Origin of the sequence: Pseudomonas sp. Nvir (assembly GCF_963778085.1) — a bacterium.
GTDB lineage: Bacteria > Pseudomonadota > Gammaproteobacteria > Pseudomonadales > Pseudomonadaceae > Aquipseudomonas > Aquipseudomonas juntendi.
On sequence record NZ_OY970405.1, the window covers coordinates 3,922,395 to 4,035,864 of the forward strand.

Genomic DNA, 113,470 nt, shown 5'->3' on the forward strand with positions numbered 1-113,470 from the left:
AACGCGGTCAGTGTCGCGTCAACGGCCTTGGCCGCAGCAGCGTACTGCTTGCCATTGCCACCGTAGGTGTAGCCACGGGTTTCAAAGCGCGCATACAGAAATTGCATCTGCAGGTCGTTGACCGCCTTGTAGAGTGCCTGGTCACGCAAGCCGTTCTGTTCACCCGCCAGTCTGTCGAGCTCATCCAGGCGCTTGAGTGCGCTGTCGCCGCTGCTGCGGCGTACCGCCCGCGACTGCTCGATCTGCTCATAGGCCTGGCCCAAGGATTCAATACCCCGCTGGTAGGTGGCCAGGTATTCCGCCAGCGAGGCAATCCGCCGTGCATTCTCGGCATTGGCAAAAAACCCTTGCAGCTCGACCAGGTGCTGCCCAACTTCGACGATCTTGTCCTGCAAAACCTTGGCAGCCTGGGCGTCGCCTTCACTTTGCAGGTAAGCCGAACGGTCCAGGCGCATCTTGGATATGTCGTCCATCAGCCGGTTGACCGCACTCATGCGGTCCATCCGGTAGGACAAGCTGCTGATGGCGCTCCAGCCTGCGCCAATGCTCAAAACCACCAACAGCAATAGCAGGCCGAAGCCGGTCATCAGCTTCTTGGCGACAGTGAGGTGGGTTAGCCAGTTATTCATATCATTGCATCCTTGAACGATGTCGCTGCCAGGTCGCGATGAAATGAATGCGAATGGGCAGCTGGGCGCGCCGCCCAGGCGATAAAGCGGACCGGGCTGGGCTCAGGCGATATTTGAGGCAGCTCGAGAGCGTGACAGGGCCACATAAATCAATCAAATGCAAATATCGAAGCAATTGTTGCGAATGGGGAATTAATAGCGGCTATTTACAGCGTTTCCCTAGTGCCTGCATCCGATCAGGGCAGGCTTTCACTGCATGGCCTTTTGACGCTATTTTGCTGAGGTGCCGCTTTACGTCAGGCGCTTGAACATCATAGGAATACCGTCATGCGCACCATTTGGTTCTTGTTACTCCCGGGCACACACATTCTGGACCTCGGCGGGCCGCTGCAGATCATGGCCAGCCTGGAAGAGCTGCGGTTGGCGCCGGTCAGCGTCCGTTGCATCGCAGCCAGACAACAGATGAGCAGCTATCAAGGTGTGACCTTGAGCGGCTTGCATCCCCTGCCCGAACAGCTTTCGCCCGAAGATTTGCTGTTCGTGGTCGGCAACAAGCTGTCTACCAGCCCCAGCGACGCTGCGACCTTGGCCGCAACCGCGCAGTGGCTGGCGAACGTGATGGGGCAAACCCCAGACGTGCAACTGTGTTCCATCTGCACCGGCGCGTTCCTGCTGGGCGAAGCCGGGCTGCTGAACGGCCGTGAATGCACCACCCACCACCGCTATGTCGGCTTGCTGCAGGCACGCTACCCAAAAGCCAAGGTGCTGGAAAATCGCCTTTTCGTGGAGGACGACGGTTTGTTCACCTCGGCGGGCGTGTCCAGCGGCACCGACCTGGCCTTGCATATCGTGTCGCTGCATTTCGGCAAAGCCGTGGCCAACCAGGTGGCCCAGGAGCTGGTGATCTACCGTCGCCGTGCTGGCGAAGATGTGCAACTGCGCGCGGCAGACCTGGCACGCAACCACATCCACCCGCTGGTACACGCGGCCCAGGACTATATCGATACGCACCTGGGCAGCAGTTTCAGCTTCGAACAACTGGCCAGCCAGTTCAATGTCAGCTATCGGCACCTGGCACGCCTGTTTCGCGAGAACACGGGGCAAACCCTGCAGGACTACCTGCGCGCCCAACGCATCGACCTGGCCCGTGACCTTTTACGCGGCAGCCGCCTGAATGTGGAACAGATCGCCGAACGTTGCGGTTACGGCAGCAGCCATGCCTTTCGCCTGGCCTGGCGGCGGGAAATGCCGCAACCGCCGCTGCAGTTTCGCAGCGTGATCACCCAGGAAAACACCTAGTATCAGCGACCACTCACGGTGGGGGTGGCGAAACTGTCTGTGAAAAACGCTACCACAGCCTTGCGCGACGCCTCCCGGGCTGCTGGGTCCGGTGCCGAACGCCCCAAGCCGCCCTGGCCACGGTGCAGGAACGGATCCTTGTATTCCTGCGCGGCTTCCAGGCCATTGAAGCCATGCTCGGCACCGGGGTAGACCAGCACCTTTGCCCGTGCCTGGTCTTCGGCAGGCAGGCTTGCAACCAGTTTGGTACAAGCCTTGGGGTCATCATCGTACTGGTCCTTTTCACCGACCAGCACCAGCAGGCGGGCCGGCGCCAGGTGCTTCAAGTCATAGCCTGGCACACGGTTGTATCCCCAGCACACGGGATAGAACGCTGCCAAGGCTACGGGGCGCACCCCAGAGGCCTGTTGCAACTCATCGTCGATGGACGCAGACGCGGCGAGCATGGCCTGGGCGCCACCCCATGAAAACCCGAGCACCCCTACCCGCTCGCTATCGACCCCTGGCTGATTGGCCAGGTAAGACAAGGCGCCCGCCAGGTCCGGCAAGGTATCGTGAACCCGGGGCGGCCGCCCCTGTGCGCCGCCAGCCAGCCGGCGCGCGCCCCACATGTCCAGTTCCAGCGTGGCGATGCCGCGGGCATTGAGGTCGGCCGCGTGCAACGGCCCGCGTGAGTCCATCCCCGCCGAGCCGTGCAATATCACCACAGCCGGTGCTGGCCCGGCCTGGTTGGCCGGCATAGAGAGCACCGCTGGCACCCTGATCGGTTTCAGTTTGCCGGCAGAAGGCAGGGGCTGGCTGTAGAACGAAACCAGCCGCTTGCTGACGCTGGCCACAGTCTCGCCAGCGTCGGATGCAACCTCAGCCTGGGCCGCTGCCAACGGCAGCGCACACCCCAATAACAGGCTGATGGCCAATTTTTTATACATTTAACGACTCCTGAACGCCCCAACGGGCTTTTATTGCTGCTGTTTCACAAAAAACGGACGCCCGTCTCAGCCGCACATCGCCATCGCTGCCACACCCTCGATGGGCCAGCGGCCAAGCGCCAACGGGTCCAGCACCACCATTGCGATCAGCACACAGCACCCCAAGCCGAACGCCACGGCATAACCGCGCACTTGCCGGGCGGTGCACGCGCCATACACCGCGACCAGGGCGAGCAATTGCATGCCCACGGCAAACACCCCAATGGAGAACCCGGAAGCGAGCAGTTCAGCCATTGGCGACCACACTGCGGGGGCGGCCCGACGCTGCCTGTACCGCGGGTTGGAAGGCCACGGCATCGAAGGCCTGTTGCAGGTCGGCCTTGATATCGCTCACCCGCTCCAGGCCGACGCACAGCCTGATCAACCCGTCGGAAATGCCGGCGTGGCGCCGCGCTTGCGCATCCAGGCGGCCATGGGTGGTGCTGGCCGGGTGCGTGACCATGCTGCGGGTATCACCAATATTGGTGCAGCGCGCCACGCACTGCAGTTGATCGATCCATTGCCAGGCCGCTGCCTGCCCGCCGAAGATCTCGAAACTCAGCAAGCCGCCATGGCCGTCCTGTTGCCTGCACGCCAAGGCATGCTGAGGGTGTTGCGCCAGGCCGGTGTAATGCACAGCGCTCACCAGGGGTTGTTCGCCAAGCCACTGGGCCAGCTCCAGGGCGCCCTGTTGCACCCGCAGCATGCGGATTTCGAGGGTTTCCAGGCTTTTGAGCAACAACCAGGCATTGAACGGGCTGCAGGAAATACCCAACGTGCGCAACACGCCCCTCAACACCTGCATCAGGCTCTTGGAACCGGTCACTACACCGGCCAGCGCACGCCCCTGGCCGTCCATGTACTTGCCCGCCGAATGGATGACCAAGTCCGCACCCAGGCTGTGCGGGCGCTGGAGCACCGGCGTCAACAGGGTGTTGTCCACCACGACCAGCGCATCCTTGGCGTGCGCCAGAAGGCTGATGGCACGGATGTCACCAATTTTCAGCAGCGGATTGGAGGGGGATTCCAGCACCACCAGGCGGGTCTTGTCGTCGATCGCCTGCTGCCACTGGCCCAGGTCGGTAAGGTCGACGAACCGCGCCTCGATGCCGAACCGCGCCATGTAAACGCTTAAGGCACTGGCGGTGGTACCGAACACATCGCGGCTGCAGACAATGTTGTCACCCTGCTGCAGGAACCCATGGCACAGCGCGGTGAACGCGCCCATTCCCGAAGCGAACGCCACCGCGTCTTCGGCTTGTTCGAGCGCCGCCACGCGGCCTTCGAAGGCTTGCACCGTGGGGTTGGTGAAGCGGCTGTACACATTACCCTGCTGTTGCCCGCTGAAACGTTCTGCAGCCTCTTGCGCCGACGCAAAGGTATAAGCAGACGTCATGGCCAATGGCTCGCAGAAAACATCGGACAAATCGCTGACCCGATTGCTGTGCAGCGCCGAAGTTGCGTCAAAGCCGTCCAGGCCAATCGCAGACGATTGCATGGTGCATCTCCTTGTTTGCATTGAACAATGCGCAGTTGATCGGGGGCTATTCCGCTTCAGCCACTGGCGGGGCCGAGGCTTCTGCGGCCACGCGTGCCGAAACCAGCCACAGGGAAGCCAGTGCAGCCATCACGGTGGCCGTCGCCAGGCCAACCAGGGTCAACTGGTAGCTTTGATGCCGGTCGAAATCCAGGGCGCCGAGCTGTGTGGCCAGCAACGCACCCAGTTGGTGTACGAGGAACAGCAGGCCAAACACCTTGCCTTTGATTTCGGCGCCATACAGGGCAAAGCAGAATGCTGACGTGAGCACCACCGTACCCAGGTAACTGGCACCGAACAGCACCGCAAACAGGTAGGTACCCAGCGGCCCGGGCGTGGTCAGCAGGACGATCACCGCCGCCGTACGCAGCAGGTAGAACATCATCAGCAGCAGCCCTTTGTTGTAGCGGGTAGCCAGCCACCCAGCCATCAGGCCACTGACCAGTTCCAGCACACCCAGCAAGCTCAGGCCGCTGGCTTGTACCGAGCTAGGCAGCCCCTCGCCCTGCCAGAACGACACCAGGTGCACGTCGATGAACGCCATGGTGGCCCCACAGCTGGCGAAGCTGAGGGCCAATACGAAGAACCGCGAATCACGCAACAGAAACGCGACCGAGTGCTTGACCAGCGCCGCCTGCGGGTCGGGCTTGAGCGGAACGGTGCGCGCCACCCAGTACAGCGCCAGGCTCAACGGCACCAGGAAGATCAGGCCGACCCAGGAGAACACCGGCTGCCAGCCCACGCGCTGCTGCAGCATGATCCACAGCGGCGAAAGCACGATGAAGCCGATCGACGTGCCATTGGTCACGAAAGCGAAGGCGAAGGCCTTGAAGCGCTCTGCGACCAGGCGATCGACCAGAATGCCCATGGGTACGTAGGTCATCGCGGCAAGGGCGAAGGCACCCAGCAGGCCATACAACAGGGTGAACAGCATCAGCTGGCTGCCGACCAAGGTCACCCCCAGCAGCACCACCCCTGCACTTACGCTGCCCAGGGCAACCGTGCTCAGCGGCCCAACCCGGTCGCTCAGCCAACCCACCACCGGCGACACCAGGCCAATGGTCAGCACGAACAAAGAACCTGCCGTGGCCAAGGCTGCACGCCCGCCACCAAAGTGCGTGGCCAGGTCGACGAAGTACACTTGGTACAGCCCTTTCAGGGCGCTGGACAGGAACATCACCACGAAGCCGACTACCAGCACCGAGACGATCAGGGTTGAGCTGAATTTCTGTTTCATGGCCAATCCTCTGCGCGGGGTATTACACCGCTTCGGCCTGGGGAGCCCGGCAATACACCTGGTACATGTTTTCGTACATCGCGTAGAACAGCTGGCAGGTGTGATCTACCGCTTGCAACGCCTCTTGTTGCATCTGGGCCGTGGTGCACAGCTGCGAAACCAGATCCAGGCCTTCGTTGACGTGGCCAACGTCTTCCTTCTGGTGCACGGAGAAGAACAGCAAGTCGTGCTCGGTCAGGCCGTACGCCCGGCCGAGCAGCACGTGACGTGCATCACCGGCAACGGTCTCGAGGTTTTGCCCCTCGCTGGCGATCATCACCGCGGCAGCCCCCACGTGGTAACGCGCCGGGTCACGTACCGCCTGCAGGCGGTAGTCGATTAGCTCCCAGGTGGCCGGCAGCAGTTGCTCGGCATCACGCTCGGCATCGCTGATGCCCAGTGCACGCAAGAAATTCTGCATGAGCACCACATGGTTATCGGTACGCGAGAGCCGCCCGGTCTCCTCCTCGAAGCAGTTGGTGATCAGCGCGCGCTTGTGGGCAGGCAGCGGGCAATGGAAGAACAGGTGCTCGACATAAGTCAGGAAGTACTTGGTGAGTTGGTAACCTTGCAGCGCGACCTTGCGCAGGAGCGGCTTGTTGCCTTCAGGTGAAAGCAGGGCTTCGAAGATCGGGTGAGACAGCGTCAGGTGGTGGTGCAGTTTCTGTTCCAGCTGATCGCGAAAGGCTGCAGTCGACAAGGCCATGGTGGCGTTCCTTGAATGATGGAAAAGGGGGCCCTTGGCGGCGATGGCCGCAGGCGAAGGATTGAGGGCGCTTCAGCTCAGGTTGAGTCGCTGGGCCAGGCTTTGTACTGACTGGGCCATGTAGTGGCCGCGGTGCTTCACACCGTTGACCCGCGCGTAGTCGTCGAGCACGCCGTAGGTCTGAAACCCGAAGCGTTGCCATAGGCGGTGGGCACGGGTGCCTTCGCGTACGTCCAGGGTCAACAGTTCGATACCCTTCGCCTGGCACAGCCGCACGATTTCCGCGAAGGCCCGGGCCACCAGCCCGGAGCCCCGGTAGTCTGGGTGTACCACGCCTTTGCTCAGGTCAGCGATGTGGCGGCAGTTGGGCATGCTGCTACGGGACAGGATGACCAGGCACGCCGGGCCGGCAGGTGCCCGGCCGAGCAAAGCGTAGGTATGCCCGCCCTCGATACGCGCCTGCAACGCCGTGGCGAAACCGACACCCTGGTCGACCGACATCGCCTGCTCGTAGCCCAGCACCCCGCCATCCTCAACCGTGCTGTTGATGAGCTTCATGATGTCCAGTGCAACAGTACGGTCAGCCCGTTGTAGCCATTGCAACTGCGCCTCGGTGGAATCTTGTGGCGCCAAGGAGAGGGAGGTGTTCATGGTGAAATCCCGTGTACGTTCAGGCAGGGATTTAACCGTTTAGGTGTAACGTGGAGTAAGCAGGCAATCGGACAGAAAACGGAAAGATAGTGACAACCCTCAACCTGGCCGGGAACCGCGGCGCAGACGCTGTGCTGCACCGCGCCGCCTGCTCGGCGGGCAGGGTCGCGCACCCGCCCGGTGCCGTGGCATTTTTCAAACGATCCCTGCGCCCCTGCGAACCCGCCTTACAGCCGGGCCTCAAGCGGCTGCTGCAGCAACCCACGGGGTAACTGGAAGCCCTTGAACGGTTCCTGGGTAATGGGGTTGAACGCTTTTTCAGCGCTGAGCCGGTAGCGCATCACGCCATCACCGGTGCTGAAGCTCAGGTCCACGCTGGTTGCGGTTCGCCCATTGAGCGAACCGCGGCTGAGCAAGCGGAACATCGACCAGGGGCCGCGGTACTCCAGGCGGCTGCTACTGCCGTTCTGCCTGAGCAGGGTCAGGTTACTGCGCACGTGCCGGCCAAGCGTGTTCGGCCAGATGATGCCGGTGAGCTGCCGCGGGCCATGGGTGTAGGCAATCAGCTGGCCGTCAAGGTCCAGCAGGCTGGTGCGCTGGTTAGCGCTGAGCCCCAGCGGCTCGATGCTGAACTGCACGCTCAGGTTGCCACGCTGGTCGAAGAAGGTTTCGCGAATGCGGTTGGCCAGCGCCAACTGCTCGATCACATCGCTGCGGATCAGCGACTGCCCTTGCGGGCCGGCGCGCAGGGCCTCGAGGTTGTCGTGCAGGAATGCCCTCAGGTATTGATCACTGAAGCGCTGCAACCGCCCCTGCGGCCCGAAGAACGCCTCGAAGTCATCCAGCGACGCATCCGGCGCCCTGGCCACGAAAGGGTAACGCCCGGCAAGGCGCTGCTGGAAGAAGCTGTAGACCTCGGTGTCCCAGCGCCGCTCCAGCTCGCGCAGGGCTTCGATGTGCAGCACTCGGGCGGTTTCATCGGCCACTTTCCTGGCGTGGTGATTGAGCGGTTCAGGCAAACCGGTGGCCACCCGTTGCAGAGTGCCGATCGGGTCCGGGCCGGTCATCGCAAAGCGCTGCTGCACCGCTTGCAGGGCGGCCTTGCCCCGGTCTGGGCTGCCCTGCACGGCCTTGGCGTAATCGTGCACGGCCACCATGGCCGCCAGCACTTCATCGTAATAGCTTGGCTTGTCTTGCGTTGCATGCAGCATCCCGTTCAGCCCCGCAAAAGCCCGCTGGATGGCCCAGGCCTGCTGGCGCTCGGGCTCGCTGCCCTTGGGCATGAGCGTGTCGCTGGCGCTGCCCGTGTCGGGTACCTCAGCCGATGACAGCGAAGTGTTTTCCTTCACCGTAGCCAGCAGCCGATGCCACGGCGCCGCGGGCCCGGTCAGCTGCTGCAGGACCATTACGCCGTGTTCGAGGTCGTGAAAATCCGCCACCGAAACGGCATTCAATGCACGCCGCCAGCTGTTTATGTAGTCGGTGCTATACAGGTTGCGCAGACGCTCGCTCAACACCACCCGGTCAGCGTCCGAGTACTCCAGCTGGCTGCGCTCACCCAGCGCCCACTGGTCGATCATCGCCATGTCGGCGAAGCTTTGGCTGCGGGGCTCGAAGTACTCTTTGAAACCCTTGGCGGTGTGTATCGGCGCCAGTCGCACATCCTCGCCGCTGGCCCCTGCCGAGCGCTGGAAGACCACGTCGAACGCGGGGCCGACCTGCTGACGCAAATCCAGGCCCGTGAGCAGGTGTTCCTGAGCCTGCTGCTTGAGCCCGGCATATACCCGCTCCGGTAACGGCACCTTGCGCAACGCCGCCTGCACCACGGCGATACGCTGGCGGTACTGCGGCAACTCGGTGTCGGCATAGGCCAAGGCGTACTTCAGGTGGCGCATGAGGTCGCGCTGCAGCTGCCCTTGGCCAGGAAACTGTTGCTGCCACTGGCGGGCCATCCATGTCTCGACCCACTCAGGCCGCCGGTTCTGGCGGTCTTCCAGCATACGGTAAACCCGCAGGGCAGCCATTTGCCGTTCACTGCCAGGCGTAGCGGCATCCATGGCGTCGAGCACGCCACTGGCCAAGGCCGGCAGGAATCGCCTGGAGAGCAAGCTGAGGTAAGCCTCATCGACACGCGGGCCAATGATACGCCCCTGGTAGAGGCCTAGATCAGAAACACCCGGCCAGGCGGCGCGGTAGTCGCCAAACACCGAAACCGCATCGCGGATCTGGTCCAGCGGCTCCAGCAGGTTGCGCCCGGTCGGGTCCAGGCGCTGATCCACCTGGTGGTGGCTGTACTCCCGGCTTTTGGCGAGCACGTTGGCGGCCTTGGCGCCATTGATGTCGAAAAAGCGCTGCCAGCTGGCTACGGCAACACAGAAAGCCAGCATGCCTACACCCGAGCCGACCCATAACAACCGGCGCTTGCTGCGCGCCACCTTGATGTTGTCTCCGGCAAGCCCCGCCTCCTTGTAGATGACACGCCGGAACGCATGCTGGATGAAGTAGGCAAACGCTTTGCCTTGCGCCTTGCCCTCCAGCAACGGAAGCGCTGTGTTGTAGGGCTGGGCTGACTCGCGGACGAAGGCGTTGAGCACGTCCCCTTGCTGAATGACCGAAGACCAGTACACCCCCCGCACCAGGGCGGGTATGGTGTAACGGTCACTCGCCAGCGTTTCTTTCAGGAAACCCAGCAGTATCGGGCGCAAGCCGATCAACTGGGCATGCAACGAGAACAGCCGCGCGCGCTGCGGCGCACTGGCCAAGGTATCGAGTCGATCCACCACCTGCTCGAACAGCCGACTGAGCAACTGCTGGTAATGATCGCCATACTCCTGCAGCCAGGCATCGAAGGTGCCGACCGTATCCAGCTTGAAGGTGAAGCCCAGCATGTTTTCCCGCAAGTCGACGGGGAGGCCCCCATAGAGCTGGTCGAAGCCGTCCAGCAGGTCGAATTTGCTCAGTACCACATACAACGGCAGGCGCGAGCCCAACTGGCTGCTGACTTCGTACAGCCGTGTGCGCAGCCTGTGGGCCAAGGCAACACGCTGCTCGGGCGTACCCTGCAATAACGCAGGCAGGTCCACGACCAGCACCATGCCATTGAGTGCCCGCTGGCTGCGATTGTGCACCAGCCAACCCAGCAGGTGCTGCCAGAGCCTGGCGGGGGCAGCCGGTGGCACCTGCGGGGCACCTGGCGCCCCGGCGAGCGAGCCTGCCGGCGAATCCTGCCTGATAAAGGCCCCGGGCGGGTCGATGATCACCGCCTCGTTGCTGACCCACCAGCCTATCGGGAAGGCCAGCGCCTTCGCCTGTTTACCCCGCGCCTGCACCTTGTCGATCCGGGTCAGGGAAAAGCTTTGCTCCGTACGGTCGATGAAACTGGACTTGCCCGCATGCTGGTCGCCTATCACCAGGTACCAGGGCAATCGGTACAGGGCACGCCGCCCTCCCGCACTGCCGAGCAATCGCGCCAGCCCTTGGTCCAAGGCGTTTTCCTGGGCCCGAAGCAACGGCAATACGCTGTCCAGCTCTGCGGCCGCCGCCTCGTTGCGCTCTGCCTGAAGGCGCACGTAGCGCCTGCGCAGCGCCAACAGCCAGCACAGCAGCGGCACCAGCACGAGCACCAGGCTGGCCAGGCTGCGGTGCGCGATGCTGGCAAGCGGATGCTGTTCACGCCATGCCCACTGTGGGCCAAGCCACCAGATGGCGACCAGCATCAGCACGCTGCCCAGCAAAAGCAGCACAGGCATGGCCAGGCCGACTCGAGTCGCCAGGGGCAAAAGCCAACGTTTCAATAGCGTCCATCGTGGATTCATGGCGGGTCCTAGTCCTTGTTCTGATCGGCCAACGCATCAGGGGCGGCATGCTGTTGCAGGCGTTTGAACACCTCCGGCTCCCAGGCACTGGCCATGGTTTGCTGCATGGTTCGGGCAACACTGGCGCACAGGTCCTGGGCCAGCCACGAGACGCCGCGCGCGGCCAGCAGGTCGGCCGCGATCACGGTGGTGTGGCAGCGCTCACGCGGCGCCCGAATATCTGCCTGCATGGCCTGGAGCCTGAGCAAAACCGGCTCTACCCCACCGTTTTCCAACTGGCTGACAAGTTCTTCGCGCAGGCCCACGAACTCTTGCGCCGTTTCAGCTTGCGGTTGCTGGCCTGCGCCTTTGAGCCAGGCCATGCACTGGTCGTCCAGAAACGCCGTGCCGTCGCTGAAGCACAACTGCTGCAGGGCGGGGATACGCTGGACGAACCGGGCAGTCGCTGCGCGGATGGCTTCGGCCACCTCAGGCATTGCCAACCGTGTGGCGGTGGTGGCCGCAAGCAAGCTGCCGCGCATCCAGAAGGGGCAAGCCGACACGCTTTTTTCGATCCGCTGCAGCAGCGCCGCGTCGAATACGCTGCCGGCAATGGCCTCTTCATAATCGCCGGCGATCTCCAGCGGCACCGCCATCAGCTCGGTGCGGTGACCTTGCCCTGCTTGAGGCGCGGCCTGGATGTGAGCCCACAAGCCGAAGCGACGCAACTGATACCCCGCTGGGTCGTAGGGGTCCTGCTGGTTGATCAGCTCAGCCATGCTCAGCACCGCCCTTCGTGATTCACGCTCGTTGCCTAGCGACACGCGGGGCATGGGTGTGGCGATGACTTCGGCCAGTGGCGCGGGCTTGATGACGGGCGCCGAAGCCCTGGCCGCAGCAGGCTCGCCTGCGCCACTCGCCCGTTCCGAGTGCTTGCGTAGCAGCCGCGCCATATCATCGAGCATGGCGTCGTCCAGCAGGGCCACGGCTTGCAGCTGTTGCAGCCGCAGCAGCGCCTGTTGCGCCCCGGCCGCATGCGCAGGGCTATAGGTGAAACGGTCCAGGCGCGGCAGGGCTTCGTTCAAGCGGTTGAGCACCAAGCCAACCAGCTTGCGCTTACCCAGGTAACCCTTGGGCCCTGGCTTGGGATAAGCCGTCTCCCAGTAGCGCTCGACCATGCCGGCCAGCAAGGTCAACGTAAGCGCCCAGCGTTCCCAACAAGCACTGCGAAGCCATGCGGCACTCAGGTGTGCCACGATGCGCAGATGCTTGCACTGTTGCCCCAGGTACTGGCGCGACGCTTCCTCGATGTACACCCAATCGATAGTGCCCTCCTGCAGGCCACCCAGCTTGACCATTTCCTGGTCGATGGCCTGGTAGGTCTCATCCTCCACATCGAACAGGCCGGCCGGTGCTTGCGCGTCGATGGCTGTGAGCAACCGGGCGATTTCCTGTGCATTGACCTCGGCTACCAGCGACATGCCTTGCGCACCTCGCCGATAAGCGGGTCAAGCCCCTGAGCGTCGAAGACCAACCCGCCAACGGCAGGGTTTTCGCTGTGCACCTGAATGCGCCGGGCCCCGATCAGCTGCCTGATCTGTTCGATTCCGGGCAGGCCGCGGCCGGCATCGAGCACCTGACCGTTCTCCGTCACCTGCCAGGGCGTCGCGGCGGTGGCGCCACGCTCCCCCTGCAAGCGCACCGTCAGCCGGCTGGCATCCACGGGGTGTGCGGCGATCAGTTGCAACCGCGAGATGTTCTGCAAACAGCTGATTACCAGGTAGGGGTGCGGTGCAGCCGAAGCGATTGCGGGTGCAGAAATCGTCAGCCCCTCGTCTTCACGCGTGAGCCGGAACGTCAAATCGTCGGGATTTCGGCCTGTTTCATAGGCCAGCACCCGACCCACCGTGGGGGAGTCCTGCTCCGGTGCCGACCACTGCGCGGCCACGCGGTGCGCAGGTGTTCCGGCGGATTGATCGAAACAGGCCAGGCGCTCAACGTTGGATACGATGCGCGAGCAATTCTGATCGGCATGCACTGGCAGTGGCATGCAATTGATTATCAGAAAAAGACCTGCGCCAGAGGTATGTTTCGCCAGGCATCGCAATTAAATTCCCTCTCGATAGTACATATGCCCTGTATCAGCTCCGCTGATATTTAAACGCAATCACGGGCACTCCGGCCCGCGAGTGGCAAGAGACTAGCTCATAAAAAATCGCAAATACAAACAAATATTTTTTTACACTTTGACCCTCGACTGAATAACAATTTCAGGCGCAAGGTTTTTACGCAAGAGGCAATGACTACCTCGCTCTTGTTTATATCGTAATCAAGTCTGAAGGAAATTTCCTACAAACTAAATCAGAACTCACGAACAACTATCAGGGACTTCCCACACAAACCAAGGAGAGATTCTGCGATGGCAAAGCCCACAGGATCGGTTGCACCCAAAGAACGAATCAACATCCGATACGTGCCCGCCACAGGTGATGAACAGGCCGAAGTAGAGCTGCCGCACAAGATGCTGGTGATGGGCGATTTCGGCCTGGATGACGCCCGCGCGCTGGAAGACCGAACGGTCATGCGCATCGATAAACACACCTTCAACAATGTGTTGAATGACGCCGACGTCCGTCTGGCCATGTCGGTGCCCTCCATGCTCACCACGGCTGCCGACGCGGAGCTGGCGGTTCATCTGCAGTTCAGGTCGCTCAATGACTTCGCACCAGACGGTATCGCCCGCCAGGTACCGGAGCTGAGCAAGCTGCTGGAGCTTCGCGAAGCGCTGGTGGCGCTGAAAGGCCCACTGGGCAACGTGCCCGCGTTCCGCAAGCAACTGCAGCACCTGCTGAGCAACGAGCAGGCCCGCAAGCAACTCGCCGAAGAGTTGAACCTGGTGCTTGAGGCGCCAAAAGAAGACTGAGACAACGGAGCGTCCCATGGCAAAATCAACCAGCACTCCCCTCGCCGCTGAACGGTCGGGCGAAACATTGAGCAGCGCCACGTTGCTCGACCAGATCATGGCCGAAACCAAACTGGTGCCCGCACAAGAGGGCTATCAAGTCGCTCGCCAAGGTGTATCGGCCTTTATTGCCGAAATACTCAAAAGCAATGATCCAGATCAACTCATCAACAAACACCGCGTCGACCAGATGATTGCAGAACTGGACCGGGTGCTCAGCCGGCAGATGGATGCCATCCTCCATCAGCCGGTATTCCAGGAACTTGAGTCTTCATGGCGCAGCCTCAAACTGCTTGTCGACCGCACAGACTTCCGCGAGAACATCAAGCTTGAAGTACTGCATGTGAGCAAAGACGACCTGCTCGATGACTTTGAAAATGCGGCCGATATTACCTGCAGCGGTATGTACAAACACGTTTACACCGCAGGTTATGGGCAATTCGGTGGTGAGCCGGTGGCGGCCATGTTGGGCAACTACCACTTCGGCCCCGCTGCCACAGACATCAAACTGTTGAGTTACATGGCGTCTGTCGGTGCCATGGCGCACGCCCCCTTCCTTGGCGCCCCCGCACCCGATTTCTTCAATTTGAGCAGCTTTGAAGAGCTGCCCAACCTGAAGGAGATCAAAGACATCTTCGCAGGGCCACGGCATGCCAAGTGGCGCGCCTTCCGCGAAAGCGAAGACGCTCGGCACGTTGCGCTGACCGGGCCACGTTTCATGCTCCGCTCGGCCTACCACCCTCAGGAACAGCCGATCAAAACCTTCAACTACGAAGAAAACATCGACGGGAGACACGACAACTACCTGTGGGGCAACTCCGCTTTCCTGCTGGCCAGCTGCATCAACGACAGCTTTGCCCGCTACCGGTGGTGCCCGAACATCATTGGCCCGCAGTCCGGTGGCGCCGTCGAGGACCTGCCCGTGCATCTGTATGAGGCGCTGGGGCAACTGCAAGCGAAAATTCCAATCGAGGTGCTGATATCCGACCGCAAGGAATTCGAGCTGGCCGAAGAAGGCTTTATCGCCTTGACCATGCGCAAGGACAGCGACAACGCCGCGTTCTTCTCGGCCAATTCGGTCCAGAAACCGAAGCAGTTCCCCAAGACGCCGGAAGGCCTGCAGGCCCAAACCAACTACAAGCTGGGCACGCAACTGCCCTATTTGTTCATCGTCAATCGCCTGGCCCATTACATCAAGGTGCTGCAGCGCGAGCAGATCGGCAGCTGGAAGGAACGCCGCGATCTTGAGTCCGAGCTGAACAAATGGATCAGGCAGTACGTCGCCGACCAGGAAAACCCTTCGGCCGATGTGCGCAGCCGTCGCCCATTGCGGGCCGCGAAGGTCGTGGTTTCGGACGTTGCCGGGGATCCGGGCTGGTACCAGGTCTCGCTCGCCGTGCGACCGCACTTCAAATACATGGGCGCAAATTTCGAGATCTCGCTGGTTGGCCGGCTTGATACCGAATGAGTGGTTTTTTCAATCGCTTGGTGACGGACCCGTCTGTTACCCGCACGCCTTCCCGGCAAGAAAACGCTGCCGAAAAGATTGCCGCCATCAAGCGCCACCTGGAAACGCTACTCAATGCACGTCAGGGCTGCTCACAAAGCAGCCCTGAACTGGGCCTGCATGACTTCAACGGGCATGCCACAAGCAGTGGCGACCTGTTGAAGCAAGTGAGTGCCGACATACGCCGCACCATTCAGCGCTTCGAGCCGCGCGTGCACGTGCGCGCGCTCAAGGCCATGCCCGCGTGTCACGCCCCGCTGGAGCTGCATTTCAGGCTGGACTGCCAGGTGCAGGTCAACAACCACCACGAGCAGCTGCAACTGGAGCTGCTGGTCAACGGCCATAGCCGCCATACCCGAGTGAGGTGACCGATGTCACTCAAGGATCGATTCAGCGAAGAGTTGCGTTACCTGCATGAACTGGGCAACGACTTCGCTACCGACAACCCACAACTTGCCCGGCTGCTGGGCAAAGGTGGCAGCGATCCGGACGTCGAACGGCTGATGGAGGCTTTTGCCTTCCTCACCGCCAAGTTGCGCCTCAAGCTGGAGGATGACCTGCCAGAGCTGACGCACCCCATGCTGCAGTTGCTGTGGCCCAATTACCTGCGGCCCCTGCCGAGCGCCACGATCATCCAGTTCACGCCACTCAATCAAGCGCTCAGCCAATCACACTGCATTCCCAAGGGCTCACCGTTGTTCTCCAGGCCCGTGGATGGCGTGCCTTGTGAATTTCGTACGTGCACGGCCGTGGACATCCACCCGTTCGAGATCCAATCGGTCAGCGCTACCCAGACGCTCGACAGTTCGGTAGCACGCATCGAACTGCGCACCCTGGTCGAGCGCCCCTTGAACACCCTCGGCTGCGACAGCCTGGATTTCCACTTGAGCGGTGATGACAAGACAGCCCGCACGCTCTACCTGTGGCTTGCTCAATACCTCAAGCATGTCGCGGTAACGATCGATGGCCAAGTGCACCGGTTGCCGGCCAGCAGCATCATCTTTCCGGGCTTCAGCGCGAACGAAGGGCTGCTGCCGTATCCGCAGAACGTCTTCGATGGCTATCGGATCCTGCAGGAATACTTCGTTTTCGCGAAGCGCTTCCACTTCTTCAGCGTTAGCGCACTGCAGAAAGTCTGGCCCGATCAAGCGACTCGGCAGGTGGGCATCGAACTTCACTTCACCCGCCAGCTCCCTACCTCGTTGCGTATCGGCATGGCGGATTTGCGCCTGTTCTGCACGCCGGCGGTCAACCTGTTCAGCTACAGCGCCGAACCTATCGACCTCTCCAATCGGCAGGCCCCTGCCGAGCTGACCCCCAGAGGGAAAGAACGGCATGCGTATGAGATTTTCAGTGTCGACAAGGTGGTCAGCACCCGCACCACAACAGACGGCGGCACCGGCGAACACCTACGCACGTTCCGCCCGTTCGAATCGTTCGCCCATGAGATCGAGCATGCTCAAGGGCGCACGGCGTTGTACTACCGCTACACCCTCGAGGAGTCCTTGCGCGGCGAGGGCGTTACACATCGCATCGCCTTCGTGCGTGCCGATGCCAACGCTTACACCGGTGAGCTGGAAACGGCGTCCATCGACCTGACCTGCACCAACCGCGATCTGCCCCTGGCGTTGGGCGTCGACGACATCGATGTGATTTCCGAAGTCACGCCAGCACTGACCACCTACACCAACATCTGCAAACCCACCCGCCCCTACCGACCAGTGCTGGATGGCCAGTTGCAGTGGGCGCTGGTTTCCAACATGTCGCTCAACTACCTGTCGCTGCTGTCTGCCGAGCCGCTGAAGGCGGTGATTCGTGCCTATGACTTCGTGGCCTTGCACGACCTGCAGCAGACACGCACGACCCACAAGCGCCTGGAAGGCATTCGCGATGTTCAGACCGAGCCTCTGGATTGGCTGATCAAGGGCCAGCCCATTCGCGGGCTACGCACACGGCTGAAGCTGGACCAGGCCGCCTTCCTGTGCGAAGGCGACCTGTACCTGTTCGGCTGCGTGCTGGCGCACTTCTTCGCCCTGTACGCCAGCATCAATTCCTTCCATCAACTGGAAGTGATCAACATCACCAACAACGAGCACTACACATGGCCCATCCAGACCGGCAAACAACCGCTGATCTAGCCGACAGGCTGCTCGCCGAGGCACACCAGTACAACTTCTACCAGTTGCTGGAGCGCCTGCACGGCTTGCATGGGGATGACCTGGAACCGCGCTGGCCGGACCAGGCCACCCGGCTGCGCGTGCGGCTGGCCTGTGACCCACGGCTGACCTTTCCGGTTTCCGACGTGTACAAAGCCGAACGCATGCCCGGGGCAGAAGACCGCTACCGCGTGTGCGCCACCTTCATGGGCCTGCATGGCACTGACTCACCCTTGCCTGCCTACTACCTGGAGCAGGTGGCCTACGAGCATGCGCAGGGTATCGGTGTGCGGCCGGCCTTTTTCGACTTCTTCAACCACTACCTGCTCAGCCTGCTGCACCGCGTGTGGCGCAAGTACCGATACTACATTCGCTTCCAGCCAGGTGCCAGCGATGGCTTCTCCCAGTACATCTTTGCCCTGCTGGGGTTGAATGACAAACAACTGCGCGGCGACACGCCGTTGCCCTGGAGCCGACTGCTCAGCTTCGCCGGTGTCATCGCCAGCCGCAGCCGCGCACCGGGCACCGTCGCGGGCATCATCGCCCACTGCTTCGACCTGAAACAGGTGCACATCAGGGAGTTCGAGACCCGCTCGGTGCCTACGACAACCCGGCAACTGGTAAGCCTTGGCTGCAGCAACGGCGAGCTGGGCACTTCGTTCCTGGTCGGCAGCCGCACGCGAACGCGCAGCAGCAAGTTCACCATCGTGATCAGCGAGCTGGACCAAACCCAGCTGCGTGGCTTGCTGCCCAGCGGCATCAACTTCAATCGCTTGCGCGCCTTGATCGACTTCCTGCTGCGCGATGGGTTGGCCTACGACCTGGAATTGCGGCTGCAGCAGAACGCGCTGTCGCCCTTCTGCCTGCACCCGAGCCAGGGCGCCCACCTGGGCTGGACCAGCTTCACCGATGACCGCCATGGCCAAATCAGCCCCGTGGTGCGCTTTCGGGGGCGCTCATGAGCACATTGACCTTGAACATTACCAACCTCGACCAGTTGCAGCACAACGTTACGGCCCGGCACACATTCGATCGCGCAGGCGGCACCATCGGCAGCGTGGGGGCCGCGTGGCTGATCAATGACGGTGCACAGAGCGTGGCACCGATCCACTGCGAGATCCGTTGGCTCGAAGGTAGCTTCTGCGTCATCGACCGCTGCGGGCACACCTACCTGAACGATAACCTGGGCAGCCTGGGCACGCGGTCAGCCAGGCGGCTGCTTGAGGGCGACCGGCTTCGGGTCGGCGCTTATCGGCTGTTGGTCCAGCTGTCGCCAGCGGATGCCCGTTCGCTGGAGGCGTTATTCAACCCCGACTCACGGGTGCTCGACCAATTCATCCTGGATGCACCTGCAGAGCGTTGGCCTGCCCAGCCCGCAACGGCCCCGGTCGCCGAGATTTGCTCGGTATTCGCCCAAGGTATGGGCAACGATCCCTTGGCAGCACTGGACGCGGTGACGCAAGCCACGGCGCAGAACCCGCTGGACCGCCTGGTTGCAGGAGAACGCCCATGACGCGTCATTCACTGGTGGCCGGGCTTCTGGCAACCCTGATCGGGCTCTCGGGCTGCACCGCCCTGGGCAAAATGGGCCAAGTGGCGCTGAACCCTTCGATACCCGTCGGGCCGCCCAAGGATCACCCTACCGAAATTGCTTTCAGCATCAACGCCAGCCCCACACTCAACAGCAACCCCAGCAGTGTGGAGGTGCTGGCCGAGCAAGAAAGCAGCCTGGCCCCCAGCCCCTACGCAGTCACTTTGAGCGCGGGCGACCCCTACGCCCTGGCCGAGAAGGTCGGCACCCTGTTCGAGTTTCTGCAGGAGCAGTACCCGGCCGCCTCGCCTGTCGAGTTACCAGAGGAAGAGGCCGATCTCCCGCTTCGCTCGCCTTTCGAGCACAGCACACCCGGCCGCTACGAAGACGCGAACATGGTGCTGACCTTACCGCGCAGCACCACGCCGGCCACCGAAGCGGTGGCTACGCCCATGGCTATCAAGATCCTGCAACTGCGCGACGACTCATTGCTGCGCAACAGCCTTTATGAGCTGCTGGACAAAGACCCCGCCAAGGCGCTGCGCAGTACCTATATTCGCGATGACGATTACCTGCTGCACCCTGGGCAGTTCAAGTTCATTCCCTTTACCGCCATCGAGCCCGAGACCCGCTTCGTTGCCGTGATCGCCGATTACCGCAACCAGGACGATGCCACCTGGAACCAGGTACTGCGCATTCCACCGCGGGGCCACCAGATCATCCTGTCGGTGTTGCTCAATGACACGCAGGTTTTGCTCAAGGAGCAAGACTGATGGCGCCTGCAACCCTGCCCTTCTCGCTCACTCACGCTGACACGGAGCGCTCATGAGTTCACGTAATCCCGTCCTGTGGCCTGAAGGCCTGTTCGTCAAACCACAGCATTTCCAGCAGGCTACCCGCGCCGCTGAAGCAGCCCAGCACCAACGTCTTGCCAGCCTGAACGCGGCCTTCTATGGCTTCAGCGAGCTGCAACTGAACGAGGAATACCTGAGCCTGGGCAAAGTCGCGATCACCCGCGCCCGCGGCATCATGCCGGACGGTACGGTGTTCGACATTCCGGCAGACCTGCCGCCGCCGCCGCCGCTGGAAATCGACGACGACGGCGCAAAGGACAGCGAGGTTTACCTGTGCCTGCCGCTGCGCACCGAGGGCGGTCGAGAGGTGAGTTGGCCCGACAACGCCGCCAATTTCCGCTACAGCGCTCAGCCCCAGGAAATCAAGGACACCCACAGCGCCGATGGCGACCTGGCCCAGGTCGATCTGGCAGTGCCCAACCTGCAACTCAAGCGCAAGGCTGACGACAGCAGCGCCTACACCCGCCTGGCACTGGCACGTATCCTGGAGCGGCGACCCGATGGCAGCCTGCAACTCGACGAAGGGTTCTACCCGACCAGCGTCTCGGTACGGGCTGTGCCCGCACTGCAGCGTTACCTCGAAGAAATCACCAACACCCTGCGCGAGCGCTCACGCAACCTGGCCAGCCGAATCGGTGCTGCTGGCCAATCCGGCATCGCCGATATCCGCGACTTCAACCTGTTGCAAGCCATGAACCGCTGGTGGCCGTGCTTCCAGCACCTGGCCAGGCAGGGGCAGACACACCCTGAGCAGCTGTACCTGCACATGAGCCAGGCGTGCGGCGAGTTCGTGACCTTCACCGACGAAAGCCGGCTGCCTGCCGAGTATCCCGCCTACCAGCACAGCGCATTGCGTGCGTCGTTCAAACCCCTGCAAGACACGTTGCGCCGCGCCCTGGGTACGGTCCTGCAGCCGCGGGCGGTCTCTCTACCCCTGAACGCGCTCGATTACGGGGTAATGACGACGACGCTCGAAGACCGCCGCCTGATTGATAACGCGGACTTCATCCTCGCCGTGCGTGCAGACATGCCGCCGCCGACCTTGCGCCAACTGTTCATGCAGAAGGCCAAGGTCACGTCCCTGGAAACCTTGAGTGACCTGGTGCACAAGCAACTGCCCGGTATTGCGCTACAACCGCTGCCGGTGGCGCCGCGCGAGCTGCCCTTCCATGCGGGCTTCAGCTATTTCGGGCTCGACCGCCGCGACCCGGCCTGGGCCTGCATGAACACGGCCAACGGTTTCGGGATTCATATCGCCGGGGAATTCCCCGGGCTCGAGTTGCAGTTCTGGGCAATCAGGAGTGAGTGAAATGCACGCGAACGACCACCCGGGCGATGGCAGCGCACCTGCGAAAGTCGAGCAGCTGCGCTGGATGCTTGAAAACACTGCAGGCACAAAGGGGGCAGGATGCTCGACACCCACGCCAGAACCCGATCCAGCGGGTGAAGGCTACCCAGCCGATCCGGATTTCCAACTGCGAGGCGGCTACAGCAACGTGATGCTGGACGCCGCCGCCCCTTTGCTCGGCTTGGTCATGCGCATCCGCACGCTCGATACACTGCCCAACCTCGAACAAGTGCACCGGCAGGTGCGCAACCAGATCGAAAATATTCAGCAAGAGCTGCGTCAGCATGGCTACGAGGCCACGCAACTTCTGGCCTATTCCTATGGCCTGTGCCTGTTCATCGATGAAGCCGTGATGGAGAGGCCCTGGGGCCAGGCAAGCCTCTGGAGCCAGGAGCCCCTGCTCAGCATCTACCACAGCGAAACCTTTGGCGGCGAAAAGATCTTCACCGTGATCTCGCGCCTGATGCAAGAACCCCAGCGGTACCAGGACGTGCTGGAGTTCATGTACTTCATTCTGTGCCTGGGGCTCAAAGGCAAGTATGGCCTCGCCCCCAAAGGCGACGAAACGCTGAACACCCTCATTCACCAGCTCCACGCAATCATCCGGGAGCTACGTGGGCCTACGCCGACAACGGTCTGCGACCCTTACAGCAACGTTGCCCCGCGCAACTTCCGCATGAACCGGCAATGGCCTTGGTGGAGCCCTCTGGTGCTTTCCGCCCTTGCGATGGCCACGGCCTACGGCATCTACAGCTACCGGCTGCACCTGATCACCCATGAGGTGCTGCAGTCACTCGACAGCATCTTGCAGCAGTAGCCGCCGGCAGTCGGCACGACCGTATTCAACGAATTGACGGGGCGTTTGCCCCGTTGAAAAAGCCCATCGATTCCGATGGCCACGTAGCCGCTTGTGCGCGTGCTTTTCCACATGGACGCAGGAGAAACTGCCATGCCAACACCCGCTTACATCTCCATTGAAGGTAAGACTCAAGGGAACATCACTAAGGATGCCTTCACCGCCGAATCAGTTGGCAACATCTTCGTTCTGGGGCACGAAGATCAAATGCTGGTACAGGCACTCAAACACAAGATAACCGTGCCCACCGACCCCCAAAGCGGTCAGCCTGCTGGGCAGCGTGTTCACGGGCCCCTGATAATCACGTGTTCTCTTAATAAAGCGGTGCCTCTTATGTACAGCGCACTGTCCACTGGAGAACTGCTACCTAATGTGGAAATCAGCTGGTACCGCACGTCTATTGAGGGCAAGCAAGAACGCTTCTTCAGCACGAAGTTGATCGATGCCGTCATCGTCGACATCGACTTGGAGATGCCCCATGTCCAAAAGCCGGAGAACAAAGACTTCACTCAGTTCGTCAACGTTTCGATGAGCTATCGCGGCATTGAATGGGAGCACATCACTGCCAGCACGGCGGGTTCCGATGACTGGCGTAAACCCATAGAGGCTGTCTGATTCAACGACACCAGCCCGGGCAGGAATACTGCCCGGGCTGCAAAGACCAGGTCAGCGAAACAGGACTTCCCATGCCTCGTCAATCCAACCTCCGTTACAGCCTTCAGCCACTGGTTGGCAATGCCGAATTTGAAGTGGTGTCGTTCGAACTGAAGGAAGCGATCAGCACGCCTTTCACCCTCGAACTGAAATTGATCAGCTTCGAACCGGACATCGATTTCGGCCAGTTGCTGGATAAGCCGATCGTCTTCACGATCTGGGACGGTGAACGACCCGTACGCTACGTACATGGGTTGGTCAGTAGTCTTAGCCAAGGGGAAAGTGGCTTCCATCGCACTTACTACCATGCGTTAGTCGAACCTGTTCTGGCTCGCGCCGGACTGCGTTCTAACTGGCGCATCTTCCAACAAAAAACCGTGCCGCAGATTCTTGAGCTGATGCTCGAGCGTCAGGGCATCGCTCAATACGAGCTTCGCGCGAACAGGGATCACCACGTGCGCGAGTTCTGCGTGCAAGCGGGCGAGACCGACCTTGCCTTCATCGCCCGCCTGGCGGCTGAAGAGGGCTTTGTCTATCGCTTCGAGCACAGTGAAACCCTGCATAAGCTGATCATCACGGATCAGCTGCTATCCCTCGGGCTGATCAGCCATGGGGCGCTCAAGACGGACAACGGTGACGAAAGCTTTTTCGACGGCGAAGACGTTATCGACCCCAATACCGTGCTGTATCAATCCAACAGTGGCGGCGATCAGGCCAGGCCTTGCCTATGGCGCTTGCGCTACAGCGAGCACGTCAGAACCTCGCGACAGGTCCAGCGCGACTACACCTTCACCAACCCGGCGTATCGCCAGGAACACCGTGCTTCGGGTGCTTTTCTGGAACACCAGTCCAGCGACTACGAGCGCTTCGACTACCCCGGCCGCTACAAGCGCGATGCCGTGGGCAAGCCGTTCACCGAAAACCGTATCACCGCCCTGCGCCATGATGTTCGCATCGCGCAGGTGCAGGGGGATGACGTCAGGCTGCAGCCTGGCCTGAGCTTCACACTCACAGGCCACCCTCGCGACGACCTAAATGTGCATTGGCGTGTGAACAGCGTGGTTCACAAGGGCAGCCAGTTCACCAGCCTCCAGGAAGAAGCAGCCGGCGTCGATCAAAGCACACGCTATGAGCAAACCGCCCAACTGGTACCCGGCAGAACCGAGTGGCGCCCCCCTCCGCTGGACAAGCCTCAAGTCGATGGCCCGCACATGGCAACCGTGGTCGGCCCTCCGGGCGAGGAGATCTACTGCGACGAATGGGGCCGGGTCAAGGTCAGCTTCCCCTGGGACCGGGAGAGCAACAACGACGAGTTCAGCTCCTGCTGGGTGCGTGTATCCCAAGGGTGGGCAGGTGGCAGTTGGGGCTCGATGGCCATCCCGCGCATCGGGCAGGACGTGGTCATCCAGTACGTCAACGGCGACCCCGACCAGCCGATGATCACCGGGCGCACCTATTGCGGTAACCAGCTGCCGCCCTACGACCTGCCCGACCACAAAACCCGCATGACCATCAAGAGCCAGACCCACAAGGGTGATGGCTTCAACGAGCTCCGGTTCGAGGACGAACTGGGTCGACAGGAAGTGTTTATCCATGCGGAGAAGGACCAGAACAACGTCGTCAAACACAACGAAACCACCTTCGTCGGCAATGACCGCAGCGAGCGGGTGGACCATAACGAAACCATCTCCATCGGCGACCACCGCACTGAAGACGTTGGCAAGAACGAAACCATAAGCATTGGCGCCAACCGTAGCGTGACCATCGGTGCCAACAAGACCGAGACCATCGCATTGGCCAAGGCATTGACCATTGGCGCGGGCTACCAGGTCAGTGTCGGTGCGGCAATGAACACGACAGTTGGTCTTAGCCAAAGCGAGCAGGTAGGCATTCACAAGTCCGTGATCGTTGGCAACCGCTTCAACATCACGGCAGGCGACGAACTCAGCATCACGGTTGGGAAAGCGTCGTTGGTCATGAAGTCCGACGGAACCGTGCTGATCAACGGCAGCAACTTTGACTTCAGTGCCACAGGGCCTGTGCAAATCAACGGCAAGGATGTCGATCTTAACTGAAGGGGTAACCCAGGATGGAATTTCGCAACCTGACGCCGTTTGACGTCATGTGCTTCAGTGCGCTCGCGCTCGACGGTCAGGATCATCCTGTCATAGCCATGAAGGTCGGTTATCGACTCGAACCGCTTGAGGGCTGTCCTGGCAAACTCCGAGCCGTCGTCATTGATGAGGAACCAGTGCAGCTTTGCATGGCCGATATCTATTATGCAGAGATCGGCAGCAGTTCCGTAGTCGAAGAGAGCGACTTGGCGCCATTCAAGCCACGCTGCGATGTCATCGTCGTCGGCCATGCGCACGCGCCGGCAGGACAACCTGCAACTTCGTGGGAAGCCAGTGTCCGTGTTACTTCGACCCGTCCCAAGCAAGTAATCCCTGATCCACCACCCCCGAAGCGCGCACCGAATGTTTATCTGACCGCCGATGAACTGCAGGCACACCAAGCAGAAGTACTAGAAGTTCGGCGTCGCAACAGGGAACAGCTCACGCCAATCGTGTTACTGGACAAGACGCTGCGCTTCACCGGTCCACGAAAATTTCATCACAACTTCTTCGGCTGGCATCTCTCCGACCCAGAGCCTGTCACACGCGTTCCTCTGCGTTGGGAACATGCTTTTGGTGGCGCCAGCCAGTTCGCCAATCCCAAATATGGGCATAACCCCGATGCCCCCGAGTTCCTGCTCAACGAAGTGTGCTTCAGTAATCCGCTGGGCTGTGGCTGGCTGGAGTATCGCCATGAAAAGCTGCACTACGAGCAGAGCGGCGACAAGCTCGCCAGCCTGCCAGCGCCTCAGATCGAACATTTGGACGCCCCCATCGAGCGCCTGTTGCGCTCGCGGCATCCAGCTGGCCCGCTGAATGCCGCTGCTATGGCTGAGGTAGCTGCCTCCTATGGCTGCAGGCCAGCCGGCTTCGGCAGCGTTGGTCGCGCGTGGGCACCGCGCTTGGCACTTGCTGGCACTTATGACGAAAGTTGGGAAGACAATCACTGGCCGGGATTGCCACAGGACTTCGATTTCGGCTACTGGAATGGAGCTCCGGTTGACCAGCAAGTTGCTTTTCCTACACCAGATGCACGCGTTGCCCTGTTCAACTTGATTAATCCATCCCTGAGCCAGGATGGGCATTGTGAAGTCCAGCTTCCAGGCCACCGCCCCTTCGTGCTAATGCGCATGACCAACGGCGGAATACTGCCGCTGCCAATGCTCACCGACACATTGCGCATCGACACCGATGCCATGACTCTGTCGATGACGCACCGCATCAGCCTCTCCAATTCGCTTGATATCCGCGTGCTCGAGGCGCGTTTCGAAACCAATCCCGACGCTCCCATCATTCGGCGCGCCCCACACCGCGGCAGGGAGCACGTCTGATATGGCCGATACCGTAATGGCCCGTCAGCAGACTAAATGGACGGTCATCAGCATCGCGCCAGACGTTTGCAAAACACCGATGGGCAGCAGCGTTCCACCCGTGCCCTATCCGGTCACGGCAGAGCTGAATACAAGCACCGGTGTGGCGAAAAGCGTGCGCGCCAATGGCCATCCGGTGGTTGTCTACAAGCGCAGTTTCACTCCCAAGACCATCGGTGACGCCGCTGGCCAAGCCAAAGGCGTCAAGAGCGGTACCGTCGAAGGCAAATGCCACCCGTTGGAGCACAGTAGTTCCGTGCGTGCGGAAGGGTGTCACTTGGTTCGCCATGGGGACCTGTTCTGGATGAATGGAAGTTGATGCCATGAGTGAGCAGCCCATTCAACTGGACACGCTGCATGTCCAGGTACAGGAAGTATCGCTACGTAAGCTGCCAAACGGCCCAGACAGGATGTTTGTGCAGACTGATGGCGCCGGCAAAGTGCTGGTGGACTTTGCCGATGGGCTCAACGAGTGGGGCAAAGCCCTGGAACTCAACGAGGAACAATACGAAGCGTTGCGTTAAGAGGCGTTTCATAGAGAACTGGCAGACCTACAAGACATACCCACCTACGCTGAGCTCTACCCATACGCAGGTAACGGTGGCGCCATCACGTCGCCCAACGGCAACACGCTGGGGCGCGTAAACGGGGAAACACCCGCGATGGGTAAAGCTGCTGACGACTCAAATGCTGACGTGGAGATCGAGACACCGGAAGAAGGCATAACGGGCGAGCAGATGCTGGACGGCCTTCAGCTGGGGCTGGATATTGTTGGCCTAATTCCAGTGATAGGTGAGTTTGCCGATGTTGCCAACGCGGGCATCAGCCTTTCACGGGGTGATTATGCGGGCGCTGCCTTGGCATTGCTTTCAGCTATTCCGTTCGTGGGTTACCTGGGTACGGCAGGTAAAGTCGGACGATATGGCACGAAAGCGGTCGCGGAAGCGTCGGCCAAGGCCGCCAATGAGATGGCAAACCGAGCCGCTAAGGAAGCCGCTGAGAAGACAGCCAAGGAAGGCTCCGAGCGTGCTATAAAACGCGCAGAAGGCGTGGCATCCAATAGCAAGGATGGTGCAAAAGCAACTGCTACCCGTGCTGCTGAAGATGCCACGTCTCGTATTTCTAACGATACACCGGACGGAAGTTTTTCAATTTCAGATTGGACAGGCTATCCAGCGGGCGTTCCCGTACCGCAAGGGCCATTCAGATTACTGGAGGGTGCGGAGTACAATTCCGCCAGAGAGGCTGCCAATAAGGCCAATAGAGCTCTCCGTCGAGAACAAGGACTTGCAGGTAAACCTGTGGACGTGCATGAAATAAATCCAGTAAAATTTGGTGGAAGTCCAACCGAACCCGCCAATAAAGTTATCCTACCTCGGGATGTTCATCGGCAGCAGGTAACTCCTTGGTGGAATCAATTGCAGAAAGACTTAGGAGACAAACCATGAAATACGACCTAACAGAGGGACAACTCAATGGTCCAGCTGAAATGTCGACCATTGACAATCTATCAAAAAACTTGGCAGCGACACTTCCCGAGAGTTATATTGAATTCCTTAAAGAGCACGATGGTGGCGAAGGATTCATTGGTGACAATTACATAATTTTCTGGAAAGCAGAAGAAGTCGTCGACTTCAATCGCGAATATGAGGTCGAGACGTATGCACCAGGCATATTTTTGTTCGCCTCTAACGGCGGAGGCGAAGGATATGGATTTGACACATTGAATGCAGCACTGCCGATAGTTCGGATTCCATTTATAGGAATGGATCGTCAGTATGCCATCTCGGTAGCGAGTGATCTTCCCGATCTGTTTGCTCAATTGGCGGACTAAAATGATTGACAAGAATAAGCACTCACGGCCTAAAGGCATGGAGCTATTCGAGATTAAACCCGCTATCATTGGTGGTGATCCGATAAGCCCTGAAAACAAAATCTGGTTAACGAGACAGCAGCACTTTGAGGCTGTGCGCTACTGGAATCGAATTATCACTAGCCTGCGTAACAAGCTAGAGTAAAGAAATCCCCCATTCAACTTGTCGCTGCATGACGACAAGTTGATATTCCCCGCGCACTTACATTGTCATTAGGTAAAAAAGTTGACCAAACAGATAATGTGCGGTAGATCCGACTAACTCTGCTCGCTACGGGCGAACGTTACCCATACCCACAAACAAAAGCCAAACGCCTTTCTTCTTGCCGCGATCTGCCCGGGGGGCGCTGGATAGGGCATTCGTTGCTGGATAGCGGCGCATCGATGCCAGATGACAACGGGATAAGTTGTAGGGGATTTCTCCTTAACGTCTTGTGAGCGCGGCGCGGTCATCTATCCGGTGAGTGCGTGTTCCGCATTTTTTGCTGCGTGATGGCTGCGGCAGGCGCTGAATGCGGGCACATCCTCAATCGACGTCAACGAACGTCCAGGAGAGTCAAAGATGACCCGGCCCATCCAAGCACAGGTGCTCGACACCGAACACCGTATCCTCCGCCGCCCCGACGTGGAGCGTAAGGCTGGCTTCAAGCGTGCACACAACTACGCAAGGCGGGGTGGGTAAGACGACCGCCGCTGCCAACCTGGGCGGCTTGGCCGCCGACGCCGGGTTACGGGTGCTGTTGTTGGACTTGAGTGTGCAGCCTACCCTGTCCAGCTACTACACCTTGCCCCATCGGGCACCGGCTGGGTGTTACGAACTGCTGGCCTACAACGAATCCAGCCGCTCGCAACTGATCTGCCGCGCCGCCATCGAGGGCCTGGACCTGGTGGTGTCGAATGACGTGCAAGGCCAGTTGAACACCCTACTTTTGCATGCACCGGATGGCCGCCTGCGGCTGCGTAACCTGCGGTCACTGGTCCGGCCACACTACCACCTGTTGTTATCGATACACAGGGCGCACGCAACGTACTGCTGGAGATGGCGATTCTGGCGTCCGACCTGGTGCTGTCGCCGGTCACGCCGGATATCCTCGCGGCCCGCGGACTGAGCCGGGGCACCCTGCAGTGCTCAGGAACCTGGCGTCCATTAAGGCACGCGCTATGAGCAAACCGCCCAACTTGTTCCCGCCAAAACCCAGTGGTCCCCCCATCCGCTCGAAAAGCCCCGTGTGGACGGCCCGCACATGGCGACCGTCCTCGGGCCGCCTGGTGAGGAGATCTATTGCGATGAATGGGGCCGGGTCATGGTCAGCTTCCCCTAGGACCGGGAAAGCAACAAACAACAAACTCAGCTCTAGCTGGGTGCGGGTATCCCAGGGTTGGGCCGGTGGCAATTGGGGAGCGGTGGCCATCCCGGGTATCGGCCAGGACGTAATCCAGTTCCAGGCAGAAGGGCATAGTCAGCGACCAACGACGCATAAGGCAGGCGCTCAGGTACGTAGTGTAGGCGCATAGAGCTCCTGGCCGTTGACCTTGGCGGCCTTGGGCGCAGCGATGAACAGCCGTGCCCTGCGCCCGATGACAAATGGCTCGATCGCACGCTCCGCACCGTTGTACAGCCAGCGTTTCAATTGGCCCAGAATCATTGGCGCGTGAGCCGTGTCTTCCACAAAGGCAGCCAGTTCACCCGCTTGCAGGAGGAAGCCGCTGGCACCGATCAAAACACTCCGAGGCAAAAACCGCCTCTGCGCGATCTCAGCGTTATGTGCCCTGTTCAACAGTCTGGCGCTTTGCTTGATCGCGGCGGTGGCGCTACAGTTGACCAATTGAGTAGGATTTAACGCTCATACTCGTTTTACGGTTAGTTTCGTCCTGGATACGACACCTCCAGATCACGTCGGGGCTGCCTTGAACGGAGGTGCGATGATTAACCGAACAGCGGCGGACTGGCAGCGCCTGCAAGACCTGCCAGCGCTGCTCGAGCAGCTGCCTACCCTCGCTGCAGAACTGGCGTTCCCCTTCTACAGCTTTACCTACAGCAGCCAGAACCATCAGCTCAGCGCAGGCAACCTTCCGCCACAGGGCACGCAATTGGTCCAGGCAGCACTGGACTTGCGGCCAGACACTCGCCACTACTCGAACATGCCCGTGATGTGGAGCGAAAACGCATTCCAGTCTGCCGCCGGCTCATGGGCGACGGCCTATGCTCTGGGCCTGCGTTACGGCTGGATCCAGCCGCTGCACGACGGTAGCGGCCGCAGCAGCCTGACGCTGCTGCGCCCTCATGTCAGGCTGTCGATCACCGAGCATTACGAAAAAGCCGCGTGGGTCATGTGGCTGGGTGAGCGCCTGCACCTGGCAGCCGCCCGGGAGGCAGGCCTGGCTGAACGCCAACATGGGCCGGCCTTTAACCCAGCTCTACGAAATCGCTGTAATTGAAAATGTACTTGGAATTTCGTGGCTGACAGAAACGAAAAAAGACGCCTAAGCGTCTATTTTCGATGATTTACAGACCTCAATTGAAACCTGTAAATCCATATTTGGAGCGGGAAACGAGACTCGAACTCGCGACCCCGACCTTGGCAAGGTCGTGCTCTACCAACTGAGCTATTCCCGCGTCGTGATGGGTGCCATTCTAGCGATTTCAAAAACCGCGTCAACCCCTTGATTCAAAAAAACTTTTACTTCTGCTCCGAACCTTCGCGCAGGTGCGGCCAGGCCGCCAGCAGATAGTGCGCCATCGACCACAGTGTGAGCCCCGCCGCCACCAACAGCAATGCATAGCCGAGGATCACCCAGAAGGTCACCGCTGGCGGGTTGCCCAGCAGGATCACCAGCGCCAGCATCTGCGCTGCGGTTTTCCACTTGCCCAGGTTGGACACGGCCACGTGCGCCCGCGCGCCCAGCTCGGCCATCCACTCGCGCAGTGCCGAAACCACGATTTCACGGCCGATGATCACCGCCGCCGGCAGGGTGAGCCAGAAATTCGCGTGGGTCTGTACCAGCAGCACCAGGGCCACCGCCACCATCAGCTTGTCGGCCACCGGGTCGAGGAAGGCACCGAACGGCGTGCTTTGCTGCAGGCGCCGCGCCAGGTAGCCGTCCAGCCAGTCGGTGGCAGCAGCAACCGCGAACACGCTGCTGGCGGCCATGTAACTCCACTGGTACGGCATGTAGAACAGCAGAATGAAGCACGGGATGAGCAGGACGCGGAGAACGGTGAGCAAGTTTGGAATATTCATCGGTACGACTGGCCGCAAGTTGAGCCGGCATTCTACTCGCTATGCAGGCTGGCATAAATTGATTCGGCCAGCTTTTTGCTGATGCCGGGCGCTTTGGCAATTTCATCGATACTGGCGCGGTTGAGCTCCTGCAGGCCGCCGAAATGTTTCAGCAGGTCGCGGCGGCGCTTTGGCCCTACCCCGGCAACATCTTCCAGGCTGGACACCCGCCGCGCCTTGCCACGCCGGGCGCGATGGCCGGTGATGGCAAAGCGGTGTGCTTCGTCACGGATCTGCTGGATCAGGTGCAAGGCCGCAGAATCGCCCTTGAGGGTGAATTCATGGTGCACGTCGTTCAGGTACAGGGTTTCGAAACCGGCCTTGCGCGTGACGCCCTTGGCGACACCCAGCAGGGTCAGTTCGCTGAAACCAAGCTCCTGCATCACATCGCGGGCCATGTTCAGCTGGCCCTTGCCACCGTCCACCAGCAGCACGTCGGGCAGTTTGCCCTCGCCGTCCTTGATACGCCCATAGCGGCGGGTCAGGGCCTGGTGCATGGCGGCGTAATCGTCGCCAGCGGTGATGCCTTCGATATTGAAGCGGCGGTAGTCGGACTTGATCGGCCCCTCGGGGCCGAACACCACGCAGCTGGCTACGGTGGCTTCGCCACTGGAGTGGCTGATGTCGTAGCACTCCAGGCGCTGCGGCACTTCGTCCAGGCCCAGGACCTCAGCCAGGGCCTCGAAGCGGGCCGCCATGTGCTGACGGTTGGCCAGCCGAGCGTTGAGCGCCTGCTCGGCGTTGGTCACGGCCAGTTGCTGCCAGCGGGCACGGGTGCCCCTTACCCGATGGCTGATGGTCAGCTCGCGCCCACGCAACGTGTGCAGGGCCTCGGTAATGGCGGCGAAGTCTTCGTGGACAACGTTGACGATCAACTCGCCTGGCAATTCGCGCTCTGCATTGCCCAGGTAGTACTGGGAAAGAAAAGCGGCCATGACCTCGGCCAGGTCTTCCTCGATGCCCACCTGCGGGAAAAAGTTCTTACTGCCCAGTACCCGCCCACCGCGCACGCTGATCAGGTGCACGCAGGCGCCACCCGGGTTGACGAAGGCAGCGATGACATCGACATCACCTGTGCCACCTTCGATGTACTGCTGGTCCTGCACGCGGCGCAGCAGGCTGATCTGGTCGCGCAGTTCGGCGGCCTTTTCGAAATCGAGGGCCATGGCGGCTTTCTCCATTTCGGCATTCAATTCATTGCCCAACTGCTGGCTGCGCCCTTCCAGAAACATCACCGAATGGCGCACGTCCTCGGCATATTCCTGGGCGCTTACCAAGTCGGTGCACGGCCCTTTGCAGCGCTTGATCTGGTACTGCAGGCAGGGCCGGGTGCGGTTGGCGTAATAGCTGTCTTCGCACTGGCGCACGGAAAAGGCCTTCTGCAACAGGCTGAGGCTTTCACGTATGGCACCGGCGCTGGGGTATGGGCCGAAGTAACGGCCCTTGGCCTTTTTCGCGCCCCGATGAATACCCAGGCGGGGAAACTCCCCGTCAGACAAGAACACGTAGGGGTACGACTTATCGTCGCGCAGCAGGATGTTGTAAGGCGGCCGCCATTCCTTGATCAGGTTCTGCTCCAGCAGCAACGCCTCAGTTTCATTGGCGGTGATGGTGGTCTCGACCTGGGCGATGCGCGCAACCAGCGCGGCGGTCTTGGGGGCCAGGCCGGTCTTGCGGAAATAGCTGGCCAGGCGCTTTTTCAGGTTCTTGGCCTTGCCCACATACAGCAGGCGGGCGTCGACGTCGAACATCCGATAAACGCCGGGGCGACCACTGCAGGTCGCCAGGAATGCGCTGGCATCAAAAACTTGGGACATGAGGTTTACAGGCTTGCGTCAACCATACCGTGGCGAACGGCCAGCAAGGTCAATTCGACGTCGCTGGTGACCGAGAGTTTTTCAAAGATCCGATAACGGTAAGTATTGACGGTCTTGGGCGAGAGGCACAACTTGTCGGAGATGATCTGCACTTTCTGGCAACCGACGATCATCAGGGCGATCTGGATTTCCCGCTCGGACAAGGCGTCGAAGGGCGAGCCTTGTGGCTGGAACGGCTTGAGCGCCAACTGCTGGGCGATCTGCGGGCTGATGTAGCGCTGGCCGGCAAATGCCAGGCGGATGGCCTGGACCATTTCATCGAGCCCTGCGCCCTTGGTCAGGTAACCGGCAGCGCCGGCCTGCAGCAAGCGCGTGGGGAACGGGGGGGGTGTCAGAAATTTTGTGTTCGGGCATAACATGAGTAAGAGGTGCATGTATGCCAACCAAAAAGAAACCCCTGCGTGACCTACCAAAAATCCCCAAGGAGCTGCTCGAGCAGTTCGGTGAAGGGCTGATGACCGCAGAGGCTATCGAAGACGCTTCTGCGGCCTTCAAGAAGGCTTTGATTGAGCGAGCATTGAGTGCTGAGCTCGGTCACCACCTGGGGTATCCGCCGGGCGCGCAGCGCCCAGAGGATGAAACCAACCAGCGCAACGGCAAAACGGGCAAGACGGTTTTGACAGGGGATGGCCCGCTGCGGCTGGAGATTCCCCGTGATCGGGATGGCAGTTTTGCCCCCATTCTGATCCCCAAGCATGAGCGGCGTTACACCGGTTTTGATGACAAGATCATCGCCATGTATGCCCGAGGCATGACCGTTCGAGAAATCCGCGCTTTCCTCTCTGAGCAATACGGGACGGACGTTTCCCATGACTTCATCAGCTCAGTCACTGACGAGGTGATGGAGGAAATTGGTGCGTGGCAACAGCGACCGCTTGAGCCGATGTACCCAGTCATTTTCTTCGATGCGCTGCGGGTCAAGATCCGCGAAGAAGGCCTTGTCCGCAACAAGGCGATTTACTTAGCGCTGGGTGTTTTACCCGATGGAACGCGCGATATTCTTGGCATCTGGATCGAAAACACTGAGGGTGCGAAGTTTTGGATGAAGGTATTCAACGACCTCAAGACCCGCGGCGTAGAAGACGTGCTGATAGCCGTTACCGACGGTCTCAAAGGCATGCCAGAGGCGCTAAGTGCAGTGTTTCCGGCGACAACGCTGCAAACCTGCATCGTCCACTTGATCCGCAACAGCCTCGATTATGCGGCGTGGGATAAGCGCCGTGAGCTGGCCAAGGCGCTTAAACCGGTCTATCAGGCCATCACCGCAGAAGCGGCTGAGGAAGCACTGGGTGCCTTTGAAAATGGCCCTTGGGGAAAGCAGTACCCAGCGGTCGTGGCGGCCTGGAGACGAGCTTGGGATCGAGTGATCCCATTTTTTGTCTTCCCACCTGCCATTCGAAAAGTGATCTATACGACCAACGCTATCGAAAGCATCAACGCCCAGCTACGCAAGATCATCAAAACGCGAGGCCACTTCCCGACTGATGACGCAGCGACCAAGCTGATCTGGCTTGGGCTGCGCAACATTACGGCAAACTGGGGCTCGGCGGCGCATGATTGGAAAAATGCGATGAATCAATTTGCGATTCTGTACGGAGATCGATTTATCAGGCCGACCTGGTAAAAGCCTGGCCTGCCTGGCGGCAGGCCGTTATCGGCCCGCACACAAAAAAACTGACACTCTCGGAACGGGTCTTCCTCGCACACGGTGACTGCAACCACTTTGATGTCCGGGTGGCTGCGCAACAGTTTGCGAGTGGCTTCCAGGCCGCCGATGCCGGGCATTTTCACGTCCATCAGCACCACGTCTGGCTTCAGCTCACGGGCCAGCTTGAGCGCCGACTCGCCCGAGTCCCCCTCACCCACCACCTGCAGGCCGTCAATGTCGGCCAACATGCGCGTAATACCGGTTCGTACCAGATCGTGATCATCGACGACTAAGACCCTAATCAAGCACACACCTCATCAGCAGGGCGATTGGATCCCGCCACCTTAACAAAATTTTTCACAGTGGGCCTAACGCATTACTTCCGTCAGAAACGTCCGACGCTCGGCTGTGAGAATCCATACTGTTTACCGGGGTTTAACATGACCCGTCAAGCGCGCGAGCAGGTGGGCAACGCGCCGGCTGATCGTCGATATGGATCCTTGATGCCTACGCCGTTCGCGCTGGACACGCCAGCGCCTGACGATCACTCGATAGCGCGCTGCATACGCACGAAGCAATCGTCTTCGCCCATCTCGATAAACCCATGGCGCTGGTAAAGGCGGCGTGCCGGATTGCTGCGAAACACCATCAGCCTGAGCAGCGGCAACTGCCGCTGCCTGGCCCACAGTGCCAACTGCTCCAGCACCCAACTGCCAACACCGCGCCCGCGGTGCTCGGGGAGCAAATGCAACTCGCGGATGAACAGGGCCTGGCGGTCCTGGCTGAGGCTGCAGTAACCCAGCACCGCGGTGCCATCTGCCACCAGCCACTGCTCGCGCCAGCCCCAGGCCTGGTCGAAGGCGTCTTCCACCCAAAGCAGACCGTATTGGCCGTAATAAGGCAGCATGGCGCGGCGAGTCAGGTCGCGGGCGAAGGTGCAGTGGCTGGTAGTGGCAGGAATCAGTTGCAGGCCCATGTCAATCAACGCTCACGGTCGCGGTTGACGTTGTGCCCGGGGCTGGCCAGCAGGGCAGCCCCGGGCACCGATGCACGGAGGCGATCAGTAGGTTCGCCAGGTTGGCGAGGGGCTGGGTCAGGCCTCAGGCTGCTCGCCAGCAGGCTCGGCGGCAGGGGCGGCAGCTTGTGCCTTGGCCTTCGCCCGGTTACGGCGTTCCTGGCTGCGGTGCCGCGCAGCCTGCTGCTTGGCATGCAGTGCCTGTGCAGCAGTCACAGTACCCGCTGCTTGGCCACTGAGGTCCAGGCGCGGTGCATTTTCCACCATGCTGGCCCAGTACCGGGCGCCGCGGCACCAGGTGGAAATACCCAGCTTCAGCTGTTCACGGGTAAGCCCGAGCAGCTCCAGGTGTTGCTCGGCATCCTTGAAGATGCCTTCTTTGAGCGGCACCTTGGGGGCCGGGTTGACCGGGAAGGCCAGGGGAAAATGCTTCTGCAAAGGCCAGATCGCAGCGACCGCCGGATCCTGTTCGCGCGGCTTCGCCTGCGGGGACGGCTTGCGCTTTGGCTGTTTCGCGCTTTCGGCCTTTACCTGCTGTTTCTCCGCCCGCAGGCGGTCGCGTAGCTCTGCTAGTTGTTCAAAACCCATCGTTCAATTCACTGCTTGTGGTTGATTGCGGGGTGCAAGGATAACCCATGCAGCCACCCCAGTGTTTGCAGGTCATCTTTCCATCAGCTGAATACCCACAACACCCGCGTTGGTTTGCCGGTCAGGTTGGCATAACGAAAGCTGGCATGTGGCTGCAGTTGGAAACTGTCATTGGCGCGCAGGGTAACGGGCTCACCGCCGTCGAGCCACACGGTCAATTCGCCTTCGAGCACGAAACACCCCTGCTCTGAACTGTCGTCCAGGTACTCCTCGCCACTGCTCGCCCCAGGTTCAAGGTGGCTATCGAGCATGGAGAAGGCGCCACTGATGCTGGGGGATGCCAGCACGTCGGTGATGCCACCGGCCAGGTGCAAGGTGCGGCGCTCGTGCGGGCGGGTAACCCAGCCGAGCTCGCGGGGCTTGGCCAGCTTGTAGAAGTAGGCAGTCGACACACCGAGCTCTTCGCTGATGGCCGTCAGGTCGGCGACGGTCGGGCGCGAAACACCGCGCTCAACCTGGGACAGGAACCCCACCGAGCGGCCGATACGCTGGGCCAGCTCGCCAAGGGTCAGGCCCTTGAACTTACGCAGGTCGCGAATCAGTACTGCCAGGCCTTCGATTTCTTCGTGCACTTTCATAGTTGAATCGCGACGTTCGGACGGAAAAACAATGCCCTGAAAAGTACAGGATTCAACCTGCAAAGCAAAATGCTTCCAGGCCTTGCTGCGTGCCAGCCAGGCAAACCGGGGCCGCTTTGCAGCCCCGCTGATGCCACCTGCCGCTCAGCGAACAGCCTCATACGTGAGGTCGAGGCATTTGCGCGCCTTTGCCACCAGCTCGTCGATCTCGGCAAGGCTGATCACCAAAGGCGGTGCGATGATCATGGTGTCGCCCACCGCGCGCATGATCAGGCCGTTGTCGAAGCAGTGCTGGCGGCAGATCATGCCCACGCCTTTGCCTGGGTAGCGGGTGCGGCTGGCCTTGTCTTTTACCAGCTCGATCGCGCCCAGCATGCCCAGGCCGCGCACCTCACCGACCAATGGGTGGTCGGCCAGCTCACGCAGGCGCTGCTGCAGGTAAGGCGCAGTCTTATCCTGCACCTGCGTGATGATCTGCTCGTCGCGCAGGATGCGCAGGTTCTCCAGCGCCACCGCCGCGGCCACCGGGTGGCCGGAATAGGTAAAGCCGTGGTTGAAATCGCCACCTTCGCTGACGACCCGCGCCACCTCGTCACGCACGATCACACCGCCCATCGGTATGTAGCCCGAAGTCAGGCCCTTGGCGATGGTCATCAGGTCGGGCTCAAGGTCATAGTAGTCAGTACCGAACCACTGCCCGGTGCGGCCAAAGCCGCAGATCACTTCATCGGCCACGAACAGGATGTCGTACTTGGCAAGGATCTGCTTGACCTTCGGCCAGTAAGTGTCCGGCGCAATGATCACGCCCCCGGCACCCTGGATCGGCTCGGCGATGAAGGCTGCGACGTTGTTTTCGCCCACCTCCAGAATCTTGCGCTCCAGTTGCTCGGCGGCCCACACGCCGAAGTCGGCCTCGGTCATGTCGCCGCCTTCGCCGAACCAGTACGGCTGCGGGATATGCACGATATCCGGGATCACCCCGCCCTGCTGGTGCATGCCGCTCATGCCCCCCAGGGCAGCGCCTGCCACGGTAGAGCCGTGGTAGCCGTTGATGCGGCCGATGATCACCTTCTTGTCGGGCTGGCCTTTCAGCGCCCAGTAGTGGCGCACCATGCGCAGCACGGTGTCATTGCCTTCGGAACCGGAGCCGGTGAAGAACACATGGTTCATGCCGGCCGGGGCCAGGTCGGCGATCGCCTTGGCCAGCTCCAGCGCCGGTGGATGCGCGGTCTGGAAGAACAGGTTGTAGTACGGCAGCTGCTTCATCTGCCGGCTGGCGACCTCGGCCAGCTCATCGCGGCCATAGCCGACCGCCACGCACCACAGGCCAGCCATGGCATCGAGGATCTTGTTGCCCTCGCTATCCCACAGGTATACGCCCTTGGCCTGGGTGATGATGCGCGGGCCTTTCTCGGCCAACTGTTTAACATCGCTGAACGGCGCCAGGTGGTGGTCGCGGCTAAGCGCTTGCCAGGCCTGGGTCTGCGAATTCTGTGCACTCATTGTCTTCACTCCGTCAGGTCGCGCAGGCGCGCTGCGCGGTGGGTTGCTTGCGGTTCTGGCGCAGCAGCGAGCGCTGGCGGCATGCCGCGCCAAACGCCTGGAACAGGGTCAGGTACTGCGGGTTGTCCATGACCTGGTACTCGGGGTGCCATTGCACGGCCAGGCTGAAGCCCTGGCCGTTGTCCAGCGAGATCGCCTCCACCAGGCCGTCAGGCGCCAGCGCCTCCACCCTCAGCCCAGGCGCCAGTGCATCGATGCCCTGGCCGTGGATGGAGTTGACCTCGAACACTGCCGGCAAGCCCAGGCGTTCGAGCAAACCACCTGGCTGCACATGCATGGTGTGGCGCGGGCCGTATTGCTTGTCGATCGGCTCGCCCGCGCCTTCGCGGTGGTCCATGAATGCGCCAGCCTCATGCACGTTCTGGTGCAGGGTGCCGCCCAGTGCCACGTTCATTTCCTGAAAACCACGGCAGATGCCCAGCACCGGCACGCCGGCGGCGATCGCCGCGCGCATCAGCGGTAACGTGGTGGCGTCCCGCAGCGGGTCGTGCAGGGTGCCCTCGGCACTGGCCGCGCCGTGGTAGAAACGGCTCGATATTGGACGGCGAACCGGTAAAGATCAGCCCGTCCACCACCGCGAGGATGTCGGCGCTGTCGAGCAGCTCGCCCAGGCTGGGTATCACGATGGGCAGGCCGCACGCCGCCTTGGCTGCCGCACGTGCATACTTCTCGGCAATGGTCTGGGTGGCATGCTGCCCGCTCATGGTGGTGCAAGCGGTGATGCCGATCACGGGCACACGTGGCATAGCGTCCTCCGGCAATGGGTATTGCGCGTGGTTTAGGTTGGCAAGGGATGAGGGCGAACCGCAGGCGCTACAGGAACCAGCGATACTCGCGGGCATCGATGTGGCGCATGAAGTCCAGTTGCTCCTGGTACTTGTTTTCGCAGTAGACCATCACGAACTCGCTGCCCAGGCCTTGCTCCAGCACCGGGTGATGACGCATGGCGGCCAGGCCGCTGAGCGGGTCCTTGGGGAAGTCGATGCCGCTCTGGCGGTCGTCATTCAGCGGGGCGATGGGCTCGACGCCCCGCTCCAGGCCGTACTCCATGCCGGTGAGAATGGCCGCCAGCACCAGGTACGGGTTGGCATCTGCGCCTGCCAGGCGGTGCTCGATGCGCAGGTTGCGCGGGTCGGATTCGGGGATGCGAATGCACGCATCACGGTCTTCGAAGCCCCAGCTGGCCTTGCTCGCGGCGTTGACCATGGCACCGTAACGGCGGTAGGCGTTGTGGTTGGAGGCAAAAATCGGCATACAGTGCGGCAGCAGTTCCAGGCACCCCGCCACCGCATGGCGCAGCTTGCGCTGTTCGGCAGCGGCGAGCAGGTTGTTGCCGTCGTTGTCGTACAGGCTGACGTGCACGTGCATGCCGCTGCCTGGCGCATCCAGGTAGGGCTTGCTCATGAAACTGGCGCGGTAGCCGTGCTTCAGCGCAATGCCCCGGGTACTGCGGCAGAACAGTGCCGACCAGTCAGCCGCGGCAAGGGCATCGTCGCTGTGCGAGAAGTTGATTTCGAACTGGCCTGGGCCCAGCTCGGCAGTGATCACGTTCGCCGGCACGCCTTGCTCATTGGCGCCATCGACCATTTCATGCAACACCGAGGAAAAGCGCGAGAGGCGCTCGATGTGCATGTTCGGCTGGTCGTCTGCGTCGCCGCTGGCAGTGTCACGCGGGTAACAGGGCAAGCCGTTGTCCAGCGCGCGATCGAACAGGTAAAACTCCAGCTCGAACGCCACCACCGGGCGTATCCCACGCCTGGCCAGGCGCTGCAGCACGCGGGCCAGCACTTCCCGTGGCTCGAACTCGATCGGCCTGGCGGTGCCGTCGGAGGTGATCAGCATCTGGGCGATCGGTTCTTTTTCCCAGCGCACCGGCTTCAGCGTACCTGGCACCAGCCGCCGTACAGCATCCGGGTCGCCGTCGGCAAAGCAGTAGTCACCTATGGGGTAAAGGCCGCCCTGGGTACCCAGCAGCACGCAGTTCTGCGGCAGCTTCAGCGGTGCCCCAGCTGCAACCTTTTCCAGCATGTCGATGGGGTAGCGCTTGCCGTAGAAATGCCCGGGAATGTCCAGCGCAATCAGGTCGACATAACGTATGGCCGGGTGCTGCGCCCGAAACGCACGCACTTCAAGCAGCAAATCCGCAGAGGGGGCACTCATGTTCTTGTCCTTGTGAGGTGAACCAACTCAAGTGAAGACTCGCCCTTGAATGCCGCCCGCATTTGCAAGGGCTTCAACCTCTGGCACGGCTTCAATAGCCTGGGCGCTCGTGAAATTTTCGTAGATATTTTTCATGAAAAAATACATTAAAAATTTCACGCGTCAAGATCATCTGCGTGCCGCCGGTCTGCGTCTGCGCGACTTGGCCCCTGCCACGCGCAAAAAGCCAGTAGCTTAACTACTGGCTCAGAGAAGCTGGACTGTCTCACTTGCCACCCGAGGGCGCTGCTATGGTGGAAGCACTTACGCAATCAAATGAACGCCAACCTGGGAGGCAGCATGACAGTAGACAAAGTTGCAATCATCACGGCCGGTGGCAGCGGCATGGGTGCCGCCGCAGCCCGGCGCCTGGCCGCGGATGGTTTTAACGTGGGCATCCTTTCTTCATCGGGCAAGGGCGAGGCCCTGGCGGCGGAGCTTGGCGGCATCGGCGTTACCGGTAGCAACCAGTCGGTTGAAGACCTGCAGCGCCTGGTAGACGCTGTGGTCGGCAAATGGGGCCGCATCGATGTGCTGGTCAACAGCGCGGGGCACGGCCCACGTGCGCCCATCCTGGAGATCAGCGACGAGGACTGGCACAAAGGCATGGACACTTACCTGCTCAATGTCATTCGCCCGACACGCCTGGTGACGCCCTACATGCAGCGGCAAAAGGGTGGCGTGATCATCAACATCTCTACCGCCTGGGCATTCGAGCCGAGCGACCTGTTCCCCACTTCCGCGGTGTTCCGCTCGGGGCTGGCGGCCTTCAGCAAGATCTTCGCCGACACCTACGCCGCCGATAACGTGCGCATCAACAACGTGCTGCCCGGCTGGATAGACAGCTTGCCGGCCACAGAGCAACGCCGCGACAGCGTACCGCTCAAGCGTTACGGCACCCCCGAAGAAATTGCCGCCACCATCGCGTTCCTTGCCAGCGAGGGTGCTGCCTACCTGACCGGGCAGAACATCAAGGTCGACGGCGGCCTGACGCGTAGCGTGTGAGGCTGCTGACGAGGTAAGCGCGCCTCGTCACTTGCCGGCGATCGATGGGCTTACCACGCAACGTTGGGCGTCCAAGTAACGCGAGTGCTTCAGCCACGCCTGCTGCGGGTAGTAGGCGAACACGTAGCTGCCGCGTTGCAGCGTGTGGATCAATTGCTCGGCAATCGCCGGGCGCACGGCAGGGCAACCCTGGCTGCGCCCGAGGCGGCCGAGGCTAGGCACCACGCTGGGGTCGGCGTACGCTGCGGCGTGCATGACGATCCCCCGCGCCATGCTGTTGTCATTGAACCCTGGCTCCAGCCCCTGCAGGCGCAACGAGCGCCCATGCTTGCCATTGTAGGCCTGGCCGGTTTGATAAAGGCCGACGGAGGACTGGTAACTGTTCGGCGCGTTGGAAAACGCGTTCGGCAGATCGGCGCCGCTGTTCTTGCCATGGGTGACCCACTCTTCGAACAACAGCTGCCTGGCGCGCAGGTCGAACACCCACAAGCGCTTGTCACGCGAGGCCCTGGAATAATCGATAACGGTCAGCAATTTGTCCCCTTCCCTCTGGCTCGCACAGTGATAGGCGGTAAGCGCCAGGGCCAAGGTCGCCAGACTGGCGGCGGGTGCCAACCGCTGCAGCTCGGCAGCACTGGGCAGCGACTGCGCCTGAGCGCTGTGCCAGGCACCGAGAATGAACAGGCCGGCAATGGCCATCGCAAGCCGCACAGCGCGGCGCACTGAGGTGAACATCGATACGGATCCCTGTTGGAAAACGGGCCTGTGCAGCCGTTGCTTGCAGCCAAATGCGGCTACTGTGTTCGCTTTCAGGCCATTTGCCGATCATTTGCTGACCAATGGCCTGAGTGTATCTGCGTTGTTCACAGCAAGCGCCTCGGCTTGGCGCGCGGGGTAACAAATGCGCACCTGAAATGTGCACAAAATTCCCAACTCAAATACGCGCCCGCTAGGCAATGATCGGCTAGAGACCGGCAACCCGCTGTAATTACCTGCGCCTGACCGATTGGTACGAATCTTGTTTGTATACAAATCCAAAAACAAAAGTACACAACCATCATGGAGTCCCGATGGCGTCGATTTCGCGTTCCGATGTTAGCCAGCTTGATGCACGCCCCACCGCCACGGCCGACCCCGGCCAGGTCACATTGAGCCCGCGCCTGTACAGTGCCGACCTGGCCCCGACCCGTGCCGCCAAGCGCACCTGGGGTCGCTACAGCCTGTTCGCGCTGTGGACCAACGACGTGCACAACATGGCCAACTACTCGTTCGCCATCGGGCTGTTCGCCCTGGGCATGAGCGGGGCGCAGATCCTGGCCGCCTTCGCCCTCGGTGCCTTGGTGATCTACGGCTTGATGAACCTTTCCGGCTACATGGGTCAGAAAACCGGCCTGCCCTACCCGGTCATGTGCCGCATCAGCTTCGGCATCCATGGTGCCCAGATTCCGGCACTGATCCGCGCGGTGATCGCCATTGCCTGGTTCGGCATCCAGACCTACCTGGCTTCGGTGGTGCTGCGTGTACTGCTCACCGCCATCGCCCCAGACCTCAAGGCCTACGACCAGAACAGCATCCTCGGGCTGTCGAGCCTGGGCTGGGTCACCTTCCTCGGCATCTGGTGCGTGCAGGTGGCGATCTTCGCCTACGGCATGGAAATGGTGCGCCGCTTCGAGTCGTTGGCCGGGCCGATCATTCTGGTCGCCTTCGCCAGCCTGGCCGGCTGGATGTACTGGCGCAGCGGCTTGTCGATCGCCTGGTCCAGCGGCAATGCCCCGACCGGTTCGGCCATGTGGCTGAAAGTGCTCGGCGCTGCTGCGCTGTGGGTCTCGCTATACGGCACCATGATTCTCAACTTCTGTGACTTCACGCGCAATTGCCCGGACCGGCGCACCATCAGCGTAGGCAACTTCTGGGGCCTGCCGGTGAACATGCTTGGCTTTGCCCTGATTGCGGTGGTACTGGCCGGTGCGCAGTTCAGCATCGATGGCAAGCTGGTGCAGAGCCCGACCGAAATCGTTGCGGCCATCCCCAACACCGCCGGCCTGGTATTGGCTTGCCTGGCTTTCCTGATCGTGACCGTGGCAGTGAACATCATGGCCAACTTCGTCGCCCCGGCCTACGTGCTGACCAACCTGGCACCCAACCTGCTGAATTTCCGCCGCGCAGGCCTGCTCAGTGCCGCCATTGCGGTCGTGATCCTGCCCTGGCACCTCTACAACAGCCCCTCAGTGATCGTGTACTTCCTCGGTGGCCTGGGCGCCCTGCTCGGCCCGCTGTACGGCATCATCGTCACCGACTACTACCTGGTACGCCGCAGCCGGGTGAACCTGCCGCAGCTCTACAGCGAAAGCAGGCAGGCGGCCTACCACTACAGCGGCGGCGTCAACCTGCGTGCCGTTGCGGCATTCGTGCCGGCGGCACTGATCGCCATCGTGCTGGCGCTGGTCCCAGCCTTCGACACCTTGTCGCAGTTCTCCTGGTTCTTCGGCGCCGGCCTGGGTGGGCTGATCCACTACGCCCTCGCCAACCGCAACGCCAGCTACCTCGCGGTGAGCGGCGAGAGCATTGCGGTGGATAGCGCGCATCACTGACCGGGGCACGATCAGCCGACTGATGAGGGCCAGTGATGCTGGCCCTTAGCCCGCAGGGCCACCCACGTAACCGCGCCAGACGACACCACCCTACTCCCGGGCTTTGGTTGCCCGCTGCCGGCCGGCCATTTGCAGGCAACTATTTTTTTGTCCCCGTGCATCCAATAGACCCCGTGGTGGGTATTGCTGATGGGTGGACCATGACCGCCCAGCCAAATGACCTGTCAGGAGCATTACCATGAGCCATACCTACTCCGCTTGCCTGCTCGCCTGCAGCCTTGCCCTGGCGCTGCAGACCGCCCACGCGCAAACCGCCGTGCCCACAGCAGTCCAGGTGCCCGAGGGGCATCGCGTTATGCTGGAGACCGTCGGGGTCGGCGAGATCACCTATGAGTGCCGCGACAAAGCCGATGCGGCCGGCCAGACCGAATGGACCTTCGTTGGGCCCAAGGCCGTGCTCAATGACCGTAGCGGCAAACAAGTGGGCGACTACTTTGGTCCTCCCGCCACCTGGCAAGCGAAGGATGGCTCGAAAGTCACCGGCAACCAGTTGGCGCTGGCCGCGGCAGACAAAGGCGCCATTCCTTATCAACTGGTCAAGGCCAACCCGGCCGAAGGTAAAGGCGCCATGCAAGGGGTCAGCTACATCCAGCGCCTGGCCACCCGCGGCGGCGTGGCCCCTACCAGCGACTGCACGGCCCAGAACAAGGGGGCCAGGCAGGTCGTCCAGTACCAGGCCGACTATGTGTTCTGGACAGCCAGGTAACGCGCGCCGGCGCCAACATCCAGCAGCGGATGATCTAAGCTCGATGGCAAGCCCCCGGCTGGATGGCCGGGGTACCTCGCCAGACACAAGGAAGCCGTCCACCTTGAATTCGCCTGTCACCCCATTCGACTTCCACCACTGCCTGGAGGCCTGCGCACAGGGTGACCGGCGAGCCCTGCAAGCGCTGTACGATCACGAAGGGCCACGCCTGCTGGGCGTAGCCCGGCGTATCGCGCGTGACAACGCCACGGCCGAAGACATCGTCCACGATGCGTTCATTCGCATCTGGACTGGCGCTGCCAGCTACGACCCCGCGCGCGGCTCGGCCCGCGGCTGGATCTACAGCATCACACGCCATCTGGCATTGAATTCGATACGCGATACCCGGCGCGAAACTGTGCTGGACGATGCCGACATGGCTGCCGTGCCCACCTTGCCGGGCAGGCTGGATGACCTGGCCCTGTGGTCAGGCTCGGCAAAGATTTACCGTTGCCTGGAACAATTGCAGCCCGGCCCGCAGCACTGCATCCTGCATGCTTATGTGGACGGCTGCAGCCACGCCGAAATCGCCACTCTGCTGGGCGCCCCCCTTGGCACCGTCAAGGCTTGGATCAAGCGCAGCCTGAAAGCACTGCGGGAGTGCCTGGAATGAAGCCGGAGACTGACGAAGCGCTGGACACCCTCGCCGGCGAGTTCGTATTGGGCACCTTGCCGCCGGAGCAACACACGGCAGTGGCTGAGCGCCTGCGTACCGACTCAGCCCTGCGCGCCGCAGTGGATGCCTGGGAGTCGCGCCTGCTGGAACTGGCCGCGCTGGCCGCGCCGCAGCCACCGAGCCTGCGCCTGTGGGGCCGTATTCAGCGCAGCCTGAACGAGCTGGCGCACCCGGCCAGCGAGCGGCGAGCCAAGTGGTGGCAACGCCTGGGCCTGTGGCAAGCACTGACGGCCGCCGGGTTGGCGGCCAGTGTAGTGCTGGCGTTCACCTTGCTGACAACGCCCCCACCCGCGACGCAATTCGTGGTGGTGCTGGTGGCACCGAGCAGCCAGGCCCCGGGTTGGGTGGTGCAGACCAGCGACAGCCGCACCATCGAGCTTCTCCCGCTTGGTAAGGATGCGCTCCCTGAAGGCATGGCCTTGCAGTTCTGGACCAAGGGTCCGCAGTGGGGGGCGCCAGTATCCCTGGGCCTGGTCAAACCCGGCGAACCCTACAGGGTCCCCCTGCAGAGCCTGCCACCGCTGGAAGCCGACCAGTTGTTCGAGCTGACACTGGAGAAAGCCGGCGGCTCGCCTACCGGCCTGCCAACGGGGCCGGTCAAGTTCATAGGCCGGGCGGTGAAAGTGATTTAACCCGTTTGCGTGCCGGCCGGGGAGAAACAGAGACGGGCGTACGCCACAGAAAGCCTGGGAATCATGGGCCGTAGCTAGTCTAATGATGGCCCTTGCTCAATTGCCGTAGCCGGCAGAGCTGGCCGGCCCGGGTAAGCGCAAGTGATACCCCCAACCAACCGCAGTCTCATGAAAAGGAAGTCGCGCAAATGGAAGTACGTTGCACCTCACTGGAAGAAGTCCGCCAAGGGATCGATGCAATTGACCGCAGCCTGGTTTCGCTTCTCGCCCAACGTGGCCGACTCGTGACGCAAGCGGCCGCCTTCAAGAAGACGACCGATGACGTGCGTGCGCCTGCGCGGGTCGAGCAGGTGATAACGAAGGTTCGCGAAATGGCGGAGCAAACCGGCGCTTCAGCCGAGGTGGTGGAGCAGGTTTACCGGGCGATGATCGCGGCCTTCATCAATGAAGAACTGACCACCCACGCGAAGCTGGCCACTGCACCTTCGGGGGATTGAAGAGGCATGCAAGGCGGCCGATGATCAGTCACCGGTTCGAGGCCAGAGCACGGCCTGCGCCACGATCACATCGCTGCCATTGAAGGTGACGGCAGGTGCGCCATGTAACTGGTACCCCATTTCCAAGGCCTCGCTGACCCGCCGGCAGAAGGCGGCGTTGTCGGGGCCGGTCAGCACTCGGTAGATGGGCAGATCATTGGGTGGTTGGCTCATCGCTTTCTTCCTTGGTTCACGCGGGGCGCGTTGTGGCTGTTGATCCTGCTGGTGAGTCGGTAACCGTTGCATCGATCATCGGTGCTCTACTGTATGCGGGCCAACAGGGCTTGGCTACCGGTGGATCGCGCCAGCGTTTTAGCCTTCCTGGTCGAGGCGCGTTTCCGGGGCAGCCCCCCGATAGCCCTCGCCTCTTTCAACTCGGCGTACCGTCGCTTCGCCCAGGCCATCGCGACGTGTTTGCAGGCGAACACCCGGCTCTCTTGGTAGACTGTCGCCTTGTCGCGATCAGTGCGGGACTGGACGGGGTAGCGGGTGCTGCCATCGATCCTTTTCCACGATTGGTACATGTCGTATGTCGGTTGGTACTTTGTACCAAACGCCTGGGTAAAAACGCCTCGAACCCCGAAACCGGTACAGAACACGTTGAACGAAATGACTGCAACATCAGGCTCCCAGCCACAAACCACGCGCCCTGAGCCGTCACGCCGCTTCAGCGTTGCCCCCATGATGGACTGGACAGACCGCCATTGCCGCTTCTTCCTGCGCCTGCTGTCCAAGCAAACCTTGCTCTACACCGAAATGGTCACCACCGGCGCCCTGCTGCACAACGACGCTGACCGTTTCCTGCGCCATGACGTTTCCGAGCATCCGCTGGCCCTGCAGCTGGGCGGCAGCGTGCCTGCCGACCTGGCGGCCTGTGCCCGCCTTGCCGAGCAAGCCGGCTACGACGAGGTCAACCTCAATGTCGGCTGCCCGAGCGACCGGGTGCAGAACAACATGATCGGTGCCTGCCTGATGGCCCACCCGGCGCTGGTGGCCGATTGCGTGAAGGCCATGCGCGATGCGGTAGCCACCCCGGTGACGGTCAAGCACCGCATCGGCATCAATGGGCGCGACAGCTACGCCGAGCTGTGCGACTTCGTCGGCCAAGTGCGCGAAGCGGGCTGCCGCAGCTTTACCGTGCATGCGCGCATCGCGATTCTGGAAGGGCTTTCGCCGAAGGAAAACCGCGAGATCCCTCCGCTGCGCTACGACGTGGCAGCGCAATTGAAGGCCGACTTCCCGGACCTGGAGATTGTGCTCAACGGCGGAATCAAAACCCTCGGCGAGTGCCAGGCGCACCTGCAAACCTTCGACGGGGTGATGCTGGGGCGTGAGGCCTATCACAACCCGTACCTGCTGGCGGAGGTGGATCAGCAACTGTTCGGCAGCGAAGCTGCCGTGATCAGCCGCAGCGAGGCGTTGGCGCAGCTACGGCCGTACATCGTGGCGCACATGGAAAGTGGTGGCGCGATGCACCATGTTACCCGGCACATTCTGGGGCTGGCCCAGGGGTTCAAGGGCGCCCGGCGCTTCCGTCAGTTGCTGTCAGCGGATATTCACAAGGCGGCGCAGCCGCTGGCCGTGTTCGACCAGGCAGTGGAGCTGCTTCAGGGGCGCTGATGCCGTCGGTGGGCTGCACGGTAGCTGTGGAACGACAGCGGGTGCAGGTGACGCCAGCGCGCGCGGTGGTTTGATGGTGTGCGGAACCTCGGGGTGGCGCCGGACTCGAATATCATCTTCACACCACCCTTCGTGGCAGGCCCGCGCCTACCGGCCCTTGAGCGGCCGTCGGGGCTCGGGTAATGTCGAGTCATTGCACAGGACAGAGCACGCCCATGACCTCCAAGCTGGAACAACTCAAGCAGTTCACCACCGTGGTCGCCGATACCGGAGACCTGGACGCCATCACCCGCCTGAAACCGGTCGATGCCACCACCAACCCGTCGCTGCTGCTCAAAGCCGCTGCCATCACCGGTTACGCGGACCTGCTCAAGCAGGTCAAGGCAGATGCCAAGGGCAATGTCGACCTGGCCTGCGACAAGTTTGCCGTGGCCGTGGGCTCGGGCATCCTCAAGGTCATTCCCGGGCGCATCTCCACCGAAGTGGATGCCCGCCTGTCATTCGACGAACCGGCCCTGCTGGCCAAGGCCCGGGCGTTGATCGACCTGTATGAAAAAGCCGGCGTCGGCCGTGACCGCGTGCTGATCAAACTGGCCTCGACCTGGGAAGGCATTCGCGCTGCCGAGAAGCTGGAAAAGGAAGGTATCCAGACCAACCTTACCCTGCTGTTCTCGTTCGCCCAGGCCCAGGCCTGTGCGGATGCCGGGGTGTTCCTGATTTCGCCGTTCGTGGGCCGGATCTACGACTGGTACAAGAAAAGCACCGGCCAGGACTACGTGGGCGCCGAAGACCCGGGTGTGCAATCGGTCACGCGCATCTACAACTACTACAAGGCCAATGGCTACGACACCGTCGTCATGGGTGCCAGCTTCCGCAACATCGGCCAGATCGAACAACTGGCGGGCTGCGATCGCCTGACCATCAGCCCTGACCTGCTCGACCAGTTGAGCAGCGACCAGGGTGAGTTGCCGCGCATGCTCAATCCAGGCAATGCTGGCGAAGCCAAGCAGGTGCTGAACGAAAGCCAGTTCCGCTGGGCAATGAACGAAGATGCCATGGCCACCGAGAAACTGGCCGAGGGCATCCGCCAGTTTGCCCGGGACCAGGAAAAGCTGGAAAAACTGATGGCTGAAAACGCCTGAGTAGTTTCGGCCTCGCCAGGCGGGCGTAAAGTGCCAAGCACCTTGCGCCCCATACCCTTCCCGAGCTGTTGATGACCGCCCCTACACTGCTGCCCCTCGTACTGGCCGGCCCGGTCCTGCGGCGCCTGGAACCCCAGCGCCTGGCTATCTGGCTGGCCGCCACCGAACCGCTGCACGCGCAATTCGTCTGCACCGCCAGCGAGGCCCAGGTCGACTGCCAGGTGGTAGCCGTAGGCAAGCAGGCCTTCATTCACTTGCTGGACATCCATTTCAGCGATGCGCTGCCCTGCAACCAGTTGCTGGACTATGACCTGCTGATCAATGGCAAGGGCATCGCCGATTGGGCACCTCACCTGCTCTACCCCGGCAACCAGCGCCCCAACCTGGTGTTGCGCGAGCGCCTCGACCACCTGCTGCATGGCTCCTGCCGCAAACCGCACCACCCTGCGGCCGACGGCCTGCTGTGCGCAGACCGCCTGCTGCAGGCTTGCACAACCCCGCAAGACCGCCCCGCCGTGCTGCTGATGACCGGCGACCAGGTGTATGCCGACGACGTGGCCGGGCCGATGCTGCGTGCCATCCACAGCCTGATCGCGCGCCTGGGCCTGTTCGACGAGCAACTTGAAGGTGCGGTGGTCACCGACAGCCAGGCGCTGTACCAGCACCCGGCCAGTTACTATCACCGCGCAGACCTGTTGCCGGCACAGAAGCTCAACGAAACCCTGCGTGAGCGGTTTTTCGGTGGCAAGCGCAAACCGATCTTCTCTTCCAGCAACGCTGACAACCACCTGGTGACCTTCGCCGAAGTCATGGCCATGTACCTGCTGGTGTGGTCACCCGTGCCGTGGCAGCTGGTCGACCTGGCCATGCCAGCCGGGCTCAGCGACCAACACCAGGCCCGTTACCAGCACGAGCTGCCGCTGGTCCGCGGGTTTGCCGAAAACCTCGGCCAAGTGGCCCGGGCCATGGCCCACCTGCCCTGCCTGATGATCTTCGACGACCACGACATCACCGACGACTGGAACCTGTCGGCACAATGGGAGCAGACCGCCTACGGCCACCCGTTTTCACGGCGGATTATCGGCAATGCCCTGCTCGGCTACCTGTTGTGCCAGGCCTGGGGCAATGCCCCGGACACCTGCAAGCCGCTGCTCGGCCAGTGCCAGGCACTGACCGGCGACAACCAGGACGCAGTGATCGGTGAGCTGCTGCGCTTTCAGGGCTGGCAGTTCAGCCTGCCTACCGAGCCGCCCTTGCTGGTGCTGGACACCCGTACCCGCCGCTGGCGTAGCGAAAGCAACCTGGCCAGGCCATCCGGCCTGCTGGACTGGGAAGCGTTGAGTGAACTGCAGCAGGCGCTGCTCGATCACCCATCGGCAGTCATCGTTTCACCGGCGCCGATTTTCGGCGTGAAACTGATCGAGACGGTGCAGAAGGTCTTCAGCTGGCTGGGCTACCCCTTGCTGGTCGACGCCGAAAACTGGATGGCCCACCGCGGGGCGGCGCAGGTCATCCTCAACATATTCCGCCACTCGCGCACACCCGGGCACTACGTGGTGCTGTCGGGCGATGTGCACTATTCATTCGTTTACGAAGTGCTGATTCGCCACCGCCAACGTAGCCCGCACTTGTGGCAAGTGACCAGCAGCGGCATCAAGAACGAGTTCCCCCGGCGCCTGCTGGACGTGCTGGACCGCCTCAACCGCTGGCTGTACTCGCCGCGCTCGCCGCTTAACTGGTTTACCAAACGCCGGGAAATGGAGGTTGTGCCACGCACGCCCAGCCACAGCAAGGCCGGGGAACGGCTGTGGAACGGCGCGGGGCTGGGGCAGGTGTTTTTTGATCGGCAGGGGCGGCCGGTACGCGTGTATCAGCTGGATGCGGGTGGCGCGCAGGCAACCGAGTTTATCGGGGGCCCGTAGCCAGGCAGCGTGGCCAGCGCGTGGGCCAGGCTCTTGCGAAGTGGCGCCGCTACAACCGCGCACGCCCCTCAAGGCACAGTGCCTAGCTGCGCTCCAGCGCATTCACCAGGTCATGGAACGCTTCGCGGTTGGAGTCATTCAGGCCCATGAGGATCTTGTGCGCCTCCAGCACCTTGGAACGCACCACGTCTTCGTTCTGGTCCTGCGACGGCAGGTCGGTCAGGCACTCGGGGCAGGGAATTGGCCGATCGACGATATTGAACACCTGATCGAAGCCCATCGATTGCAGCAGCCGGGAGATGTCCGGATTGGTGGTCACCACCGTCGGCAGCAGGCCTACCTTCTGGCGCGACAGGATCGACAGCTTGGCCAGCAGGCCCAAGGTGGTGCTGTCGATGCTCTCGGTTTCGGTCAGGTCGATGACAATGGCCGAGAAGTTCAGCGCAGTGAAAATCTTCTCGATCGTTGCATCCAGCGCCGAACACAAGGTCAGGCGCACTTCACCGACAAATTTCAGTACAAAGGTACCGCTCTGCTCGGCGAACTGGATTCTACCGGTACTCATTGAATGTTCCTGCTTAACACCAATAGGGCGATATCATCCGGCATCTCCCCAAGCGTAGCCAATCCAAAACGTTGACGCAGCCCATCCAGGCTACCACCTGCTGCCTTGACGATCTCCGGCAAGGCGGCTTCTTTATCTTTGAGCGTATCACCCGGCAAAAGGTCCAGAATGCCATCGGACATGAGGCTGATGCTGAATTGTGGCGGCAGCTCCACGACCAGGTCCTGGTAGGTGGCCTCGTCAAACAGCCCCACCGGCAGGCCACGGCCTTCCAGGTAGCGGGCGTTGCCTGGGGTGTACAGCACCGGCAGCGGCAAGTGGCCGCCAACGGCGTAGGTCAGCAGGCCCGAATCCTCGTCTATCACGCCACCTACCATGGTCACGTGCTTGCCCAGCTTGCTGTTGATCAGGCCGCGGTTGATGTGGCTGAGCACTTCCGATGGCTTGAACTCACGCATCTTGTTGCGCTTGAGTTCGAACATGAGGCGTGTGGTCATGAATTTCAACAGCACGGTGACAAAGGCCGACGACGCGCCATGCCCGGAAACATCGGCAAGGTAGAAGGCGATACGCCGGTCATCGACGCGGAAGTAGTCGACGAAATCACCCGACAGGTACAGCGACGGGATGATCTGGTGCTCGAAGGCGAACTCGCCGGCAGCCCATGGGCTTTCCGGCAGCATGTTCATCTGTACTTGGCGGCCGGCGGTCTGGTCTTCCTGCAGCAGGTGCAGGCTGGCCTCCAGTTCGCGGTTGGCGGCTTCGAGCTTGTCGCGGTAGCGCTGGTTTTCCAGCACCAGGCGCGAGCGGTCGAGGGCGCGGCGCACCGAGTGTTCCAGTACGGCCAGGTCTTCCAGCGGCTTGATCAGGTAATCCGCAGCCCCAAGGCGCAGTGCTTCCACCGCATCACTCATGACGCCGGCACCGGACACCACGATCACCGGCACCTGCGGCGCACGCTCGCTGACCTGGCGGATCAGTTCGAGCCCGCCCATCTGCGGCATGCGCAGGTCGCAGATCACGAGGTCGGGCTGGTGCTCTTCGAAGACCTGAAGCCCCTGCTGGCCATTACCGGCCTGGAGCACGCTGAAACCACTGTCTTCAAGATACGCGGCGAGGCTCGCACGGACCACGTCGTCGTCATCGATGATCAGCAGCGTTGCACTGGTATTCTGCATGTGGGCGAACGGCGCCGATTTAGGTTGGTGCAGCGGTGTCGGCAAGGCAGACGGCCAGCTACGGGAATTCTTTGTGGTCATACTCTACTTGAGTTGTAGGACAAGAACACCTGCCCGGCAACTGTCGGCAACTGTGGAGCAACCTTGTAAGGCGCAGACGGTACTCCCATCCGCCAGGGGTTTCAAGCATGCGTGGGTCGACCTCATCGCTCTTTACAGGGCAAATCGCCGGGAGTTATAAGAAAGTCGACCAGCGCAACCCGATGGGAAGGATGCAGCATGCCCCACACGCCCTCCAGCCACAGCGAGAAACGCGATTTCATCCGCATGCGCATCGACGCCGAAGTGAGCCTGTTGCACGAAGGCCAGGTCATCGCCGCGCGCTGCCTGGACCTGTCCAGCGGCGGCATGCAGGTGCAGGCGCCAGAGCATTTTCAGGTAGGTCAGCAGCTCGAAGTGCGGATCGACTCCGACCACCCGGCCTTGAAGGGGCTGCACGCCAGCACCGAGGTGGTGTGGATCGCCGACCAGCCAGGCGGGCAGCAGAAGTTCGGCTTGAGGATACTGGCAATGCATTGAAGCGGCGCCCGAAGCCGGCAGGGGCGGCGTAGCCAGGGCGCCCCTGCACAGCATGAACGGTCAGAAGTCGTCTTCGACTTCGCCATCCTTGACCTTGAACTCGCGGTTCTGCAAGTAGGCATTACGAATGAAGATGTACTTGTCGCCTTGGATCAGCTTCTCGGCCGACAACAGACTGGCGCGGGTGTCGATCACGTCCAGGGCGAATATCGAGTTGCGGGTCGGCACGTGGTCTATGTAACGGTAAGGCCTGGTATAGGTATCCGGGTACCTGGCCACGCCATCACGCACGGTGCTCGGGCCTAGCAGCGGGATGACCACGTACGGGCCACTCGGCACGCCCCAGTAGCCCAGGGTTTGGCCGAAGTCTTCGTCGCTGCGCTGCAGGCCCATCTTGGTGCCCACATCGAAGAATCCACCCAGGCCAAAGGTGGTGTTGACGATCAGCCGCGCAGTGTCCACGCCGGCTGCATGGGGCTTGAGCTGAAGGATATTGTTGGCCAGGTTGGTCACATCGCCCAGGTTACGGAAGATGTTGTGGATACCGTCTTCGAGAAACTGCGGGGTAACGGCCTCATAGCCCTTGGCCAATGGCTTGAGGGCATAGGTGTCGACCGTATCGTTGAAACGGAAGATCGGGCGGTTGACCGCTTCCCAGGGATCTTCCTCGGTGGCCGCCTGGGTGGCGGCCACGGGCGCCAGCAGCATGCCGGCACAGACACAGGCCTGGGTGACTCGATCGATCACACTGGCACCGATCCTACGCATAGATGTCTCTCCATCGGGTTTCTCGACCGCCAGCGCACGGGTCGCGTGGCGTTAAGGCGGCAGTATAGAGGCTTACGGGCTGTTAGACAGCTTTACACATCTTTGCTCAATATTTTGTGAACAACTGTTGCACCAGCCCCGCTGTCACAGGGCGGTAACAATCAGCCAATAGCCTGCGGCGTATTTGGGGACGCCGCCATGCACGCTACACCCGCCCTCACCGCTGTGCTGTTCGGCCTGCGCGGTTGCCTGGTACAGAGTGCCAACGGCGCACCCGCACCGGCCCCCGGCGCGCTGGCCATCCTCGCCAACCTGCATCAGCGCTACGTCCCCTGTATCTGGCTGGATGAGATCGCCGACCCGCCGAGCCAGCGCATGGCCCAGGTGCTGCCTGACTGGCTCCCGGGGATTACGGTGACCGACCCGGGCTTGCCAGCACCCAATGCCTGCTGGCAAGCACTGATGCAGCTGGGCAGCCAACGCCTGGCAGGCTGTGTACTGGTCAGCGGCGACCCGCGGTTGCTGCAGGCGGGGCTCAACGCCGGGCTGTGGACGATCGGCCTGGCTGCCTGCAGCCCACTGTGCGAACCCGGTTCCGCCCAATGGCAAGCGCTACCCCCTGCGGAGCAGGACTTGGCGCGCGGCAAGGCGACCCTGGCGTTGTTCAGCCTGGGCGTGCATTCGGTGATCGACCACCTGGAAGCGCTGGATACCTGCCTGCAGGACATCGCCCGGCGCCGTGCCAAAGGTGAAAAACCCTGATACAGCCATGTTGACGCGGATCATGCAAAGCAGCGGCAGGTGGATTACGCTGAAAGCAGGCCAGAACCTTTGCCGCTTCGCTGAGGTCCATGGCTAGCCAAGCCATTGATGGAGAAAAGCCAATGCCTGCCCGCGAATTGCAAGAGCGCCTGAACACCTTGCGCGAGCAACTGGACCGTAACGTACCGCTTTCGGAAGAAGAGCTGGCCGCACTGCACGAAGAAGCGCGCCAGATCGAGGCACAGCTGAAACTGGAGGAAGCCACCCCGGACAACAACCTGGTGGACGGCGTGAACCTGGCGATCGAGCGCTTCGAGGCCGAACACCCCGACCTTACCGCCACCCTGCGCAGCATTGCCAACTCGTTGCACAGCATGGGGATCTGACACCACGAAGGGGTGCATTGCACCCCTCCTGCGTTACCAGCCCTTACTGGCGAACCAGCCGCTGGTTATCCGGACTGATAGCACCGGTGCTGCGGTACGGGTTGATATCCAGCCCCCCGCGGCGCACATACCGTGCATACACGGTCAGGTGCTCCGGCTGCAGCAAGTGCTTCAAGTCCAGGTAGATGCGCTCCACACACTGCTCGTGGAAGTCGGCATGCTGGCGGAAGCTGATCAGGTAGGTCAGCAAGCTGGCGTGGTCCAGCGCCCTGCCCTTGTACTCGACGACCACGCTGCCCCAGTCCGGCTGCCCGGTAACCGGGCAGTTGGACTTCAGCAAGTGGCTGTGTACGGTTTCTTCAACCACCCGCTCAGGGCTGCAGCGCAACAGCTCTGGCTGCGGCTGTGCGTAGTTGCTGATGGCAACGTCCAACGCATCGATGCACAGGCCGGGCAACGCCACCACCCCCTGGGCCTCGACCTCTGCCAACGTGCGCACCTTCACCCCAACCGGCTTGCCCGCTGCTGCCGACAGGTCCTTCGCCAAGCATGCCTGCAGCTCGTCGAGGGTGGCGAAGACTGTCTGGTTCAGCGAGTTGAGGTACAGCTTGAACGACTTGGACTCGATGATGTTGGGCGAATCGGCCGGAATGGCGAACTCACCAATCGCCACCACGGGCTTGCCAGAAGGCAGCAGCCAGCTCAGCTCAAAGCAGTTCCAGTAATCCACACCGTGCCACGGCAAGGTCTGGGCGGTAACACCCAGCTCGGCCCACTTGGCCGTACGCGGGATCGGGAACAGTTGCTCCGGGGAGTAGGTAGCGACGTATTCGCTGGCTTTGCCCAGCGGGGAGTGTTCGGCAGCGGGATGCATGTAAACTGACCTGGAGGTTCGGAATTGCCCCTAGTCTACCGGTTTTGCACCCCGCCTTGCAGGCCCCGTCACTCGATGGTCAGTGCCCCGACCATACCGGCCTGGTAGTGCCCCGGCACATTACAGGCGAACTCGATAGGCGCCGACTTGCGGAAGGTCCAGGTCAGTTCGGCGCGCTGGCCAGGCATCACCAGCACCGTGTTGCCGCCGCCGTGCGCGTGCCCACCGCCGTGATCGTTCATCTGTTCATGGCCCATCATTTGCCCAGGGTCCATCGCCTGGCCATGGTCCATGCCCTGGTGGTTCATGCCCTCATTGAACAGCTTGCCTTGCATGGCAAGCATTTCCTTCTGGTGTTCGGCGTGCATGGCCTTGTCGCCCAGGTTGAATTCGTGTGGCAGCTTGCCTTCATTCACGAGCACGAAACGTACGGTTTCGCCAGCTTTTACCTGCAGGCGCTTGGGCTCGAAGGCGATGTCCTTGAGTACCACCTCTACAGTGCGGGTGGCCTTGGCCGCCGGGGCTGGCTCGCCGAAGGCAAAGGTGCCGGCCTGGCCGGCTAGGGCCGGCAGGCTGGCCATGGCAAGGGTGGCGGCGAGGAACAGGCGTTTCATGATGACTCCGGGAATACACGACAGGGTGCAGCCACATTAGTCACCGGTGACTGGCAACTGGCTGACAGCAAGATTACAACTTTGTCAGGTTGTGCATGCAGACACACCGTCACGTATCATTTCAGCCGCCCCAGCGGCTTACGCACGGGGCGCGCCGTCTCCACCACCACCGCAAGCCAGCTGAAACCTTGGTGCCTCTATGAAACTGCTGATCGTCGAAGACCAGGCCCGTACCGGCCAGTACTTGCGCCAGGGCCTGAACGAGGCCGGCTTCGCCACCGAACTGGCAAGCGATGGGGAGACCGGCCAGTTCCTGGCCCTGAGCGGCGACCACGACCTGCTGATCCTGGATGTGATGCTGCCCGGTCGCGACGGTTGGCAGATCCTGCAGGCCGTGCGCCAGGCCGGTCGGGATACGCCTGTGCTGTTCCTGACCGCGCGCGATGCCGTCGAGGACCGGGTACATGGCCTGGAGCTGGGCGCAGACGATTACCTGGTCAAACCGTTCGCCTTTTCCGAACTGCTGGCGCGGGTGCGCAGCCTGCTGCGCCGTGGCGCCAGCCCGAGCCAGGACACCACCCTGAGCCTGGCCGACCTGCGCCTGGACCTGATCCGCCGCCGCGCCGAACGCGCAGGCAGCCGTATCGACCTGACCGCCAAGGAATTTTCCCTGCTGGAACTGTTGCTGCGCCGGCAGGGCGAGGTGCTGCCCAAGTCGCTGATTGCCTCACAGGTGTGGGACATGAACTTCGACAGCGACACCAATGTGATCGAAGTGGCAATCCGCCGCCTGCGCCGGAAAATCGACGACCCGCACCCCAACAAGTTGATCCACACCGTGCGCGGCATGGGCTATGTACTCGAAGAGCGGCCAGCGTGATGCGCCGGGTATCCCTCGGTAGCCGCCTGGCGCTGCTGTTCGCCGCGTGCACCGCCGCTGTTTCGCTGGGCGCCGGCCTGTTGTTCAACCGGGCCAGTGAGCAGCACTTCATCGAACTGGATCAACAACTACTCGTCTCACGGCTGTCGCTGCTGCGCACGCAACTGGACGGCATCACTACCGCCGAAGCGCTGAAGGCGCGCCTGCCCGCCCTGCGCGAAGCGCTGAGCCATCAAGCCGACCTGGGCTTGCGCATCAGCGGCGCCGACGGCACGCCCTGGTTCGCCAGCCGCAGCGGCCTGCCGCCGGCAGTGCTGCCGACCGGGCTGGGCACCCAGCATGCCCAAGGGGCGGACTTCCGCAGCCTGACCGCGCCCTTGGCGCCGGGCAGCAACGCATCGCCACAACTGGCGTTGTACCTTGATATCACGCACCACCAGCATTTCCTGCAAGGCATGCAGCGCCTGATCTGGCTGACCGTCGGCCTGTCGGCGCTGGCCACCGCGCTGCTGGGCGCCTGGGCGGCCCGCAGCGGTCTGCGGCCTTTGCGGCAAATGGGCCAGGTGGCCGCTGGGGTGTCGGCTCGCTCGCTCACCACCCGCCTGCCAGTGGCCCAGATGCCCGTAGAACTGGCCGAGCTGGCCAGCACCATGAACGCCATGCTGCAGCGCCTGGACGATGCGTTCCAGCGCCTGTCGGCGTTCTCCGCCGACATCGCCCACGAGCTTCGCACACCGCTGTCCAACCTGCTGACCCACACCCAGGTCACCCTCACCCGCCCGCGCAGCCTGGAAGAATACCGCGAGGCCCTGCATGGCAACCTGGAGGAGCTGCAATGGATGGCACAGATGATCAATGACATGCTGTTCCTCGCCAAGGCCGACCATGGGCTGCTGGTGCCTGGGCAAGCGCCACTGGCACTGCATGAGGAAGTGGATGCGCTGCTGGAATACTACGCACCGCTGGCCGAAGACGGCGACGTGCAGATGCTGCGCGAAGGTGAGGCCATGCTGCACGGCGACCGGCACATGCTGCGCCGGGCCCTGTCCAACCTGCTGGATAACGCCCTGCGCTTTACCCCGGCAGGCGGGCAGATACGGGTGGCCCTGGCAGCGGGGCCCATCATCAGCGTGGCCAATACCGGCGCGGCCATCGAGCCCGCGGCCCTGCCACGGCTGTTCGACCGCTTCTACCGGGTAGACCCGGCACGGCGTGAAGGCAGTAGCGAGCATGCCGGCCTGGGGCTGGCGATTACCCGGTCGATCGTGCAGGCCCATGGCGGCTGCATTCGCGCGGAGTGCGCGCAGGGGTGGACGCGCTTCGTGATCGAATTCACTGAAGGCCGGTGAAACAGGCTGCCTCGCAGCCCGCTGCGCAAGCCTTCAGCTGTGGCTCAAACCGCCAGGCCAATGGCCGGCTGCACCTGCGAAGCCCGGTAAGCCGGGTAGATGGTTGCCAGGAAGCTCATCACCAGGCCGGCGGTGCAGATCATCAGCACATCGCTCCCCTCCAGTTGCGACGGCAAACTGCTGACGAAGTACACATCCGAGGTGAAGATGTGCTGCCCGCTCACCCGCTCCAGCCAGCCGACGATCTGGCTGACGTTCAGCGCGGCAATCACGCCCAGCACCCCGCCAATCAGGGTGCCGACAATACCGATCAGGCTGCCCTGGACCATGAACGTACCCATGATCTGCGCTGGCGTGGCGCCCAGGGTGCGCAAAATGGCGATGTCCGGGCCTTTGTCGTTCACCACCATCACCAGGGTGGCGATGATGTTGAACGCCGCAACTGCAATGATCATCATCAGCAACAGGCCGATCATGGTCTTTTCCATCTTCATCGCACTGAACAGGCTGCCCTGGGTGTGCGACCAGTCATCGGCACGGTAGGCATCGCCCAGCCCGGCGGCGATGGCCTTGGACACCTGCGGCGCGGCGTACAGGTCGTGCAGCTTCAGGCGCACGCCTTGCACCTGGCCCGGCGCCCAGCGCTGCATCTGGCCAGCATCGGCCATATGGATATAGGCCTGCGAGCCATCCAGTTCGGCGCCGACCTTGAAAATGCCGACCACGGTCAGGCGCTGCATGCGCGGGGTGATACCACCCGGCTCCTTGCTGATTTCCGGCACGATCAAGGTCAGCTTGTCGCCGGTATTCAGGCGGAAACGGCGGGCCGTGAGCTCACCGATGACCACGCCGAACTCACCGGGCTGCAGGTCCTGCAAGCGGCCCTGGACGATGTGCTGGCCGACGATGGAGACCTTGCTCTCCTCGGCCGGGTCGATACCGCTCACCTGGATCGGCTGCATCGCGCCCTTGTACGAGAGCATGCCTTCCATTTCGGTAATGGGCGCGGCGGCCATCACTGCCGGGTTCTGCAGCGCCGCATCGGCAACCTTGTGCCAGTCGTCCAGTGGCTGCACCCCGAGGATGGCGGCATGCGGCACCAGGCCCAGGATGCGCGAGCTCATTTCGCGCTGGAAGCCGTTCATCACCGACAGCACCACGATCATCGCCAGCACGCCCAGCGACAGGCCGATCATCGAGGTCATCGAGATGAACGAGATGAAGTGGTTGCGGCGCTTGGCTCGGGTGTAGCGCGCGCCGATGAAAATGGGCAAGGGTCTGAACATGTACGAAATCACCCAATGAAAACAGGAAAACGGGGCAACGCCTGTTGCCCCGTACAGTCGCTCAGATCGCCACCAGGTGGCCGTCGTCGAGCTTCAATACACGGTCCATCTGGCGCGCCAGGCTGAGGTCGTGCGTTACCACCAGGAACGCTGTGCGCGAAGCACTGGACAGCTCCTGCATCAACTCCTGAATGCCCTGGGCAGTATGGTGGTCGAGGTTGCCGGTAGGCTCGTCGAGCATCACCAGGCCAGGGCGGTTGACCAGGGCCCGGGCAATGGCCACACGCTGGCGCTCGCCACCCGACAGCTCGGCCGGCTTGTGGTTGAGGCGGTGGCCCAGGCCTACGCGCTTGAGCAGTGCTTCGGCCCGCTCACGGGCCTCGGGGATGGGCGTGCGGCCGATCAGCAATGGCATGCACACGTTTTCGATGGCGGTGAATTCCGGCAGCAAGTGGTGAAACTGGTAGACGAAGCCCAATTCACGGTTGCGCAGCAGGCCGCGGGCACGCTCACCCAGCGCCGACAGCTCTTCGCCCGCCAGCCAGACGCTGCCCTGGGTGGGCCGGTCAAGGCCGCCCAACAGGTTCAGCAAGGTGCTCTTGCCAGAGCCCGAGCTGCCGACGATGGCAATGCGCTCACCGGCGTGCAGCTCCAGGTTGAGGCCGGACAGCACCTGCACCGACTCCGGGCCCTCGTCGTAGGACTTGCCCAGGTTGCGGCAACTCAGAACGGCTTTATCACTCATGCGCGACTCACTCATAACGTAGCGCCTCGGCAGGCTGGGTGCGGGCCGCACGCCAGGCCGGGTACAAGGTGGCGAAGAAACTCAGGACCAGCGCCGCGCCACAGACCATGTACACGTCCTGGGCCTGGATCTGCGACGGCAGGTAATCGATGAAATACACGTCGGCATTGAGGAACTTGTGCCCGATCAGTTTCTCGATGCCGGCGATGGCGGCACTGACATTCAGTGCGGCAAGAATGCCGACCACGGCGCCGATCAGGGTACCGATCACCCCGATCACCGTGCCCTGGACCATGAAGATGAGCATGATTTGCCCGGGCGTCGCGCCGAGGGTGCGCAAGATGGCGATGTCGCCACGCTTGTCGTTGACCACCATCACCAGCGTGGAAATGATGTTGAACGCGGCCACCGCCACGATCAGCAGCAACAGCAGGCCGATCATGGCTTTTTCCATGCGGATCGCCTGGTACAGGTTACCGTGGGTACGGGTCCAGTCGCGGCTGTAGAACGCCTGGTCACCCAACTGCTGGGCGATGCTCCAGGCTACCCGCGGCGCCTGGAACAGGTCGTCGAATTTCAGGCGCAGGCCCTGCACCTGGTCGGGCTTCCAGCGGTGCAGGCGCGACAGGTCGCTGATGTTGGTCAAGCCCAGGTAGCCGTCGATCTCGCCCGCGCCAACGTGGAAGGTGCCGACCACGGTGAAGCGCTTCATGCGCGGGAACATGCCGGCCGGGGTCACGCTGACCTCGGGGGCGACGAAGGTGAGCTTGTCGCCGATGGCCACACCCAGCTTGGCCGCCGCCTTGTCACCGATCATGATCCCCCACTCGCCCGGCGCCAACTGGTCCAGGCGCCCCTGCAAGACAAAGTTGTCGATGATCGACACCTCGCGCTCGCGGGCCGGGTCGATGCCATTGAGCAGCACTTTCTGCACCTTGCCATCGTGGGTCAGCAGGCCTTGCATCTGGGTGAACGGCGCAACCGCCACCACCTGCGGATTCTGCTTTACTTGTTGGGCAAGGGCCTGCCAATCGGCAATGGGTTGGCCGCTCTCCAGCGTGGCATGCGGGATCATGCCCAGCACGCGGGTACGCATCTCGTGGTCGAAACCGTTCATCACCGACAGCACCACGATCATCACCACCACGCCCAGGGCGAGGCCGATCATCGAGGTCAGGGAAATGAACGAGACGAAGTGATTGCGACGTTTGGCACGGGTATAACGCGTACCGATAAATGCGAAAAGAGGTCTGAACATGTCGGGGCTTGTTCGGATGAAAGGGAACGTCCTTGTGGCGAGGCGCCTACGGCGGCTTTACACTCGGACCACCGCCGCTACCTTGGGTTCGCCATGACGACATTAGACGAAGAAGATCGCCGCGAATACTACCGCATCGACGATCGGATCGCACTTCAAATAAGCCCCCTAAGCGCGGCCGAAGCCCTTGACCCAGATGTATTGCAAGATGATTCCCCACTGTTCAACCTGCTCAGCGAGCTGCACCTGTCGGACTTCGAGGCGCAGCACCTGCTGCGCCAGCTGAGCGACAAGGACCGCACCCTGGCCGCCTTCCTGCGCGCGCAGAACAAACGCCTCGACCTGCTCAGCGCAGTGGTTGCCCAGACCCTGCTCGGCGAAGTCGGGCAACCCCAGCCAGTGGTCATTTCCGAAGGCGGTATCGAATTCACCCAGCACAACCCGCTTGCCCCCGGCACCCGGGTCAAGGTGAAAATGGTGCTGATGCCACGTGCCCACGGCCTGCTGCTGCGCGGTAAAGTCACCCACTGCGACCAGCGTCCGGGGGGCGGTTACGACGTTGGCACCGAGTTCATCGACATGACCGACGCCCAACGGCAACTGCTGGCCCGTTACATCCTGCAGCGCCAACAGCAGCAACGGCGCCAGCAACTGGAACAGAACAGCCCTGCATCCTGAACCTGTTTTCTCTGATCTGAAGGAACGAACGTGACCCTGATCTACGGCCATCGCGGCGCCAAGGGCGAAGCACCCGAAAATACCCTGACCAGCTTCCAGCAATGCCTGGCACACGGCGTGACCCGCTGCGAACTGGACCTGCACCTGTCAGCCGACAACCAGCTGATGGTGATCCACGACGCCACCCTCAAGCGCACCACCGGCCGGCGCGGCAAGGTGGTCGAACACCCGGCCGCCGACCTGGTCAAGGTCGATGCCCGCAAGGGCGGGCCAGGCCACGTGCAGCCCTGCCCGATTCCCACGCTGGAAGAGCTGTTCCAGAAATGCCCGTTCGAGCACTGGCAACTGGAGGTGAAAAGCGCATCGCGCACGCGCGCTGCCACCACCGTTCTGGCCATCCGCGAGCTGGCCCAGCAGTACGGCTTGCTGGACAAGGTCACCATCACCTCCAGCTCGCGCGAAGTACTGGGTGCAGCCCAGGAGCTGGTGCCAGATGTGAAACGTGGGCTGGTGGCGGAGTACGCGTGGCTCGACCCGTTGAAGGTCGCCCAGAACTACGGCTGCGACTTGCTGGCCCTGAACTGGACGCTATGCACCCCCGAACGCCTGCTCAAAGCACAGGCCCAGGGTTTGCACGTGTCGGTGTGGACGGTCAACGAGCCGGCACTGATGCGCCGGCTGGCTGACTTTGGCGTGGACAGCCTGATTACAGACTTTCCCGGTTTGGCCAAGACCACCCTCGGGCAGGGTTGAAATCGGTCTCTCCGACCGGCTCAGGCCACCGGTCGGAGCCGCTCAAAAAAGCCGGTTCAGGCCGTCGTAGGCAGCTACCCGGTAGGCTTCGGCCATGGTCGGGTAGTTGAACGTGGTGTTGACGAAATACTTCAGGTTGTTCTGCTCACCTGGCTGGTTCATGATCGCCTGGCCGATGTGGACAATCTCCGAGGCCTGGTAGCCGAAGCAGTGAACACCCAGGATTTCCAGGGTTTCGCGGTGGAACAGAATCTTCAGCATGCCTTGCGGCTCGCCGGCAATCTGCGCCCGCGCCATGCTCTTGAAGAACGCCTTGCCCACTTCGTACGGCACCTTGGCCTGGGTCAGCTCCTGTTCGTTTTTGCCGATCGAGCTGATTTCCGGAATGGTGTAGATGCCGGTCGGCACGTCATTGACGAAGCGCCAGCTGCCGTTGTCCACGATGCTGCCAGCGGCCGAGCGGCCCTGGTCATGGGCGGCACTGGCCAGGCTTGGCCAGCCGATCACGTCACCGGCGCCGTAGATGTTCGGCACGCTGGTACGGTAGGCCTCGTCGACCTCGATCTGGCCCCGGCTGTTGACCTTGATGCCAATGTTCTCCAGGCCCAGCTTGTCGGTGTTGCCGGTACGGCCGTTGCACCACAGCAAGGCGTCGGCCTTGATCTTCTTGCCCGACTTCAGGTGCAGGATAACACCGTTGTCCAGGCCTTCGACGCGCTCATAATCTTCGTTGTGCCGCACGGTGATGTTGTTGTTGCTGAAGTGGTAGCTCAGCGCCTGGGAAATTTCCGAGTCGAGGAAGCTCAGCAACTGGCCGCGGTTGTCCACCAGCTCTACCAGCACACCCAGGCCACTGAAGATCGAAGCGTATTCGCAACCGATAACGCCGGCGCCGTAAACGATCAGCTTGCGCGGGGTGTGGCTGAGGCTGAGGATGGTATCGCTGTCGTAGACGCGCGGGTGGTGGAAGTCGATGTCGGCCGGGCGGTAGGGGCGTGAACCGGTCGCGATGATGATGTGCTTGGCATTGAGCTTTTCCACCACGCCGTTCGAGCACACCACTTCCACGGTCTGCTCGTCGGCAAAACTGCCGGTACCGACGAACACGTCAACCCGGTTGCGGGCGTAGTAGCCCGTGCGCGAAGCCACTTGCTTGGCGATGACCTTCTCGGCGCTTTTCAGCACGTCCGGGAACGAAAACCAACGCGGCTCGCCAATGGCACGGAACATGGGGTTGGTGTTGAACTGCATGATCTGCCGCACCGAGTGACGCAGTGCCTTGGACGGGATGGTGCCCAGGTGGGTGCAGTTACCACCGACCTGGCGACGGTCATCGACCATCGCAACCTTGCGCCCTGCTTTGGCGGCATTCATTGCCGCGCCTTCACCGGCCGGGCCGGAACCCAGCACCACTACGTCGTAGTTGTAGACAGCCATGCGTACTCCTTCAGAACTGGCCCGCAAGCCACGGTCGCTCGCGGGACGCGATCATGCCGCCGGGGCGCCATGAGAAAATTCGGGTGCAGTCTAATCAAGCGTGAACGCCGCGCACATTAACCCTTGGTCGCGTCGTAGGCCAATTTCGCCCGCACTACATATGCTTTACCGATCCCTGGCGGCAATCATCCCTGCTTGCGCTTTCACTCGCCTTTCACCGCCTGCGCAAACGCGGGCGTAGCTCGGGAGACGCAGCCACCCCCGGCCCGAGTCACCCGAACGGCGGCACGGGCATGCGCACCTGTCTCCGGACACGGGCATCGATAGGGGGTGCCAATAGCGCCGGCCATTGTCCTCGAAATAGTGCCGCTCGTCATCCGAGCCCAAGTGATTTACCGGGCGTACGCACCTGCAAAGGCCGCAGCAACATGAAAAGCAGGCAAAAAAAACGGGAACCCGAAGGTTCCCGTTTCTTCATTGCCTTACCCGCGAATCAGCGTGGGAATGCAGGCGGGTTCACACCGGCCATGTCTTCCATCACGCGAACCACCTGGCAGCTGTAACCGAATTCGTTGTCGTACCACACGTACAGAACAACACGGTTGTCATTGGCGATGGTCGCTTCAGCGTCCACCACACCGGCGTGGCGCGAGCCAACGAAGTCGGTCGAAACCACTTCCTGCGAGGCAACGTAGTCGATCTGCTTGTGCAGCTCCGAGTGCATTGCGGTCTGGCGCAGGTACTCGTTGATTTCGTCGCGAGTAGTGGCCTTTTCCAGGTTCAGGTTGAGGATGGCCATCGAAACGTTCGGCGTAGGTACGCGGATGGCGTTGCCGGTCAGCTTGCCCTTGAGCACTGGCAGTGCCTTGGCAGCAGCGGTGGCGGCACCGGTTTCGGTGATGACCATGTTCAGCGGCGCGGCGCGGCCACGGCGGCTGCCCTTGTGGAAGTTGTCGATCAGGTTCTGGTCGTTGGTGAACGAGTGAACGGTTTCGACGTGGCCGTTGACGATGCCGTACTGGTCGTTGATGGCCTTGAGCACCGGCACGATGGCGTTGGTGGTGCAGGAAGCTGCCGAGATGATCTTGTCATCGGCCGTGATATCGCCGTGGTTGATGCCATGCACGATGTTCTTCAGCGCGCCCTTGCCAGGTGCGGTGAGGATCACGCGGGCAGCGCCCGGGCAGGCCAGGTGCTGGCCCAGGCCGTCGGCATCACGCCATACACCGGTGTTGTCGACGATCAGCGCGTTTTCGATACCGTACTGGGTATAGTCGACTTCGCTTGGGTTCTTGGCGTAGATAACCTGGATCAGGTTGCCGTTGGCAGTGATGGTGTTGTTGGCTTCATCGATGGTGATGGTGCCATCGAACGGGCCATGCACCGAGTCACGGCGCAGCAGGCTGGCACGCTTGACCAGGTCGTTTTCGGCGCCCTTGCGCACAACGATGGCGCGCAGGCGCAGGCCGTCGCCGCCACCGGTCTTCTCGATCAGGATGCGCGCCAGCAGGCGGCCGATGCGGCCGAAGCCGTACAGCACCACGTCAGTGCCTTTGCGTGCCGAAGCGTTCTGCTGGCCAACCACGTCGGCCAGCTCTTCACGGACGAACTGCTCGGCAGTGCGGCCATTGCCTTCCTGCTTGAACTTGTTGGCCAGCTTGCCCAGGTCGACCGAAGCGGCGCCCAGTTTCAGCTCGCTCATGGCTTTGAGCAGGGGGAATGTCTCGTGGACGGACAGTTCGGTTTCGTCGGTTTGGCGATGACGCGCAAAGCGGTGCGCCTTGAGGATCGAGATAACCGAACGGTTGATCAGGCTGCGGCCATAAATCGAGCTCACCACATTGTTGTTGCGGTAGAGCTGACCGATAAGCGGGATCATCGCTTCAGCCAGCGCTTCACGATCGATCCACTCACCAAGACACTGGTCGGGCTTCTGAGTCACGGGAACCTTCCACATGTAGGGACAGAAAAAAGGGGCTACATTATGACGCCCCAACACAGAACCGGCAATGAGCGCCTGTCGCAGTGAGCCAAGCCAGCATTCATGCCCTTTGGAGCCTGACAGCCGGCACCGTCACCGGTACAATCGGTCTCTTTGCCGCAACGCTTGGAGTGCAATCTCCCGTGTCAGTTCTGCGCCTACCGCAAATGTCGGCCACGGCCGGCAAACAAACCTGGGGCAACCTGCCCGGTGCCGCCCTCAGCCTTGCCATCGCCGAGGCCGCCAGCAGCGCTGGCCGCTTCACCCTGTTATTGACGGCCGACAGCCAGGCCGCCGACCGCCTGGAACAGGAGCTGCGTTTCTTCGCACCCGACCTGCCGGTGCTGCCGTTTCCCGATTGGGAAACCCTGCCCTACGACCTGTTCTCGCCGCACCAGGACATCATCTCCCAGCGCATCGCCAGCCTTTACCGCTTGCCTGAGCTGAGCCACGGCATCCTCGTGGTGCCGGTGACCACCGCCCTGCACCGCCTGGCACCCACGCGTTTTCTGCTGGGCAGCAGCCTGGTGCTGGACGTGGGCCAGACCCTCGACGTGGAGCAGATGCGCACGCGGCTGGAAGCCACCGGCTACCGCTGCGTCGACACGGTCTATGAGCATGGCGAGTTCGCCGTGCGCGGTGCACTGATCGACCTGTTCCCCATGGGCAGCAAGCTGCCCTACCGCATCGACCTGTTCGATGACGAGATCGAGACCCTGCGCACCTTCGACCCCGAGACCCAGCGCTCGATAGACAAGGTGGATTCCGTGCGCCTGCTGCCTGCGCGCGAATTCCCCATGCAAAAGGACGAAGTGACCCGCTTCAAGGCACGCTTTCGCGAACGCTTCGACGTCGACTTCCGCCGCAGCGCGATCTTCCAGGACCTGGCCAGCGGTATCATCCCCGCCGGTATCGAGTACTACCTGCCCTTGTTCTTCGAAGAAACCTCCACCCTGTTCGACTACCTGCCGGCGGACACCCAGGTGTTTTCGCTGCCGGGGGTGGAACAGGCCGCCGAACACTTCTGGAACGACGTGCGCGGGCGTTATGAAGACCGCCGTGGCGACCTCAGCCGGCCACTGCTGCCACCGGCCGAGCTGTTCCTGCCGGTCGAAGACTGCTTCGCCCGGCTCAAGCAGTGGCCGCGGGTGGTTGTCAGCAGCGACGACCTGGAAGCCGGCGCAGGGCGCGAGCGCTTCCCGGCGCGCGCCCTGCCCAACCTGGCGATCGAGGCCAAGGCCAACCAGCCACTGGCCGAGCTGGCCAGCTTCCTCGACCAGTTCCCCGGCCGCGTGCTGTTCACCGCTGAATCGGCCGGCCGACGCGAGGTATTGCTGGAGCTGCTCGAACGGCTGAAGCTGCGCCCGCACACCGTTGATGGCTGGCACGATTTCATCACCGGTGCCGAGCGTCTGGCCATCACCATCGCCCCACTGGACGAAGGCCTGCTGCTGGACGACCCGGCCATTGCCCTGGTCGCCGAAAGCCCGCTGTTCGGCCAGCGCGTCATGCAGCGCCGGCGCCGTGACAAACGTGGCGAAACCGCCAATGACGCGGTAATCAAGAACCTTACCGAACTGCGCGAAGGCGCACCGGTGGTGCACATTGACCATGGCGTAGGCCGCTACCTGGGCCTGGCCACGCTGGAAATCGACGGCCAGGCTGCAGAGTTCCTGACCCTGGAATATGCCGAAAACGCCAAGCTCTATGTGCCGGTCGCCAACCTGCACCTGATCGCCCGCTACACTGGCAGCGACGACGCCCTGGCACCGCTGCACCGGCTGGGTTCGGAAGCCTGGCAGAAGGCCAAGCGCAAGGCTGCCGAACAAGTCCGCGACGTGGCCGCCGAACTGCTCGACATCTACGCCCGGCGTGCCGCGCGCAAAGGCTACGCCTTCGCCGACCCGTCCGCCGACTACGCCACGTTCAGCGCCGGCTTCCCGTTCGAGGAAACCCCCGACCAGCAGGCCGCCATCGAAGCCGTGCGCGCCGACATGCTCGCGCCCAAGCCGATGGACCGCCTGGTCTGTGGCGACGTGGGCTTCGGCAAAACCGAAGTGGCCATGCGTGCGGCGTTCATTGCCGTGCACAGCGGCCGCCAGGTGGCGGTACTGGTGCCGACCACCCTGCTCGCCCAACAGCACTACAACAGCTTCCGCGACCGCTTCGCCGACTGGCCGGTGACCGTGGAAGTGATGAGCCGCTTCAAGTCCGCCAAGGAAGTCGCCGCCGCCGCCGCAGACCTGGCCGAGGGCAAGATCGACATCCTGATCGGCACCCACAAGCTGCTACAGGACGACGTACGCTTCAAGGACCTGGGCCTGGCAATCATCGACGAAGAGCACCGTTTTGGCGTACGCCAGAAGGAGCAGCTCAAGGCCCTGCGCAGCGAAGTCGACATCCTCACCCTCACCGCCACCCCCATCCCGCGCACGCTCAACATGGCGGTGGCGGGCATGCGCGACCTGTCCATCATCGCCACGCCGCCGGCGCGCCGCCTGTCAGTGCGCACCTTCGTCATGGAGCAGAACAAGAGCACCGTCAAAGAGGCGCTGCTGCGCGAACTGCTGCGCGGCGGCCAGGTGTACTACCTGCACAACGATGTGAAAACCATCGAGAAATGCGCAGCCGACCTCGCCGAACTGGTACCCGAGGCACGCATCGGCATCGGCCATGGGCAAATGCGCGAGCGTGAACTGGAACAGGTGATGAGCGACTTCTACCACAAGCGCTTCAATGTGCTGGTGGCTTCGACCATCATCGAAACCGGTATCGACGTGCCCAGCGCCAACACCATCGTCATCGAACGCGCCGACAAGTTCGGCCTGGCCCAGCTGCACCAGCTGCGCGGCCGGGTTGGCCGCAGCCACCACCAGGCTTACGCCTACCTGCTCACGCCCACCCGGCAGAAGGTCAGCGCCGACGCCGAAAAGCGCCTGGAAGCGATCGCCAACACCCAGGACCTTGGCGCCGGGTTCGTGCTGGCGACCAACGACCTGGAAATCCGCGGTGCCGGCGAGCTGCTGGGCGAAGGCCAGAGCGGGCAGATCCAGGCCGTTGGCTTCACCCTGTACATGGAAATGCTCGAGCGCGCAGTCAAGGCCATTCGCAAAGGCACCCAGCCCAACCTGGAACAGCCACTGGGCGGCGGCCCGGAGATCAACCTGCGCCTGCCTGCGCTGATCCCCGAAGACTACCTGCCCGATGTGCATGCCAGGCTGATCCTGTACAAACGCATTGCCTCGGCGGCTGACGAAGAGGGCCTCAAGGACCTGCAGGTCGAAATGATCGACCGCTTCGGCCTGCTACCGGAACCCACCAAGAACCTCATGCGCCTGACGTCGCTCAAGCTGCAGGCGGAAAAGCTCGGCATCAAGAAAGTCGATGCCGGCCCCAATGGCGGCAAGCTCGAGTTCGAGGCCGAAACCCCGGTAGACCCGCTGACTTTGATCAAACTGATTCAGGGCCAGCCCAAACGCTACAAGTTCGAAGGCGCGACCCAGTTCCGCTTCCTGGTGCCGATGGAGCGCCCGGACGAACGCTTCAACACCCTGGAGGCGCTGTTCGAGCGCCTGACCCCACAGCCTGCCTAAGGAAGATTCATGCGTGCCATCCGTTGCCTGACCCTGCTGCTGGCGCTGTTCGCGCCAGCCGCCTTCGCCGAAGGCCTGTATCAGGTAGAAATGATTCTGGTGCGGCAGAACAGCGTGCCCGCCTTTACCAGCCCGTTCGCACCGGAAGACTGGAGCGGCGGTGCTGCGCGCCTGCACAAAGACGCCGAGCAACGCCCGGCGCTGGAAGACGAAGCCACCCGCCTGGAAGCGACCGCAGACTACACCGTGCTGATGCACAAGGCCTGGCGGCAACAGGTGGGCGACCAACCCAGCCGCATCGCCCTGGGTGAAGGCACCGAGCAATTCGGCCATTTCCCTATCGAAGGCAACCTGAGCATTGCCCAAGCGCGCTTTATCGCGGTAGAGGCCAACTTCTGGGTCAACCAGCTGGATGGCAACGGCAGCGTGCTGCAAAGCGAGCAGTTCAAGCAAAGCAACAGTAACGTCAAAGGTGGGCAACTGACCTTCCTCGACGGTGGGCACCTGGCGGTACTGCTGAAGATCACGCCACCGGGCACGCCGAAAATGCCGGCCATGGACCCGGAGATGATGGAGCAGTAAGCGCATGAAGCCAGATGCCGTCGAGTTGGTGAATCAATACCCGAACTGGACCCAGTCGTTCAGCAAGGCCACCCTGCAGCGCGCAGAACGCTATGCCGATGAAGGCCGGGTAGAACTGGACGCTATCTATCGCCAGACCATCACCGCCCGGTGCGAAGGCAGCGGCGACAATGTCTACCAGCAAACCATCGAACTGCACATTGCAGGCGGCCGCTGCCACGTCGAGGGTGAGTGCGACTGCCCGGTACGCCAAAACTGCAAGCATTGCGCTGCGGTACTGTTCACCCTCAGCGGCCCCACCATCAGTACCGAGCCTGTGCAAAGCCCGCCGGGTACGCTGTCGGCCGAACTGCAGCACTGGCTCAGTGGCCTGGAGCAGCCGCCGGCCCAGACCGGCGCAGCCGATGACAAACGCGGGCGCATGGTCTGCTACCAGCTGCAACTGACCGATACTGCCGGCTGCACGCTGCTGGTGCGCAAAGGCACACGCAGCGAGGACGGCATCCGCTTCAGCCGGGTGCAGTCGCTTTACGATTTTCTCTACGAGCCGCCGCGCTTCGTCACCGACCAGGACACGCGCATCCTGCGCCTGCTTGCGGCATTGAACCAGGGGGCCGGCCAGGACCGCGGCTACCAACTCAAAGGCCAGGAAGGCGGGGAACTGTTCCAGCGCGCACTGGAAACCGGGCGCATGCTGTTCGACGTCAACATGCCCCTGCTGCACGAAGGCCCGACGCGCCCAGCCGAGTTCCGCTGGGTACGCCAGGGCAATGGCAACTACCGGGGGCTGTGGTACAGCGGTGAGGAACCGCTGCGCTGCGTCATCCCGCTGCTGCCGCTGTACTACTTCGATGTGCAGGCGCAGGAGGTGGGCAAGGTCGAACACACCCTTGACCCGCATGTGGCCGTGCAGCTGACCATCGCCCCCGATGTGCCGGAACACCTGGTCGTCCCCCTGAGCCACAAGCTCAATGCCCTGAGCCACAAGGTGCCGACCCCAGCCCCCGTGCGAGAGCAAGTGATCGAGGACATACAGCCACAGGCCCTGCTGGCCCTCGGCAGCCTCGAGTACACCGCCTACATGCCGAAAACCGGGCGCATGCAACGGCAGATGCAACATCGCGCCGCATTGGCATTCGACTATGACGGCCTGCAAGCCAGCGGTAGCGACGACAAGCCACTGACCCGCCTTGCAGGCAACACCAGCCAGCGCATCCGCCGCCAGCCCCAGGCTGAACAAGCCCTGCGCAAGGTGCTGCGGGACTTCGGCTTCAGGCCTGCAACCCGGCAGAGCAAGGCATTGCCCGACAGTGCCGGGGAAATGTATCAACTGCCCGACGACGAAGCCTGGCTGCACTTTGCCCGCGAGGGCCTGCCACGCCTGCGCGAAGCCGGCTGGGCCATCGATACCCACCGCGATTTCGCCTTCGACCTGCAAGAGGTGGAAGACTGGTACGCGACCATCGACGAAGCGCCGGGCCATGAATGGTTCGACCTGGAACTGGGCATCGTGGTCGATGGCCAGCGCCACAGCCTGTTGCCGATCGTGCTGCAATTGCTGCGCAGCAGCCCAGAGCTGTTACGCCCCAGCGAACTGGCCCGGCGCAGTGACGACGAGCACCTGTTGATCGACCTGAACCGCGGCCGCCTGGATGCCTCGCCCTTGCGCGTCGCCCTGCCTTATGGCCGTATCAAGGCAGTGATGGGCACCCTGGGCGAGCTGTACCTGCACGAAGGCAGCGTAGGCCCGGCCCTGCGCCTGGACCGCGCCGACGCCGCGCGCCTGAACCAGATCGAAGGCATGCCGCTGCATTGGCAAGGTGGCGAGCATGTGCGCGACCTGGGGCGCCGCCTGCGTGACGCGCGTGACCTGCAGGTCGCACCGCCAGTCGCGCTGCGGGCCAGCCTGCGCGCCTACCAGCAGCAAGGCCTGAACTGGCTGCAGGCCCTGCGCGAAATGGGTACCGGCGGCATTCTGGGCGACGACATGGGCTTGGGCAAGACCCTGCAAGCCTTGGCTCACCTGCTGCTGGAAAAGGAAAGCGGGCGCCTCGTCAGCCCAGCCCTGGTCGTGATGCCGACCAGCCTGATACCCAACTGGCTGGACGAAGCCGCACGCTTCGCCCCCGACCTGCGTGTACTGCCCCTGCACGGGCCAGGGCGCAGCAAGCATTTTGCCAAGCTGGGCGACTACGACCTGGTCCTCACCACCTATGCGCTGCTGCCCCGCGACCTGCAGCACCTGCGCGCGCACGCGTGGCACTTGCTGGTGCTGGACGAGGCACAGAACATCAAAAGCAGTACCAGCAAGGCGGCCCTGGCCGCCTGCGAACTGCAGGCCACCCAGCGTCTGTGCCTGACCGGCACGCCGATGGAAAACAACCTGGGCGAACTGTGGTCGATCTTCCACTTCCTGATGCCCGGCTGGCTGGGTGAACTGAAGCGCTTCAACCAGGACTACCGCACGCCGATCGAGCGCCACGGTGACAGCGAGCGCATGGCCCACCTGGCCAACCGCGTCCGGCCGTTCCTGTTGCGCCGCACCAAGGAGCAGGTGGCCACCGAGCTGCCGGCCAAAACCGAGATGGTGCACTGGGTCGAGCTCAGCGACGCCCAGCGCGACACCTACGAAGCGGTACGCGTGGCCATGGACAAGAAAGTCCGCGATGAAATTGCCCGCAACGGTGCCGCGCGCAGCCAGATCGTGATCCTCGACGCGCTGCTCAAGCTGCGCCAGGTGTGCTGCGACCTGCGCCTGGTAAAAGGCGTGGAGAGCAAGGGTAACCAGGCCGACAAGGGCAAGCTGGGGGCACTGCTGCAAATGCTCGATGAGCTGCTCAGCGAAGGCCGCCGGGTACTGCTGTTTTCGCAGTTCACGTCGATGCTTGCACTGATCGAGCAGGAACTGCAAAAGCGCCAGATCCGCTACAGCCTGCTCACCGGCGATACCCGCGACCGGCGTACGCCGGTGCAGCAGTTCCAGCAGGGTGACAGCGAGGTGTTCCTGATCAGCCTGAAGGCCGGCGGCGTGGGCCTGAACCTGACGGCGGCAGACACGGTGATCCACTTCGACCCCTGGTGGAACCCGGCCAGCGAAAACCAGGCCACCGACCGCGCCTACCGTATAGGCCAGGACAAACCGGTGTTCGTGTTCAAGCTGATTACCCGCGGCACGGTGGAAGAGAAAATACAGGCACTGCAGCAGGAGAAGGCCGCGCTGGCGGCGAGCCTGCTCGATGGCGGCCAGGCTGGGCAGTGGCGGCTGGGGGATGAAGAGATCGATGCCCTGTTTGCACCGTTGCCAGGCAAGCGTGGGCGCTGATGCCCTCGGGTCGGCCGTGAGGGTTGGCTGGCAGTGAGGCCGAGCGCCGCGCGGGCGGCGATCTCACTGGCAACCAGCAACCCGCTCCAGCGGCGACAAATCAGTCGACCAGCTGCGCCTCTTTCAACGCGCCCAACGCCGCCAGCCAGCGTGGCTGCTGGCGATAGTCGGTACGTGCAAAGCCCTGCCCGCGCATCCGGGCGATACGCGGCGAGGGCCTGACCTGCATGCGCTGCGCTGCGCTCAGTGCCAGCTCTGCCGCCGCGCGGTCATTGCAAACCAGGCCCATGTCGCAGCCGGCAGACAATGCCGCCTCGATACGGCTGGCCGCATCGCCCACCACATGGGCACCGGCCATCGACAGGTCATCACTGAAGATCACCCCGTTAAAGCCCAGCTCGCCACGCAGAATGTCCTGCAGCCAGCGGCGCGAGAAGCCGGCCGGCTGGTCGTCCACCTGCGGGTAGATGACATGCGCCTGCATCACCGCCGCCAATTGCCCGCTCAGGCGGCTGAACGGTACAAGGTCGGCTTGGCGCAGTTGCGCAAGGCTGCGCTCATCGGTGGGAATGGCCACGTGCGAATCGGCCTCGGCCCAGCCATGCCCCGGGAAGTGCTTGCCGCAGGCCGCCATGCCGGCGGCATTCATGCCGCGGATGAACGCCCCGGCCAACTGCGTCGCACGCAGCGGGTCGCCCTCGAAGGCGCGGCTGCCCACCACGGCACTGCGCTGGTGATCAAGGTCAAGCACCGGAGCGAAGCTCAGGTCCAGGCCCACTGCCAGCACTTCGGTCGCCATCAGCCAGCCACACTGCTCGGCCAGGTATTCAGCGTTGTCGTTGTCGGCCAGCGCGCGCATGGCGGGCAGGCGCACAAAGCCCTGGCGCAGGCGTTGCACACGGCCGCCCTCCTGGTCCACCGCCAGAATCAGATCGGGGCGTATGGCGCGGATGGATGCGCATAGCTCACGCACCTGGCGCGGGCTGTCGATATTGCGGGCGAAGATGATCAGGCCGGCCACTTCGGGCTGGCGCAGCAGGTGACGGTCTTCGGCGGTCAGCCATTTACCGGCGATGTCCACCATCAGGGAGCCTTGCAGACTGACGGTCATGGGTATTCCTTAATTGAAGACTGAACAGAAGCGGCGCTAGCTTAGCCCAAGCGCCCCGCCGCGCCCAGCCTTCAGGCCTTGGCCGTGGCGGCGCTGCTCTTGGTGCGTGGGCGCAGTTGTGCAGTGGCCATGGCCGGGTCGGTGACGCCACTGTCGGCCCGCATGCCGGCCGCCAGGAACGGCACCATCAGGCGCATGACCTGTTCGATGGACGTATTGATACCGAAGTCGGTTTCGGCGATGGCCCGCAGGGCCTTGATGCCGGACATGCTGAACGCGGCCGCCCCCAGCATGAAGTGCACGCGCCAGAACAGCTCCAGCGGCGGAATACGGGGAGCCGCCTCGTTGACCAACAGCATGTAGCGGCGGAACACCTTGCCGTACATGTCTTCCAGGTAGCGCCGCAAGTGCCCTTGGCTCTGGCTGAAGGCAAGGCCCAGCAGCCGCATGAAGATCGACAGGTCGTTGTTGCTGCGCGGCTGCACGGCCAATGCCTGCTCCACCAGCATTTCCAGCAGCTCTTCCAGGCTTGGCTTGTGCTCGGGCTTGGCCTGGCGGCGTTCCAGTTCACGCTCGAGGCTGGCGCAGAACGGGCCCAGGAAGCGCGAGAACACAGCCTGGATAAGCGCTTTTTTGGAACCGAAGTGATAGTTGACCGCCGCCAGGTTGACCCCGGCCTTGCTGGTAATCAGCCGCAGCGAGGTTTCAGCGAACCCCCTTTCCGCGAACAGCTGCTCGGCAGCATCGAGAATGCGTTCAACGGTTTCCGATTGGGCCATGACTACTCCGACTACTCCGCCAGACAAACAGTTGTTTGAAACATACGTTTCAGCCCTGCATCTGTCAAGGCTCGGTGACCGGGCGGTCGCCGTTGGAAAACAGGCGCGTCGTGCCTCCGGGAGGGGGCGTTCGACTTTTCTTGCAACGTGTGGCTTGAAGCTTATCCAGTACTGTATATAATCCCAGTCACTGTACAAAAAGCCAGAGCGCCCAACATGCTGAAACTGACGCCACGCCAAGCCGAAATTCTCGCGTTCATCAAGCGTTGCCTGGAAGACAACGGTTTCCCGCCCACACGTGCCGAGATCGCTCAGGAACTGGGCTTCAAATCGCCCAACGCTGCCGAAGAACACCTCAAGGCCCTCGCCCGCAAGGGTGCCATCGAAATGACCCCAGGTGCATCCCGCGGCATCCGCATCCCGGGCTTCGAAGCCAAGGCCGAAGAAAGCGGCCTGCCCATCATCGGCCGTGTGGCTGCCGGTGCACCGATCCTTGCCGAGCAGCACATCGAGCAATCGTGCAACATCAACCCCGCGTTCTTCCACCCCCAGGCCGACTATTTACTGCGCGTGCACGGCATGAGCATGAAGGACGTCGGTATCCTGGACGGCGACCTGCTGGCAGTACACACCTGCCGTGAAGCACGCAACGGCCAGATCGTGGTGGCCCGCATCGGCGACGAAGTGACCGTCAAGCGCTTCAAGCGCGAAGGCAGCAAAGTCTGGCTGCTGGCCGAAAACCCCGAATTCGCCCCTATCGAAGTCGACCTGAAAGAACAGGAACTGGTGATCGAGGGCTTGAGCGTCGGCGTCATTCGCCGCTGATCCAGGAGGCGTCATGCAGCAGTTCATTCACGTACCCGAGCAAGCCCAGTTGCCGTTGTTCGAAGCATTCCTTGCCCAACCCGTACTTCCTGGCTTAAAGGCCAGCGAACTGGCACGCAAGCACAGCGACCCCGAGCTTTTCAGCGAACTGTCGCTGCGTGGCGCCCAAGGGCACTGCCAAAACCTGCTGGCACCCGTACTGCGTGAGCTGAGCGAAGAAGACGAAACCCGCTGGCTGACCCTGATCGCGCCGCCGTCGAGCCTGACCCAGGCCTGGCTGCGCGACGCAGGCCTCAACCGTGAACGGATCCTGCTGCTGCAACCCCGTAGCAATCAGAGCCCATTGCAGCTGGCCTGCGAAGCCCTGCGCCTGGGCCTTAGCCACACAGTGGTCAGCTGGCTGGGTAGCGTGAATGCTACTGCCCGCCAGCAACTGCTACGGGCAGCCACTACCGGAAATGCACAAAGCCTGAACATCCGCCTCGGCTGATGTTCAGGCTTTGCCTGTTACTTCAAAACGCCAGGCACCTGCTGCACCCTCAGGGTTCAGTGCAGCACCCGCGGCCCTTCATCACGCTCAGCCTCACCTTCCATCAGGCGACCGGCCATCTGCACACCCACGCTGAGCATGGCCTTGGCCACTTCAACATGCTGACCCTGCAGAAATACCTTGGCGTCTTCCGAGAAATCCAAGGTTACCAGTGAGCCTTCATCCTCGGCGCGACGCAGTTCGATGCGGCCATCAGGCAACTCGACAATTTCCAGAAAAGACGTAGACATAAATGGCAGTTCTCCGCGAAAGGCCAGTATTGTATCAGCCGTTGCCGCGATCAGCACTCACTCAACGCGTCGCGAAAACGCCTGACCAGGCCTTTGAGGTTATTGCGCCAGCTTTCCAGCTCGGCGCGGGACAACGCTGGTTGCTCGGGCTCGTCAAGGTTCACGGCTTGGATCAGCGGCTGAGTAACATCGGTTTTTGGCGCTTTCCTGGCGACAGGTGGTCGGAACAAATCGGCATAAGCACTGAGCATTTGCGCCAGCCACGTTTCACGCTGGCGCGCCAGCTCCAGCAGCTCGGCCACCTCGGGGATGGCAATACCGTTCAGGCTGTCGTCGGCCAGCGCCTGCTCCACAGTTGCCACCACCGGCAGGCGGTAGAAAGCACCAATTTCATGGCACATGCCCAGTAGCGCGCCGTACAGGTGAAACAGCGCCGACTCGCGCTCGGCCTGTACCAGGCCCTGGGCATTCATGGCCTGGCTTTGCTCGGCCTTGGCCATGGCCTCGAGGGCGAGGCCGGCAAAGAACAGTTTCTGGTTGGTGCGGGTGTAGGTTTCCTGGGCCATTTCTGTGCCCTCCCTTCAGGCTGCAAGGCAAGTTTCTGCATCATAAATGATTGGGGCCGCTAAGCGGCCCCAATTACAGCACTGAAGGCTCAGCGCTTGTCTTCTACCTTCCACGCGCCACCGTCGTAGAACGCCTTCCAGCCGGTAGGCTTACCATCAACCTCGGACTGCACGTACTGCTCCTTGGTCTTGCGGCTGTAGCGGATCACTGCAGGGCGGCCGTCCGGGTCCTTCTGCGGCGCATCGCACAGGAAGTGGTACTTCGGGTCGATCTCGTGCTTGTGCGGCACGATTTCCATGACCAGTGGTGCCCGGGTTTCGCGGTTCTTGGGGAACTGGCTGGCCGCCAGGAACAACCCCGAGGCGCCATCGCGCAGCACGTAGGTGTCGTCCACCTTCTCGCACTTGAGCTCAGGCATGTCCACCTTGTCCATCTTCGGTGGCGCTGCCTCACCGCTTTTCAGCAGTTTGCGGGTGTTCTTGCAAGCCGGGTTGGTGCAGCCGAAGAACTTGCCGAACCGGCCGGTCTTCAGTTGCATCTCGCTACCGCACTTGTCGCATTCCAGGCTTGGCCCTTCGTAACCCTTGATGCGGTAGTTGCCTTCTTCGATTTCGTAGCCAGGGCAGTCCGGGTTGTTACCGCAGATATGCAGCTTGTGCTTCTCATCCAGCAAGTAGGCATCCATCGCCGTGGCGCAGATCGGGCAACGGTGCTTGCCCAACAGCACCCGCGACTCGGACTCACCCTCGTCGTCCGCAGCGATTTCATCGCCGGGCACCAGGTTGACGGTCGCCTTGCAACGCTCTTTCGGCGGCAGGCTGTAGCCAGAGCAGCCAAGGAATACCCCAGTGGAAGCAGTACGAATCATCATTGGCCGGCCACATTCCTTGCACGGAATGTTGGTCATGGTCGGCTGGTTGGCGCGCATGCCGTCTTCGCTCGACTCGGCCGTCTGCAGCTTCTTGCTGAAGTCGCCATAGAACTCGTCGAGCACGTTCTTCCAGTCACGCTCGCCCTGGGCCACGTCGTCGAGGTTCTCTTCCATGTCGGCGGTAAAGCCGTAGTCCATCAGGTTGGAGAAGCTTTCCGACAGGCGCTCGGTGACGATGTCGCCCATTTTCTCGGAGTAGAAGCGGCGGTTGTGCAGGGTCACATAACCACGGTCCTGGATGGTGGAAATGATCGCCGCGTAGGTCGACGGGCGACCGATGCCGCGCTTTTCCATTTCCTTTACCAGGCTGGCTTCGGTGAAGCGTGCCGGCGGCTTGGTGAAGTGCTGGCTCGGGTCGATCTGCAGCAACTTCAGCGCTTCGCCCTGGACCATTTCCGGCAGTACGTCGTCTTCACCCGGTTTGCTCTGCTGTGGCAGCACACGGGTATAACCGTCGAACTTCAGGATACGGCCCTTGGCGCGCAGCTCGAAATCGCCGGCAGCCACGGTGACACTGGTAGACAGGTACTGCGCCGGCGGCATCTGGCAAGCCAGGAACTGGCGCCAGATCAGCTCGTACAGGCGCTCGGCATCGCGCTCCATGCCACTGAGCTTGGTCGGGTGTGTATTCACGTCCGACGGGCGAATCGCTTCGTGCGCTTCCTGGGCGCCTTCTTTGCTGCCGTAGACCAGCGGTGCATCCGGCAGGTACTGCTTGCCGAACTCACGCTCGATGTAGCTGCGGGCCATGTCCAGGGCATCGGCCGACAGGTTGGTCGAGTCGGTACGCATGTACGTGATGTAGCCAGCTTCGTACAAGCGCTGGGCCATCATCATGGTCTTCTTCACACCGAAGCCCAGGCGGTTGCTGGCGGCCTGCTGCAGGGTGGAGGTAATGAACGGTGCCGACGGCTTGCTGCTGGTCGGGCGGTCTTCGCGCTTGACCACGCTGTAGCTGGAAGCCTTGAGCTTCTCCAGCGCGGCCATGGCCTGGGCTTCGTTCAGCGGCTTGAACGCCTCGCCATTTTCGCGCGCCACTTCGAAACGCACCTTGGCGTTTTTCGCGGTGCCGAGGTCGGCGTGGATTTCCCAGTATTCTTCGGGGATGAACGCGCGAATTTCACGCTCGCGCTCTACCACCAGCTTGACCGCTACCGACTGCACGCGACCGGCGGACAGGCCACGGGCAATCTTGGCCCACAGCAGCGGCGACACCATGTAGCCAACCACACGGTCAAGGAAACGCCGAGCCTGCTGGGCGTTGACCCGGTCGATGTCCAGCTCGCCCGGTTGCGAGAAGGCTTCCTGAATCGCCTTCTTGGTAATTTCGTTGAACACCACGCGCTTGTAGCGGGCCTCGTCACCACCGATGGCCTCGCGCAGGTGCCAGGCAATGGCTTCCCCTTCGCGGTCCAAGTCGGTTGCGAGATAGATGGTGTCGGCATCCTTGGCCAGGCGGCGCAGCTCTTCGATCACCTTTTCCTTGCCAGGCAGGATCTCGTACTTGGCTTTCCAGCCGTGGTCGGGGTCGACACCCATGCGCGACACCAGCTGGCGACGGGCCTTTTCCTTGGGTGAAAGTGCCGGGGCCTCACCCGCAGCCTTACCACGCTTGGCGGCCGGCTCTTTGCTTGCGCTGGCCGAACCGCTGGTGGGGAGGTCTCGGATATGGCCGATACTCGACTTCACCACGTACTGGTTGCCCAGGTACTTGTTGATGGTCTTGGCCTTGGCCGGGGATTCCACAATGACCAGCGATTTGCCCATGGATCGGAGTATTCCTGAATCTGAAGATGAAAAACGCGTCAGGTGCCGACACGCGGCACCGCTATATATAGTGGCAAAAGTGTGAGGTCAAGTTCGAACGATCATGCGTGCGACTTGCCCAGCAAGCCGGGCAGCCCCTTTTCGGCCTTGACCAAAGCAAAGCGTGGCACCTGCTCGCCGTCAACCTCGACGGACTCCTGGAACATCGAAAGTGGCCTTACCCAGAAGCTGTAGTCACCATACAGGCACTGGTAGAAAACCATCCACTCTTCGCTCTCGGAGTGCCGCGCAACGCTGAAGACACGGTACTCAGGCCCTTTGTAATGCCGGTATACGCCTGGCTGTATCTGCATGTTGCACACCCTCCTGAATAAAACCTGAAAAAACAAAACCGGGGCACAAGGCCCCGGTTGCTGTCCAGCGGCGCGATCAGACGCGTTCGAAGACAGTGGTGATACCTTGGCCGAGGCCGACGCACATGGTCGCCACCCCGAGGGTACCGCCATTTTGCTTCATGACATTGAGCAGGGTGCCGGAAATACGTGCCCCAGAGCAACCGAACGGGTGCCCCAAAGCGATGGCGCCGCCGTGCAGGTTAACCTTCTCATCCATCTTGTCGAGCACTTTCAAATCTTTCAGCACTGGCAAGGCCTGTGCAGCGAAGGCTTCGTTGAGCTCGATGAAGTCGATGTCTGCCATGGTCAGCCCGGCACGCTTGAGGGCTTTCTGGGTCGATGGCACCGGGCCGTAGCCCATGATCGCCGGGTCCACACCTGCCACCGCCATCGAGCGGATTACCGCCAACGGCTGGATACCCAGGTCCATGGCGCGCTGGCCAGACATGACGATCATGCACGACGCGCCGTCGGTGATCTGCGACGAAGTACCGGCCGTAACCGTGCCCCCTTTGGGGTTGAATGCCGGCTTGAGCGACGCCAGGCCTTCGAGGGTGGTTTCCGGGCGAATGGTTTCGTCGAAATCGAATACCTTCAGGAAGCCGTTCTCGTCGTAGCCCTGCATCGGGATGATTTCATCCTTGAACTTGCCTTCGACCGTAGCCTTGTGGGCCAACTGGTGCGAACGCAAACCAAACAGGTCCTGCTGCTCACGGGTGATGCCATGCATCTTGCCGAGCATTTCTGCAGTGAGGCCCATCATCCCGGAAGCCTTGGCGGCATGCAAGGACAGGTGCGGGTTAGGGTCCACGCCGTGCATCATGCTGACATGGCCCATATGCTCCACGCCGCCGACCACGAACACATCGCCGTTGCCGGTCATGATGGCCTGGGCGGCGGTGTGCAGCGCGCTCATCGACGAGCCGCACAGGCGGCTGACGGTTTGCGCAGCGGAGGTGTGCGGGATCTGCGTCATCAACGAAGCCATGCGGGCGATGTTCCAGCCCTGCTCCAGGGTCTGGTTGACGCAGCCCCAGATCACGTCCTCGACCTCTTTGGGGTCGACCTTGCCGTTGCGCTCCAGCAGCTTGCTGATCAGGTGCGCCGACATGTCTTCGGCGCGGGTGTTGCGGTGCATGCCACCCTTGGAGCGGCCCATCGGCGTGCGACCGAAGTCGACAATCACCACGTCTCTTGGATTCAGGCTCATATCAAATCTCTCGCTCTAGCTCGTTGACCGCTCAGTTGAAGAAGCGCTGGCCATTCTTGGCCATTTCGCGCAGCTTGGCGGTCGGGTGGTACAGCGGCCCCAGGTCGGCATAGCGATCGGCCAGGGCAACGAATTCGGCGACACCGATCGAGTCGATGTAGCGCAGCGCACCACCGCGGAAGGGAGGGAAACCAATGCCGTAGACCAGCCCCATGTCGGCTTCGGCAGCGGTCTCGACGATGCCGTCTTCCAGGCAGCGCACGGTCTCCAGGCACAGCGGCACCATCATCCAGTTGACGATGTCTTCATCGGTGACTTCACGCTGCTCGAACACGATCGGCTTGAGCACGTCGAGCACGGTAGCGTCGAACACTTTCTTCGGCTTGCCACGCTTGTCGGTTTCGTAGGCGTAGAAACCCTTGCCATTCTTCTGCCCCAGGCGGTTGGCCTCGTACAGGGCATCCACCGCCGAGCGGCGCTCGTCCTTCATGCGGTCAGGGAAACCTTCGGCCATCACGTCACGGCCGTGGTGGCCGGTGTCGATGCCTACCACGTCCATCAGGTAGGCCGGGCCCATTGGCCAGCCGAACTTTTCCATGACCTTGTCGATTCGCACGAAGTCGACACCGGCGCTGACCAGCTTGGCAAAGCCGCCGAAGTACGGGAACAGCACGCGGTTGACCAGGAAGCCCGGGCAGTCGTTGACCACGATCGGGTTCTTGCCCATTTTCTTGGCATAGGCCACGGTGGTGGCCACAGCCACTTCACTGGACTTCTCGCCACGGATCACTTCCACCAGCGGCATCATGTGCACCGGGTTGAAGAAGTGCATGCCGACGAAGTTTTCCGGGCGCTTGAGCGCCTTGGCCAGCAGGTTGATGGAGATGGTCGAAGTGTTGGAGGCCAGGATCGCATCGTCCTTGACCTGCCCTTCCACTTCCGCCAGCACCGCCTGTTTGACTTTCGGGTTCTCGACCACGGCCTCGACCACGATGTCGACATTGGCAAAGTCGCCATAGGACAGGGTCGGGCGAATGGCATTGAGCGCCTCGGCCATCTTGGCCGGGGTCAGGCGGCCCTTTTCGACGCGGTTGCCAAGGAGCTTGGAGGCCTCGTTCAAGCCCAGCTGGATGGCTTCCTCGCGGATGTCCTTCATCAGGATCGGGGTGCCCTTGACCGCGGACTGGTAGGCGATGCCGCCACCCATGATACCGGCGCCAAGCACGGCAGCCTGCTTCACGTCGTGGGCGATTTCGTCGTGCGCCTTGGCCTTGCGCTTGAGCTCCTGGTCGTTCAGGAACAGGCCGATCAGGCTCTCGGCAACCGAGGTCTTGGCCAGTTTGGCAAACCCGGCCGCTTCGACTTCCAGCGCCTTGTCGCGGCCGAAGTTGGCGGCCTTCTGAATGCTCTTGATGGCTTCGACCGGGGCCGGGTAGTTCGGCCCGGCCTGCCCGGCAACGAAGCCCTTGGCAGTTTCGAACGCCATCATCTGTTCGATGGCGTTGAGCTTGAGTTTTTCCAGCTTGGGTTGGCGTTTGGCCTTGTAGTCGAGCTCGCCGCTGATGGCGCGCTTGATCAGGTCGATGGCGCCAGCCTGCAGCAGCTCGGGCGCAACCACGGCATCGACGGCGCCGACTTTGAGGGCTTCTTCGGCGCGGTTTTCCTTGCCGGCAGCGATCCACTCGATGGCGTTGTCCGAACCGATCAGGCGCGGCAGGCGCACGGTGCCGCCAAAGCCCGGGTAGATGCCCAGCTTGACTTCCGGCAGGCCGATCTTGGCGCTGCTGGACATGACACGGTAATCGGCGGCAAGGCACATTTCCAGGCCGCCACCCAGGGCGATGCCATTGATGGCCGCGACGGTCGGCACTTCGAGGTCTTCGAAGGCGTTGAAGATGCGGTTGGCTTCCAGGTTGCCGGCGACCAGTTCGGCCTCGGGCAGCTTGAAGTTGTCGACGAACTCGGTGATGTCGGCGCCGACGATGAACACGTCCTTGCCACTGCTGACGATGACGCCCTTGACCGAGGCGTCAGCCTGGATGGCGCCTACGGCCTCGCGCAGCTCGTTCAGGGTCAGGCGGTTGAACTTGTTGACGGACTCACCCTTGAGGTCGAACTTGAGCTCGACGATGCCACTTTCAAGAGCCTTAACCGTGATGGCTTTACCTTCGTAAATCATCAACTGATCTCCACGATATGGAAGCTGAACTGTACACGCCGATCGCTGCAGCGGAAGCAGGCCTAGCTGCCCCGCCCAGGCACACCCGTCAGCGCGCTAGTCGGAAGTATGGCTTGGCGTGGTGACATACAAACGCTCAATTCATACGCCCGTTTGATTTGGGTGTGCACACATTCTCCGAAAAGATCTGCGTTGTCAAATGCTCACGAGCACGAAGAAAACGCGACTTTGCGGTCATTTTGTACCGTGCGCGCAGCAAACCATGATGACAGTGATCACCGGTCATTCATGCCAGCGATCGACCCGCGGGATTGCACAGGCGCTGCACATTTTCGCTTGCGCGCCGAGCGGGTATGGCTACACTGCCACTTGCGTGAATGAATACCCGGCCTGCCTGGCCTTTTCTGCGAAAGCAGAACGCAAAGCGGCGACTTGGCACCCCACCCCTTCAGGGGTATGCCAAGCCGCCGCTTTGTCGTTGTAGGAGCGGCATTGTGTCTTGAGAGGGGATTAGACCTGGTCATTCACCGTTCCACTTGTGGGAGCGGGCATGCCCGCGAACACCGGCGCAGCCGGTGCCAGACACCGCGTCGCCTGCTTCGCGGGCTTGCCCGCTCCCACAGGTGAATCGCGCAGGCTTTTCAAATTTTGAGAAAGACAATTGCTCCTAAAGGGATCGTGTTTAGCTGAACTCAGGCGAGGGTTTCGAGGACGTAGGCAACATCCTGCAATACAGCCGTATCGCCCCGTTCAGTCCAGTACAACGCGATCATCCGGGCATCGGCCTCTACCTTGTAAACGCTCGCCGGCAAGCGCGCCAGTGCCTCCACGAAGCGCGGGTCTTCGCAGGGTTCGCGGTACTGGTTCCACCACACCCCCGGGCTGACCTGCCAGTAGCTGAAGCTGTTCTGGTGCCCACGGCGGCGCGCCCGGTGGTACTGCGGGCAAGGACTTGGCGGCTCCTTCTCCAGCCAGTGCGGCCACTGTTGCGGCGCCAGCTGCATGGCCAACCCCATACGTCGGGCCTCCAGGCGCAGCTTCATCTGCTCGCTCTGCTTGCGCGAACTGCGCAACCAGGAAAACGGGCTGAGAATCAGCGCAAGGATTGACACCACCAGCAATACCGTCATATCAGTAGATTCCATAAAGCGTTGCAAATGAGCTGGTTAGCCATTTTTCACGGAAGACCCGCCCGAAAGCGACCATACTTCCTTTATCGCGATTGTCAGGAGTACTGCTCATGCCCTACGAACATTTGTTGGTCGCGGTCGACCTGACCGAAGAATGCGACCCGGTAATCAAGCGCGCCATGGCCTTGGCTGCCCCATCGAACGCCAAGGTATCGCTGGTGCATATCGTCGAGCCAATGGCCATGGCGTTTGGCGGCGATGTGCCGATGGACCTGTCGCAACTGCAACAACAGCAGTTCGACCAGGCCAAAGAGCGCATGGACCGGTTGTTCAACAAGTACCCGGACATTAATCGGGGCGACTCGCACCTGACCTACGGCCAACCTCGCCAGGAAATTCACCAGCTTGCCAAGGAACAACACTGCGACCTGATCGTGGTCGGCAGCCATGGCCGCCACGGCCTGGCGTTGCTGTTGGGGTCCACGGCCAATGACGTGCTGCACGGTGCGCCGTGTGACGTGCTGGCGGTACGCTTGCAGAAGAAAGACTGATCCGACCTGGTCCGGCCCTACCGCCGGCAAGCCAGCTCCCACAGAGGCACCATGGATTTCAAGCCTTATGGTGTCCCTGTGGGAGCTGGCTTGCCGGCGATAGGGCCGGACCAGGCTAACAACTATCAGCCTTCCAGCTCAGCCCAGCGCTCCACCAGTACATCCAGCTCACCCTGCAACTTCTCGATCCTGGCCAGCACTGCCGAAGTTTCCGCAATCGGCCGCTGATAGAAGCCCGCCGCATTCACCTCTTCCTGAGCTTCAGCCATGCGCTGCTCCAGCGCGTCGATCTGCCCCGGCAGCATCTCCAGCTCACGCTGCAGCTTGTAGCTGAGCTTTTTCTTCGATACCTCTTCCACCACCGGCGCAGCAACAGGCGCAGGCTTGGCCTCGACCTTCTCCACCACCGCGCTGTTGAGGGCCGACTTGCCGCCCTTGCTCTCGGTCACGCCCAGCAGCTTCGGCGAGCCGCCCTGGCGAATCCAGTCCTCATAACCCCCTACATACTCGCGCACCTTGCCCTCGCCTTCGAACACCAGGGTGCTGGTGACGACGTTGTCGAGGAAGGCCCGGTCGTGGCTGACGATCAGCACGGTGCCCTTGTAGTTGGACAGCACCTCTTCGAGCAGTTCGAGGGTTTCCACGTCCAGGTCGTTGGTCGGTTCGTCGAGCACCAGCAGGTTGGCCGGCTTGCTGAACAGCTTGGCCAGCAGCAGGCGGGCACGCTCCCCCCCCGACAGCGCCTTGACCGGCGTGCGCGCACGCTGGGGGCTGAACAGGAAGTCGCCCAGGTAACTGAGCACATGGCGGTTCTGCCCATCGATCTCGATGAAGTCACGGCCTTCGGCGAGGTTGTCGATTACCGTCTTTTCCAGCTCGAGCTGGTGGCGCATCTGGTCGAAATAGGCCACTTCCAGCTTGGTACCGCGCTCGACCTTGCCTGAAGTGGGCTCCAGGTCGCCGAGCATCAACTTCAGCAAGGTGGTCTTGCCGGTACCGTTGGCACCCAGCAGGCCGATACGGTCTTCGCGCTGCAGGACCATGGAGAAGTCCTTGACCAGCATCGGCCCTTCGGGATGATGGAAACTTACGTTTTCCAGCACCATGACCTGCTTGCCGGACTTTTCCGCCGCCTCGATCTGGATATTGGCCTTGCCCTGGCGTTCGCGGCGCTCGCCACGCTCTACCCGCAGGGCCTTCAAGGCACGCACGCGACCTTCGTTGCGGGTACGGCGGGCCTTGATGCCCTGGCGAATCCACACTTCTTCCTGGGCCAGGCGCTTGTCGAACAGCGCGTTGGCGGTTTCTTCGGCGGCCAGTGCGGCCTCCTTGTGCACCAGGAAGCTGGCGTAGTCGCCGTTCCAGTCGATCAGGCCGCCACGGTCCAGTTCAAGGATGCGGGTGGCCAGGTTCTGCAGGAACGACCGGTCGTGGGTAATGAACAGCACCGCGCCGTTGAAGCCGCGCAGGGCCTCTTCGAGCCAGGCAATGGCGCCAATGTCCAGGTGGTTGGTCGGCTCGTCGAGCAGCAGCAGGTCGGGCTCCGACACCAGCGCCTGGGCCAGCAGCACGCGGCGGCGCCAGCCACCGGACAGCTCGGCCAGGGTCTTGTCGGCAGGCAGTTGCAGGCGGCTGAGGGTGCTTTCCACCACCTGCTGCAGGCGCCAGCCGTCGCGGGCTTCCAGTTCGTGCTGAACGTGCATGAGCTTTTCCAGGTCATCGTCGCCCTGGATGTTCATGCTCAGGTGGTGGAACTGCGCCAGCAGTTCACCCACGCCGTCGAGGCCGGCCGCGACCACGTCGAACACCGTGCGCTCATCGGCCACCGGCAGTTCCTGCGGCAGTTCGCCGATCTTCAGGCCCGGCGCACGCCAGATTTCCCCGTCGTCGCCCTTCTGCTCGCCCTTGACCAGGCGCAGCATGCTCGACTTGCCGGTGCCGTTGCGGCCGATGATGCACACCCGCTCGCCACGAGCGATCTGCCAGGACACTTTGTCCAGCAGCGGCATGGCGCCGAATGCGAGGGACACATCGCTGAATTTGAGCAGGGTCATGTTGGTCTCCATAAATCGGGCGCGCATTCTACCTGAGTTGGGCCCCCGACGGCAGCTGCCAGGCCAATCGATGCACGCGTGGCGACATCCGGTCGACGTTAATATGCCGATACAAGCACAGTGCTTTCACCCGCTGCCGGCAAACGGCTAAGCTAAGGCAATAGCTTCCAACAGTGCTGGCTCCGCCGTCACTTCCCCATGGTTCAACTGCCCGGACGTATCATGCGCAGCCGCCTGTTACAAATTGCTTCCTGCCTGCTGCTGACCGCTGCCACCAGCGCGGCACAGGCCACCGACCTCACCCTGCAGCGCCAGTACTACGACGAAGCCAAGCGCGCGCTGGCCAAGGGCGACAAAGGCCCTTACCTACGCTATGCCCAGGCCCTGAGTGACTACCCGCTGACCCCGTACCTGGCCTACGACGAGCTCACTGCCCGCCTGAAAAGCGCCAGCAACCAGGAAATCGAGGCGTTCCTCGCCAAGCATGGCGACCTGCCCCAGGCCAACTGGATGAAACTGCGCTGGTTGCGCTGGCTGGCCGAACGCGGCGAGTGGGACACCTTCGTCAAGTACTACGACCCCAAGCTCAATTTCACCGAGCTCGATTGCCTCAACGGCCAGTACCAGCTCAGCCATGGCCTGCGTGCCGAAGGCAACGCCACCGCCGAAAAGCTGTGGAACGTGGGCAAGTCGCAACCTGCCGCGTGCGACACACTGTTCGGCATGTGGGCCGCTGAAGGCCAGCTGACCGAGAGCAAGCGCTGGCAGCGCACCAAGCTGGCAGCCCAGGCGCGCAATTACAGCCTGGCCAATAGCCTGGTCAATGGCCTGACCACCCTCGGCCCGCAAGGCCGGCTGCTGGTCGACGTGGCACAGAAGCCTGAGCTGCTCAACCAGCCATCGCGCTTTGCCCCGGCCAACGAGGCGATGGCCGATGTGGTCAGCCTGGGCCTGCGCCGCCTGGCGCGCCAGGACCCGGAGCGGGCCATGGCGCTGCTGGACGACTACGCCCAGCGCATGCATTTCTCCCGCGACGAAAAGGTGGCCATCGCCCGCGAAATAGGCCTGACCCTGGCCCGCCGCTACGACCCGCGTGCGCTCGACCTGATGACCCGCTACGACCCTGAGCTGCGCGACAACACCGTCAGTGAATGGCGCCTGCGCCTGCTGCTGCGCCTGGGCCGCTGGGAAGACGCCTACGAGCTGACCCGGCGCCTGCCTCAGGACCTGGCCAGCAGCAGCCGCTGGAAGTACTGGCAAGCGCGCAGCCTGGAGCTGGCACAGCCGAACAACCCGCAGATCCCGCTGCTGTACAAGACCGTGGCGCGCGAGCGTGACTTCTATGGTTTCCTCGCCGCCGACCGGGCCAAGACACCGTACCAACTGAACAACAAACCCCTGTTGCTGAGCCCGCAACTGGTGAAGAAAGTACGCAATACACCCGGCATCCAGCGGGCGCTGGAATTCCATGCCCGCGGCCAGATCGTCGAAGGCCGCCGCGAGTGGTACCACGTCAGCCGGCACTTCACCCGCGATGAAATGGTGGCCCAGGCGCGCCTGGGTTATGAATTGCGCTGGTACTTCCCGGCCATCCGCACCATCAGCCAGGCCCAGTACTGGGACGACCTGGACATCCGCTTCCCGATGGCCCACCGCGATACCCTGGTGCGCGAAGCCAACGTGCGCGGCCTGCATTCGAGCTGGGTATTCGCCATTACCCGCCAGGAAAGCGCGTTCATGGAAGACGCACGCTCCCCGGTCGGCGCCAGCGGCCTGATGCAACTGATGCCGGCTACCGCCAAGGAAACGGCCCGCAAGTTCAGCATTCCGCTTGCCTCACCGGCACAAGTGCTCAACCCGGACAAGAACATCCAGCTGGGTGCCGCCTACCTGAGCCAGGTGCACAGCCAGTTCAACGGCAACCGGGTCCTGGCCTCGGCAGCCTACAATGCCGGGCCCGGGCGCGTGCGCCAGTGGCTGAGGGGCGCCAAGCACCTGAGTTTCGATGTGTGGGTGGAGTCGATCCCGTTCGACGAAACCCGCCAATACGTGCAGAACGTGCTGTCGTATTCGGTGATCTACGGGCAGAAACTGAATGCACCGCAGCCGCTGGTGGATTGGCATGAGCGGTATTTCGATGACATGTAAGGTTCGCTGAGCCCTTGCCGGCCTGTTCACGGGCAAACCTGTGAACAGGCCGGTGCCAGCACACAGCTATTCCAGGATTTCCACGCCCATCCCGACCTCAAGCCACCCGCTGCCATCCACCGCCAGGTTCTGCCCGAACAGTATATCGCCTTCCTTTTCGCGGAAGGTCCTGAGCGTGGCCATCGGTTCACGGTCTTCACTGCGCTCGCCGGTGGCGGGGTCGATAGTGGTAAAGATGCACCTCACACTCGGTTTGAGCACCCGGAATTCGAGGGTGCCAATGCGGATCCGCTTCCAGCCATCCTCGCCGAAAGGCTCGGCGCCCTGCACCACCAGGTTCGGCCGAAAACGCAGCATCTCCATGGGCCGCCCCACACGGCGGTCAAGCTCGTCCAGCGAGCCCTGGCCGATCAGCAACAAGGGGAAACCATCCGGAAAAGCCGCGCGATCGCTGTTGAAGCCATAACCGTTGGGCAAATAACGGGCACGCTGCTCCGGGCAATACACCAGGTGCACAGCCTTGCCCAGCCACTCGCTCAGCCAGGCCGCCGCGCCATCGCCGGCGTCTGGCACGCGCAAGGTATCGCGCCAGATCGTCACGCCACGCAGGCCCTCATCGGCAGGTGGCACTGCCACCCTCAGCGAGGCGCGCCCAGGCGCCTGCAACAGCAGCTGGCCGCAGCCGTCATCGTGCGCCGCGATCTGGCCAAGGCGTGGCCAGGCACGTTGGGTCAGGAAGCGTCCGTTTTCTGCCTCGACCACCATCCAGCGCCGGTCACCCTGCAGGCCCAGCAGCCCCACCGGCGAAGCGCGCAGGCTCTGCGCCTGGCACGACTTCACCGGGTATCGGTACAACTCACTCAGAAACATCCCTGCCGCCTCGCGTCTTGGCAAATGCCAAGCTTATACCGGGCAGGCGTGGCGATCACGCGGTGGCCGTATCCAGCAGCAGGCGCTGCTTGACCACGTCGACCAGGCGATCGGGCTGGAACTTGGAAAGGAAGTTGTCGCAACCCACTTTCTTGACCATGGATTCATTGAAACTGCCCGACAGCGATGTGTGCAGCACCACGTAGAGTTGGCGCAGCCGCGCATCGCCACGAATCTCGGTGGTCAGGCGGTAGCCGTCCATTTCCGGCATTTCGGCGTCGGTGAACACCATCAGCAGCTTTTCACACACGTCCTCGCCTGCATCAGCCCAACCCTTGAGCATGCGCAGTGCCTTCAGGCCATCACTGGCCACATGCAGTTTCATGCCCAACTGGGACAAGGTGTCGCGCAACTGCGCCAGGGCCACACTGGAGTCGTCCACCAGCAGCACCTCGCGGCCTTGCGCCCGTGCCAGCACGGGGTCGGCCAGTTTGTCGCCGGAAACCCGGGCGTTGTAAGGCACGATTTCAGCCAGCACCTTTTCCACGTCGATGACCTCGACCAGTTGCTCATCGACCTTGGTGATGGCAGTCAGGTAATGCTGGCGCCCGGCGCTGGACGGCGGCGGCATGATCGACTCCCAGTTCATGTTGACGATGCGGTCGACCCCTCCTACCAGGAAAGCCTGCACCGAGCGGTTGTATTCGGTGACGATGATGGTGCTGTCGGGCGTGGGTTGCAGCGGGCGCATGCCAATGGCCTGGGACAGGTCGATCACCGGCAACGTCTGCCCACGCAGGTTGACCACACCGCAGACGAACGCATGACGCTGGGGCATCAGGGTGAGCTTGGGCAGTTGCAGCACTTCCTGAACCTTGAACACGTTGATCGCGAACAATTGGCGGCCCGCCAGGCGGAACATCAGGATTTCCAGGCGGTTCTCACCTACCAGTTGCGTGCGTTGGTCTACCGTGTCGAGAATGCCAGCCATTGGAAAGCCCCCAGGCTTGAGTCGAAAAAGGTGAATTGATCTACCCTGTATCGGCGGCTTCCCGCACACCTTGACCCTTGCGGGAAAATGCCGACCCGGCAATTGATATCACTTTACCATCATGCTTTACTGCCGGCACCCCGCTCGAATTCGGCAGCCCGCATCAGGGAAACCCCTAGGGGCAGTCAGGTGAAACCTGATATTCGCGATATCCTTTAGCCATTAATGTGACGCCATTCTCATTGCATGAATGGAGTCAGGCTTTTGCTAGCTATCGTTGCGGCGTGCCCGTCACCTGCGCCTACCCCACGCGCGGGGACCTGATCATGGACACTGCCTTAGCGTTCGATAACGCACTGCAGGGCTTCCTGCTGGATGCCCAGGTACTGCTGACCCAGGCCCAGGAATGCCTGCAGCATCTGGAATTGATCGACAACGATCCAGACGCCTGCCGCTGCCTGGACAGCACCTTGGCCAGCCTCGCCGGGCAGGCCACCCGCCTGGGCGCGCGCGAAGTTGCCCATTACGCCACCGCGCTTCACCAGTTGCTGGCCCCGGCCTGCTACAGCGGCTGCCTGCAGCCAGAGGCATTGCCTGCGATCGAGGCGTGCCTGACCCTGCTGGCCTGGCAACTGGAGTTGCTCGACAGCCGAACCGGGCGGTTGAACCTGGATATCGGCGAGCAACTGGTGCTGCTGGGCGAGCTGGCCAAGGTCGTGCAGCAACCCCTTGCCCCGGCTTGCGCGTCTTGCGATGAAGCAGGCAAAACGTGCGATCACCCGCATGATGTCATGCGCTCCGGCAGCCATGGCAGCCGGTCGTACCGCGCGCATTAACCTGACCAGAAGTGCAACTAACTACATGCACTCAAGCCCTGCGCTGGTCGAACTTGCAAAGTTCGCAAAGTTTCAGGAAGGCCAAGTTGAATCATTACCGCCTTAGTTGCAGCGCGGGTGCGAGCAGCGGGATCCGCGGGTGGCACTTTGCCACCCGGCACCGCCCTGCCAACAGGCGTTTCGGAGCGTCACCCAGCCGCGACCGACACCGTACGAAGTGGTAATATGCGCCCCCACAAACACTTGCAATCACAAAAAAGTTTGCACATCAGGTGCTCGACCAAACAGCGGAAGTACTGCGCCAAAGCCTCTGACCCGCATTGTGCAAGGCCTCTATCAGCAATACTTCAGTGGCTTCCCTATTTATGCTCCCACGCTTGAAATTCCACATGCGTAGCTGCTGCCGCGTTGCCCTGCTGCGCTGGCTGACGGTCGGGCTGTGTGTGGCCTCGCTGGTTACCAACCTGATGCTGTACCTGGCCAACCTGGCTATCCCGGCTGGCCTGCTGCTTTTGCAGTTGGCCGCAACGCTGGCCGCCACCCTGCAGTTGGGATTGGGGGCCAGGTCGATCAGCCTGCGGCCGGCTGAACTGGCCGAGCGCATGCTGAAGGTGCAGGAAGACGAGCGGCAACACCTGAGCCGGGAGTTGCACGACGACATTGGCCAATTGCTGACTGCCGCCAAACTGCAACTGCAGTGGCTGAAACGGCGCATGCCGGCCGAGTTGCAGGGCCACTGCGATGCGCTGCACAGCACCCTGGATGACACCCTGGGCACGGTACGCAACGTGTCGAGCCTGCTCAACCCCAGGCAATTGGCGAGTCTTGGGTTGGAAGCCAGCTTGCGCGCGCACTTGGTCCGCACGCTGGGCAGCAGCAGCGTACACTGGAGCCTGGCGTGCAACCAACGCCTGGGCGGCATTGACGATGCAGTGGCCATGGCAGTGTTCCGCATCACCCAGGAAGCAGTCACCAACATGCTGCGCCATGCCCAGGCACACAACCTGGTTGTGCGCCTGCAACGCACCCCTGCCGGGCTGGCGTTGTCGATTCACGACGATGGCCGCGGCTTCGTTCCCGCCCGGCATCCGGCCGAGGCCGGCCAGCGCGGCCTGGCCGGCATGCAGGAGCGGGTAACGGCCTTGCAGGGCAGCCTGCAGATCACCAGCCAGCCTGGCCAGGGTACACGGATAGAAGCGATGTTCCCGTGGCCACCGCGCACCCAGCAACGCGCCAGGAGTACTGTTGCCCATGACCTGTAGATTGCTGCTGGTCGACGACCACTCGCTGATCCGCGCCGGCGTACGTGCGCTGGTTTGCGACATTCCCGGCTACAGCGTGGTCGGTGAGGCCGACGATGGCAGCCAGTTGCTTGAGCAGGTGCGCGCACTGGCGCCGGACATTGTCCTGCTGGACATTTCCATGCGCTCGACCAGTGGCCTGGACGCCCTGACCCAATTGCGGGCCTGCGGCAGCAACTGCAAGGTGCTGATCCTGTCGATGCACACCGATCCGGACCTGATCATGCGTGCCCTGGAAAGCGGTGCCCACGGTTACCTGCTCAAGGACACCAGTGCCACCGAGCTGGAGCAGGCGCTGGAGGCAGTACGCCACGGCGAGCGCTACCTGAGCCCGGCCATCGCCCACACCGTCATCAACCAGGCGCTGCAGCGCAACAGGCCGGGCGCACAGGGCGGCAGCGACCGGCATAACCTCACGGCGCGCCAGCTGGAGATCCTGCGCCTGATCGTGCGCGGCAAGTCGACCCGGGAAATTGCCACTGGCCTTGGCCTGTCGATCAAGACCGTGGAAACCCACCGCTCGCAAATCATGAAGCGCCTGCAAATTCATGATGTGGCTGGCCTGGTACTGTTTGCCGTGCGCGAAAAGATCATCAGCCTGGACGACTGAGCAGCGGCGACCCGGCAGGCAGGTGCAGGCGCAACGCTGCGGGCCGGGCTTCGAAACGCAAATTGGTAGTCTGCAAGGGCTCGCCATCGAGGTTGAGGTCCAGGCCCTGGGCGCTCTTGATCTCGACCCAGGGCAACCTGGCACGGACGAACAGGCCATCACCGGCCAGCAGGTCACGCAACGTGCCCAGCATTTCCTGTGGGGCAGGCAATACGGCGATATCGAGCAAGCCATCATCGACTACCGCATCCGGGCACAGCTCCTGCCCGCCTCCCGCCTGGCGGCCATTGCCGATACCCAGTGCCAGCAGATCCCCTTGCCAGTGGAAATCCGGCCCTTGCAGCTCGACCGAAGCCGCCTGCAGTTCGCTGAAGCGTGTGAGGCCGGTGAACAGATAGGCCGCGGCGCCCAGGACCTTCTTCAGGTCTTCGGACGTATTGGCCGTGACCTGACTACCGAACCCGCCGGTGGCCATGTTGAGGAACAGCTGGTCGCCGGCCTGGCCCAGGTCTATGGGCTGTGCCGCCACGTTCAACAAGGCCAGCGCAGCGGCAGGCTCCAGCGGAATGCCGGCAGCCTTGGCAAAATCGTTGGCGGTGCCCAACGGCAGCAATACCAGGCTGGCATCGGTCCCGGCCTGCCCCATGGCCTCGGCCACATCGCGCAGGGTCCCGTCGCCGCCACCGGCGACAATGTGGCTGTAACCTGCCGCCAGCGCCTCGGTCACCAGGCGCTGGGCATCGCCCGCCTCCCAGGTGACCCGCACATCCAGCACCCAGCCACTGTCGCGCATGTCGTGCACGGCATCGCGCAGTTCGTCGTTCATCGCCTGCTTGCCGTGCAGGACCAGCATTGCCTTGCGCGCTTGCATAGGCGCATCTCCCTGAGGTTGACCAACCCTATCTCGACCACGGGCACGCGTGGATCGTTGCATGCCGCATTCAAAAACAGCCAGCGGCGTGTCGCGCGTGGCAGGCGGTGTTCCCTGCAGCAGCGCCGGCTCGGCTGGTAGTGAAGATAATGGCATTTTTTCCACAGCCGACAATGCCCGGCTATGCTGAGTCGAGACACTTTTGACAGGTTTTTGACCCTACAAGCGAATGAGCACAGGCGAGTCAGCATTTTGACTGTGAAATGCCCTGGCTTGCCCGCCACGGACGCACCTCCCGGCCCTCTCCTGCAACCGGCCGACAGGTGCGTCTTGCCCTCTGCAGCCGTCAGCGAGGACCACGGTCATGCGTATTCTCTGGACACTGCCTTACCTGCCTTGGCCGACCACCAGTGGCTGCAAGACTCGCCAGTACCACCTGATCCGGGTACTGGCCCAGCGCGGCCACCGCATCACCTTGTTGGTGCAATCGAAGATACCCCTCAGCGACGCCGCACGCGAGGCACTGGAACCGTACCTCGAACGGCTGATAGTCCTGCCGCGCAGGCCGCTGCATAGCCCGCTGAACCTGCTGGCATCGCCGATCATCGACTACCCCATGCGGGCAATCATCAATGGCCTTTGCGCAGCGTTGCGGCACCGCTTCGAGCAGTTGCTGGAGGAACCTTGGGACGTGATCCAGATCGAGCACAGCTATAGCTTCCAGCCGTTCGAGAAGGCCCTGCAGGCCCGCGGCCTGCCCTTCATGCTCAGCGAACACAACCTGGAGTCGATTACCGGCAGCGCCTGCCATGACCGCCTGCCGTTATGGCTACGCCCGCTCAATGCCTTCGACCGCTGGCGCTACCGGCGCTGGGAACAGCGCGTGCTGGGCCAGCCCACCGAGCTGGTAGCCGTCAGCGCTCACGACGCCGAGCTGATCGGGCAGATCAGCAGGCGCCCGGTGAATGTGGTGGTCAATGGCGTGGAATGTGATTTCTACCAGCAGGTGCAACCGGCGCTGCACAGCCAGCGCCTGCTGTTTGTCGGCAATTTTGAATACGGCGCCAACCTGGAAGCCATCGAGTGGGCGCTGGAAGACATCATGCCGCAGGTGTGGCTGAGCAACCCGGCCGTGCGCCTGGCGATTGCCGGGCATGCGATGCCGGCCAGCTGGAAGCTGCACTGGAATGACCCGCGGATCGAATGGCTCGGCTATCGCCCCGATCTGCGTGAACTGCAAAGCCGCTCAGCCCTGTTTTTCGCGCCGCTGCGCTATGCCGGTGGCTCGAAGGTGAAAATCCTTGAAGCAATGGCTGCCGGCTTGCCGGTCATCAGTACCGGCAAGGGCGTTTCCGGCCTGGCGGTGAACAACGGCGAGCATTACCTGGGCAGCGATGACAGTGATCAACTGGCCCTGCTGATCACCCAGTTGCTCAACCAGCCCTGGCGCATGAGCCAGTTGAGCGCGGCCGGGCGCCAGTTCGCCCGCCAGCGCCACGACTGGAGCGTGGCGGCTCATCAACTGGAAACCGTGCACATGCGCCTGACCCAGGCAGCACCGGTGCCAGGGCCGCTGGCCGATGCCTGGCTGGGGCGTTCAGCCAAGTAGTTCGCTGAAGGGAATGAATGGCACGCTGTCACCCGTTTTCGGCGTGCTGCCTTCGCGCACCTCCACCAGCCCGTCGGCCCAGGCTGCGCTGCGCAGCACACCCGAACTCTGGTTCTTGTAGATGCGCACCTGGCCCTGCTCGATGCGCGCACGCAAGTATTCACGGCGGCTACCGGGTTTGGGCCAGTCAAACCCCGCCGGCATGTCGAAGCGCAGCGGCATGACATTGCCCACCCCTTGGCGCCGCAGCAGGTAGGGCCGGGTCAGCAGGCCAAAGGTGACCAGGGTCGAGGCCGGATTACCCGGCAGGCCGATCACCGGCACGCCCTGGTAATGGCCGAAGGTCAGCGGCTTGCCCGGCTTGATCGCCAGCTTCCACAGCGCCAACTCGCCCGCTTCGCGCAGTGCGGCCCCCAGGTAATCGGCCTCGCCCACCGACACGCCGCCAGTGGACAGGATCAGGTCGACGTGGCCCAGCCCGGCCAGGCAGGCGCGGGTCTGCGCCAGGTCATCCGGCAGGATGCCGGCATCGACCACCTCGCACCCCAGGCGCTGCAACCAACTGACCAGTAGCCGACGATTGCTGTTGTAGATTTGGCCGGGCCCCAACGGCAGCCCGGGCTCGACCAGTTCGTCGCCGGTGGACAGCACCGCCACTTTGACTTTGCGTACCACCTCGAGCCGGGCGTGGCCCAGGGTCGCCGCCAGACCCAGTTCGATCGGCCCCAGGCGCGTGCCGGCGTTCATCACCTGCTCGCCCTTGCGGGTTTCCTGGCCCTGCGGGCGAATGTTCTGCCCGGCGTGCAGCGCCTCGACGAAACGTACCTGGCCATCCTCCAGCACCTGGGTATTTTCCTGCATCTCGACGCAATCGGCACCTGCCGGCACCGGGGCGCCGGTAAAGATCCGGGCACAGGTGCCCGGCTGCAGAGGCTGTGGCGCATGGCCGGCGAAGATGCGCTGGCTGACGGGCAACGGCTGGCCCTGCCAGTCGGCCAGGCGCAGGGCGTAGCCGTCCATGGCACTGTTCGGCCAGGGCGGCAGGTCGAGCGAGGCCACCAGGTCGGTCGCCAGTACCCTGCCCTCCGCCTCGGCCAGGGGCAGGTTTTCAGTCTCCTGAATCGGTGCCGCCTCAGCCAATGCCAGCAATTGTTCCAGGGCTTGCTCTACCGGCATCAGCGGCCGTGGCTGACTGACCTCAGCCACGGCTGTCACAGGCCATTGCCTGCTTCAGGTGCGGGACAAAGTTGCACGGCCGATGGCGGGCGTCGAGTTGCTCGGCAAGAATGCCGTCCCAACCGGTGCGCACGGCATTGGTCGAGCCCGGCAGGCAGCACACCAGGGTGCCATTGGCCAGGCCGGCCAAGGCCCGCGACTGCACCGTGGAGGTACCGATATCCGGCACGGAGATCTGCCGGAACAACTCGCCAAAGCCATCGACCTGCTTGTCCAGCAGACAGGCCACCGCCTCCGGCGTGCTGTCGCGGCCGGTAAAGCCAGTGCCGCCGGTAATCAGCACCACCTGCACGCGCTCGTCGGCGATCCAGGTGGCAACCTGTGCACGGATCTTGTACAGGTCGTCCTTGAGCAATACCCGCTCTGCCAGGTGATGGCCGGCCTCGCTCAACCGGTCGACGAACATCTGGCCAGAGGTATCGGTGTCGGGCGTGCGGGTGTCGCTAACGGTGAGCACCGCGATATTCAGCGGCACAAAGGGAGTATCTGCCTTGGCTTTCATGGGGGTCCGTCACAACAGGATAGGTTGGCCGCAGTTATATCACAGCGCACTTTTACCGGGTTGCGCCCAACAAACTTGCCCTGGATCAACCGCGCAGATTTATCGCTATGATGCACTTGCAGTGAACTTGCACTAAAGTCCTGCGTCATAAATGTCATCTAGCACCATCGCACTTGGAGAACCACGATGATCAAACGGACCCTACCCGCCTTCCTGCTCGCTTTGGGCCTGGGCACCCTTGCCGGCTGCTCCACCCCAACCGTCATCACCCTGAACGATGGCCGAGAAATCCAGGCGACGGATAAACCGTCCTACGACGAAGACTCCGGCTTCTACGAATTCGAGCAGCTGGACGGCAAGCGCACCCGCCTGAACAAGGACCAGATCCGCACCGTGAAAGAGCTGTAACCGCGGCGCGTTTTCAGCAAAGCCCCTTTGCACAGCAGGGGCTTGCGAGCAAAAACACGATGCAGTAGGATTTTGTTCATCGGAGTGTAGCGCAGCCAGGTAGCGCGTCTCGTTCGGGACGAGAAGGCCGCAGGTTCGAATCCTGTCTCTCCGACCAGATCCTCCAGAAGCCCGCTGATGCGGGCTTTTTTGTGCCTGGAAACTGCCACCAACGGTAGCGTTGAAAGCCGATAGCCACCCCTGCACTGCCCCCGTCACCCCTGTGTCAGGCACTGGTGAACTGCAAGGCCGCCAGCCTGGCATACAGCGGGCTTTGCTCGATTAATTGGCGATGAGTGCCCACCGCCACCAAGCGCCCCTGGTCGATGACCGCGATGTGCTCGGCGTGCTGGACCGTGGCCAGCCGATGGGCGATGACCAGCGTGGTACGCCCGGCCATCAGGCGGGGCAGTGCTTGCTGGATCAGGTGTTCGCTTTGCGCGTCGAGGGCGCTGGTGGCTTCGTCCAGCAACAGGATCGGCGCGTCCACCAGTAGCGCCCGGGCAATGGCCAGGCGCTGGCGCTGGCCGCCGGAAAGCCCGATGCCACCCTCCCCCAGCGGTGTCTGGTAACCCTGAGGTAACTGCCGAATAAACTCATCGGCATGGGCGCCGCGGGCTGCGGCTTCGACCTCGGCCTGGCTCGCCTCGGGGCGGCCATAGCGGATATTGGCTTCCACCGTGCCACGGAACAGCGAAGGGTTCTGTGCAACCAGGGCAAACTGCCGTCGCAGCTGGTCAGGGTCGAATGCTGTCAGCGGCTGGCCGTCGAGCAGGATGCGCCCTTGCTGGGGGTCGTAAAACCGCAGCAACAGATCGAACAAGGTCGACTTGCCGGCCCCTGATGGGCCGACCAGGGCCACGGTCTGGCCAGGCTCGATGACCAGGCTCAGGCCAGCTACCGCTGCCACGGTGGGCCGTGACGGGTAGGCGAACACCAGTTCCTGCAACTCGATGTGCCCGCGGGCCCTCTGCCCCGCCAGGCCCGAGGCGGCACAGCCCGGCAGGATTGCGCTGCGTGCGGCCAGCAGTTCGGCGATGCGCTCGCCAGCACCGGCGGCGCGCTGCAGTTCGCCGATCACTTCACTGAGGGTGCCGAAGGCGCTGCCGACGATCAGGCTGTAGAACACGAAGGCGGCCAGTTCGCCGGCAGATATGCGCCCGGCGATCACATCCATGCCGCCCACCCACAGCATCACCCCAACCGCCCCCAGCACCAAAACGATCACCAGAGTGATCAGCCAGGCCCGCTGGGCAATGCGCTTGCGCGCCACGGTGAATGCCGCCTCGACCGTGTCGGCAAAAAGTGCGCGGTCATGTGCCTGATGGTTGTAGGCCTGCACAGTCTTGATCTGCCCCAGCGTCTCGGCCACGTAGCTGCCTACGTCGGCGACCCGGTCCTGGCTCTGCCGCGACAGCCTGCGTACGCGGCGACCAAACAGCAGGATGGGCGCCAACACCAGCGGCAGGGTCACCACGACGATGCTGGTGAGCTTGGGGTTGGTAATGAACAGCAGCACCACACCGCCCAGCACCATCAATGCGTTGCGCAGGAACATCGACAGCGACGAACCGATGACCGATTGCAGCAGCGTGGTGTCTGCTGTCAGCCGCGACTGGATCTCGGCGCTGCGGTTATCCTCGAAAAAGCCGGGGTGCAGGCCGATCAGGTGGTTGAACACCACCCGCCGCATGTCGGCCACGCAGCGCTCGCCAATCCAGGACACCAGGTAGAAACGGCTGAACGTTCCCACCGCCAGGGCCAGTACCAGCAGCAGGAACAGCCCGATGGTCTGGTTGAGCTGGTGCGCGGAACGGGTCATGAAACCCTGGTCGACCAGCAGCCGGATGCCTTGGCCCATCGACAAGGTGATGCCCGCAGTGACCACCAGTGCCAGCAAGGCCAGCAGAACCTGCCGGCGATAGGGGCGAACGAACTGCCAGGCCAGGCGTAATGCCCGGCGTGGTTGCGGGGAAACCGATTCGGACATGGCGACGATCACTATGGCTGGCGAAGGCCCAGACTACCACTCATCAGGGCTGGGGAACGCGGGCAGGTAGCTATAGCCTATCGATCTAACCAGGGTATGGAGCTTTGCCAGCGTTTCTGTTGGACTGGTATTGCCGTGACGAGCCTGTCGTCACAGGCCAGTCACGGTGCAGGACTACCCTGAGTGTTCACCTGATGAGGAGACCATGCATGAGCTTGCAACCTACCAGCGACAACCAGCAGCCCCGGCCGAACCAGCAACCCCAGGTATGCGGTTCGATCATTGATGCCCAGGGGCGCGAAGTACCGATCACCGAGCAGATGATCCAGCAGGCTTGCAAGGCCCTGGAACAGAGCCGGGTCGAGCGCGTACGCAAAGGTTGAGCGGCGAATTTCTTGCAACCCGGCGCCCGCGCCGGGTTTTTATTTGCCTGAGTTCTGCACTGGCCCTATGCGGCCAGGCCCGGCTGAGCACACTCCCCCGGGAGAGTGGCCGTGCAGCGGCCGGCAGGCCGTCAGACCAATACGCCACCCAGCGCACTGACCAGTTGCGCCAACTGCGGCGCCTCGCCACGCAGGCGCACCGCCAGCCCCTCGATTTCGCGTCGCGCTGGGTACTGCTTGCGCAACTGGTCGAACGCGGCACGCTGTTGTTGCGGGTCGTCGCTCAGGCTGCGGCGGAAGTCGGCATCGTCACGGCGCGGGTCGTACACGGCGCGGCACAGGGTGGCCAGGGCCCAGGCCGGGTCGGCGCTGGCATCCAGCTCGATTTGCGCCAGCGGCGGGCGCGGCAGCAGGTCGGCCAGTTGCACCTGCTCATCCACCCCGAGGAAGCGGCACAGGGCCTGGTAGATCTGCGCGGTGCCACGCTGGCGGCCGTCGAGGCTGTAACCGGCAATATGCGGTGACGCCAGGGTACACAGGTCGGCCAGTTGCAGGTCGACTTGCGGCTCGCCTTCCCATACGTCCAGCACGGCATGGATGTCGTCGCGCTGCAGCAGCAGCTCGCGCAGGGCGGCGTTGTCCACCACCGGCCCACGGCTGGCGTTGACCAGCCAGGCACCCGGGCGCAATTGTGCCAATTGCGCCTGGCCCAGCAAGTGCCAGGTGGGGTAGCCGCCGCTACGCTGCAACGGGGTATGCAGGCTGATCACATCACACTGCTGGACAATGGTTTCCAGGCTGACGTAGTCACCGCCTTCAGCGGCCTGGCGCAGCGGGTCGCACACCAGCACCTTCCAGCCCAGGCCGCGCAGCACACGTACCAGCCGCCCCCCGACCTCACCTGCACCGACCACGCCGTACACCCGTTCGGGCAGCGCAACGCCATCCAGTTCGGCCAGGGTCAGCAGGCTGCCCAGCACGTAATCGACCACGCCGCGGGCATTGCAGCCTGGCGCGCTGCTCCAGCGAATGCCGGCTTCGGCAAAATAGTCCAGGTCGAGGTGATCGGTACCGATGGTGCAGGTACCGACGAAGCGTACCCGGCTGCCTTCGAGCAATGTGCGGTCAACCTTGGTCACCGAGCGTACCAGCAGGATATCGGCGTCCTTGACGCTGGCGGCATCGAGGCTTCGGCCGGGGTAGCGGCGAATTTCCCCGAAGCCTTGGAAGAAGGCATCGAGCAGCGGGATGTTTTCGTCGGCAACTATCAGCATGGCGCTCTCCTGTCTGGGGAGCGCAGTGTAGGCGCATCGCCGGGTGGGTTGCACAGGGTTTCAGTCGGCTTTTTTGCGAATCCAGTAAAGGAAGGTGCCGGCGTCTTCCTGCTGTTGCACGAGTTCGTGGCCGAGGAAGTTGCAGAACTTGGGAATGTCGCGGCGGGTGGACGGGTCGGTGGCGATGACCTTGAGCAGGCCGCCGGCGGCCAGGTTGCGTACGTGCTGGTGCAGCATCATCACCGGCTCCGGGCAGTTCAGGCCGGTGGCATCGAGGATGGCGTCGGGGGTGAAATCGGTCATGGGGGGCTCCGAAAATGATCGCTATTGTCGCGCATCACGCGGCGGGGTCCAAGCGCGGCTTTGCAGGCCTTACGTCCGGACGGGCGTTGCCCAGGCCCTTTGCGCCCCTACGGCGGGTCAGAGGCTTCGCGCCGCCTCCCCCCCGCACGGCTTCTGATCTGGCTGTTGATCTGGCTGTTGATCTTGATCTTGATCTTGATCTTGATCTTGATCTTCGCGACTTCAGGAGGCCGAGCGGAGGGCATGCGGAGGGAGGTGACGGGCATGGATGCCCGTCAAGCGCTGAGGCCCCAGGGACGGGGCCTGCAGCGCGTACTCCCGGGAGCATGCCCGTAGCGAGGGAACCCCGGAGCGCAGCGCAGGGGCCGGATGACGGGAGCGCAGCGTTTTTTGGTTACTTTTTGTCGCGTTTGACAAAAAGTGACTCGCCGTAAGGGCGAAAAGGTGACTACGCGTCGCTATCGCAGCTGGAGTTATCACGCCACCAAAAACCAGCGCCCAGGATTTCAAGCTCTGCAAAGGTGTGGGCGTTTACACCGCATAGGTATTCGTTCGCGTAGGCGGCGCCGAGTCACCTTTCCGCCCTTACGGCGGGTTACTTTGGTCTTGGCCAAAGTAACCAAAGCCGCCCGCTCCCGTCATCCGGCCCCTACGCTTCGCTCCGGGGTCCCCTCGCTACGGGCATGCTCCCGGGAGTACGCGCTGCAGGCCCCGTCCCTGGGGCCTCAGCGCTTGACGGGCATCCATGCCCGTCACCTCCCTCCGCATGCCCTTCGCTCAGCCTCCTGAAGTCGCAATCTGCAGCGCCTGTGCTACCGCGCGTTTAGAAGCAAAAGCAAAAAGCAGAAGCAACAGCAGCGCTTTCTTGGGTTTCGCACCATCCAAGCCCCCCCGCACAGCTTTTGATCTGGCTGTTGATCTTGATCTTGATCTTGATCTTGATCTTCGCGACTTCAGGAGGCCGAGCGAAGGGCATGCGGAGGGAGGTGACGGGCATGGATGCCCGTCAAGCGCTGAGGCCCCAGGGACGGGGCCTGCAGCGCGTACTCCCGGGAGCATGCCCGTAGCGGGGGAACCCCGGAGCGCAGCGCAGGGGCCGGATGACGGGAGCGCAGCGTTTTTTGGTTACTTTTTGTCGCGTCTGACAAAAAGTGACTCGCCGTAAGGGCGAAAAGGTGACTATGCGTCTCTACCGCAGCTGGAGTTATCGCGCTATCAAAACAGGCGCTCAAGATTTCAAGCCCTGCAACAATGTGGGCGTTGAAACCGCATAGGTATTCGTTCGCGTAGGCGGCGCCGAGTCACCTTTCCGCCCTTACGGCGGGTTACTTTGGTCTTGGCCAAAGTAACCCGCCGTAAGGGCGAAAAGGTGACTATGCGTCGCTATCGCAGCTGGAGTTTTCGCGCTATCAAAACCAGCGCCCAGGATTTCAAGCTCTGCAAAAATGTGGGCGTCGAAACCGCATAGGTATTCGTTCCCATCGGCCCCACCCTCAAGCACCAAGCACCGATTCAACGAGGTTTCAGATCAAGCCGCCGCAAATGGCATGTCACTTCCTCACGGTCGTGATACAGCTGCTTGCACGCGATCGAAACCCGTACCTTACGTGCCTTGAACGTCGCCTCCATGCGCTCGAGCAGCCGCCGTACCTCGGCATAACGCTGCTTCATCGGCAACTTCAGGTTGACCACCGCCTCCCGGCATAGCCCCTCACCCAACCAGGTTTCGATCAGCGAAGTCGTCCGCGCCGGCTTCTCGACGATATCGCAAACCATCCAGTCCACCGGTTGCCTGGGTTGCCAGGTAAAACCATCGGCCATCAGGTGCTGGACCAAGCCGGTATCCATCAGGCTCTCGGCCATCGGCCCATTATCGATAGCCGTCACCAACATGCCACGACGCACCAGCTGGTAAGTCCACCCTCCCGGCGAAGCCCCAAGGTCGACGCCGGTCATATCATCGCCCAAGCGCTGCTCCCACTGCTCACGCGGGATGAAATGGTGCCAGGCCTCTTCCAGCTTGAGGGTGGAACGGCTGGGCGCCTCGCGGGGGAACTTGAGACGCGGGATACCCATGGGCCACAACGCGCTGTTGTTGGCCGCAGCGATACCCGCAAATACCCGCCGGCCACTGATGAAGGTCAGCAGCAAGCGTGGGCGGCTGGCGTCGTCAACCAGGCGCCCGGCCTTTTCCAGGGCCTTGCGCAAAGGCACTTCGAACTTGCGGCAGAACGTCGATAACGCCTTGCCCTCGTTGCTGTCCAGCACTTCCAGCCACAGGCTGCCGAACACCGGAAAACCAGCCAACTGCGCCAGCAGCACACTGATACGGTCACTTTCAGGCAACTCGACAAACGCACCCCGGGCCCATTGCCGCGGGAAGATCAGCTGATTGAAACGCAGCTCCCCCATCAACCGCTCGGCACCGCCCTCCTCGCTACAGACAAACTCGGCGCTGGCACTTTGCGGCTTGCCTTTGGCATAGCCCGCGACACCCAGGCGGGCGGCATGTTCGCTGATCTCGGCGCACACCTCACCCTCGAAACCGGGCCGGCAATGCATGAACAGGGTATTCATCTCTCACTCCACTACGGCGGGCGCGTCACAGGCGCCGGCAGGGCGGCGATGATAAAGGAAGTTCGGAACCTGCGACACGCCCCGCCGGTCCAGAAAAGGGTCAGGTGGCCTAAACCGGTCTAACCTGACCTTTCAGCCAGGTCCGTGCCGTGCGGGCCGATACATAACGGTGCTACCGGCAAACCGCAATTCAATGCCGGGCACCGGCGCAGAAGGAGTTGGCAATGCCCTCGCTCGATAGCCTGAACACCCTCAAGCCGCTCAAGGTCGGCGACCAGACCTACCACTATTTCAGCCTCACCGAAGCCGCCCGCCAGCTGGGTGACCTGCAACGCCTGCCCATGTCCCTGAAGGTGCTGCTGGAAAACCTGCTGCGCTGGGAAGACGGCAAAACCGTGACCGGCGACGACTTGCGCGCCCTCGCCCAATGGCTGGGCGAGCGGCGCTCCGACCGCGAAATCCAGTACCGCCCCGCACGCGTACTGATGCAGGACTTCACCGGCGTACCGGCAGTGGTCGACCTGGCCGCCATGCGCGCCGCCATGGCCAAGGCCGGCGGCGACCCACAACGCATCAACCCGCTGTCACCGGTCGACCTGGTGATCGACCACTCGGTGATGGTCGACCGCTACGGCACAACGCAAGCCTTCAGCGAGAACGTGGAAATCGAAATGCAGCGCAACGGCGAGCGCTATGCCTTCCTGCGCTGGGGCCAGAACGCCTTCGACAACTTCAGCGTGGTACCGCCGGGCACCGGCATCTGCCACCAGGTCAACCTGGAATACCTGGGCCGCACGGTATGGACCCGTGAAGCCGATGGCCGCACCTATGCCTTCCCCGACACCTTGGTCGGCACCGACTCGCACACCACCATGATCAACGGCCTGGGCGTGCTCGGCTGGGGGGTCGGCGGTATCGAGGCCGAGGCGGCCATGCTCGGCCAGCCCGTATCGATGCTGATCCCGGAAGTGATCGGCTTCAAGCTGACCGGCAAGCTGCGCGAGGGCATCACTGCGACCGACCTGGTGCTGACCGTGACCCAGATGCTGCGCAAGAAAGGCGTGGTCGGCAAGTTCGTCGAGTTCTATGGCGACGGCCTGGCCGAGCTGCCGCTTGCCGACCGCGCCACCCTCGCCAACATGGCCCCGGAGTACGGCGCTACATGCGGGTTTTTCCCGGTCGATGACGTCACCCTGGACTACCTGCGCCTGTCTGGGCGGCCAGAAGCGACCGTGCAACTGGTCGAGCAGTACTGCAAAACCCAAGGCATGTGGCGCTTGCCCGGCCACGAGCCGCTGTTCAGCGACACCCTGGCGCTGGACATGCACGACGTCGAAGCCAGCCTGGCCGGGCCCAAGCGGCCGCAGGACCGGGTCGCACTGGGCCAGGTCAGCCAGGCCTTCGACCACTTCATCGAACTGCAACCCAAGCCGCTGGCCAAGGAAGTCGGCCGCCTGGAAAGTGAAGGGGGTGGTGGCGTGGCCGTTGGCAATGCCGACCAGGCCGGCGAGATCGACTACAGCCACCAAGGCCAGACCCACACCCTGCGCGATGGCGCCGTGGTGATCGCCGCCATCACCTCGTGCACCAATACCTCCAACCCCAGCGTGATGATGGCTGCCGGGCTGGTAGCCAAGAAAGCCCTGGAAAAAGGCCTGCAACGCAAACCCTGGGTGAAAAGCTCGCTGGCACCGGGCTCCAAGGTGGTCACCGACTACTTCCAGGCCGCCGGGCTCACGCCTTACCTCGACGAGCTGGGCTTCGATCTGGTTGGCTATGGCTGCACCACCTGCATCGGCAACTCCGGCCCGCTGGATGAAGCCATCGAGAAAGCCATTGCCAGCGCGGACCTCACCGTGGCCTCGGTGCTGTCGGGCAACCGTAATTTCGAAGGGCGCGTTCACCCGCTGGTCAAGACCAACTGGCTGGCTTCGCCGCCCCTGGTCGTGGCCTATGCGCTCGCTGGCAGTGTGCGCGTGGACCTGACGCGTGACCCGCTGGGTACGGGCAAGGACGGCCAACCGGTGTACCTGCGCGATATCTGGCCCAGCCAGCAGGAGATCGCGGCGGCCGTGGCCAAGGTCGACACGGCCATGTTCCACAAGCAATATGCCGAAGTGTTCGCCGGCGATGCCCAGTGGCAGGCCATCGAGGTACCCCAGGCCGCTACCTACGTGTGGCAGGCAGACTCCACCTATATTCAGCACCCTCCCTTCTTCGACGACATCGGCGGGCCGCCACCGGCCATCACCGACATCCGCGGCGCCCGCGTGCTGGCGCTGTTGGGCGACTCGGTGACCACCGACCATATTTCCCCTGCCGGCAACATCAAGGCCGACAGCCCAGCGGGGCGTTACCTGCGCGAAAAAGGTGTGGAGCCACGCGACTTCAACTCCTATGGTTCGCGGCGCGGCAACCATGAAGTGATGATGCGCGGTACGTTCGCCAATATCCGAATCCGCAACGAAATGCTGGCGGGCGAGGAAGGCGGCAACACCTTGCACGTGCCCTCGGGTGAAAAACTGTCGATCTATGACGCGGCCATGCGCTACCAGCAGGAAGGAACCCCGCTGGTGGTGATTGCCGGGCAGGAATACGGCACCGGCTCCAGCCGCGACTGGGCGGCCAAGGGCACCAACCTGCTGGGCGTGAAGGCAGTGCTGGCGGAAAGCTTCGAGCGTATCCACCGCTCCAACCTGGTGGGCATGGGCGTGCTGCCGCTGCAGTTCACGGCCGGGCATGACCGCAAGGCGCTGGGGCTGACCGGCAAGGAGCAGATCGACGTGCTGGGGCTGGACGGCGCACCGATTCACCCCGGCATGCCGCTACAGGTGCGCATCACCCGCGAGGATGGCCAGCAGGAACAGATCGAGGTGCTGTGCCGGATCGATACCGTCAACGAGGTGGAGTACTTCAAGGCAGGCGGGATTCTGCATTATGTGCTGCGCCAGCTGATTGCGGGTTGAGGGCGCAGCCGCACTGGAAAACCTGCGACACCTGCCAATCGAGCGCCGCCCACACGGCGTTCGATTGCTCAGGCACCCTTGCACCAAAATCGAACACCTTTTGTCACGCATGTTAAATAATCTCTCAATAATCCCGGTGGCTTGCCGATACCCATCCAAAGCCCTGCGGACTATCACCCCATGCGTAACAACCAGCCGATTACCCAGAGAGAACGGACTTTCCCTGCCCAGCAGCGGTTGATCTCCACCACCAACGCCAAGGGCGTGATTACCTACTGCAATGATGCCTTCATCGACATCAGTGGGTTCACCCGCGAAGAACTGACCGGTGCGCCGCACAATCTGGTGCGCCACCCCGACGTGCCGCCTGCTGTGTTTGCCCATATGTGGCAAACCCTCAAGCAAGGCCAGCCGTGGATGGGTATCGTCAAGAACCGCTGCAAGTCGGGCGATCACTACTGGGTCAACGCCTACGTCACACCGATTTTCGACAACAACCAGGTGGTCGGCTTCGAGTCTGTGCGGGTCAAACCCACCGCCGAGCAGATCCGCCGCGCCGAGGCGCTGTACCAGCGCATCAACCAGGGCAAGCCGCCGGTACCGCGCCGTGACAAGTGGCTGCCGGTGCTGCAGGACTGGTTGCCGTTCATCCTGATCAGCCAGGCGGGCTTCCTGATTGGCAACTGGCTGGGCCATTCCTGGGGCTTCGCGTTGGCCGCCGCGCTTTCCGTACCGCTTGGGCTGATCGGCCTGAGCTGGCAGCAACGCGGCCTCAAGCGCTTGCTGCGGCTGGCTGAACAGACCACCTCCGACCCGCTGATCGCGCAGATGTACACCGACAGCCGTGGCGTGCAGGCCCGCCTGGAAATGGCCATGCTCAGCCAGGATGCGCGCATGAAAACCTGCCTGACCCGCTTGCAGGACAGCGCCGAGCACCTCAGCGACCAGGCGCGGCAGTCCGACGCCCTGGCGCACAAGAGCTCTTCGGGGCTGGAACGCCAGCGGGTCGAAACCGAACAGGTCGCCGCCGCCGTCAACCAGATGGCTGCGACCACCCAGGAAGTTGCCAACCACGTGCAACGCACAGCCGATGCCACCCAGGAAGCCAACCGCCTGACCAGCCAGGGCCGGCAGATTGCCGGGGAAACCCGCGAGGCCATCGAACGCCTGTCGACAGCAGTGGGCGAAACCGGCCAGACCGTCACGCAACTGGCCAAGGACAGCGACGAAATTGGCGGTGTCGTCGATGTGATCAAGGGCATTGCCGACCAGACCAACCTGCTGGCATTGAATGCCGCCATCGAGGCGGCGCGGGCTGGGGAAATGGGCCGTGGCTTTGCTGTAGTGGCCGACGAAGTGCGCCAGCTGGCTCAACGCACCGCCGAGTCCACCGGGCAGATCCACAGCCTGATCGCCAAGCTGCAGCAAACCGCCAGCACCGCCGTACTGACCATGGAAACCGGCCACCGTCAGGCGCAGGAAGGCGTTGATCGTGTGATGCAGGCTGACGAAGCGCTGGTCGGCATCAGCGAAGCGGTCGCCAACATCACCGACATGGCGACCCAGGTTGCCGCCGCGACCGAAGAGCAGACCGCCGTGGCCGATGAGATCAGCCGTAACATCAGCACCATCGCCGAACTGGCCGACCAGACCGCCGAGCAGGCACAGCACTCGGCGCTGTTGAGCGAAGAGCTGACCACTACGGCCGGGAGCCAGTACTCACTTGTGGAGCGCTTCAACCGCTGACCGCAGACCTGCGCGCCGCGAGGGGTTGCACAGCAGCCCCTGGCTGGCAACGCATGCCCAGGCAGGGTTACCAGTCCAGGCTCAAGCGGCTCTCGAAATAGCGCTCTTCGCCGCTCAACGGGTCGGTGAAACGCAGGCTCTGCGCCAGCAGTTTCAATGGCCGCTGGTAATCGTCTGCGGTGTCGAGCAACTGCGGATAGAACGGGTCATTGCTGATGCCCGCGCCCAACGCAGCCATGTGCACCCGCAACTGGTGGGTCTTGCCGGTGACCGGCGACAACCCGTACCGCCACAGCGCTCCACGCTTCTCCAGCACCTCGGCCAGGGTTTCACTGTTGGCCTCGCCCTCTACCTCATGCATGCGGAAAAAGGGCTCGCCATGCACCAGGCGGCTTTTGTGCACCAACGGAAACGCATGTTGCGGCAAAGCGGCCGCGATGGCCTGGTAGCGCTTGTCGATACGTCGCTCGGGGAACAGCCGCTGATAAGCGCTACGCGTATGCGGGTTGGCAGAGAACAGCACGAGCCCGGCGGTATGCCGATCGATGCGATGCAACGGCACCAGGTGAGGGTTATCCAGCCTGCGGATCAGGCGGCGCAGCAAGGTGTGCTCAACGTACTCGCCAGTCGGTGTCACCGGCAGGAAATGCGGCTTGTCCGCCACCACCAGGTGCTCGTCCACGTGCAGCACGTGCTCCTGCACCGGGATCGGTCGCTCGTTCGGCACCTCGCGAAAATAGTGCAAGCGCATGCCCGGTTTGTAAGGCAGCTCGGCAGCCACTGCCTGCCCCTGGGCGTCCAGCACCCGCCCCCTGGCAAAGCGGTCGAGCCACTGGGCACGGTCGATGGCCTTGAAATGGTCACACAGGCAATCGAGCACCGTTGCCCAGTGACCGGGTGGCAGGCACACGGTGCTGGCTTGCTGGCGGGCGGGGTCGAATGGCGTGGACATGGCAGGGCTCGGAACAGACACGGCCGCGCATTATCACCCAACCCCGCCCCATCAACCAGCCTGGGCCAGCGCCTCGCTGCGCTCCTTCAACCAGCGCAGCACCTGCACAGGCTCCCAGCGGCCAGGGTCGTAAAGTGCGTAGAGCGCTCCCTGGTACCCGACCACA

Annotated in this window: 101 protein-coding genes, 2 tRNA genes and 7 pseudogenes (2 of these 110 only partly in view); 53 read left to right on the plus strand and 57 right to left on the minus strand. The window is 62.5% G+C overall.

Annotated elements, in window-relative coordinates; translation table 11 throughout:
- Positions 1-629, minus strand: a pseudogene (locus tag AACG97_RS28120) (methyl-accepting chemotaxis protein) (its annotated part extends 433 nt beyond the left edge of the window); the annotation flags it as partial.
- Between the two features lie 327 nt (positions 630-956).
- On the opposite strand from AACG97_RS28120, the gene AACG97_RS18950 reads away from it, so the two are divergent.
- On the plus strand, positions 957-1,928 hold the full coding sequence (locus AACG97_RS18950; RefSeq protein WP_115294446.1) for a GlxA family transcriptional regulator: 972 nt from the start codon (positions 957-959) through the stop codon (positions 1,926-1,928).
- Between the two features lie 2 nt (positions 1,929-1,930).
- On the opposite strand, the gene AACG97_RS18955 is transcribed toward AACG97_RS18950, so the two are convergent.
- From AACG97_RS18955 to vasI, 9 genes are all read right to left on the minus strand, one after another.
- Positions 1,931-2,857 carry a dienelactone hydrolase family protein gene (locus AACG97_RS18955; protein ID WP_009686357.1) on the minus strand — a complete coding sequence of 309 codons (927 nt, stop codon included), beginning with the start codon at positions 2,855-2,857 and terminating at the stop codon, positions 1,931-1,933.
- A 66-nt stretch (positions 2,858-2,923) separates the two neighbouring features.
- The gene (locus AACG97_RS18960) at positions 2,924-3,151 is read right to left on the minus strand and encodes a hypothetical protein (protein WP_029887440.1); all 228 of its coding nucleotides are present in this window, start codon (positions 3,149-3,151) and stop codon (positions 2,924-2,926) included.
- Positions 3,144-4,394 carry an aminotransferase class I/II-fold pyridoxal phosphate-dependent enzyme gene (locus AACG97_RS18965; RefSeq protein WP_029887441.1) on the minus strand — a complete coding sequence of 417 codons (1,251 nt, stop codon included), beginning with the start codon at positions 4,392-4,394 and terminating at the stop codon, positions 3,144-3,146. The genes AACG97_RS18960 and AACG97_RS18965 overlap by 8 nt, the downstream gene beginning before the upstream one ends.
- Positions 4,395-4,440: 46 nt before the next feature.
- Complete coding sequence (locus tag AACG97_RS18970; protein WP_029887442.1) at positions 4,441-5,670, minus strand: MFS transporter; 1,230 nt, start codon at positions 5,668-5,670, stop codon at positions 4,441-4,443.
- 22 nt (positions 5,671-5,692) lie between these two features.
- On the minus strand, positions 5,693-6,415 hold the full coding sequence (locus AACG97_RS18975) for a TenA family transcriptional regulator (RefSeq protein ID WP_197885433.1): 723 nt from the start codon (positions 6,413-6,415) through the stop codon (positions 5,693-5,695).
- Positions 6,416-6,487: 72 nt separating this feature from the next.
- Complete coding sequence (locus AACG97_RS18980; RefSeq protein WP_197885434.1) at positions 6,488-7,066, minus strand: GNAT family N-acetyltransferase; 579 nt, start codon at positions 7,064-7,066, stop codon at positions 6,488-6,490.
- A gap of 227 nt (positions 7,067-7,293) precedes the next feature.
- Positions 7,294-10,881 carry a type VI secretion system membrane subunit TssM gene (gene tssM, locus AACG97_RS18985; RefSeq protein WP_225786081.1) on the minus strand — a complete coding sequence of 1,196 codons (3,588 nt, stop codon included), beginning with the start codon at positions 10,879-10,881 and terminating at the stop codon, positions 7,294-7,296.
- Positions 10,882-10,889: 8 nt separating this feature from the next.
- A complete protein-coding gene (tssA, locus tag AACG97_RS18990) occupies positions 10,890-12,341 on the minus strand; it encodes a type VI secretion system protein TssA (protein WP_225786080.1) in 1,452 nt (483 codons plus the stop codon).
- The gene (gene vasI, locus AACG97_RS18995) at positions 12,329-12,910 is read right to left on the minus strand and encodes a type VI secretion system-associated protein VasI (RefSeq protein WP_197885437.1); all 582 of its coding nucleotides are present in this window, start codon (positions 12,908-12,910) and stop codon (positions 12,329-12,331) included. The genes tssA and vasI overlap by 13 nt, the downstream gene beginning before the upstream one ends.
- Positions 12,911-13,279: 369 nt before the next feature.
- On the opposite strand from vasI, the gene tssB reads away from it, so the two are divergent.
- The 18 genes and pseudogenes from tssB to AACG97_RS19085 all read left to right on the plus strand — a co-directional run.
- Positions 13,280-13,783, plus strand: coding sequence for a type VI secretion system contractile sheath small subunit (tssB, locus tag AACG97_RS19000; RefSeq protein ID WP_009686347.1), 504 nt, complete (start codon positions 13,280-13,282; stop codon positions 13,781-13,783).
- Positions 13,784-13,799: 16 nt separating this feature from the next.
- Positions 13,800-15,290: a type VI secretion system contractile sheath large subunit gene (tssC, locus tag AACG97_RS19005; RefSeq protein ID WP_115294451.1), complete on the plus strand. Its 1,491-nt coding sequence runs from the start codon at positions 13,800-13,802 to the stop codon at positions 15,288-15,290.
- Entirely contained in the window at positions 15,287-15,697 is a 411-nt protein-coding gene (tssE, locus tag AACG97_RS19010) for a type VI secretion system baseplate subunit TssE (protein WP_009686345.1), read from the plus strand. The genes tssC and tssE overlap by 4 nt, the downstream gene beginning before the upstream one ends.
- Before the next feature lie 3 nt (positions 15,698-15,700).
- Positions 15,701-17,467 (plus strand): type VI secretion system baseplate subunit TssF, encoded by a 1,767-nt coding sequence (gene tssF / locus AACG97_RS19015; protein ID WP_197885438.1) that lies wholly within the window; start codon positions 15,701-15,703, stop codon positions 17,465-17,467.
- Positions 17,431-18,447, plus strand: coding sequence for a type VI secretion system baseplate subunit TssG (gene tssG, locus AACG97_RS19020; RefSeq protein WP_029887180.1), 1,017 nt, complete (start codon positions 17,431-17,433; stop codon positions 18,445-18,447). The genes tssF and tssG overlap by 37 nt, the downstream gene beginning before the upstream one ends.
- Positions 18,444-18,998, plus strand: a complete 555-nt coding sequence (locus AACG97_RS19025; RefSeq protein ID WP_197885439.1) for an FHA domain-containing protein — start codon at positions 18,444-18,446, stop codon at positions 18,996-18,998. The genes tssG and AACG97_RS19025 overlap by 4 nt, the downstream gene beginning before the upstream one ends.
- On the plus strand, positions 18,995-19,789 hold the full coding sequence (gene tssJ, locus AACG97_RS19030; protein WP_029887182.1) for a type VI secretion system lipoprotein TssJ: 795 nt from the start codon (positions 18,995-18,997) through the stop codon (positions 19,787-19,789). The genes AACG97_RS19025 and tssJ overlap by 4 nt, the downstream gene beginning before the upstream one ends.
- Before the next feature lie 52 nt (positions 19,790-19,841).
- On the plus strand, positions 19,842-21,179 hold the full coding sequence (tssK, locus tag AACG97_RS19035) for a type VI secretion system baseplate subunit TssK (RefSeq protein ID WP_115294454.1): 1,338 nt from the start codon (positions 19,842-19,844) through the stop codon (positions 21,177-21,179).
- 64 nt (positions 21,180-21,243) lie between these two features.
- Entirely contained in the window at positions 21,244-22,035 is a 792-nt protein-coding gene (icmH, locus tag AACG97_RS19040; protein WP_225786111.1) for a type IVB secretion system protein IcmH/DotU, read from the plus strand.
- A 132-nt stretch (positions 22,036-22,167) separates the two neighbouring features.
- Positions 22,168-22,689 (plus strand): Hcp family type VI secretion system effector, encoded by a 522-nt coding sequence (locus AACG97_RS19045; protein WP_144188739.1) that lies wholly within the window; start codon positions 22,168-22,170, stop codon positions 22,687-22,689.
- A 71-nt stretch (positions 22,690-22,760) separates the two neighbouring features.
- The gene (locus tag AACG97_RS19050; protein WP_197885440.1) at positions 22,761-24,803 is read left to right on the plus strand and encodes a type VI secretion system Vgr family protein; all 2,043 of its coding nucleotides are present in this window, start codon (positions 22,761-22,763) and stop codon (positions 24,801-24,803) included.
- A gap of 14 nt (positions 24,804-24,817) precedes the next feature.
- Positions 24,818-26,173: a DUF2169 family type VI secretion system accessory protein gene (locus AACG97_RS19055; RefSeq protein WP_054881751.1), complete on the plus strand. Its 1,356-nt coding sequence runs from the start codon at positions 24,818-24,820 to the stop codon at positions 26,171-26,173.
- A gap of 1 nt (position 26,174) precedes the next feature.
- Positions 26,175-26,531, plus strand: a complete 357-nt coding sequence (locus tag AACG97_RS19060) for a DUF4150 domain-containing protein (RefSeq protein ID WP_009686334.1) — start codon at positions 26,175-26,177, stop codon at positions 26,529-26,531.
- Between the two features lie 4 nt (positions 26,532-26,535).
- Positions 26,536-26,736 (plus strand): hypothetical protein, encoded by a 201-nt coding sequence (locus tag AACG97_RS19065; protein ID WP_197885442.1) that lies wholly within the window; start codon positions 26,536-26,538, stop codon positions 26,734-26,736.
- Between the two features lie 138 nt (positions 26,737-26,874).
- Positions 26,875-27,660: a hypothetical protein gene (locus AACG97_RS19070; protein WP_197885443.1), complete on the plus strand. Its 786-nt coding sequence runs from the start codon at positions 26,875-26,877 to the stop codon at positions 27,658-27,660.
- Positions 27,657-28,046, plus strand: a complete 390-nt coding sequence (locus AACG97_RS19075; RefSeq protein WP_009686332.1) for an SMI1/KNR4 family protein — start codon at positions 27,657-27,659, stop codon at positions 28,044-28,046. The genes AACG97_RS19070 and AACG97_RS19075 overlap by 4 nt, the downstream gene beginning before the upstream one ends.
- 677 nt (positions 28,047-28,723) lie before the next feature.
- Positions 28,724-29,241, plus strand: a pseudogene (locus AACG97_RS19080) (ParA family protein); the annotation flags it as partial.
- Positions 29,237-29,555, plus strand: a pseudogene (locus AACG97_RS19085) (type VI secretion system Vgr family protein); the annotation flags it as partial. The pseudogenes AACG97_RS19080 and AACG97_RS19085, both read left to right, overlap by 5 nt.
- On the opposite strand, the pseudogene AACG97_RS19090 reads toward AACG97_RS19085, so the two are convergent.
- A pseudogene (locus AACG97_RS19090) lies at positions 29,530-29,698 on the minus strand (IS66 family transposase); the annotation flags it as partial. The pseudogenes AACG97_RS19085 and AACG97_RS19090 overlap by 26 nt on opposite strands.
- Before the next feature lie 310 nt (positions 29,699-30,008).
- On the opposite strand from AACG97_RS19090, the gene AACG97_RS19095 reads away from it, so the two are divergent.
- On the plus strand, positions 30,009-30,524 hold the full coding sequence (locus AACG97_RS19095; protein WP_225786078.1) for an autoinducer binding domain-containing protein: 516 nt from the start codon (positions 30,009-30,011) through the stop codon (positions 30,522-30,524).
- A gap of 102 nt (positions 30,525-30,626) precedes the next feature.
- Here AACG97_RS19095 and AACG97_RS19100 read toward each other — a convergent pair.
- The 4 genes and pseudogenes from AACG97_RS19100 to gacA (AACG97_RS19115) form a co-directional block, all read right to left on the minus strand.
- Positions 30,627-30,702, minus strand: a tRNA-Gly gene (locus AACG97_RS19100).
- Between the two features lie 64 nt (positions 30,703-30,766).
- The gene (gene pgsA / locus AACG97_RS19105; protein WP_029885978.1) at positions 30,767-31,327 is read right to left on the minus strand and encodes a CDP-diacylglycerol--glycerol-3-phosphate 3-phosphatidyltransferase; all 561 of its coding nucleotides are present in this window, start codon (positions 31,325-31,327) and stop codon (positions 30,767-30,769) included.
- 32 nt (positions 31,328-31,359) lie between these two features.
- Positions 31,360-33,183, minus strand: coding sequence for an excinuclease ABC subunit UvrC (gene uvrC / locus AACG97_RS19110; RefSeq protein WP_009686324.1), 1,824 nt, complete (start codon positions 33,181-33,183; stop codon positions 31,360-31,362).
- Between the two features lie 5 nt (positions 33,184-33,188).
- Positions 33,189-33,566, minus strand: a pseudogene (gene gacA / locus AACG97_RS19115) (response regulator transcription factor GacA); the annotation flags it as partial.
- A 53-nt stretch (positions 33,567-33,619) separates the two neighbouring features.
- Here gacA (AACG97_RS19115) and AACG97_RS19120 point away from each other — a divergent pair.
- A complete protein-coding gene (locus AACG97_RS19120; RefSeq protein WP_105642849.1) occupies positions 33,620-34,867 on the plus strand; it encodes an IS256 family transposase in 1,248 nt (415 codons plus the stop codon).
- A gap of 62 nt (positions 34,868-34,929) precedes the next feature.
- Here AACG97_RS19120 and gacA (AACG97_RS19125) read toward each other — a convergent pair.
- From gacA (AACG97_RS19125) to AACG97_RS19155, 7 genes and pseudogenes are all read right to left on the minus strand, one after another.
- Positions 34,930-35,196 (minus strand): annotated as a pseudogene (gene gacA / locus AACG97_RS19125) (response regulator transcription factor GacA); the annotation flags it as partial.
- A 239-nt stretch (positions 35,197-35,435) separates the two neighbouring features.
- Entirely contained in the window at positions 35,436-35,867 is a 432-nt protein-coding gene (locus AACG97_RS19130) for a GNAT family N-acetyltransferase (RefSeq protein WP_009686323.1), read from the minus strand.
- 117 nt (positions 35,868-35,984) lie between these two features.
- Complete coding sequence (locus tag AACG97_RS19135; RefSeq protein ID WP_009686322.1) at positions 35,985-36,494, minus strand: ProQ/FinO family protein; 510 nt, start codon at positions 36,492-36,494, stop codon at positions 35,985-35,987.
- Between the two features lie 83 nt (positions 36,495-36,577).
- Complete coding sequence (locus AACG97_RS19140) at positions 36,578-37,132, minus strand: helix-turn-helix domain-containing protein (protein WP_009686321.1); 555 nt, start codon at positions 37,130-37,132, stop codon at positions 36,578-36,580.
- 144 nt (positions 37,133-37,276) lie between these two features.
- Complete coding sequence (locus AACG97_RS19145) at positions 37,277-38,635, minus strand: aspartate aminotransferase family protein (protein WP_009686320.1); 1,359 nt, start codon at positions 38,633-38,635, stop codon at positions 37,277-37,279.
- A 13-nt stretch (positions 38,636-38,648) separates the two neighbouring features.
- Positions 38,649-39,441: pseudogene (locus AACG97_RS19150) on the minus strand (gamma-glutamyl-gamma-aminobutyrate hydrolase family protein).
- 67 nt (positions 39,442-39,508) lie between these two features.
- On the minus strand, positions 39,509-40,855 hold the full coding sequence (locus tag AACG97_RS19155) for a glutamine synthetase family protein (RefSeq protein ID WP_115294462.1): 1,347 nt from the start codon (positions 40,853-40,855) through the stop codon (positions 39,509-39,511).
- A 339-nt stretch (positions 40,856-41,194) separates the two neighbouring features.
- Here AACG97_RS19155 and AACG97_RS19160 point away from each other — a divergent pair, with 339 nt between their 5' ends.
- Positions 41,195-41,899 carry an SDR family oxidoreductase gene (locus AACG97_RS19160; RefSeq protein ID WP_197884876.1) on the plus strand — a complete coding sequence of 235 codons (705 nt, stop codon included), beginning with the start codon at positions 41,195-41,197 and terminating at the stop codon, positions 41,897-41,899.
- A 27-nt stretch (positions 41,900-41,926) separates the two neighbouring features.
- Here the strand turns inward: AACG97_RS19160 and AACG97_RS19165 are convergent, their stop codons facing one another.
- Positions 41,927-42,634, minus strand: a complete 708-nt coding sequence (locus tag AACG97_RS19165) for a murein L,D-transpeptidase catalytic domain family protein (protein WP_197884875.1) — start codon at positions 42,632-42,634, stop codon at positions 41,927-41,929.
- A gap of 335 nt (positions 42,635-42,969) precedes the next feature.
- Between AACG97_RS19165 and AACG97_RS19170 the strand changes: the two genes are divergently transcribed.
- The 5 genes from AACG97_RS19170 (at position 42,970) to AACG97_RS19190 (ending at position 47,100) form a co-directional block, all read left to right on the plus strand.
- Positions 42,970-44,490 (plus strand): NCS1 family nucleobase:cation symporter-1, encoded by a 1,521-nt coding sequence (locus tag AACG97_RS19170; protein WP_115294463.1) that lies wholly within the window; start codon positions 42,970-42,972, stop codon positions 44,488-44,490.
- A gap of 238 nt (positions 44,491-44,728) precedes the next feature.
- Positions 44,729-45,256 (plus strand): DUF3455 domain-containing protein, encoded by a 528-nt coding sequence (locus AACG97_RS19175; protein WP_197884874.1) that lies wholly within the window; start codon positions 44,729-44,731, stop codon positions 45,254-45,256.
- A gap of 103 nt (positions 45,257-45,359) precedes the next feature.
- Positions 45,360-45,908: a sigma-70 family RNA polymerase sigma factor gene (locus AACG97_RS19180; RefSeq protein WP_009686313.1), complete on the plus strand. Its 549-nt coding sequence runs from the start codon at positions 45,360-45,362 to the stop codon at positions 45,906-45,908.
- Positions 45,905-46,603, plus strand: a complete 699-nt coding sequence (locus AACG97_RS19185) for an anti-sigma factor (protein WP_197884872.1) — start codon at positions 45,905-45,907, stop codon at positions 46,601-46,603. Before AACG97_RS19180 ends, AACG97_RS19185 begins: the two co-directional genes overlap by 4 nt.
- Before the next feature lie 188 nt (positions 46,604-46,791).
- The gene (locus tag AACG97_RS19190; RefSeq protein WP_161892670.1) at positions 46,792-47,100 is read left to right on the plus strand and encodes a chorismate mutase; all 309 of its coding nucleotides are present in this window, start codon (positions 46,792-46,794) and stop codon (positions 47,098-47,100) included.
- Positions 47,101-47,124: 24 nt separating this feature from the next.
- Here the strand turns inward: AACG97_RS19190 and AACG97_RS19195 are convergent, their stop codons facing one another.
- Positions 47,125-47,313: a DUF1737 domain-containing protein gene (locus tag AACG97_RS19195; protein ID WP_054911639.1), complete on the minus strand. Its 189-nt coding sequence runs from the start codon at positions 47,311-47,313 to the stop codon at positions 47,125-47,127.
- A gap of 435 nt (positions 47,314-47,748) precedes the next feature.
- Between AACG97_RS19195 and dusA the strand changes: the two genes are divergently transcribed.
- From dusA to AACG97_RS19210, 3 genes are all read left to right on the plus strand, one after another.
- Entirely contained in the window at positions 47,749-48,759 is a 1,011-nt protein-coding gene (dusA, locus tag AACG97_RS19200) for a tRNA dihydrouridine(20/20a) synthase DusA (protein ID WP_009686308.1), read from the plus strand.
- A 215-nt stretch (positions 48,760-48,974) separates the two neighbouring features.
- Positions 48,975-49,901 carry a transaldolase gene (gene tal, locus AACG97_RS19205; protein WP_225786024.1) on the plus strand — a complete coding sequence of 309 codons (927 nt, stop codon included), beginning with the start codon at positions 48,975-48,977 and terminating at the stop codon, positions 49,899-49,901.
- Positions 49,902-49,972: 71 nt separating this feature from the next.
- The gene (locus AACG97_RS19210) at positions 49,973-51,823 is read left to right on the plus strand and encodes an alkaline phosphatase D family protein (protein WP_197884869.1); all 1,851 of its coding nucleotides are present in this window, start codon (positions 49,973-49,975) and stop codon (positions 51,821-51,823) included.
- An 82-nt stretch (positions 51,824-51,905) separates the two neighbouring features.
- Here AACG97_RS19210 and rssC read toward each other — a convergent pair whose 3' ends face one another.
- Positions 51,906-52,388, minus strand: a complete 483-nt coding sequence (rssC, locus tag AACG97_RS19215) for an anti-sigma factor antagonist RssC (RefSeq protein WP_009686305.1) — start codon at positions 52,386-52,388, stop codon at positions 51,906-51,908.
- Positions 52,385-53,566, minus strand: a complete 1,182-nt coding sequence (gene rssB, locus AACG97_RS19220) for a two-component system response regulator RssB (RefSeq protein ID WP_009686304.1) — start codon at positions 53,564-53,566, stop codon at positions 52,385-52,387. Before rssB ends, rssC begins: the two co-directional genes overlap by 4 nt.
- 279 nt (positions 53,567-53,845) lie before the next feature.
- On the opposite strand from rssB, the gene AACG97_RS19225 reads away from it, so the two are divergent.
- Positions 53,846-54,145 (plus strand): PilZ domain-containing protein, encoded by a 300-nt coding sequence (locus tag AACG97_RS19225; protein ID WP_009686303.1) that lies wholly within the window; start codon positions 53,846-53,848, stop codon positions 54,143-54,145.
- A gap of 60 nt (positions 54,146-54,205) precedes the next feature.
- Here the strand turns inward: AACG97_RS19225 and AACG97_RS19230 are convergent, their stop codons facing one another.
- Positions 54,206-54,913 (minus strand): MlaA family lipoprotein, encoded by a 708-nt coding sequence (locus AACG97_RS19230; RefSeq protein WP_009686302.1) that lies wholly within the window; start codon positions 54,911-54,913, stop codon positions 54,206-54,208.
- A gap of 198 nt (positions 54,914-55,111) precedes the next feature.
- On the opposite strand from AACG97_RS19230, the gene AACG97_RS19235 reads away from it, so the two are divergent.
- Together AACG97_RS19235 and AACG97_RS19240 are read left to right on the plus strand one after the other, a co-directional pair.
- Entirely contained in the window at positions 55,112-55,675 is a 564-nt protein-coding gene (locus tag AACG97_RS19235) for a phosphonoacetaldehyde phosphonohydrolase-related protein (protein ID WP_125854329.1), read from the plus strand.
- 122 nt (positions 55,676-55,797) lie between these two features.
- Positions 55,798-56,061, plus strand: a complete 264-nt coding sequence (locus tag AACG97_RS19240; RefSeq protein ID WP_009686300.1) for a DUF4404 family protein — start codon at positions 55,798-55,800, stop codon at positions 56,059-56,061.
- Positions 56,062-56,104: 43 nt separating this feature from the next.
- On the opposite strand, the gene queF is transcribed toward AACG97_RS19240, so the two are convergent.
- Together queF and AACG97_RS19250 are read right to left on the minus strand one after the other, a co-directional pair.
- Positions 56,105-56,935, minus strand: coding sequence for an NADPH-dependent 7-cyano-7-deazaguanine reductase QueF (gene queF / locus AACG97_RS19245; protein WP_009686299.1), 831 nt, complete (start codon positions 56,933-56,935; stop codon positions 56,105-56,107).
- A 68-nt stretch (positions 56,936-57,003) separates the two neighbouring features.
- Complete coding sequence (locus AACG97_RS19250) at positions 57,004-57,549, minus strand: cupredoxin domain-containing protein (protein ID WP_009686298.1); 546 nt, start codon at positions 57,547-57,549, stop codon at positions 57,004-57,006.
- A 199-nt stretch (positions 57,550-57,748) separates the two neighbouring features.
- On the opposite strand from AACG97_RS19250, the gene cinR reads away from it, so the two are divergent.
- Both cinR and AACG97_RS19260 read left to right on the plus strand, forming a co-directional pair.
- Positions 57,749-58,429, plus strand: a complete 681-nt coding sequence (gene cinR, locus AACG97_RS19255) for a two-component system response regulator CinR (protein WP_125854330.1) — start codon at positions 57,749-57,751, stop codon at positions 58,427-58,429.
- On the plus strand, positions 58,426-59,778 hold the full coding sequence (locus AACG97_RS19260) for a heavy metal sensor histidine kinase (RefSeq protein WP_197884865.1): 1,353 nt from the start codon (positions 58,426-58,428) through the stop codon (positions 59,776-59,778). The genes cinR and AACG97_RS19260 overlap by 4 nt, the downstream gene beginning before the upstream one ends.
- A 44-nt stretch (positions 59,779-59,822) precedes the next feature.
- On the opposite strand, the gene AACG97_RS19265 is transcribed toward AACG97_RS19260, so the two are convergent.
- The 3 genes from AACG97_RS19265 to AACG97_RS19275 form a co-directional block, all read right to left on the minus strand.
- Entirely contained in the window at positions 59,823-61,064 is a 1,242-nt protein-coding gene (locus AACG97_RS19265) for a lipoprotein-releasing ABC transporter permease subunit (RefSeq protein WP_009686295.1), read from the minus strand.
- A 61-nt stretch (positions 61,065-61,125) separates the two neighbouring features.
- A complete protein-coding gene (gene lolD, locus AACG97_RS19270) occupies positions 61,126-61,809 on the minus strand; it encodes a lipoprotein-releasing ABC transporter ATP-binding protein LolD (RefSeq protein ID WP_172828393.1) in 684 nt (227 codons plus the stop codon).
- 7 nt (positions 61,810-61,816) lie between these two features.
- Entirely contained in the window at positions 61,817-63,067 is a 1,251-nt protein-coding gene (locus AACG97_RS19275; RefSeq protein WP_047149820.1) for a lipoprotein-releasing ABC transporter permease subunit, read from the minus strand.
- Positions 63,068-63,160: 93 nt separating this feature from the next.
- On the opposite strand from AACG97_RS19275, the gene AACG97_RS19280 reads away from it, so the two are divergent.
- Positions 63,161-63,745, plus strand: coding sequence for a PilZ domain-containing protein (locus tag AACG97_RS19280; protein ID WP_125854331.1), 585 nt, complete (start codon positions 63,161-63,163; stop codon positions 63,743-63,745).
- 30 nt (positions 63,746-63,775) lie between these two features.
- Positions 63,776-64,498 (plus strand): glycerophosphodiester phosphodiesterase, encoded by a 723-nt coding sequence (locus AACG97_RS19285; protein ID WP_173890491.1) that lies wholly within the window; start codon positions 63,776-63,778, stop codon positions 64,496-64,498.
- A 42-nt stretch (positions 64,499-64,540) separates the two neighbouring features.
- Here the strand turns inward: AACG97_RS19285 and sthA are convergent, their stop codons facing one another.
- Positions 64,541-65,935 (minus strand): Si-specific NAD(P)(+) transhydrogenase, encoded by a 1,395-nt coding sequence (gene sthA / locus AACG97_RS19290; RefSeq protein ID WP_009686290.1) that lies wholly within the window; start codon positions 65,933-65,935, stop codon positions 64,541-64,543.
- A 493-nt stretch (positions 65,936-66,428) separates the two neighbouring features.
- Positions 66,429-67,892, minus strand: coding sequence for a glyceraldehyde-3-phosphate dehydrogenase (locus tag AACG97_RS19300; RefSeq protein ID WP_009686289.1), 1,464 nt, complete (start codon positions 67,890-67,892; stop codon positions 66,429-66,431).
- 167 nt (positions 67,893-68,059) lie between these two features.
- Here AACG97_RS19300 and mfd point away from each other — a divergent pair, with 167 nt between their 5' ends.
- From mfd to AACG97_RS19315, 3 genes are read left to right on the plus strand one after another with little or no spacing between them, the layout of a single operon-like run.
- Entirely contained in the window at positions 68,060-71,509 is a 3,450-nt protein-coding gene (mfd, locus tag AACG97_RS19305) for a transcription-repair coupling factor (protein WP_009686288.1), read from the plus strand.
- Positions 71,510-71,518: 9 nt separating this feature from the next.
- Positions 71,519-72,091, plus strand: coding sequence for a CsiV family protein (locus AACG97_RS19310; RefSeq protein WP_144188925.1), 573 nt, complete (start codon positions 71,519-71,521; stop codon positions 72,089-72,091).
- A gap of 4 nt (positions 72,092-72,095) precedes the next feature.
- Entirely contained in the window at positions 72,096-75,413 is a 3,318-nt protein-coding gene (locus tag AACG97_RS19315) for a DEAD/DEAH box helicase (protein WP_225786023.1), read from the plus strand.
- 100 nt (positions 75,414-75,513) lie between these two features.
- Here the strand turns inward: AACG97_RS19315 and nagZ are convergent, their stop codons facing one another.
- Both nagZ and AACG97_RS19325 read right to left on the minus strand, forming a co-directional pair.
- The gene (gene nagZ, locus AACG97_RS19320) at positions 75,514-76,512 is read right to left on the minus strand and encodes a beta-N-acetylhexosaminidase (protein WP_232555206.1); all 999 of its coding nucleotides are present in this window, start codon (positions 76,510-76,512) and stop codon (positions 75,514-75,516) included.
- Positions 76,513-76,595: 83 nt separating this feature from the next.
- Positions 76,596-77,303, minus strand: coding sequence for a TetR/AcrR family transcriptional regulator (locus tag AACG97_RS19325; protein WP_009686283.1), 708 nt, complete (start codon positions 77,301-77,303; stop codon positions 76,596-76,598).
- A gap of 216 nt (positions 77,304-77,519) precedes the next feature.
- Here AACG97_RS19325 and lexA point away from each other — a divergent pair, with 216 nt between their 5' ends.
- Complete coding sequence (gene lexA, locus AACG97_RS19330; protein WP_029887015.1) at positions 77,520-78,128, plus strand: transcriptional repressor LexA; 609 nt, start codon at positions 77,520-77,522, stop codon at positions 78,126-78,128.
- 13 nt (positions 78,129-78,141) lie between these two features.
- Positions 78,142-78,618 carry an SOS-induced cell division inhibitor SulA gene (gene sulA, locus AACG97_RS19335; RefSeq protein ID WP_009686281.1) on the plus strand — a complete coding sequence of 159 codons (477 nt, stop codon included), beginning with the start codon at positions 78,142-78,144 and terminating at the stop codon, positions 78,616-78,618.
- Between the two features lie 56 nt (positions 78,619-78,674).
- Here the strand turns inward: sulA and AACG97_RS19340 are convergent, their stop codons facing one another.
- The 7 genes from AACG97_RS19340 to AACG97_RS19370 all read right to left on the minus strand — a co-directional run bounded on the left by AACG97_RS19340 (position 78,675) and on the right by AACG97_RS19370 (position 87,087).
- A complete protein-coding gene (locus AACG97_RS19340) occupies positions 78,675-78,908 on the minus strand; it encodes a hypothetical protein (protein WP_009686280.1) in 234 nt (77 codons plus the stop codon).
- Between the two features lie 50 nt (positions 78,909-78,958).
- Positions 78,959-79,474 (minus strand): DUF6586 family protein, encoded by a 516-nt coding sequence (locus tag AACG97_RS19345; RefSeq protein WP_009686279.1) that lies wholly within the window; start codon positions 79,472-79,474, stop codon positions 78,959-78,961.
- An 89-nt stretch (positions 79,475-79,563) separates the two neighbouring features.
- Positions 79,564-82,173, minus strand: coding sequence for a type I DNA topoisomerase (gene topA, locus AACG97_RS19350; RefSeq protein WP_144188934.1), 2,610 nt, complete (start codon positions 82,171-82,173; stop codon positions 79,564-79,566).
- Between the two features lie 101 nt (positions 82,174-82,274).
- Entirely contained in the window at positions 82,275-82,526 is a 252-nt protein-coding gene (locus AACG97_RS19355) for a DUF1653 domain-containing protein (RefSeq protein ID WP_197884860.1), read from the minus strand.
- Positions 82,527-82,602: 76 nt separating this feature from the next.
- Positions 82,603-83,778, minus strand: a complete 1,176-nt coding sequence (gene fadA / locus AACG97_RS19360) for an acetyl-CoA C-acyltransferase FadA (RefSeq protein WP_003248768.1) — start codon at positions 83,776-83,778, stop codon at positions 82,603-82,605.
- A 31-nt stretch (positions 83,779-83,809) separates the two neighbouring features.
- Complete coding sequence (gene fadB / locus AACG97_RS19365) at positions 83,810-85,957, minus strand: fatty acid oxidation complex subunit alpha FadB (RefSeq protein ID WP_009686275.1); 2,148 nt, start codon at positions 85,955-85,957, stop codon at positions 83,810-83,812.
- Between the two features lie 692 nt (positions 85,958-86,649).
- Positions 86,650-87,087, minus strand: a complete 438-nt coding sequence (locus AACG97_RS19370) for a hypothetical protein (RefSeq protein WP_029887011.1) — start codon at positions 87,085-87,087, stop codon at positions 86,650-86,652.
- A 110-nt stretch (positions 87,088-87,197) separates the two neighbouring features.
- On the opposite strand from AACG97_RS19370, the gene AACG97_RS19375 reads away from it, so the two are divergent.
- Positions 87,198-87,638, plus strand: a complete 441-nt coding sequence (locus AACG97_RS19375) for a universal stress protein (protein WP_009686273.1) — start codon at positions 87,198-87,200, stop codon at positions 87,636-87,638.
- 125 nt (positions 87,639-87,763) lie between these two features.
- On the opposite strand, the gene AACG97_RS19380 is transcribed toward AACG97_RS19375, so the two are convergent.
- Positions 87,764-89,692, minus strand: coding sequence for an ATP-binding cassette domain-containing protein (locus tag AACG97_RS19380; RefSeq protein WP_225786022.1), 1,929 nt, complete (start codon positions 89,690-89,692; stop codon positions 87,764-87,766).
- Between the two features lie 222 nt (positions 89,693-89,914).
- Between AACG97_RS19380 and AACG97_RS19385 the strand changes: the two genes are divergently transcribed.
- Complete coding sequence (locus AACG97_RS19385; protein WP_029887729.1) at positions 89,915-91,840, plus strand: transglycosylase SLT domain-containing protein; 1,926 nt, start codon at positions 89,915-89,917, stop codon at positions 91,838-91,840.
- A gap of 66 nt (positions 91,841-91,906) precedes the next feature.
- On the opposite strand, the gene AACG97_RS19390 is transcribed toward AACG97_RS19385, so the two are convergent.
- On the minus strand, positions 91,907-92,710 hold the full coding sequence (locus AACG97_RS19390; protein ID WP_197886223.1) for an MOSC domain-containing protein: 804 nt from the start codon (positions 92,708-92,710) through the stop codon (positions 91,907-91,909).
- 55 nt (positions 92,711-92,765) lie between these two features.
- Entirely contained in the window at positions 92,766-93,701 is a 936-nt protein-coding gene (locus tag AACG97_RS19395) for a chemotaxis protein CheV (protein WP_054904159.1), read from the minus strand.
- Between the two features lie 326 nt (positions 93,702-94,027).
- Here AACG97_RS19395 and AACG97_RS19400 point away from each other — a divergent pair, with 326 nt between their 5' ends.
- The 3 genes from AACG97_RS19400 to AACG97_RS19410 all read left to right on the plus strand — a co-directional run bounded on the left by AACG97_RS19400 (position 94,028) and on the right by AACG97_RS19410 (position 96,448).
- Positions 94,028-94,537: a hypothetical protein gene (locus tag AACG97_RS19400; RefSeq protein WP_009686268.1), complete on the plus strand. Its 510-nt coding sequence runs from the start codon at positions 94,028-94,030 to the stop codon at positions 94,535-94,537.
- 365 nt (positions 94,538-94,902) lie between these two features.
- Positions 94,903-95,799, plus strand: a complete 897-nt coding sequence (locus AACG97_RS19405) for a sensor histidine kinase (protein WP_115294477.1) — start codon at positions 94,903-94,905, stop codon at positions 95,797-95,799.
- Entirely contained in the window at positions 95,789-96,448 is a 660-nt protein-coding gene (locus AACG97_RS19410; protein ID WP_009686266.1) for a response regulator, read from the plus strand. Before AACG97_RS19405 ends, AACG97_RS19410 begins: the two co-directional genes overlap by 11 nt.
- On the opposite strand, the gene yegS is transcribed toward AACG97_RS19410, so the two are convergent.
- Positions 96,432-97,319 (minus strand): lipid kinase YegS, encoded by an 888-nt coding sequence (yegS, locus tag AACG97_RS19415; protein WP_009686265.1) that lies wholly within the window; start codon positions 97,317-97,319, stop codon positions 96,432-96,434. The two genes, AACG97_RS19410 and yegS, sit on opposite strands and share 17 nt — an antisense overlap.
- Before the next feature lie 364 nt (positions 97,320-97,683).
- Here yegS and AACG97_RS19420 point away from each other — a divergent pair, with 364 nt between their 5' ends.
- Positions 97,684-98,928: a glycosyltransferase family 4 protein gene (locus AACG97_RS19420; protein WP_047149819.1), complete on the plus strand. Its 1,245-nt coding sequence runs from the start codon at positions 97,684-97,686 to the stop codon at positions 98,926-98,928.
- On the opposite strand, the gene AACG97_RS19425 is transcribed toward AACG97_RS19420, so the two are convergent.
- On the minus strand, positions 98,917-100,143 hold the full coding sequence (locus tag AACG97_RS19425) for a molybdopterin molybdotransferase MoeA (RefSeq protein ID WP_225786021.1): 1,227 nt from the start codon (positions 100,141-100,143) through the stop codon (positions 98,917-98,919). The genes AACG97_RS19420 and AACG97_RS19425 overlap by 12 nt on opposite strands.
- Entirely contained in the window at positions 100,127-100,666 is a 540-nt protein-coding gene (gene moaB / locus AACG97_RS19430; protein ID WP_009686260.1) for a molybdenum cofactor biosynthesis protein B, read from the minus strand. The genes AACG97_RS19425 and moaB overlap by 17 nt, the downstream gene beginning before the upstream one ends.
- Before the next feature lie 186 nt (positions 100,667-100,852).
- Here moaB and AACG97_RS19435 point away from each other — a divergent pair, with 186 nt between their 5' ends.
- Positions 100,853-101,074 carry a YgdI/YgdR family lipoprotein gene (locus AACG97_RS19435; RefSeq protein WP_009686259.1) on the plus strand — a complete coding sequence of 74 codons (222 nt, stop codon included), beginning with the start codon at positions 100,853-100,855 and terminating at the stop codon, positions 101,072-101,074.
- An 80-nt stretch (positions 101,075-101,154) separates the two neighbouring features.
- A tRNA-Pro gene (locus AACG97_RS19440) sits at positions 101,155-101,231 on the plus strand.
- Positions 101,232-101,339: 108 nt separating this feature from the next.
- Here AACG97_RS19440 and AACG97_RS19445 read toward each other — a convergent pair.
- Positions 101,340-103,103: an ABC transporter transmembrane domain-containing protein gene (locus AACG97_RS19445; RefSeq protein ID WP_225786020.1), complete on the minus strand. Its 1,764-nt coding sequence runs from the start codon at positions 103,101-103,103 to the stop codon at positions 101,340-101,342.
- Between the two features lie 209 nt (positions 103,104-103,312).
- Between AACG97_RS19445 and AACG97_RS19450 the strand changes: the two genes are divergently transcribed.
- The gene (locus tag AACG97_RS19450) at positions 103,313-103,486 is read left to right on the plus strand and encodes a PA1571 family protein (protein ID WP_009686257.1); all 174 of its coding nucleotides are present in this window, start codon (positions 103,313-103,315) and stop codon (positions 103,484-103,486) included.
- A 131-nt stretch (positions 103,487-103,617) separates the two neighbouring features.
- On the opposite strand, the gene pdxB is transcribed toward AACG97_RS19450, so the two are convergent.
- The 5 genes from pdxB to rlmM form a co-directional block, all read right to left on the minus strand.
- Positions 103,618-104,760: a 4-phosphoerythronate dehydrogenase PdxB gene (gene pdxB / locus AACG97_RS19455; RefSeq protein WP_029887248.1), complete on the minus strand. Its 1,143-nt coding sequence runs from the start codon at positions 104,758-104,760 to the stop codon at positions 103,618-103,620.
- Between the two features lie 60 nt (positions 104,761-104,820).
- Positions 104,821-105,063 (minus strand): sulfurtransferase TusA, encoded by a 243-nt coding sequence (gene tusA, locus AACG97_RS19460; RefSeq protein WP_009686255.1) that lies wholly within the window; start codon positions 105,061-105,063, stop codon positions 104,821-104,823.
- Positions 105,064-105,170: 107 nt separating this feature from the next.
- Positions 105,171-105,329 (minus strand): hypothetical protein, encoded by a 159-nt coding sequence (locus AACG97_RS19465; RefSeq protein WP_197886219.1) that lies wholly within the window; start codon positions 105,327-105,329, stop codon positions 105,171-105,173.
- A gap of 557 nt (positions 105,330-105,886) precedes the next feature.
- Positions 105,887-106,060 carry a hypothetical protein gene (locus AACG97_RS19470; RefSeq protein WP_165944157.1) on the minus strand — a complete coding sequence of 58 codons (174 nt, stop codon included), beginning with the start codon at positions 106,058-106,060 and terminating at the stop codon, positions 105,887-105,889.
- Positions 106,061-106,575: 515 nt separating this feature from the next.
- Positions 106,576-107,640 carry a 23S rRNA (cytidine(2498)-2'-O)-methyltransferase RlmM gene (gene rlmM / locus AACG97_RS19475; protein ID WP_125855042.1) on the minus strand — a complete coding sequence of 355 codons (1,065 nt, stop codon included), beginning with the start codon at positions 107,638-107,640 and terminating at the stop codon, positions 106,576-106,578.
- A gap of 224 nt (positions 107,641-107,864) precedes the next feature.
- Here rlmM and acnA point away from each other — a divergent pair, with 224 nt between their 5' ends.
- Positions 107,865-110,606 carry an aconitate hydratase AcnA gene (gene acnA, locus AACG97_RS19480; protein WP_009683993.1) on the plus strand — a complete coding sequence of 914 codons (2,742 nt, stop codon included), beginning with the start codon at positions 107,865-107,867 and terminating at the stop codon, positions 110,604-110,606.
- A gap of 180 nt (positions 110,607-110,786) precedes the next feature.
- Positions 110,787-112,352 (plus strand): methyl-accepting chemotaxis protein, encoded by a 1,566-nt coding sequence (locus AACG97_RS19485; protein ID WP_232554987.1) that lies wholly within the window; start codon positions 110,787-110,789, stop codon positions 112,350-112,352.
- Positions 112,353-112,419: 67 nt separating this feature from the next.
- Here the strand turns inward: AACG97_RS19485 and AACG97_RS19490 are convergent, their stop codons facing one another.
- Together AACG97_RS19490 and AACG97_RS19495 are read right to left on the minus strand one after the other, a co-directional pair.
- Positions 112,420-113,304 carry a pseudouridine synthase gene (locus tag AACG97_RS19490; RefSeq protein WP_029886186.1) on the minus strand — a complete coding sequence of 295 codons (885 nt, stop codon included), beginning with the start codon at positions 113,302-113,304 and terminating at the stop codon, positions 112,420-112,422.
- A 51-nt stretch (positions 113,305-113,355) separates the two neighbouring features.
- On the minus strand, positions 113,356-113,470 hold the end of the coding sequence (locus AACG97_RS19495; protein ID WP_009683997.1) for a hypothetical protein. Its footprint extends 194 nt past the window's final position; 115 of the gene's 309 nt are visible here — the last part of the coding sequence; its start codon lies beyond the right edge, outside the window — the gene reads right to left on this strand; the stop codon is at positions 113,356-113,358.

Coding starts and splice junctions, on each gene's coding strand:
- AACG97_RS18950 (WP_115294446.1), top strand. CDS start 957: ATGCGCACCATTTGGTTCTTGTTACTCCCGGGCACACACATTCTGGAC.
- AACG97_RS18955 (WP_009686357.1), bottom strand. CDS start 2,857: ATGTATAAAAAATTGGCCATCAGCCTGTTATTGGGGTGTGCGCTGCCG.
- AACG97_RS18960 (WP_029887440.1), bottom strand. CDS start 3,151: ATGGCTGAACTGCTCGCTTCCGGGTTCTCCATTGGGGTGTTTGCCGTG.
- AACG97_RS18965 (WP_029887441.1), bottom strand. CDS start 4,394: ATGCAATCGTCTGCGATTGGCCTGGACGGCTTTGACGCAACTTCGGCG.
- AACG97_RS18970 (WP_029887442.1), bottom strand. CDS start 5,670: ATGAAACAGAAATTCAGCTCAACCCTGATCGTCTCGGTGCTGGTAGTC.
- AACG97_RS18975 (WP_197885433.1), bottom strand. CDS start 6,415: ATGGCCTTGTCGACTGCAGCCTTTCGCGATCAGCTGGAACAGAAACTG.
- AACG97_RS18980 (WP_197885434.1), bottom strand. CDS start 7,066: ATGAACACCTCCCTCTCCTTGGCGCCACAAGATTCCACCGAGGCGCAG.
- tssM (WP_225786081.1), bottom strand. CDS start 10,881: ATGAATCCACGATGGACGCTATTGAAACGTTGGCTTTTGCCCCTGGCG.
- tssA (WP_225786080.1), bottom strand. CDS start 12,341: ATGTCGCTGGTAGCCGAGGTCAATGCACAGGAAATCGCCCGGTTGCTC.
- vasI (WP_197885437.1), bottom strand. CDS start 12,910: ATGCCACTGCCAGTGCATGCCGATCAGAATTGCTCGCGCATCGTATCC.
- tssB (WP_009686347.1), top strand. CDS start 13,280: ATGGCAAAGCCCACAGGATCGGTTGCACCCAAAGAACGAATCAACATC.
- tssC (WP_115294451.1), top strand. CDS start 13,800: ATGGCAAAATCAACCAGCACTCCCCTCGCCGCTGAACGGTCGGGCGAA.
- tssE (WP_009686345.1), top strand. CDS start 15,287: ATGAGTGGTTTTTTCAATCGCTTGGTGACGGACCCGTCTGTTACCCGC.
- tssF (WP_197885438.1), top strand. CDS start 15,701: ATGTCACTCAAGGATCGATTCAGCGAAGAGTTGCGTTACCTGCATGAA.
- tssG (WP_029887180.1), top strand. CDS start 17,431: ATGGCCCATCCAGACCGGCAAACAACCGCTGATCTAGCCGACAGGCTG.
- AACG97_RS19025 (WP_197885439.1), top strand. CDS start 18,444: ATGAGCACATTGACCTTGAACATTACCAACCTCGACCAGTTGCAGCAC.
- tssJ (WP_029887182.1), top strand. CDS start 18,995: ATGACGCGTCATTCACTGGTGGCCGGGCTTCTGGCAACCCTGATCGGG.
- tssK (WP_115294454.1), top strand. CDS start 19,842: ATGAGTTCACGTAATCCCGTCCTGTGGCCTGAAGGCCTGTTCGTCAAA.
- icmH (WP_225786111.1), top strand. CDS start 21,244: ATGCTTGAAAACACTGCAGGCACAAAGGGGGCAGGATGCTCGACACCC.
- AACG97_RS19045 (WP_144188739.1), top strand. CDS start 22,168: ATGCCAACACCCGCTTACATCTCCATTGAAGGTAAGACTCAAGGGAAC.
- AACG97_RS19050 (WP_197885440.1), top strand. CDS start 22,761: ATGCCTCGTCAATCCAACCTCCGTTACAGCCTTCAGCCACTGGTTGGC.
- AACG97_RS19055 (WP_054881751.1), top strand. CDS start 24,818: ATGGAATTTCGCAACCTGACGCCGTTTGACGTCATGTGCTTCAGTGCG.
- AACG97_RS19060 (WP_009686334.1), top strand. CDS start 26,175: ATGGCCGATACCGTAATGGCCCGTCAGCAGACTAAATGGACGGTCATC.
- AACG97_RS19065 (WP_197885442.1), top strand. CDS start 26,536: ATGAGTGAGCAGCCCATTCAACTGGACACGCTGCATGTCCAGGTACAG.
- AACG97_RS19070 (WP_197885443.1), top strand. CDS start 26,875: ATGGGTAAAGCTGCTGACGACTCAAATGCTGACGTGGAGATCGAGACA.
- AACG97_RS19075 (WP_009686332.1), top strand. CDS start 27,657: ATGAAATACGACCTAACAGAGGGACAACTCAATGGTCCAGCTGAAATG.
- AACG97_RS19095 (WP_225786078.1), top strand. CDS start 30,009: ATGATTAACCGAACAGCGGCGGACTGGCAGCGCCTGCAAGACCTGCCA.
- pgsA (WP_029885978.1), bottom strand. CDS start 31,327: ATGAATATTCCAAACTTGCTCACCGTTCTCCGCGTCCTGCTCATCCCG.
- uvrC (WP_009686324.1), bottom strand. CDS start 33,183: ATGTCCCAAGTTTTTGATGCCAGCGCATTCCTGGCGACCTGCAGTGGT.
- AACG97_RS19120 (WP_105642849.1), top strand. CDS start 33,620: ATGCCAACCAAAAAGAAACCCCTGCGTGACCTACCAAAAATCCCCAAG.
- AACG97_RS19130 (WP_009686323.1), bottom strand. CDS start 35,867: ATGGGCCTGCAACTGATTCCTGCCACTACCAGCCACTGCACCTTCGCC.
- AACG97_RS19135 (WP_009686322.1), bottom strand. CDS start 36,494: ATGGGTTTTGAACAACTAGCAGAGCTACGCGACCGCCTGCGGGCGGAG.
- AACG97_RS19140 (WP_009686321.1), bottom strand. CDS start 37,132: ATGAAAGTGCACGAAGAAATCGAAGGCCTGGCAGTACTGATTCGCGAC.
- AACG97_RS19145 (WP_009686320.1), bottom strand. CDS start 38,635: ATGAGTGCACAGAATTCGCAGACCCAGGCCTGGCAAGCGCTTAGCCGC.
- AACG97_RS19155 (WP_115294462.1), bottom strand. CDS start 40,855: ATGAGTGCCCCCTCTGCGGATTTGCTGCTTGAAGTGCGTGCGTTTCGG.
- AACG97_RS19160 (WP_197884876.1), top strand. CDS start 41,195: ATGACAGTAGACAAAGTTGCAATCATCACGGCCGGTGGCAGCGGCATG.
- AACG97_RS19165 (WP_197884875.1), bottom strand. CDS start 42,634: ATGTTCACCTCAGTGCGCCGCGCTGTGCGGCTTGCGATGGCCATTGCC.
- AACG97_RS19170 (WP_115294463.1), top strand. CDS start 42,970: ATGGCGTCGATTTCGCGTTCCGATGTTAGCCAGCTTGATGCACGCCCC.
- AACG97_RS19175 (WP_197884874.1), top strand. CDS start 44,729: ATGAGCCATACCTACTCCGCTTGCCTGCTCGCCTGCAGCCTTGCCCTG.
- AACG97_RS19185 (WP_197884872.1), top strand. CDS start 45,905: ATGAAGCCGGAGACTGACGAAGCGCTGGACACCCTCGCCGGCGAGTTC.
- AACG97_RS19190 (WP_161892670.1), top strand. CDS start 46,792: ATGGAAGTACGTTGCACCTCACTGGAAGAAGTCCGCCAAGGGATCGAT.
- AACG97_RS19195 (WP_054911639.1), bottom strand. CDS start 47,313: ATGAGCCAACCACCCAATGATCTGCCCATCTACCGAGTGCTGACCGGC.
- dusA (WP_009686308.1), top strand. CDS start 47,749: ATGACTGCAACATCAGGCTCCCAGCCACAAACCACGCGCCCTGAGCCG.
- tal (WP_225786024.1), top strand. CDS start 48,975: ATGACCTCCAAGCTGGAACAACTCAAGCAGTTCACCACCGTGGTCGCC.
- AACG97_RS19210 (WP_197884869.1), top strand. CDS start 49,973: ATGACCGCCCCTACACTGCTGCCCCTCGTACTGGCCGGCCCGGTCCTG.
- rssC (WP_009686305.1), bottom strand. CDS start 52,388: ATGAGTACCGGTAGAATCCAGTTCGCCGAGCAGAGCGGTACCTTTGTA.
- rssB (WP_009686304.1), bottom strand. CDS start 53,566: ATGCAGAATACCAGTGCAACGCTGCTGATCATCGATGACGACGACGTG.
- AACG97_RS19225 (WP_009686303.1), top strand. CDS start 53,846: ATGCCCCACACGCCCTCCAGCCACAGCGAGAAACGCGATTTCATCCGC.
- AACG97_RS19230 (WP_009686302.1), bottom strand. CDS start 54,913: ATGCGTAGGATCGGTGCCAGTGTGATCGATCGAGTCACCCAGGCCTGT.
- AACG97_RS19235 (WP_125854329.1), top strand. CDS start 55,112: ATGCACGCTACACCCGCCCTCACCGCTGTGCTGTTCGGCCTGCGCGGT.
- AACG97_RS19240 (WP_009686300.1), top strand. CDS start 55,798: ATGCCTGCCCGCGAATTGCAAGAGCGCCTGAACACCTTGCGCGAGCAA.
- queF (WP_009686299.1), bottom strand. CDS start 56,935: ATGCATCCCGCTGCCGAACACTCCCCGCTGGGCAAAGCCAGCGAATAC.
- AACG97_RS19250 (WP_009686298.1), bottom strand. CDS start 57,549: ATGAAACGCCTGTTCCTCGCCGCCACCCTTGCCATGGCCAGCCTGCCG.
- cinR (WP_125854330.1), top strand. CDS start 57,749: ATGAAACTGCTGATCGTCGAAGACCAGGCCCGTACCGGCCAGTACTTG.
- AACG97_RS19265 (WP_009686295.1), bottom strand. CDS start 61,064: ATGTTCAGACCCTTGCCCATTTTCATCGGCGCGCGCTACACCCGAGCC.
- lolD (WP_172828393.1), bottom strand. CDS start 61,809: ATGAGTGATAAAGCCGTTCTGAGTTGCCGCAACCTGGGCAAGTCCTAC.
- AACG97_RS19275 (WP_047149820.1), bottom strand. CDS start 63,067: ATGTTCAGACCTCTTTTCGCATTTATCGGTACGCGTTATACCCGTGCC.
- AACG97_RS19280 (WP_125854331.1), top strand. CDS start 63,161: ATGACGACATTAGACGAAGAAGATCGCCGCGAATACTACCGCATCGAC.
- sthA (WP_009686290.1), bottom strand. CDS start 65,935: ATGGCTGTCTACAACTACGACGTAGTGGTGCTGGGTTCCGGCCCGGCC.
- AACG97_RS19300 (WP_009686289.1), bottom strand. CDS start 67,892: ATGTGGAAGGTTCCCGTGACTCAGAAGCCCGACCAGTGTCTTGGTGAG.
- AACG97_RS19310 (WP_144188925.1), top strand. CDS start 71,519: ATGCGTGCCATCCGTTGCCTGACCCTGCTGCTGGCGCTGTTCGCGCCA.
- AACG97_RS19315 (WP_225786023.1), top strand. CDS start 72,096: ATGAAGCCAGATGCCGTCGAGTTGGTGAATCAATACCCGAACTGGACC.
- AACG97_RS19325 (WP_009686283.1), bottom strand. CDS start 77,303: ATGGCCCAATCGGAAACCGTTGAACGCATTCTCGATGCTGCCGAGCAG.
- lexA (WP_029887015.1), top strand. CDS start 77,520: ATGCTGAAACTGACGCCACGCCAAGCCGAAATTCTCGCGTTCATCAAG.
- sulA (WP_009686281.1), top strand. CDS start 78,142: ATGCAGCAGTTCATTCACGTACCCGAGCAAGCCCAGTTGCCGTTGTTC.
- AACG97_RS19340 (WP_009686280.1), bottom strand. CDS start 78,908: ATGTCTACGTCTTTTCTGGAAATTGTCGAGTTGCCTGATGGCCGCATC.
- AACG97_RS19345 (WP_009686279.1), bottom strand. CDS start 79,474: ATGGCCCAGGAAACCTACACCCGCACCAACCAGAAACTGTTCTTTGCC.
- topA (WP_144188934.1), bottom strand. CDS start 82,173: ATGGGCAAATCGCTGGTCATTGTGGAATCCCCGGCCAAGGCCAAGACC.
- AACG97_RS19355 (WP_197884860.1), bottom strand. CDS start 82,526: ATGCAGATACAGCCAGGCGTATACCGGCATTACAAAGGGCCTGAGTAC.
- fadA (WP_003248768.1), bottom strand. CDS start 83,778: ATGAGCCTGAATCCAAGAGACGTGGTGATTGTCGACTTCGGTCGCACG.
- fadB (WP_009686275.1), bottom strand. CDS start 85,957: ATGATTTACGAAGGTAAAGCCATCACGGTTAAGGCTCTTGAAAGTGGC.
- AACG97_RS19370 (WP_029887011.1), bottom strand. CDS start 87,087: ATGACGGTATTGCTGGTGGTGTCAATCCTTGCGCTGATTCTCAGCCCG.
- AACG97_RS19375 (WP_009686273.1), top strand. CDS start 87,198: ATGCCCTACGAACATTTGTTGGTCGCGGTCGACCTGACCGAAGAATGC.
- AACG97_RS19380 (WP_225786022.1), bottom strand. CDS start 89,692: ATGACCCTGCTCAAATTCAGCGATGTGTCCCTCGCATTCGGCGCCATG.
- AACG97_RS19385 (WP_029887729.1), top strand. CDS start 89,915: ATGCGCAGCCGCCTGTTACAAATTGCTTCCTGCCTGCTGCTGACCGCT.
- AACG97_RS19390 (WP_197886223.1), bottom strand. CDS start 92,710: ATGTTTCTGAGTGAGTTGTACCGATACCCGGTGAAGTCGTGCCAGGCG.
- AACG97_RS19395 (WP_054904159.1), bottom strand. CDS start 93,701: ATGGCTGGCATTCTCGACACGGTAGACCAACGCACGCAACTGGTAGGT.
- AACG97_RS19400 (WP_009686268.1), top strand. CDS start 94,028: ATGGACACTGCCTTAGCGTTCGATAACGCACTGCAGGGCTTCCTGCTG.
- AACG97_RS19405 (WP_115294477.1), top strand. CDS start 94,903: ATGCTCCCACGCTTGAAATTCCACATGCGTAGCTGCTGCCGCGTTGCC.
- AACG97_RS19410 (WP_009686266.1), top strand. CDS start 95,789: ATGACCTGTAGATTGCTGCTGGTCGACGACCACTCGCTGATCCGCGCC.
- yegS (WP_009686265.1), bottom strand. CDS start 97,319: ATGCAAGCGCGCAAGGCAATGCTGGTCCTGCACGGCAAGCAGGCGATG.
- AACG97_RS19420 (WP_047149819.1), top strand. CDS start 97,684: ATGCGTATTCTCTGGACACTGCCTTACCTGCCTTGGCCGACCACCAGT.
- moaB (WP_009686260.1), bottom strand. CDS start 100,666: ATGAAAGCCAAGGCAGATACTCCCTTTGTGCCGCTGAATATCGCGGTG.
- AACG97_RS19435 (WP_009686259.1), top strand. CDS start 100,853: ATGATCAAACGGACCCTACCCGCCTTCCTGCTCGCTTTGGGCCTGGGC.
- AACG97_RS19445 (WP_225786020.1), bottom strand. CDS start 103,103: ATGTCCGAATCGGTTTCCCCGCAACCACGCCGGGCATTACGCCTGGCC.
- AACG97_RS19450 (WP_009686257.1), top strand. CDS start 103,313: ATGAGCTTGCAACCTACCAGCGACAACCAGCAGCCCCGGCCGAACCAG.
- pdxB (WP_029887248.1), bottom strand. CDS start 104,760: ATGCTGATAGTTGCCGACGAAAACATCCCGCTGCTCGATGCCTTCTTC.
- tusA (WP_009686255.1), bottom strand. CDS start 105,063: ATGACCGATTTCACCCCCGACGCCATCCTCGATGCCACCGGCCTGAAC.
- AACG97_RS19465 (WP_197886219.1), bottom strand. CDS start 105,329: ATGCCCGTCACCTCCCTCCGCATGCCCTCCGCTCGGCCTCCTGAAGTC.
- AACG97_RS19470 (WP_165944157.1), bottom strand. CDS start 106,060: ATGCCCGTCACCTCCCTCCGCATGCCCTTCGCTCGGCCTCCTGAAGTC.
- rlmM (WP_125855042.1), bottom strand. CDS start 107,640: ATGAATACCCTGTTCATGCATTGCCGGCCCGGTTTCGAGGGTGAGGTG.
- acnA (WP_009683993.1), top strand. CDS start 107,865: ATGCCCTCGCTCGATAGCCTGAACACCCTCAAGCCGCTCAAGGTCGGC.
- AACG97_RS19485 (WP_232554987.1), top strand. CDS start 110,787: ATGCGTAACAACCAGCCGATTACCCAGAGAGAACGGACTTTCCCTGCC.
- AACG97_RS19490 (WP_029886186.1), bottom strand. CDS start 113,304: ATGTCCACGCCATTCGACCCCGCCCGCCAGCAAGCCAGCACCGTGTGC.